88 protein-coding genes and 2 pseudogenes (1 of these 90 cut by a window edge) are annotated in these 95,774 nt (G+C 68.2%); 46 read left to right on the top strand and 44 right to left on the bottom strand.

Annotated features, from left to right (window positions below; all coding sequences use genetic code 11):
• The 4 genes from ACILR9_RS06270 to greB all read right to left on the bottom strand — a co-directional run.
• Window positions 1-3,096 (bottom strand): DUF6531 domain-containing protein (locus ACILR9_RS06270; protein ID WP_395709041.1); only part of this gene is annotated, 3,096 nt, incomplete at its 3' end.
• A gap of 94 nt (window positions 3,097-3,190) precedes the next feature.
• Window positions 3,191-3,589: a transglutaminase domain-containing protein gene (locus ACILR9_RS06265; protein WP_395709040.1), complete on the bottom strand. Its 399-nt coding sequence runs from the start codon at window positions 3,587-3,589 to the stop codon at window positions 3,191-3,193.
• Between the two features lie 262 nt (window positions 3,590-3,851).
• A complete protein-coding gene (locus ACILR9_RS06260; RefSeq protein ID WP_395709039.1) occupies window positions 3,852-5,714 on the bottom strand; it encodes an acyl-CoA synthetase in 1,863 nt (620 codons plus the stop codon).
• Window positions 5,715-5,744: 30 nt separating this feature from the next.
• Entirely contained in the window at window positions 5,745-6,296 is a 552-nt protein-coding gene (gene greB / locus ACILR9_RS06255; RefSeq protein WP_395709038.1) for a transcription elongation factor GreB, read from the bottom strand.
• A 925-nt stretch (window positions 6,297-7,221) separates the two neighbouring features.
• Here greB and ACILR9_RS06250 point away from each other — a divergent pair.
• The 14 genes and pseudogenes from ACILR9_RS06250 (at window position 7,222) to urtE (ending at window position 19,392) form a co-directional block, all read left to right on the top strand.
• The gene (locus tag ACILR9_RS06250; protein ID WP_395709037.1) at window positions 7,222-8,070 is read left to right on the top strand and encodes an urease accessory protein UreD; all 849 of its coding nucleotides are present in this window, start codon (window positions 7,222-7,224) and stop codon (window positions 8,068-8,070) included.
• A 45-nt stretch (window positions 8,071-8,115) separates the two neighbouring features.
• A complete protein-coding gene (locus tag ACILR9_RS06245; RefSeq protein WP_395709036.1) occupies window positions 8,116-8,418 on the top strand; it encodes an urease subunit gamma in 303 nt (100 codons plus the stop codon).
• 11 nt (window positions 8,419-8,429) lie between these two features.
• Window positions 8,430-8,672, top strand: a pseudogene (locus tag ACILR9_RS06240) (urease subunit beta); the annotation flags it as partial.
• Between the two features lie 66 nt (window positions 8,673-8,738).
• A complete protein-coding gene (gene ureC, locus ACILR9_RS06235) occupies window positions 8,739-10,475 on the top strand; it encodes an urease subunit alpha (protein WP_395709049.1) in 1,737 nt (578 codons plus the stop codon).
• A 174-nt stretch (window positions 10,476-10,649) separates the two neighbouring features.
• Window positions 10,650-11,138 carry an urease accessory protein UreE gene (locus ACILR9_RS06230; RefSeq protein WP_395709035.1) on the top strand — a complete coding sequence of 163 codons (489 nt, stop codon included), beginning with the start codon at window positions 10,650-10,652 and terminating at the stop codon, window positions 11,136-11,138.
• Window positions 11,131-11,823 (top strand): urease accessory protein UreF, encoded by a 693-nt coding sequence (locus tag ACILR9_RS06225; RefSeq protein ID WP_395709034.1) that lies wholly within the window; start codon window positions 11,131-11,133, stop codon window positions 11,821-11,823. Before ACILR9_RS06230 ends, ACILR9_RS06225 begins: the two co-directional genes overlap by 8 nt.
• Window positions 11,820-12,251: a DUF3995 domain-containing protein gene (locus tag ACILR9_RS06220; RefSeq protein ID WP_395709033.1), complete on the top strand. Its 432-nt coding sequence runs from the start codon at window positions 11,820-11,822 to the stop codon at window positions 12,249-12,251. Before ACILR9_RS06225 ends, ACILR9_RS06220 begins: the two co-directional genes overlap by 4 nt.
• Window positions 12,248-12,883 (top strand): urease accessory protein UreG, encoded by a 636-nt coding sequence (ureG, locus tag ACILR9_RS06215; RefSeq protein WP_395709032.1) that lies wholly within the window; start codon window positions 12,248-12,250, stop codon window positions 12,881-12,883. Before ACILR9_RS06220 ends, ureG begins: the two co-directional genes overlap by 4 nt.
• 89 nt (window positions 12,884-12,972) lie before the next feature.
• Window positions 12,973-13,542, top strand: a complete 570-nt coding sequence (locus ACILR9_RS06210; protein ID WP_395709031.1) for a HupE/UreJ family protein — start codon at window positions 12,973-12,975, stop codon at window positions 13,540-13,542.
• Between the two features lie 92 nt (window positions 13,543-13,634).
• On the top strand, window positions 13,635-14,927 hold the full coding sequence (gene urtA, locus ACILR9_RS06205; protein WP_395709030.1) for an urea ABC transporter substrate-binding protein: 1,293 nt from the start codon (window positions 13,635-13,637) through the stop codon (window positions 14,925-14,927).
• A 281-nt stretch (window positions 14,928-15,208) separates the two neighbouring features.
• On the top strand, window positions 15,209-16,822 hold the full coding sequence (urtB, locus tag ACILR9_RS06200; RefSeq protein WP_395709029.1) for an urea ABC transporter permease subunit UrtB: 1,614 nt from the start codon (window positions 15,209-15,211) through the stop codon (window positions 16,820-16,822).
• Window positions 16,819-17,937 carry an urea ABC transporter permease subunit UrtC gene (gene urtC, locus ACILR9_RS06195; protein ID WP_395709028.1) on the top strand — a complete coding sequence of 373 codons (1,119 nt, stop codon included), beginning with the start codon at window positions 16,819-16,821 and terminating at the stop codon, window positions 17,935-17,937. Before urtB ends, urtC begins: the two co-directional genes overlap by 4 nt.
• Window positions 17,934-18,689 carry an urea ABC transporter ATP-binding protein UrtD gene (gene urtD / locus ACILR9_RS06190; RefSeq protein ID WP_395709027.1) on the top strand — a complete coding sequence of 252 codons (756 nt, stop codon included), beginning with the start codon at window positions 17,934-17,936 and terminating at the stop codon, window positions 18,687-18,689. The genes urtC and urtD overlap by 4 nt, the downstream gene beginning before the upstream one ends.
• Before the next feature lie 7 nt (window positions 18,690-18,696).
• Window positions 18,697-19,392 (top strand): urea ABC transporter ATP-binding subunit UrtE, encoded by a 696-nt coding sequence (urtE, locus tag ACILR9_RS06185; protein ID WP_395709026.1) that lies wholly within the window; start codon window positions 18,697-18,699, stop codon window positions 19,390-19,392.
• Window positions 19,393-19,584: 192 nt separating this feature from the next.
• Here urtE and ACILR9_RS06180 read toward each other — a convergent pair whose 3' ends face one another.
• On the bottom strand, window positions 19,585-21,282 hold the full coding sequence (locus ACILR9_RS06180) for an amidohydrolase family protein (RefSeq protein WP_395709025.1): 1,698 nt from the start codon (window positions 21,280-21,282) through the stop codon (window positions 19,585-19,587).
• Window positions 21,283-21,390: 108 nt separating this feature from the next.
• Between ACILR9_RS06180 and ACILR9_RS06175 the strand changes: the two genes are divergently transcribed.
• From ACILR9_RS06175 to ampH, 7 genes are all read left to right on the top strand, one after another.
• Entirely contained in the window at window positions 21,391-22,512 is a 1,122-nt protein-coding gene (locus ACILR9_RS06175) for an NADH:flavin oxidoreductase/NADH oxidase (RefSeq protein ID WP_395709024.1), read from the top strand.
• Window positions 22,513-22,536: 24 nt separating this feature from the next.
• Window positions 22,537-23,751: a CoA transferase gene (locus ACILR9_RS06170; RefSeq protein WP_395709023.1), complete on the top strand. Its 1,215-nt coding sequence runs from the start codon at window positions 22,537-22,539 to the stop codon at window positions 23,749-23,751.
• Between the two features lie 258 nt (window positions 23,752-24,009).
• Window positions 24,010-24,714 (top strand): hypothetical protein, encoded by a 705-nt coding sequence (locus ACILR9_RS06165; protein WP_395709022.1) that lies wholly within the window; start codon window positions 24,010-24,012, stop codon window positions 24,712-24,714.
• A gap of 134 nt (window positions 24,715-24,848) precedes the next feature.
• On the top strand, window positions 24,849-25,091 hold the full coding sequence (locus ACILR9_RS06160) for a type II toxin-antitoxin system Phd/YefM family antitoxin (RefSeq protein WP_395709021.1): 243 nt from the start codon (window positions 24,849-24,851) through the stop codon (window positions 25,089-25,091).
• 2 nt (window positions 25,092-25,093) lie between these two features.
• Window positions 25,094-25,501, top strand: a complete 408-nt coding sequence (locus ACILR9_RS06155; RefSeq protein ID WP_395709020.1) for a type II toxin-antitoxin system VapC family toxin — start codon at window positions 25,094-25,096, stop codon at window positions 25,499-25,501.
• Between the two features lie 217 nt (window positions 25,502-25,718).
• Window positions 25,719-26,954 carry an Hsp70 family protein gene (locus ACILR9_RS06150; protein ID WP_395709019.1) on the top strand — a complete coding sequence of 412 codons (1,236 nt, stop codon included), beginning with the start codon at window positions 25,719-25,721 and terminating at the stop codon, window positions 26,952-26,954.
• A gap of 230 nt (window positions 26,955-27,184) precedes the next feature.
• On the top strand, window positions 27,185-28,342 hold the full coding sequence (gene ampH / locus ACILR9_RS06145; RefSeq protein ID WP_395709018.1) for a D-alanyl-D-alanine-carboxypeptidase/endopeptidase AmpH: 1,158 nt from the start codon (window positions 27,185-27,187) through the stop codon (window positions 28,340-28,342).
• Between the two features lie 74 nt (window positions 28,343-28,416).
• On the opposite strand, the gene alsS is transcribed toward ampH, so the two are convergent.
• Both alsS and ACILR9_RS06135 read right to left on the bottom strand, forming a co-directional pair.
• Window positions 28,417-30,078 carry an acetolactate synthase AlsS gene (alsS, locus tag ACILR9_RS06140; protein ID WP_395709017.1) on the bottom strand — a complete coding sequence of 554 codons (1,662 nt, stop codon included), beginning with the start codon at window positions 30,076-30,078 and terminating at the stop codon, window positions 28,417-28,419.
• Entirely contained in the window at window positions 30,075-30,545 is a 471-nt protein-coding gene (locus ACILR9_RS06135; protein WP_395709016.1) for a carboxymuconolactone decarboxylase family protein, read from the bottom strand. Before ACILR9_RS06135 ends, alsS begins: the two co-directional genes overlap by 4 nt.
• Window positions 30,546-30,623: 78 nt before the next feature.
• Between ACILR9_RS06135 and ACILR9_RS06130 the strand changes: the two genes are divergently transcribed.
• The 9 genes from ACILR9_RS06130 (at window position 30,624) to ACILR9_RS06090 (ending at window position 41,783) form a co-directional block, all read left to right on the top strand.
• The gene (locus ACILR9_RS06130) at window positions 30,624-31,553 is read left to right on the top strand and encodes an NrtR DNA-binding winged helix domain-containing protein (RefSeq protein WP_395709015.1); all 930 of its coding nucleotides are present in this window, start codon (window positions 30,624-30,626) and stop codon (window positions 31,551-31,553) included.
• Window positions 31,554-31,841: 288 nt separating this feature from the next.
• Complete coding sequence (nadA, locus tag ACILR9_RS06125; protein ID WP_395709014.1) at window positions 31,842-32,813, top strand: quinolinate synthase NadA; 972 nt, start codon at window positions 31,842-31,844, stop codon at window positions 32,811-32,813.
• A 10-nt stretch (window positions 32,814-32,823) separates the two neighbouring features.
• Window positions 32,824-34,410 carry an L-aspartate oxidase gene (locus ACILR9_RS06120; protein WP_395709013.1) on the top strand — a complete coding sequence of 529 codons (1,587 nt, stop codon included), beginning with the start codon at window positions 32,824-32,826 and terminating at the stop codon, window positions 34,408-34,410.
• 2 nt (window positions 34,411-34,412) lie between these two features.
• A complete protein-coding gene (gene nadC / locus ACILR9_RS06115) occupies window positions 34,413-35,285 on the top strand; it encodes a carboxylating nicotinate-nucleotide diphosphorylase (protein WP_395709012.1) in 873 nt (290 codons plus the stop codon).
• Between the two features lie 27 nt (window positions 35,286-35,312).
• A complete protein-coding gene (locus ACILR9_RS06110; RefSeq protein WP_395709011.1) occupies window positions 35,313-35,747 on the top strand; it encodes a nuclear transport factor 2 family protein in 435 nt (144 codons plus the stop codon).
• Entirely contained in the window at window positions 35,690-36,343 is a 654-nt protein-coding gene (locus ACILR9_RS06105) for a TetR/AcrR family transcriptional regulator (protein ID WP_395709010.1), read from the top strand. The genes ACILR9_RS06110 and ACILR9_RS06105 overlap by 58 nt, the downstream gene beginning before the upstream one ends.
• A 255-nt stretch (window positions 36,344-36,598) precedes the next feature.
• Window positions 36,599-36,982 (top strand): antibiotic biosynthesis monooxygenase family protein, encoded by a 384-nt coding sequence (locus tag ACILR9_RS06100; protein ID WP_395709009.1) that lies wholly within the window; start codon window positions 36,599-36,601, stop codon window positions 36,980-36,982.
• Entirely contained in the window at window positions 36,979-38,694 is a 1,716-nt protein-coding gene (gene ade / locus ACILR9_RS06095; RefSeq protein ID WP_395709008.1) for an adenine deaminase, read from the top strand. Before ACILR9_RS06100 ends, ade begins: the two co-directional genes overlap by 4 nt.
• 374 nt (window positions 38,695-39,068) lie before the next feature.
• Entirely contained in the window at window positions 39,069-41,783 is a 2,715-nt protein-coding gene (locus tag ACILR9_RS06090) for an autotransporter domain-containing protein (RefSeq protein ID WP_395709007.1), read from the top strand.
• 284 nt (window positions 41,784-42,067) lie between these two features.
• On the opposite strand, the gene phnE is transcribed toward ACILR9_RS06090, so the two are convergent.
• Genes phnE through psrA form a run of 4 tightly spaced genes read right to left on the bottom strand, consistent with a single transcriptional unit; the run spans window position 42,068 to window position 45,749 of the window.
• Window positions 42,068-42,862 carry a phosphonate ABC transporter, permease protein PhnE gene (gene phnE, locus ACILR9_RS06085; RefSeq protein WP_395709006.1) on the bottom strand — a complete coding sequence of 265 codons (795 nt, stop codon included), beginning with the start codon at window positions 42,860-42,862 and terminating at the stop codon, window positions 42,068-42,070.
• Between the two features lie 2 nt (window positions 42,863-42,864).
• A complete protein-coding gene (gene phnC, locus ACILR9_RS06080; protein WP_395709005.1) occupies window positions 42,865-43,722 on the bottom strand; it encodes a phosphonate ABC transporter ATP-binding protein in 858 nt (285 codons plus the stop codon).
• A gap of 6 nt (window positions 43,723-43,728) precedes the next feature.
• Window positions 43,729-44,607, bottom strand: a complete 879-nt coding sequence (phnD, locus tag ACILR9_RS06075; protein ID WP_395709004.1) for a phosphonate ABC transporter substrate-binding protein — start codon at window positions 44,605-44,607, stop codon at window positions 43,729-43,731.
• A 29-nt stretch (window positions 44,608-44,636) separates the two neighbouring features.
• A complete protein-coding gene (gene psrA, locus ACILR9_RS06070) occupies window positions 44,637-45,749 on the bottom strand; it encodes an iron-containing alcohol dehydrogenase PsrA (protein WP_395709003.1) in 1,113 nt (370 codons plus the stop codon).
• 107 nt (window positions 45,750-45,856) lie between these two features.
• Between psrA and ACILR9_RS06065 the strand changes: the two genes are divergently transcribed.
• A complete protein-coding gene (locus tag ACILR9_RS06065) occupies window positions 45,857-46,759 on the top strand; it encodes a LysR substrate-binding domain-containing protein (RefSeq protein ID WP_395709002.1) in 903 nt (300 codons plus the stop codon).
• Window positions 46,760-46,996: 237 nt separating this feature from the next.
• On the opposite strand, the gene ACILR9_RS06060 is transcribed toward ACILR9_RS06065, so the two are convergent.
• A complete protein-coding gene (locus ACILR9_RS06060; protein ID WP_395709001.1) occupies window positions 46,997-48,238 on the bottom strand; it encodes a CinA family nicotinamide mononucleotide deamidase-related protein in 1,242 nt (413 codons plus the stop codon).
• Between the two features lie 51 nt (window positions 48,239-48,289).
• On the opposite strand from ACILR9_RS06060, the gene ACILR9_RS06055 reads away from it, so the two are divergent.
• Entirely contained in the window at window positions 48,290-49,006 is a 717-nt protein-coding gene (locus ACILR9_RS06055) for a ribonuclease activity regulator RraA (RefSeq protein ID WP_395709000.1), read from the top strand.
• Window positions 49,007-49,256: 250 nt separating this feature from the next.
• Here ACILR9_RS06055 and ACILR9_RS06050 read toward each other — a convergent pair whose 3' ends face one another.
• The 4 genes and pseudogenes from ACILR9_RS06050 to ACILR9_RS06040 all read right to left on the bottom strand — a co-directional run bounded on the left by ACILR9_RS06050 (window position 49,257) and on the right by ACILR9_RS06040 (window position 52,775).
• Complete coding sequence (locus ACILR9_RS06050; protein ID WP_395708999.1) at window positions 49,257-49,643, bottom strand: OsmC family protein; 387 nt, start codon at window positions 49,641-49,643, stop codon at window positions 49,257-49,259.
• Window positions 49,644-49,805: 162 nt separating this feature from the next.
• Window positions 49,806-50,813 (bottom strand): selenide, water dikinase SelD, encoded by a 1,008-nt coding sequence (gene selD, locus ACILR9_RS38395; protein WP_407075284.1) that lies wholly within the window; start codon window positions 50,811-50,813, stop codon window positions 49,806-49,808.
• 111 nt (window positions 50,814-50,924) lie between these two features.
• Window positions 50,925-52,034 (bottom strand): annotated as a pseudogene (locus tag ACILR9_RS38390) (FAD-dependent oxidoreductase); the annotation flags it as partial.
• 12 nt (window positions 52,035-52,046) lie between these two features.
• On the bottom strand, window positions 52,047-52,775 hold the full coding sequence (locus tag ACILR9_RS06040) for a hypothetical protein (protein WP_395708997.1): 729 nt from the start codon (window positions 52,773-52,775) through the stop codon (window positions 52,047-52,049).
• Between the two features lie 107 nt (window positions 52,776-52,882).
• Between ACILR9_RS06040 and ACILR9_RS06035 the strand changes: the two genes are divergently transcribed.
• Window positions 52,883-54,094 carry an MFS transporter gene (locus tag ACILR9_RS06035; protein ID WP_395708996.1) on the top strand — a complete coding sequence of 404 codons (1,212 nt, stop codon included), beginning with the start codon at window positions 52,883-52,885 and terminating at the stop codon, window positions 54,092-54,094.
• A gap of 60 nt (window positions 54,095-54,154) precedes the next feature.
• Here the strand turns inward: ACILR9_RS06035 and ACILR9_RS06030 are convergent, their stop codons facing one another.
• Window positions 54,155-55,315 carry a serine hydrolase domain-containing protein gene (locus tag ACILR9_RS06030; protein WP_395708995.1) on the bottom strand — a complete coding sequence of 387 codons (1,161 nt, stop codon included), beginning with the start codon at window positions 55,313-55,315 and terminating at the stop codon, window positions 54,155-54,157.
• A 157-nt stretch (window positions 55,316-55,472) separates the two neighbouring features.
• On the opposite strand from ACILR9_RS06030, the gene ACILR9_RS06025 reads away from it, so the two are divergent.
• Window positions 55,473-56,036, top strand: a complete 564-nt coding sequence (locus ACILR9_RS06025; protein ID WP_395708994.1) for an HNH endonuclease — start codon at window positions 55,473-55,475, stop codon at window positions 56,034-56,036.
• 187 nt (window positions 56,037-56,223) lie between these two features.
• On the opposite strand, the gene ACILR9_RS06020 is transcribed toward ACILR9_RS06025, so the two are convergent.
• From ACILR9_RS06020 to ACILR9_RS05980, 9 genes are all read right to left on the bottom strand, one after another.
• On the bottom strand, window positions 56,224-56,790 hold the full coding sequence (locus tag ACILR9_RS06020; RefSeq protein WP_395708993.1) for a demethoxyubiquinone hydroxylase family protein: 567 nt from the start codon (window positions 56,788-56,790) through the stop codon (window positions 56,224-56,226).
• 21 nt (window positions 56,791-56,811) lie between these two features.
• Entirely contained in the window at window positions 56,812-57,354 is a 543-nt protein-coding gene (locus ACILR9_RS06015) for a disulfide bond formation protein B (protein ID WP_395708992.1), read from the bottom strand.
• Between the two features lie 10 nt (window positions 57,355-57,364).
• Window positions 57,365-57,946 (bottom strand): YqaA family protein, encoded by a 582-nt coding sequence (locus ACILR9_RS06010; protein ID WP_395708991.1) that lies wholly within the window; start codon window positions 57,944-57,946, stop codon window positions 57,365-57,367.
• A 57-nt stretch (window positions 57,947-58,003) separates the two neighbouring features.
• Window positions 58,004-59,005 carry an NAD(P)H-dependent flavin oxidoreductase gene (locus tag ACILR9_RS06005; RefSeq protein WP_395708990.1) on the bottom strand — a complete coding sequence of 334 codons (1,002 nt, stop codon included), beginning with the start codon at window positions 59,003-59,005 and terminating at the stop codon, window positions 58,004-58,006.
• Between the two features lie 213 nt (window positions 59,006-59,218).
• On the bottom strand, window positions 59,219-59,884 hold the full coding sequence (locus tag ACILR9_RS06000) for a glutathione S-transferase family protein (protein ID WP_395708989.1): 666 nt from the start codon (window positions 59,882-59,884) through the stop codon (window positions 59,219-59,221).
• A 172-nt stretch (window positions 59,885-60,056) separates the two neighbouring features.
• Window positions 60,057-61,487, bottom strand: coding sequence for a carotenoid oxygenase family protein (locus ACILR9_RS05995; RefSeq protein ID WP_395708988.1), 1,431 nt, complete (start codon window positions 61,485-61,487; stop codon window positions 60,057-60,059).
• Between the two features lie 197 nt (window positions 61,488-61,684).
• The gene (locus ACILR9_RS05990; RefSeq protein ID WP_395708987.1) at window positions 61,685-61,813 is read right to left on the bottom strand and encodes a hypothetical protein; all 129 of its coding nucleotides are present in this window, start codon (window positions 61,811-61,813) and stop codon (window positions 61,685-61,687) included.
• Window positions 61,810-62,274 carry a cupin domain-containing protein gene (locus ACILR9_RS05985; protein ID WP_395708986.1) on the bottom strand — a complete coding sequence of 155 codons (465 nt, stop codon included), beginning with the start codon at window positions 62,272-62,274 and terminating at the stop codon, window positions 61,810-61,812. The genes ACILR9_RS05990 and ACILR9_RS05985 overlap by 4 nt, the downstream gene beginning before the upstream one ends.
• 98 nt (window positions 62,275-62,372) lie before the next feature.
• Window positions 62,373-62,546 carry a DUF3309 family protein gene (locus ACILR9_RS05980; RefSeq protein ID WP_395708985.1) on the bottom strand — a complete coding sequence of 58 codons (174 nt, stop codon included), beginning with the start codon at window positions 62,544-62,546 and terminating at the stop codon, window positions 62,373-62,375.
• A 192-nt stretch (window positions 62,547-62,738) separates the two neighbouring features.
• Here ACILR9_RS05980 and ACILR9_RS05975 point away from each other — a divergent pair, with 192 nt between their 5' ends.
• Together ACILR9_RS05975 and ACILR9_RS05970 are read left to right on the top strand one after the other, a co-directional pair.
• Window positions 62,739-63,875: a CaiB/BaiF CoA transferase family protein gene (locus ACILR9_RS05975; RefSeq protein ID WP_395708984.1), complete on the top strand. Its 1,137-nt coding sequence runs from the start codon at window positions 62,739-62,741 to the stop codon at window positions 63,873-63,875.
• A 48-nt stretch (window positions 63,876-63,923) separates the two neighbouring features.
• A complete protein-coding gene (locus ACILR9_RS05970; RefSeq protein WP_395708983.1) occupies window positions 63,924-64,550 on the top strand; it encodes a DUF6455 family protein in 627 nt (208 codons plus the stop codon).
• Window positions 64,551-64,868: 318 nt separating this feature from the next.
• Here the strand turns inward: ACILR9_RS05970 and ACILR9_RS05965 are convergent, their stop codons facing one another.
• Window positions 64,869-67,457, bottom strand: coding sequence for an Ig-like domain-containing protein (locus ACILR9_RS05965; protein ID WP_395708982.1), 2,589 nt, complete (start codon window positions 67,455-67,457; stop codon window positions 64,869-64,871).
• 96 nt (window positions 67,458-67,553) lie between these two features.
• Window positions 67,554-68,105 carry a thermonuclease family protein gene (locus tag ACILR9_RS05960; protein WP_395708981.1) on the bottom strand — a complete coding sequence of 184 codons (552 nt, stop codon included), beginning with the start codon at window positions 68,103-68,105 and terminating at the stop codon, window positions 67,554-67,556.
• A gap of 372 nt (window positions 68,106-68,477) precedes the next feature.
• Between ACILR9_RS05960 and ACILR9_RS05955 the strand changes: the two genes are divergently transcribed.
• The 3 genes from ACILR9_RS05955 to ACILR9_RS05945 all read left to right on the top strand — a co-directional run bounded on the left by ACILR9_RS05955 (window position 68,478) and on the right by ACILR9_RS05945 (window position 71,482).
• Complete coding sequence (locus ACILR9_RS05955) at window positions 68,478-69,341, top strand: phytanoyl-CoA dioxygenase family protein (RefSeq protein WP_395708980.1); 864 nt, start codon at window positions 68,478-68,480, stop codon at window positions 69,339-69,341.
• Window positions 69,342-69,821: 480 nt separating this feature from the next.
• A complete protein-coding gene (locus ACILR9_RS05950) occupies window positions 69,822-70,142 on the top strand; it encodes a hypothetical protein (protein WP_395708979.1) in 321 nt (106 codons plus the stop codon).
• A gap of 161 nt (window positions 70,143-70,303) precedes the next feature.
• On the top strand, window positions 70,304-71,482 hold the full coding sequence (locus ACILR9_RS05945) for an amidohydrolase family protein (protein WP_395708978.1): 1,179 nt from the start codon (window positions 70,304-70,306) through the stop codon (window positions 71,480-71,482).
• Between the two features lie 23 nt (window positions 71,483-71,505).
• Here the strand turns inward: ACILR9_RS05945 and ACILR9_RS05940 are convergent, their stop codons facing one another.
• From ACILR9_RS05940 to ACILR9_RS05930, 3 genes are all read right to left on the bottom strand, one after another.
• The gene (locus ACILR9_RS05940; RefSeq protein ID WP_395708977.1) at window positions 71,506-72,708 is read right to left on the bottom strand and encodes a CaiB/BaiF CoA transferase family protein; all 1,203 of its coding nucleotides are present in this window, start codon (window positions 72,706-72,708) and stop codon (window positions 71,506-71,508) included.
• Window positions 72,709-73,001: 293 nt separating this feature from the next.
• Window positions 73,002-75,071, bottom strand: coding sequence for a P-loop ATPase, Sll1717 family (locus ACILR9_RS05935; RefSeq protein WP_395708976.1), 2,070 nt, complete (start codon window positions 75,069-75,071; stop codon window positions 73,002-73,004).
• 270 nt (window positions 75,072-75,341) lie between these two features.
• Entirely contained in the window at window positions 75,342-76,316 is a 975-nt protein-coding gene (locus ACILR9_RS05930) for a Bug family tripartite tricarboxylate transporter substrate binding protein (RefSeq protein WP_395708975.1), read from the bottom strand.
• Between the two features lie 206 nt (window positions 76,317-76,522).
• Between ACILR9_RS05930 and ACILR9_RS05925 the strand changes: the two genes are divergently transcribed.
• Window positions 76,523-77,044 carry a PPC domain-containing DNA-binding protein gene (locus tag ACILR9_RS05925; protein ID WP_395708974.1) on the top strand — a complete coding sequence of 174 codons (522 nt, stop codon included), beginning with the start codon at window positions 76,523-76,525 and terminating at the stop codon, window positions 77,042-77,044.
• A gap of 294 nt (window positions 77,045-77,338) precedes the next feature.
• On the opposite strand, the gene ACILR9_RS05920 is transcribed toward ACILR9_RS05925, so the two are convergent.
• The gene (locus tag ACILR9_RS05920) at window positions 77,339-78,091 is read right to left on the bottom strand and encodes a DUF899 domain-containing protein (RefSeq protein ID WP_395709048.1); all 753 of its coding nucleotides are present in this window, start codon (window positions 78,089-78,091) and stop codon (window positions 77,339-77,341) included.
• Window positions 78,092-78,209: 118 nt separating this feature from the next.
• Between ACILR9_RS05920 and ACILR9_RS05915 the strand changes: the two genes are divergently transcribed.
• From ACILR9_RS05915 to ACILR9_RS05900, 4 genes are all read left to right on the top strand, one after another.
• Entirely contained in the window at window positions 78,210-79,430 is a 1,221-nt protein-coding gene (locus ACILR9_RS05915; protein WP_395708973.1) for a helix-turn-helix domain-containing protein, read from the top strand.
• A gap of 124 nt (window positions 79,431-79,554) precedes the next feature.
• Window positions 79,555-80,205 (top strand): DUF5074 domain-containing protein, encoded by a 651-nt coding sequence (locus tag ACILR9_RS05910; RefSeq protein ID WP_395708972.1) that lies wholly within the window; start codon window positions 79,555-79,557, stop codon window positions 80,203-80,205.
• Between the two features lie 226 nt (window positions 80,206-80,431).
• Window positions 80,432-80,887: a YbaK/EbsC family protein gene (locus ACILR9_RS05905; RefSeq protein ID WP_395708971.1), complete on the top strand. Its 456-nt coding sequence runs from the start codon at window positions 80,432-80,434 to the stop codon at window positions 80,885-80,887.
• Window positions 80,888-81,030: 143 nt separating this feature from the next.
• Entirely contained in the window at window positions 81,031-81,459 is a 429-nt protein-coding gene (locus ACILR9_RS05900) for a GFA family protein (protein WP_395708970.1), read from the top strand.
• 83 nt (window positions 81,460-81,542) lie between these two features.
• Here ACILR9_RS05900 and ACILR9_RS05895 read toward each other — a convergent pair whose 3' ends face one another.
• From ACILR9_RS05895 to ACILR9_RS05880, 4 genes are all read right to left on the bottom strand, one after another.
• Window positions 81,543-82,418, bottom strand: coding sequence for an NAD(P)-dependent oxidoreductase (locus tag ACILR9_RS05895; RefSeq protein WP_395708969.1), 876 nt, complete (start codon window positions 82,416-82,418; stop codon window positions 81,543-81,545).
• Window positions 82,419-82,603: 185 nt separating this feature from the next.
• Window positions 82,604-84,904, bottom strand: a complete 2,301-nt coding sequence (locus tag ACILR9_RS05890; RefSeq protein WP_395708968.1) for a xanthine dehydrogenase family protein molybdopterin-binding subunit — start codon at window positions 84,902-84,904, stop codon at window positions 82,604-82,606.
• Complete coding sequence (locus tag ACILR9_RS05885; protein WP_395708967.1) at window positions 84,901-85,887, bottom strand: FAD binding domain-containing protein; 987 nt, start codon at window positions 85,885-85,887, stop codon at window positions 84,901-84,903. The genes ACILR9_RS05890 and ACILR9_RS05885 overlap by 4 nt, the downstream gene beginning before the upstream one ends.
• Before the next feature lie 6 nt (window positions 85,888-85,893).
• Window positions 85,894-86,427, bottom strand: a complete 534-nt coding sequence (locus ACILR9_RS05880; RefSeq protein ID WP_395708966.1) for a 2Fe-2S iron-sulfur cluster-binding protein — start codon at window positions 86,425-86,427, stop codon at window positions 85,894-85,896.
• A 290-nt stretch (window positions 86,428-86,717) separates the two neighbouring features.
• Between ACILR9_RS05880 and ACILR9_RS05875 the strand changes: the two genes are divergently transcribed.
• On the top strand, window positions 86,718-88,439 hold the full coding sequence (locus tag ACILR9_RS05875) for an amidohydrolase family protein (RefSeq protein WP_395708965.1): 1,722 nt from the start codon (window positions 86,718-86,720) through the stop codon (window positions 88,437-88,439).
• A 176-nt stretch (window positions 88,440-88,615) separates the two neighbouring features.
• Window positions 88,616-89,011 (top strand): PAS domain S-box protein, encoded by a 396-nt coding sequence (locus ACILR9_RS05870; RefSeq protein ID WP_395708964.1) that lies wholly within the window; start codon window positions 88,616-88,618, stop codon window positions 89,009-89,011.
• A gap of 38 nt (window positions 89,012-89,049) precedes the next feature.
• Here ACILR9_RS05870 and ACILR9_RS05865 read toward each other — a convergent pair whose 3' ends face one another.
• The 8 genes from ACILR9_RS05865 to ACILR9_RS05830 all read right to left on the bottom strand — a co-directional run.
• Window positions 89,050-90,009 (bottom strand): hydroxymethylglutaryl-CoA lyase, encoded by a 960-nt coding sequence (locus ACILR9_RS05865; protein ID WP_395708963.1) that lies wholly within the window; start codon window positions 90,007-90,009, stop codon window positions 89,050-89,052.
• 105 nt (window positions 90,010-90,114) lie between these two features.
• Complete coding sequence (locus tag ACILR9_RS05860; RefSeq protein ID WP_395708962.1) at window positions 90,115-91,071, bottom strand: aldo/keto reductase; 957 nt, start codon at window positions 91,069-91,071, stop codon at window positions 90,115-90,117.
• A gap of 145 nt (window positions 91,072-91,216) precedes the next feature.
• Window positions 91,217-91,741, bottom strand: coding sequence for a DinB family protein (locus ACILR9_RS05855; protein WP_395708961.1), 525 nt, complete (start codon window positions 91,739-91,741; stop codon window positions 91,217-91,219).
• Window positions 91,742-91,744: 3 nt separating this feature from the next.
• Window positions 91,745-92,680, bottom strand: coding sequence for a 2-hydroxyacid dehydrogenase (locus ACILR9_RS05850; protein WP_395708960.1), 936 nt, complete (start codon window positions 92,678-92,680; stop codon window positions 91,745-91,747).
• 237 nt (window positions 92,681-92,917) lie between these two features.
• On the bottom strand, window positions 92,918-93,889 hold the full coding sequence (locus ACILR9_RS05845) for an ABC transporter ATP-binding protein (RefSeq protein WP_395708959.1): 972 nt from the start codon (window positions 93,887-93,889) through the stop codon (window positions 92,918-92,920).
• Window positions 93,886-94,869, bottom strand: coding sequence for an ABC transporter ATP-binding protein (locus ACILR9_RS05840; protein WP_395708958.1), 984 nt, complete (start codon window positions 94,867-94,869; stop codon window positions 93,886-93,888). The genes ACILR9_RS05845 and ACILR9_RS05840 overlap by 4 nt, the downstream gene beginning before the upstream one ends.
• A complete protein-coding gene (locus tag ACILR9_RS05835; protein WP_395708957.1) occupies window positions 94,866-95,723 on the bottom strand; it encodes an ABC transporter permease in 858 nt (285 codons plus the stop codon). Before ACILR9_RS05835 ends, ACILR9_RS05840 begins: the two co-directional genes overlap by 4 nt.
• Window positions 95,704-95,774, bottom strand: partial view of an ABC transporter permease gene (locus ACILR9_RS05830; RefSeq protein WP_395708956.1) — the 3' end only. Its footprint extends 883 nt past the window's final position; the window shows 71 of its 954 coding nt (coding positions 884-954); its start codon lies beyond the right edge, outside the window; its stop codon occupies window positions 95,704-95,706. The genes ACILR9_RS05835 and ACILR9_RS05830 overlap by 20 nt, the downstream gene beginning before the upstream one ends.

Genomic DNA, 95,774 nt, shown 5'->3' with positions numbered 1-95,774 from the left:
GGTCGCGGTGGGCCGGCCGACGTTGTCGTATTCGAAGGTGGTGACCCGGCCCTCGGCATCGGTGGTGCGGGCCAGGCGGTCGAGGATGTCGTAGGCCCAGGTGGTCACGTTGCCGTTGGCGTCGGTGGCGCTGGCCTGCTTGCCGGTCGGCGTCCAGGTGGCGCTGGTGGTGCGCAGCACCGCGTCGGCGCTGCTCTGGCGGGCCTGCAGCAGCCTGCCGTCGGCATCGTAGGTGTTGGTCGTGACGACACCGCCGGGCGCCGCCGGGGTGGCGGCGGTCGTGGTCTCGACCGGCCGGCGCGCGAGGTCGAAGGTCGCGCGGGTGACGTTGCCGTTGGGGTCGGTGATCGAGATCACGTCGCCCCAGGCATTGTAGGCATAGGCGGTGGTCCGGCTGAGCGGTCCTGTGCCGTCACCCTCGACGGTCGACAGGCGATTGCCGAGCTCGTCGTAGGCGTGGCGCGTGACGGTGCCGACCGGGTCGGTGACGGTGAGGGGCAAGCCGGCCCCGGTCCAGGCATAGCTCGTGGTCGCCTTGGGCGTGCCGGCGCTGTTGGCGACCACGGACAGCAGGTTGCCGGCACCATCGTAGGCGAGGGTCGTCACCAGCCCGCGCGGGTCGGTGATCTGGATCGGCTTGTTGAAGGTCGGATCGTAGACCGCCGAGGTCACCAGGGTCTTCACCGGGGTGGGGACGGTCTTGTCGTTGCGCGTCGCCCTGGTGACGTTGCTGTTGAGGTCGTACTCGTAGGAGATGCTGTTGCCCGCCGGGAGAGACGTTTTCGTCGGCCGATCGCGACCGTCATAGTCCGTGGCGGTCCGGAGGTTCAGGCCGTCCAGGTCCTGGATGTCGAGCCGCGTTCTGCCACGCGCTGTGGTGTAGAGCACGTGCCGCGTGCCCTTTGGGTCGACCTCCTCGCTGCGCGTGCCGGCGAAGAAATACTGCCAGGCTCCGCCATTGGCATCGGTCTGGGTCATCACCCGGCCCAGCGAATCGTAGCTGTTGGTGACGAACGGCGTGCTGGGGAAGGAGGGATTGACGACTGTCGCGAGCTGACCCGGAGCCGCGTAGGCATAGCTCGTCAGGTTGCCCAGCGTATCGGTGAACCCGATGAGATTTCCCGACGGATCGTAGGTGTAGGACACGCTGCGGCCGGAATCGTCCTGCACCTGCTTCAACAAGTCGGAGTCATAGGTGAATGTCAGCTGGCGACGGAAATCGTTGGTAACGCTGACCAGCTTCGCCGGGGAGCCGGCGTAGGTCAGGGTGATCGTTGCCCCTGCCGCGCTGCGCCAGGTCGCGAGATTGCCGTTGGTATCGAACGACAAGGTGGTGCGATCCTTGGCGACGTAGGTGTAGGCGCCATTGTCGAGGGTCAGCCTGGCTCCGGAAGCCAGCGGCGGATTGTAGGTTCCGTCGGCCAGCTTGACGAAGTGCTCGACGAGCCCGGGTTGCGTCACCGCGACGACGTTGCCGGTAAGCTGGTCCATCAGCCAGCGCTGCACGATCGATGCGACCACGATCCCTTCCAGGGATTTCGCTGTCGTCGAACCGTCGTTGAGAATGTCCCAGGCGACGAACAGCGCCGCTATGGAAGCCGCGCCGTTGATAGGCGAGTTCACACCGAGACCTTCGAAGACGTCACTGTTCGCCAGCGCCGTGATGGCAAAATTGTGGGACCAGCCAGGCCCCAGGGGGCCGCTTTGGAAACGCGTGCCGGAGTCGTAATGGCGCTGGAAGGCCAGACCATAGGGCATCCCCTGGCTGCCAACGGACAGATCGGTCGCGCTCAGCAGATAGTCGCCCGTGACAAGGTTGATGGGCTCCCAACTGATCGGCACCCCGAAAAAGCCGCCGGCATAGCCCCAGGAGCCCTGCGGATTGGTGATGACGGACGATTGAAACAACGCCGGTGTCAGGGAGTAGGGAGTATTCGCGACGACCGCATCGATCGGAACCGGAACCGCCGGTTCGCCACCGCTCAGACCACCCGATATGAGCGCGCCTATTCTTCTCCCATCCTGCGCGACACTGAAGTATCCCACCCCGGAGAACTGATCCACGACGATCGTACCGTTGGCGGGTGCGATCACTCGCAAATGCTGCCCGAGCACAAAGTCGTTTATCCGGTTCAAGTCCTCCGGACGGTACGTAGGGGTGAGAATCGGCCGAATGGTGCTCTCGTAGTACGCCTCGCTTCCTCCATTGGAAGTATTGTTGATGTCGAAGATGGTCCCGCCGGCCAAAACGGTCGTATCGATCAGTTTGACCGTCGACACCGCGACTGATCCGGGCTGTGTCTGCTCGATGGCGCCCGACTCGGCAATGCTCAAGAAGGTGGTGTCACCGACGAACACGGCGGCCTCGATCGGCGTGAATCCATCGGTGTCCGGCCGCGCGCTCTTCTGTATTGGCGACACGAGTACGAGTGGCAGATCGATGAAAGGACCGACCGAAGATGTCCCCACTGGCTTCATGCCGACGATGCCCACCGCATGGTGGGAAATCAAGGTAGTTCCCGAAACCTGGCCGATCACATGCTTCGCTTGTGCATGCTCGGCGAGCCACGTGTAGCTGAGCATGGCCAAGCTCTCCCCGAGCACCGGTTCCGCGGAGGGATCGTCAGGTGACTGCCTGGCATTCTGCACGAGCACCTTTCGGTGCTTCTCGATCATGCCGCGGCCGGTTGGGCCCCACCCCGTGCCAATCAGGAAGGTGGCGTTGGATGCGGGTGTGACCTGCAGTTGAGTGTTGTCGACCACGTCGACGCCGCCACCACTTGGGTACGGGTGGTCAATCGACGTTTTCACCACCAGCCGTCGACCGGCTGGGACTGCCCCCGACGCCGCCAGTTGGGTCACGCCGTCGTACAGAAGACTTGGAACAGCGGCTCCGTCGAAGTGGACGACGAGTCTGTGACCATACACATCGGCACTGTTGTAGGTGACCGGGCCAGCAAGAGAACTGAAGACCTGCGTGCCAGGGTCTATGGAGCCCAGCTCCAGAGTCAGCCTCGTCCGCAAATAGCTCGGAATAGAGTCCGTAATATCGATGATCTCGAATTGGTTTGGCAAAAAGGTCTGGCGGCGCTTCACACCAGGTGGTTGGGGACGAATTGCGGCGCCGCCGATGATATCGCTGGTTGCAGCTGCCGGGCTGTTGCTCCGGATGTGCTTGACTGGACCTCTGTCACGGTTGACCCAACCGAATCGATAGTGCCGGCGAATCCCCCAGAACCCAGCGTGCGGTTGACGCTGCCGTAGCTGTCGTCCACCCGAGCCAGTTCGTCAGCTCATCAGCTTTGATCTTGATCCTGCCGTAGACAAAGTAGGCCTCGAAGCCCGATTGCCGCAGCAGGGCAATCATCAACTCGGCTTGATCGTGGGACGTTCCCTTGCCGTCGAGCAACGTGCCCAGTGGTCCCTTGAGGCTACCGAACTGCGGAAGAGTCTCGATATTATTGAGCACATACTCGTAGATGAGGTCGGGATCGTGCTTGAGCGCCCGAGCCAGCTCGACGATTTCCGGAGGCTGATCCTGGGCGCTGACGGCACGTGTGTGCCCAGCGAGACACGTGGCCAGCCACAAGACGGTCCCAATCCAGCGCAGCGCCTCCCCCGTAATCGGACAGGGCGCTCGCATATGGGCGCTCTTTTCATTCTCCTCCCCAGCGAAGCTGGGGAGGTGCCCCCGTAATCGAGGGCGGAGGGGTCATAGGCCCCAGTGCTGCTGCTCATGACCCCTCCGTCGCCGTGAGACGGCGACACCTCCCCAGCTTCGCTAGGGAGGTGGGACCAAGAGCTGGCGCGCTCCCGGCAATCAGGCCCGGGGTCCGCCTGAGGGCGTCCCGTCACTCGAAGTCGATGGCGTGACGGATCTGGTAGCCGCCCAGAAGCTCGCTGCAGCGCCGGGCGATGGCGTCGCGCGATCCGGCGGCGGCCGACGGCGCGGCGATGCGCACCGCCGCCAGGGTGCCGTGGGTCGGGTCGTTGCGGACCGTGACGGTGGCGGCGATGCCTTCCGCCCGGAGCGGCGCCAGGGCGGCCTCGAAGGCGAGCTGGGCCGCCTGCAGGCGCAGCGCCGGCTTGAAGATCTTGCCGACGCCGGTCAGCGGCATGACCGGGATCTGCACGACCTGCACCGGCACGGCGGCGCGCTCGGGAATCTCGCGGCGGCAGAATTCGCGCAGCGCCTCGGACGTGGCGCCGGCGTCGGGGCGCAGCTGCACGAAGGCCATCGGCAGCTCGCCGGCATAGCTGTCGGGCAGGCCGACGGCGGCCGCGGTCTCGACCGCGGGATGGCGGCTCAGCGCCTCCTCGATCACGATCGGATCGATGTTGTGGCCGCCGCGGATGATCAGGTCCTTGGAGCGGCCGGTCAGCCAGAGGTAGCCCTCGGCGTCGAGGCGGCCGAGATCGCCCGAATCGAGCCAGCCGTCGGCCAGCATCGCGCCGCGGTCGTGGCGCGGATCGAGGTAGCCCGGCGTGACCTGGGGCCCGCGCATCAGCACGTGGCCGATCTCGCCCGTGGGGCAATCGCCCCGGATGGTGCCGTCGGGTGCGACGTCGGCGATGCGGACCTCGGTGTAGGGCATGCGCAGCCCGACCGAGCCGGCGCGCCGCTCGCCGTGCAGCGGGTTCATGGTCGAGTAGCAGTGCACCTCGGTCATGCCGTAGCCCTCGATCACCGGCGCGCCGATCTCGCGCTCTATGCGGCGGATCAGCTCGACCGGCACCGTCGAGCCGCCGGTGACGAAGGTCTTGAGCGAGCTGAGGTCATGGCCGTCGCGCGGCACGTTCATGATCGCGGCCAGCGTCGTCGGCACGGCGCCGGCGACGGTGACGCGGTTGCGCTCGACGATGCTCCAGTAGTCGCGCACGACGTTGGGGTTGCGCGCGCCGAGCGGGGTGGGGATCACCACCGTCCAGCCGTTGGCGATCGGCGCCAGCCCGCCGAACAGCGAGCCGCCGACATGGAACTGCGGCAGCGGGTTGAGCAGCACCGTGCCCGGCCCGAGATCGACCATCAGGGTGTTGGTCCACGCCATCAGGGCGAGCGCGCCGTGGGTGTGCCTGGCGAGCTTGGGCAGGCCGGTGGTGCCGCCGGTATGGAACAGCGCCGCCACCGTGTCGCGTGCCAGCGGCTTGGGCGCGATCAGGCGGTCGTCGGGTTGCTGCGCGCAGGCGGTCTCGAAATCCACGGCGTCGGTCGCCGTCCTGTCGCTGCCGATGCGGAACACTTTTAGCCCGGGCATCGCCTGGCGGATCGCCTCCACCTTCGGCCAGATGTCGGGGAAGATCGAGGCGTCGGCGGCGATCAGCGCCCGCGCGCCGGCTTCCTTCATGATGCCGGCGATCTGCGTCGCGTCGAGGAAGTAGTTCACCGGGTTGGCGACGGCCGCGATCTCGGCCGCCCACAGGGCGATGAAGGTTTCCGGCAGGCCGGGCAGCAGCAGGGTCACGGTGTCGTCCGGCCCGATGCCGTGGGCCTGCAGCAGGTTCGCCGCCTGGGTCACCCGGCGCAGCATCGCGTCATAGCCGACGTCGCGCACCGGATCGGTCGGCCCGCTGCCCGACAGGAAGCGGAACGCGGTGCGGTTGCCGTGGCTGGCCGCGGCATCGCGCAGGATCTCGGCGACGGTGTGCTGGCGGATGCGGTCGGTCGCCGGCACCCGCTCGAGCTCGACGATGTCGGCTTGCGTGCGAATCTTCATCGTGGGGTTTCCTGCCAGGGCTCAGGTCGGTCAGACGTACTCGACCTTCATGATCTCGATCTCTTCCTCGCCGGCCGGCGTGCGCATGCGCACGACGTCGCCTTCGTGGGCTTTGAGCACGGCGCGTGCGATCGGCGATATCCAGCTGACGTGGCCGTGACCGGGATCGACCTCGTCGACGCCGACGATCTTGATGGTGCGCTCCGCGCCCGTGGCATTGGCCCAGGTCACGGTGGCACCGAAGAACACCTGGTCGGTCTTCGGCCGCTTGGCGGGATCGACGACCTCCGAGCGCTCCAGGCGCTTGGACAGGAAGCGGATGCGGCGGTCGATCTCGCGCAGGCGCTTCTTGCCGTAGAGATAGTCGCCGTTCTCCGAGCGATCGCCGTTGGCGGCCGCCCACGACACGACCTGCACGACTTCCGGCCGCTCCTTGCGCATCAGCGTCATCAGCTCCTCGCGCAGGCGCGCGAAGCCCGCGGGGGTCATGTAGTTCTTGGCGCCGGCGGGCAGGCCCGCGATCTCGTCCGGGAGATCGTCGTCGTCGCCGTCGTCGGTTTCCTTGGTGAAGGCCTTGCTCATGACGCCGCCAGTCTAGCCGCTCGGGGGCAGGGCGCCAGCCGGCGGAACGGGCGCTCTTCCGGACCGCGAGTGTTTGCGCTGGGATTAGAGGTTGCCGACGGGCGAGACCCATAGGCGTCAAATGTGTCGAAGACCCTACAAAATCCTCATCCTGAGGAGCCACGCGAAGCGTGGCGTCTCGAAGGATGGGCCACAGATGAATTGGTTGGAGAAGTGAGTGTCGCGACACCTTGTCTGTTGCCGACCAAAGGGCGAAGGTGACTTCGCCCGAATCGAGACGCGGCCCTCCGGGCCGCTCCTCAGGGTGAGGATTTTTCGTAATTCAACGCCTATGGGGGCGGGACCCGCACCCGATCCGGGCCGGGCTCTCTTGACGGCGTGAGAAGCCTGCCTAGCGTGGGGGGCATCGGCGATAACGCATGCCGTCAGCCAATTCGGCTGGGCCGCCTGCCCGATCCTGTCATGTCGTGATATCGCGTTTGGGGAACCTTTGTGCAAACCCGAGGGAATGATCGTGATTGCCAGGATTGGCGCCAATCAACGTGCGGCAAGAGACAGCGGGGGCGCGCCTGCGCATGACCCCGACCGCAAGACGGCTCCCCCGACCGCAAACGGCCCTGCCGGGCGGTGTCTTGCGGTCGGCCAACCCCTTGATTCCAAAGGATCCGAACGCACCGAACGCACCGAACGCAAAAATGCAGGGTGATTCTATTCGGCAGGTGCCAGGGTCGGGACCGCGACGCTCTTCGAATCCCTCCCCCGTAATCGGGGGAGGTGCCCCGTCATACGGGGCGGAGGGGGAGAGCCGCAGTCGAGATCTTTTTGACGTTGGACTCACATGGATCTCGTGTGAGGCCTTCCCCCTCCGCCCCCTGCGGGGGCACCTCCCCCGTAAGACGGGGGAGGAATGGAGATGCGTCCACTCGTGACGGCCCCATCCTCCGATCCGCTCGACCGGCCGCGCCTGCAGCGCTCGTCCGGCGCAAGCCGTGTCGCCTACGACCTGCGCGACGGCACGACGCGGCTCAGCGATCTCTACCAGCGCGATCCCTGCCGGGTGCTGTTCCCCGAGCCCGAGCCGGGCGAGCCGCCGCAGGCGGTGCTGCTCACCACCTCGGGCGGGGTCACCGGCGGCGATGCGCTCGCCATGGCGATCGAGATCGGCCCCGGCGCGACCGCCGTGGCGACGACCCAGGCGGCGGAGAAGGTCTATCGGGCCGCCCCCGGCAGCGGTCCCTGCCGCATCGACGTGTCGGTGCGCGTGGGCGAGGGCGCGACGCTCGACTGGCTGCCGCAGGAGACGATCGTCTTCCAGGGCGCGCGCCTGCAGCGGCGCACGGTGGCCGACGTCGCGCCCGGCGGCGCGCTGCTGGCCTGCGAGATGGTGGTGCTGGGCCGCGCCGCCTCGGGCGAGCGTTTCGTCTCGGGCCTGCTGCTCGACAGCTGGTCGGTGCGCCGGACAGATCGGAGTCAACCTGGGCGTCTCCTGTGGACCGACGCCTTGCGCGTCGAGGGCGAGACGCCCGAGGGCGCAGGCTTCGGCGCGGCCAATGCGCTCGCCACGGTGATCGGCGTGTGGGACGAGCCGCGTCAGCATTTCGAGAGGGCGCGCGCCCTGCTCGACGGCGTCACCGAGGCGCGGGCCGCGGTCACCCTGGTCAACGGCGTGATGGTCGCCCGCGTGCTCGGCGAGGCGACGGCGGTGCGGCGCACCACCATCCGGTTTCTCACCGATTTCCGCGGCCGCCGGCTGCCGCGAGTCTGGCATGTTTGATGCAGCCTTTTATAGTCGGGCCACGTCGCCAGGGGGAAACGCTCGATGAATCTGACGCCGCGCGAGAAGGACAAGCTCTTGATTGCCATGGCGGCCCAGGTGGCGCGCCGCCGCCTCGAGCGCGGCGTGAAGCTCAATCATCCCGAAGCGGTGGCGCTGATCACCGACTTCGTCGTCGAGGGCGCGCGTGACGGCCGGTCGGTCGCCGAGCTGATGCAGGCGGGCGCCACGGTCGTGCGCCGCGAGCAGGTGATGGACGGCATCGCCGACATGATCGACGAGATCCAGGTCGAGGCGACCTTCCCCGACGGCACCAAGCTCGTCACCGTCCACGCGCCGATCCGCTGAGGAGAATCCTGATGAAACCGGGAGAGATCCTCGCCGCGCCGGGCGAGCTCGAGCTCAACAAGAGCAGCAATCCGATCACCCTGGAAGTCGCCAACACCGGCGACCGCCCGATCCAGGTCGGCAGCCACTACCATTTCTTCGAGACCAACGAGGCGCTGAAGTTCGACCGCGCGCGTGCCAAGGGCATGCGGCTCGACATCGCCGCCGGCACCGCGGTGCGGTTCGAGCCCGGCCAGTCGCGCACCGTCCGCCTCACGCCCTTTCTCGGCGGCCGTGAGAGCCATGGCTTCCAGGCCAAGGTCTCGGGCAAGCTCGGCCGCATCGCCAGGGCCGGACCGTCCAACGAAGGCCCGGCCCGCATCTCGCGCTCGGCCTATGTCCACATGTTCGGGCCGACGGTCGGCGACAAGGTGCGGCTCGCCGACACCGACCTGCTCGTCGAGGTCGAGAAGGACCACACGACCTACGGCGAGGAGGTCAAGTTCGGCGGCGGCAAGGTGATCCGCGACGGCATGGGCCAGAGCCAGCGCACGCGCGCCCAGGGCGCCGTCGACACCGTCATCACCAACGCGCTGATCATCGACCACTGGGGTATCGTGAAGGCCGACATCGGCCTCAAGGACGGCCGCATCGTCGGCATCGGCAAGGCGGGCAATCCCGACATCCAGCCCAACGTCGACATCGTGATCGGCCCGGGCACCGAGATCATCGCCGGCGAGGGCAAGATCGTCACCGCCGGCGGCATCGACTGCCACATCCATTTCATCTGCCCGCAGCAGGTCGACGACGCGCTCTACAGCGGCGTCACCACCATGATGGGCGGCGGCACCGGTCCGGCGCACGGCACCTTCGCCACCACCATCACGCCGGGCCCCTGGCATCTCGGCCGCATGCTGCAGGCGGCCGAGGGCCTGCCGATGAATCTCGGCTTCTTCGGCAAGGGCAACACCAGCAAGCCGGCCGGCCTCAGGGAGCAGGTCGAGGCCGGCGCCTGCGGGCTCAAGCTGCACGAGGACTGGGGCACCACGCCGGCGGCGATCGACAATTGCCTGAGCGTCGCCGACCGCATGGACGTCCAGGTGGCGATCCACACCGATACGCTGAACGAGTCGGGCTTCGTCGAGACCACGCGCGCCGCCTTCAAGGGCCGCGCCATCGCCACCTTCCACACCGAGGGCGCGGGCGGCGGCCACGCGCCCGACATCATCCGGCTGTGCGGCGAGAAGAACGTGCTGCCGTCGTCGACCAACCCGACGATGCCCTACACCGTCAACACCGTCGACGAGCATCTCGACATGCTGATGGTGTGCCATCACCTCGATTCGTCGATCCCCGAGGACGTCGCCTTCGCCGAGAGCCGCATCCGCAAGGAGACCATCGCGGCCGAGGACATCCTGCACGACATGGGCGCCTTCTCGATGATGTCGTCCGACAGCCAGGCGATGGGCCGCGTCGGCGAGGTGGTGATCCGCACCTGGCAGACCGCCGACAAGATGAAGAAGCAGCGTGGCCGGCTGAAGGAGGAGCAGGGCGACAACGACAATGTCCGGGTCAAGCGCTACGTCGCCAAGTACACGATCAACCCGGCGATCACCCACGGCATCGCGCGCCATGTCGGCTCGATCGAGGTCGGCAAGCGCGCCGACCTGGTGATCTGGGCGCCCGCCTTCTTCGGCGCCAAGCCGGACGCCGTGCTGATCGGCGGCACCATCGTGGCCGCCCCGATGGGCGATCCCAACGCCTCGATCCCGACGCCGCAGCCGGTGCACTACCGGCCGATGTTCGGCGCCTTCGGCAAGAGCCTGGTGGCCAGCCCGGCGCTGTTCGTCTCGCAGGCCGCGATCGCCAAGGGCGTGGCGAAGGCATGGGGCCTGTCGCGCCCGCTGATCGCCGTCAAGAACACCCGCAAGATCGGCAAGAAGCACATGGTTCACAATGATCTATGCCCCGAGATCGAGGTCGACCCCGAGACCTACGAGGTGCGCGCCAACGGCGAGCTCCTGACCTGCGAGCCGGCGACCGAGCTGCCGATGGCGCAGCGGTATTTCCTGTTTTGACAATGATCCGCTCTCTTCTTCTTCTTCTCCTCCCCAGCTTCGCTGGGGAGGTGCCCCGTCATACGGGGCGGAGGGGTCATGAGTCACAGAAGGCAGCGGTGCCATGACTCATGACCCCTCCGTCGCCGCAAGACGGCGACACCTCCCCAGCGGAGCTGGGGAGGAGGGTTTGACATGAAGCGCGCCGTCGAAGTGGTGCGCGCCTGCGGCTGGCCGGCCGGGCAGCGGGCCGACACCGTGACCCTGCCGTTCGACGACCGCTATCGCCGGCGGCTGCGCATGCTGGGCGACGGCGGGCTCGATTTCCTGCTCGACCTGGTCGAGCCGATCGTGCTGCACACCGGCGACGGGCTCCGGCTGGAGGAGGGCGGCATCGTCGAGGTCAGGGCGGCCGACGAGGACCTGGTCGAGGTGCGCGGCCGCGATGCCGCCGCGTTCGCCCGCATCGCCTGGCATCTCGGCAACCGCCACCTGCCGGCGCAAATTGACAGCGACAGGATCCTGATCCGCGACGACCACGTGATCGTCGACATGCTGAAGGGTCTGGGCGCCGACGTGCGCAAGGTGCGCGCCCCCTTCGATCCCGAAGGCGGCGCCTACGGCCAGCACAACCACGACCTCGGCCACCGGCACGGCCCGCTGCACGAGGAACGCCATGGCTGAGGCGACCCTTGATCCGCTCTATCGCCTGCTCGCCTGGCTGTCGCCCGCCTACCCGATCGGCGCCTTCAGCTACAGCCACGGCATCGAGACCGCGGTCGAGCAGGGTTTCGTCAAGGACCGGCCGACGCTGGTGACGTGGCTCGCCAGCGTGCTGCTGCATGGCACCGGCGCGGTCGACGGCGCCCTGTTTGCCGCCGCCTGGCGGGCCGCGACGGACCACGACTGGCAGGCCTTCGACGCCATCGCCGAGCGCGCGGCGGCGTGGCGCGGCAGCGCGGAGATGGCGCTCGAATCGCGCCAGCAGGGCGGCTCGTTCCTGTCGATCACGCGGGTCGCCTGGCCGCATCCGGCGCTCGACGCGGCGCACCGGCGCCTGGCCGGCGAGATCGGCCTGCCGGTGGCGGTGGCGCTGGCCGCCGCCGCGCACGACATCGCCCTGGCGCGCGCCCTCGCAGGCTACCTGCATGCCTTCGTCGCCAACCTGATCTCGGCCGCGGTCCGCTCCGTGCCGCTCGGCCAGAGCGACGGCCAGATCGCGCTGGCGTCCCTGGAGGGCGCCGTGCGCCGGGCGGCCGCGGCGGCCGAGGCCGTGACGTCGCTCGACGAGGTCGGCGCCTGCACGCCGCTGCTCGACTGGTGCTCGATGCGCCACGAGACCCAGTACACGCGCCTGTTCCGCTCATGAACCTCGTGCTCGCGATCCTGCTGTTCCTCGGCATCGGCGCGGCGGCGGCCGTGCATGCCGTGTGGGGGCTCGGCAGCACCTGGCCGGAGGCTGACGAGGAAGCCCTGGCAAGAAGCGTCGTCGGCGACGGCCGCCGGCGCATGCCGCCGGCCTGGCAGTGTTTTGCCGTCGCCGCCCTGCTCGCGCTGGCGGCGCTGTGGCCCTTCCTCATGCTGGGGCGCGGCGAGGTGCCCGTCGTGCTGGCGGGAAGCTTCGCCATCGGCGGCCTGTTCATCGCCCGCGGCTTCGCCGGCTACAGCCCGCGCTGGCGCGGCCGGTTTCGCGACGAGCCTTTCGCGACGCGCGACCGGCGCTACTATTCGCCGTTCTGCCTCCTGATGGGGGTGGGCTATCTTGCGCTGCTGGCGGGAGAGATGGAGCTGCAATGAGCGTGCGTGGCCCGTTGAGGGTGGGCGTCGGCGGCCCGGTCGGATCGGGCAAGACGGCGCTGGTCGAGCGCCTGTGCAAATCGATGCGCGGGGCCTACGACATCGCCGTCGTCACCAACGACATCTACACCAAGGAGGACGCCGAGTTCCTGACCCGCGCCGGGGCGCTGGCGCCCGAGCGCATCGTCGGCGTCGAGACCGGCGGCTGCCCGCACACCGCGATCCGCGAGGACGCCTCGATCAACCTCGCCGCCGTCTCGGACATCGTGCGCAAATGGCCCGGCCTCGAGATCGTGTTCGTCGAATCGGGCGGCGACAATCTGGCCGCCACCTTCTCGCCCGAGCTGGCCGATCTCACGATCTACGTCATCGACGTGGCGGCCGGCGAGAAGATCCCGCGCAAGGGTGGGCCGGGGATCACCCGCTCCGACCTGCTGGTCATCAACAAGATCGATCTCGCGCCGCTGGTCGGCGCCAACCTCGACGTCATGGACCGCGATGCCCGCCGGATGCGCGGCACCCGGCCGTTCCTGTTCTCCAACCTCAAGGAGAACAAGGGCGTGGCGGACGTCGTTGCCTTCATCGTCCGGCAGGGCGGCCTGCCGGAACGGCCTACCGCGAAGAGCGGGTGATGAAATCCAGCCATGACAGCAATTCTGGATCAAGTGTTTCGTGACAGGCCCTGCCGTTGACAGGTCCTTAACAGGTAAGGGGTAGAAGAATGAGTAGAACGATTGGCCTCACCGCTTTGCTGCTGGCCCTTGCCGGCCCGGCCCTCGCCCATTCCGGCCACGACGGGTCGGGCTTCCTCCATCCCTTCACCGGGATCGATCATGTGCTGGCTGCCGTCGCCGTGGGCGTTTGGGCCTTCCTGCTCGCCCATCGCAAGGCCGTGCTCGCCGTCCTGGTGCCGGCCGCCTTCCTGATCATGATGGCCGCCGGGGCAATTGCCGGATTTGCAGGCATGAAACTGCCTCTTGTCGAGGCGGCGATCCTCACCTCGGTTTTTGTCGTGGGCGGCCTGATCGCCGGGGGCGTGCGCCTGTCGGCCGCGCTCGCGATGACGGTCGTCGGCGTCTTCGCCGTCTTTCACGGCTACGCCCACGCCGTGGAAGCGCCTTCCTTGCCGCCGGTCCCCTACATCTTGGGCCTGGCGGCTGCGACCGCCATCCTGGAGAGCGCCGGGCTGCTCCTCGGCTGGCTCGTCAGGCGCGGCATCGGCGAGGTCGGCTTACGCGCCCTGGGCGGGGTGGTCGTGGCCGGCGGCGCGCTGTTCCTGATGGCCAACTGAGACTTATCCCGGACCGTGGCCCGAGTTTGGCACGACTTTCGCTCTCGCAGAGTTTCGACGGGGAGATTCCGTCGGATATCAAGGAGAGCGGGATGAAACTGGGTTCAATCGTGCGGACGGGCCTCGTCGCCGCCGGCCTGCTGGCCGGCGCTGCGGGCAGCGCGTTCGCCCAAGGTGCGCCGATCAAGGTCGGCATTCTGCATTCGTTGTCGGGGACGATGGCGATCAGCGAGACGACGCTCAAGGACGTCATGCTGATGCTGATCGAGGAGCAGAACAAGAAGGGCGGCGTGCTGGGCCGCAAGCTCGAGGCGGTGGTCGTCGACCCGGCGTCGAACTGGCCGCTGTTCGCCGAGAAGGCGCGCGAGCTCCTGCAGAAGGACAAGGTCGCGGCGGTATTCGGCTGCTGGACCTCGGTCAGCCGCAAGTCGGTGCTGCCGGTGTTCGAGGAGCTGAACGGCATCCTGTTCTACCCGGTGCAGTACGAGGGTGAGGAGAGCTCGCGCAACGTGTTCTACACCGGCGCGGCGCCCAACCAGCAGGCGATCCCGGCGGTCGACTACCTGATGGAGAACGAGAAGGTCCAGCGCTGGGTGCTGGCCGGCACCGACTACGTCTATCCGCGCACGACCAACAAGATCCTCGAGGCGTACCTCAAGCAGAAGGGCGTCAAGCAGGAAGACATCCTGATCAACTACACGCCGTTCGGTCATTCCGACTGGCAGTCGATCGTGGCCGATATCAAGAAGTTCGGCTCGGCCGGCAAGAAGACGGCGGTGGTCTCGACCATCAACGGCGACGCCAACGTGCCGTTCTACAAGGAGCTGGGCAACGCCGGCATCAAGGCCAAGGACATCCCGGTGGTGGCGTTCTCGGTCGGTGAGGAAGAGCTCGCCGGCGTCGACACCAAGCCGCTGGTCGGCCATCTCGCGGCCTGGAACTACTTCCAGTCGGTGAAGAACCCGACCAACGAGGCCTTCATCAAGACCTGGCAGACCTTCACCAAGAATCCCAAGCGCGTCACCAACGACCCGATGGAAGCCCACGTGATCGGCTTCCAGATGTGGATCGAGGCGGTCAAGAAGGCCGGCACGACGGACTCCGACGCGGTGATCGATGCGCTGATCGGCATCGCCGTGCCCAACCTGTCGGGTGGCTACTCGGCGATGATGCCGAACCATCACATCACCAAGCCCGTCCTGATCGGCGAGATCCAGGGCAACGGCCAGTTCGACGTGGTGTGGCAGACCTCCGGCCTGGTGGTCGGCGACGAGTGGTCGGACTATCTGCCCGACTCGAAGGACCTGATCTCCGATTGGCGCAAGCCGCTGAACTGCGGCAACTTCAACGTCGCCACCGGCAAGTGCGGCGGCAAGGGCAAGTAGGCCCAGAGCGTGATTGCTTCAAGTGGAAACCTCACCCTGAGGAGCCACGCGGAGCGTGGCGTCTCGAAGGGTCGGCGACAGGCACGGCGTCTGGGGCCCATCCTTCGAGACGCGCCCTGCGGGCGCTCCTCAGGATGAGGTCATTCTTTGGTGCTTCAACCAAGGAAGATCACGCTCTAGCCGCCTGCCCAAGCCGTCTCATCGTGGGTCGATATCAGTAACCAACAGGGCGGGGCGACTTTCGAGTCGCCCCGTTCTGATCTCCGAGTTAATCCTGAGACATGCCGTTTCTGCGCCTGCTCGCAAGGCTCCTGCTGGTCCTGGCCTCGGCCTTCCTCTTCGGCACCGCCTTGGCCGCCGACCTCCCCGCCCTGGTGACCGGCCTTACCACCGGCGGTTTTGGCGAACGCGAGACGGCAATCGGCGCCCTGGCGGCGTCCGGCGAGGCGCGGGCGGCGCCGGTCCTCGAGGCCCTGGCGGCCGGCCAGCTCTACGTCCGCAAGTCCGACAAGGTCATCGTCATCGGCAAGCCCGACGGCAACCAGCTGGCGCTGAGCGATGCGATCACCGGCAAGCCGGCCGGCACCGCGACCGAGGCCGAGCTCGACCGCGTGCGGGTCAACAACCGGCTGCGCGGCATCATCGAGGCCGCCGTCGGCTCGCTCACCCTGATGAGCCCGGATGCGCGGGTGCGCCGCGGCGCCGCGGACTCGCTTTTGAAGCGTCCCGATCCGGCCGCGCTCAACGCCCTCGACGTCGCCATCGCAGCCGAGAAGGATCCACGCATCAAGGCCGCCTTCAGCGAGGCGCGCGCTGCCGTCGTGCTGGCCTCGGACGCGCCCAAGCCGCAGAAGCTCGACGCCATCGGCGTGCTGCGCGATCGCGGCGACCGCGATGCGCTGAGCGTCCTGCAGGGCGCCGCCAACAGCGCCGGCGACGCCGAGGTCAAGGCTGCCGCCAACGCCGCGGCGGCGGCGGTGCGCCAGACCCTGGCGGCCTGGGAGGCGGCGCAGAACGTCTGGTACGGCATCTCGCTGGGCTCCGTGCTGCTGCTGGCGGCGATCGGGCTCGCCATCACCTTTGGCACCATGGGCGTCATCAACATGGCGCACGGCGAGATGGTGATGCTGGGCGCCTACACGACCTTCGTCGTGCAGGACATCATCCGCACCTCGGCGCCGCACCTGTTCGACGCCTCGCTGGTGATCGCCCTGCCGCTCGCCTTCCTCGTCGCGGGCGCGGTCGGCGTCGCCATCGAGCGCGGCATCATCCGCTTCCTCTACGGCCGGCCGCTCGAGACCCTGCTCGCCACCTGGGGCCTGTCGCTGGTGCTGCAGCAGGCCGTGCGCTCGATCTTCGGGCCGTCCAACCGCGAGGTCGGCGCGCCGTCCTGGATGTCGGGCTTCTTCCAGGTCGGCCAGATCACCGTCACCTATGGCCGCCTGTGGATCGTGGTGTTCGCCCTGGTCGTGTTCGCCACCCTGATCCTGCTGCTGCGCAAGACCGCCCTCGGTCTCTACATGCGCGCGGTCACCCAGAACCGGCCGATGGCCTCGGCCATGGGCATCCGCACGCCGCGCGTCGATGCCCTGACCTTCGGCCTCGGGTCCGGCATCGCCGGGCTGGCCGGCGTGGCGCTGAGCCAGATCGACAATGTCAGCCCCAATCTCGGGCAGGGCTACATCATCGACTCCTTCATGGTCGTGGTGTTCGGCGGCGTCGGCAACCTGTTCGGCACCCTGGTCGGGGCGACGGCGCTCGGCATCGTCAACAAGTTCCTCGAACCCTATGCCGGTGCGGTGCTGGGCAAGATCCTGGTGCTCGTGTTCATCATCCTGTTCATCCAGCGCCGCCCGCGCGGCCTGTTCGCGCAGAAGGGCCGGTCCGTCGAATGATCACGCGCACCCTGCTGCAGGGCATCGACCGCAACCTGCGCTACTTCATCGCCCTCGTGCTCCTGCTCGGGATCGCCCTGGCGCTGTGCAACCAGCTCGTTCCGGCGGGCAGCGCGTTCCACGTGCCGGCCTGGGTGCTGCAGCTGATCGGCAAGTACCTGTGCTACGCCTTGCTGGCGCTGGCTGTCGACCTGGTGTGGGGCTACTGCGGGATCCTGTCGCTCGGCCACGGCGCGTTCTTCGCGCTCGGCGGCTACTGCATGGGCATGTACCTGATGCGCCAGATCGGCAGCCGCGGCGTCTACGGCAACCCGCTCCTGCCCGACTTCATGGTGTTCCTGAACTACAAGGAGCTGCCCTGGTTCTGGCACGGCTTCGACCAGTTCTGGTTCGCCGCCATCATGATCATCCTGGTGCCGAGCGTGCTCGCTTTCGCGCTCGGCTGGTTCGCCTTCCGCAGCCGCGTCACCGGCGTCTATCTCTCGATCATCACCCAGGCGATGACCTTCGCCCTCATGCTGGCCTTCTTCAGGAACGACATGGGCCTGGGCGGCAACAACGGCATGACCGACTTCAAGGACATCCTGGGCTTCCCGGTGCAGGCCGACACCACGCGCGCGGTGCTGTGCTTCACCTCGGCCCTGGCGCTGGCGCTCGGCCTGGTGATCTCCGGCGCAATCGTCGGCTCGCGCTTCGGCAAGGCGCTCACGGCGGTGCGCGACGCCGAGAGCCGCATGCGCTTCCTCGGCTACCGGGTCGAGGGCTACAAGCTGTTCGTGTTCGTGCTGTCGGCCGCCATGGCGGGTGTCGCCGGCGCGCTCTACGTGCCCCAGGTCGGCATCATCAACCCCAGCGAATTCTCGCCGGCCAACTCGATCGAGGCGGTGATCTGGGTCGCCGTCGGCGGCCGCGGCACCCTGATCGGCGCGGTGATCGGCGCCTTCCTGGTCAACTGGGGCAAGACCTGGCTGACCGGCGCGCTGCCCGAGGTCTGGCTGTTCGCGCTCGGCGCCCTGTTCATCGCCGTCACCCTGTTCCTGCCCAAGGGCGTGGTCGGCCTGTGGTCGCAGATCCGCAGCCGCGGCGGCGCCGGCAAGGCGAGGGCCGCCGCATGATCGCCCCCCGCAGCACCTCCGCGCTGCTCTATCTCAGCGGCGTCACCGTGTCGTTCGACGGCTTCAAGGCGCTGAACAACCTGTCGCTGCTGGTCGAGCCCGGCGAGATGCGCGCCATCATCGGCCCCAACGGCGCCGGCAAGACGACCATGATGGACGTCGTCACCGGCAAGACGCGGCCCGACGAGGGTGAGGTCGTGTTCGACGGCAAGGCCGACCTCACCAAGCTCGACGAGGCCGATATCGCGACCTTAGGCATCGGCCGCAAGTTCCAGAAGCCGACCGTGTTCGAGAACCACACGGTGCGCGACAACCTGTTGCTCGCCCTGGCCGGGCAGCGCAGCTGGTATCGCGTGCTGATCGCCCAGTCGACCAGGGCGGAAAACCAGCGGCTCGAGGAGATCCTGTCGATCATCCGCATGGGGCCGCAGCAGCACATGCTGGGCGCGCGGTTGAGCCACGGCCAGAAGCAATGGCTCGAGATCGGCATGCTGCTCGCCCAGGATCCCAAGCTCTTGCTGGTCGACGAGCCGGTCGCCGGCATGACCGACGTCGAGACCGAGACGACGGCCCAGGTGCTGCGCGAGATCAACCGCACCCATTCGGTGGTGGTGGTCGAGCACGACATGAGCTTCGTGCGCGCGCTCGGCGTCAAGGTGACGGTGCTGCACGAAGGCTCGATGCTGGCCGAGGGCACGCTCGACCAGGTGAGCGCCGATCCGCGCGTCGTCGAAGTCTATCTCGGCAGGTAAGGGCACGATGCTCGCGGTCAGCAACGTCGATCTGTACTACGGCGCCGCCCAGGCCCTGCGCTCGGTGTCGCTCTCGGCCGCGATCGGCCGCGTCACCTGCCTGCTCGGCCGCAACGGCGTCGGCAAGACCAGCCTGCTGCGCGCCATCGTCGGCCTGCAGCCGATCGCCTCCGGCTCGATCGCGCTTGCCGACGAGGAGGTCTCGCGCCTGCCACCCTACGAACGCGCTCGGCGCGGCGTCGCCATGGTGCCGCAGGGCCGCGAGATCTTCCCGCTGCTGACGGTGAAGGAGAATCTCGAGACCGGCTTCGCCCCGCTCGTCCGCGACCAGAGGAAGATTCCCGACGAGGTGTTCGAGCTCTTCCCAGTCCTGCAGTCGATGCTGAAGCGGCGCGGCGGCGACCTGTCGGGCGGCCAGCAGCAGCAGCTCGCCATCGGCCGCGCGCTCACCATGCGCCCCAGGCTCCTGGTGCTCGACGAGCCGACCGAGGGCATCCAGCCGTCGGTCATCAAGGATATCGGCCGCGCCATCACCTTCCTGCGCCAGCGCGGCGACATGGCGATCCTGCTGGTCGAGCAATACCTCGAATTCGCCCACGAGCTGGCCGACGATTTCGCGGTGATGGACCGCGGCGAGATCGTGATGTCGGGCACCCGTGAGACCTTCGACCAGGAGGCCGTCCGCCGTCACATGACGGTGTAGGAGAGGGAAGATCCCGCGCTGCGCTCGGGATGACATCAACTTTGCAGCAACACCCTCGATGTCATCCCGAGCGCAGCGAGGGATCTTTCTCTTCGCTGGGGAGCGCGCCACAAGGAGGCGGAGATTGCTCCGCCGTCGGTGGCGTTCATGGCCTTCATTGGACCGCGGGCGTACGCGCCGGGCGTGCCGGAGTTACCTAAGCGTCGCGGAGATTGAGACGGTTCTCTCGGCACCCCTCACCAGCCGTCCCGGCCGCTCGCCGGTCAGCTCGTCGTTGCACACCGTCTCGACGCCGGCATTGAAGGTGTGGCGGTAGCCCGTGGCGCGCTGGATCAGGCGGCGGCCGCCGGCCGGCAGGTCGTAGACGACCTCGGGGCGCTTCAGCGCCAGGCTGTCGAAATCGATCACGTTGATGTCGGCCTTGTGGCCCGGCGCCAGCAGGCCGCGGTCGTGGAGGCCGTAGGCCTCGGCCGTGCCGCGTGTCTGCTTGGCGATCAGGAACTCGAGCGTGAGCTTGGGGCCGCGCCGGCGGTCGCGCGCCCACAGGGTGAGCAGTGACGTCGGCGAGGAGGCATCGCAGATCACCCCGACATGGGCGCCGCCATCGGCCACGCCCAGCACCGTCGCGCTGTCGGTGATCATCTCGTGCACCACGTCGAGGTTGCCGTCGGCGTAGTTCTCGAACGGCAGCATCAGCAGGCCCTTGCCGTTCAGCGCCATCAGCGTATCGAGCGCGACCGCCTGGGGCGAGCGCCCGATCCTGCGTGCGATCGCGGCGATCGAGCTCTCGGCATCGGGTTCGTAGTCGGGCCGCTCGCCGACCGGGAACATCTTGTGGAACGAGTCGGCCAGGAAGGCGCGCGGACCATCGCCATTGGGCGTCTCGACCAGGCGACGGCGCAGCTCGCCATCCGCCACCAGCCGGGCGTAGCGTTCGGCCGGGGTGAGCCGGCGCATCTCGAGCCACGCCGGATGGGCGGCGAACGGATGCGCCGTCGTCTCGAGCCCCATCATGACGCCGATCGGGCGCGAGCCGACCTGGGCGTTGGCGGCGCGGCCGGCGCGGCGCACGCCATGGATCTGGTCGAGCGTCTGGCGCCACAGCCTGGGCTGCGCATCGACCTGCACCAGCAGGCAGGACAGCGGCCGGCCAGCCAGCGCGGCGGCCGCTTCCAGCGCCTCGAACTCGCCCGGGCCGAAATCCGAATTGACCTGCAGCACGCCGCGGCCGGCCCGCTTCATGCCGGCGGCGATGCCGAAGAGCTCGGCTTCGCGCGCGCTGAGCGACGGCGTGAAGCGGCCGTCCTTCGCCTTATGCTTGGTGGTGCGGGAGGTGGTGAAGCCAAGGGCGCCGGCGTGCAGCGCCTCCTCGGTGAGGCGGGCCATGGCCTCGATCTCGCGCTCGCCCGGCACCTCGGCATGGTCGGCGCCGCGCGCGCCCATGACGTAGAAGCGCAGCGCGCCGTGCGGCAGCTGGGCGGCGACATCGACGGCGCGCGGCATCGCCGCCAGGGCATCGAGATATTGCGGGAAGGACTCCCAGTCGAACTTCACGCCCTCGCTCAGGACGGTGCCGGGAATATCCTCGACGCCTTCCATCAGGTTGATCAGGTAGCCCGACGACCCGGGCCGCACTGGCGCGAAGCCGACGCCGCAATTGCCGAACACCGTGGTGGTGACGCCGTGCCACGAGCTCGGCGTGATGTAGGGGTCCCAGGTCGCCTGCCCGTCATAGTGGGTGTGGATGTCGACGAAGCCGGGTGCCACGATCAGCCCCGCGGCATCGATCTCGCGCCGGCCGGCGCCGAGGCTCGGGCCCGCGGCGGCGATCCGGCCGTCCTGCACGGCGACGTCGGCGATGCGGCGCGGCCGGCCCGAGCCGTCGATCACGGTTCCATTTCGGATGACGAGGTCAAACATGGCGGGAGGATAGGCCGCGGGCGGTCGTCCGGTCTATGTTCCGGACCCGCACAAGCCATCCCGTCCGGGGGACCACCCTTGCAGAAACCGCTTCTCTTTCAGCCCCTCAAGCTGCGCGGCGTCACCGCGCCCAACCGCGCCGTCGTGTCGCCCATGGTGCAGTACCGCGCCACCGATGGTCAGGTGAACGATTACCACCTCGTTCATCTCGGCAAGTTCGCGCTGGGCAAGTTCGGCATCGTCTTCACCGAGAACTGCGCCGTCGAGCCGCGCGGCCGGGTCACCCAAGGTGATCTCGGCATGTGGGACGATGGCCAGATCGAGAGCCACAAGCGCCTCGTGCGCTTCCTCAAGCAGGAAGGGGCGCTGGCCGGCACCCAGATCACCCATTCCGGCCGCAAGGGGTCGACGCCGCGCTCGTTCGACAAGCCCGGCCAGCTCGGCCCAGAGGGCGCCGGCTGGAGGAAATGGGAAGTCGTCGGCCCATCCGAATTGTCGGCCGCCGAGGGTTGGCTGGTGCCGCGCCAGCTCGCGGCGAGTGAAATCGAGGAGATCGTCAGGAAGTTCGGCGAGGCGGCGCGGCGCGCCGACGCCGCCGGCTACGACGTCATCGAGATCCACGGCGCGCACGGCTACCTGCTGGCGCAGTTCCTGTCGCCGATCAGCAACAAGCGCAACGACCAGTACGGTGGCGACCGCGCCGGCCGCATGCGCTTCCCGCTCGCCGCGGCGCACGCGGTGCGCAGTAACTGGCCCGAGCACAAGCCCATGTTCATCCGCGTCTCGACGGTCGACGGCGCTGGCGGCTGGGAGGTCGAGGACACCGTGGTCTTCGCCAAGGCGCTGAAGGAGCTGGGCGTCGACGTCATCGACTGTTCGTCGGGCGGCCTCACCGGCCTGTCGACGGCGCTGCCGGTCAAGCGCGGCCTCGGCTTCCAGGTGCCGTTCGCCGCCGCGGTGAAGCGCCAGGCCGACATCAAGACCATGGCGGTCGGCCTGATCCTCGACGGACCGCAGGCCGAGGCGATCCTGCAGGCCGGCGACGCCGACCTGATCGCGATCGGCCGGCAGGCGCTTTACGATCCGTTCTGGGCCCTGCACGCCGCGCAGGAGCTGGGCTGCGACGCCGACTTCGGCCTGTGGACGCCGGAATACGGATGGTGGCTCGAGAAGCGCAAGAACAACCTCGGCATCAGATAACAAGACAAGACACGGAAACGAACAATGACTGGCATTCTCGCTGGCCTTCGCATCGTCGAAGGCTCGGCGTTCATTGCCGCCCCGCTGGGCGGCATGACGCTCGCGCAACTGGGCGCCGACGTGATCCGCTTCGACGACATCGGGGGCGGCCTCGACAGCGACCGCTGGCCGATCACCCGGGACGGCCGCTCGATCTACTGGGCCGGACTGAACAAGGGCAAGCGGTCGATCGCCGTGGCGCTGCGCTCGCCCGAGGGCCGTGAATTGCTCACGGCGCTGATCACCGCGCCCGGCGAGGGCGCCGGCATCTTCACCACCAACATGCCGGCGCGCGGCTGGCTCGCCTACGAGGCACTGGCCAGGCGGCGCGCCGACCTGATCGCGCTCAACATCGTCGGCGCGCGCGACGGCACCGCCCATGTCGACTACACGGTGAACGCCATCACCGGCTTTCCCATGGTGACCGGGCCGGTCGCCCACGAAGGTCCGGTCAATGCCGTGGCGCCGCCGTGGGATCTCGCGACGGCCTATGCCGGCGCCCTGGCGATCCTTGCCGCCGAGCGGCATCGCCGACTGACGGGAGAGGGCCAGCGCATCGTCCTGCCCCTGCAGGACATGGCGCTCGCGGCCACCTCGGCCCTGGGCTATCTCGGCGAGGCGGTGATCAACCAGGTCGACCGCCCGCGCTTCGGCAACGAGATCTTCGGTACGTTCGGCCGCGACTTCCGCACGCGCGACGGTCGCTTCGTCATGATCTGCATCTTCTCCGACCGCCATGTCGATGCCCTGGCGAAGGCCGGCGGTTTCACCGACGCCTTCGCCCGCATCGAAAGTGAGCAGGGCCTCGACCTCAAGACCGACGCCGGTCGCTGGCTGGCGCGCGCCGAGCTGTGCGCCGTGATCGAGCCCTGGGTGGCGGCGCACACGGCCGAGGAAGTGAGCGCAGCGCTCAAGGCAGCGGGCGCATTGTGGGCTCCCTACCGGACCTTCCGCGAGCTTGCGGCAGATCGCGACCATGTGCGCGACAATCCGATGTTCACCGTTCTCGACCAGCCCGGCATCGGTCGCTATCCGGTCGCCGCCTCACCGCTGCAATTCGGCGCCGTGCCGCGCCAGCCGCCGCAACCGGCGCCGTTGCTGGGCCAGCACACCGACGAGATCCTGTCGGGAATCCTGGGACTGCCCGATCACGAGATCGCCCGCCTGCACGATCGCGCGATCGTCGCCGGGCCGGCCTAGAACCATCGCAAATGTGTCTTTCCGGCTACGCCCGGGCAGTCTCGACGCGCTTGGCGCGTCGCGCACAACGGTGCCGTGAAAAAGCCAGCGTTGCGTGACACAAGCCAATAGCCAATAGCCGAGAGTTGCCGACACCGCGAAAGGCACTACCACCTCAGGATTATAGACTCAGGTGGAGATTGAGACGGGATGAATCCGTCAGGCACGTTCTAGATATTCCTGTGTCGCCCAAGCCGCTGTCACGTCATGGAGGGCTGGATGATTTGGAACCAGATCAAGACCATGAATTGCCTGCCGCAGAAGCCTGACGACCGCTTTGACGCCTACCTGACCAGGAATCCGATAGCCTTCACGACTCCGGCGGGTCCTGACCAGCGCTACTGGGTGATCGGGCCCTACGACAAGCTCAAGGAGCTCGCGCGCGCCTTTCGCGTCGACGCCACGGCGCGGGCCAGCTTCGACGATGGCTGCTTCGGTCGGCGCCACACCGACCTGCCGCCGACCGGTGAGCAGCCGGCGGGAGGGTTCCGCAAGAAGATGGCCGTTGCGGTGCCTCGCCCGGTGAATCCGGCCCTGATCGCCATGCGCCAGGACGCCAGCCCGCCGCAGACACCCAGGCGCAGCGATCAGTTCAATGTCTTCGCCGACTTCTATGCCAAGAAGACCCTGGAGGCGCACCACATCATCGAGAAATCCATCCTGGGCGACCTCAAGCGCAACAAGGGCGACCTGCGCGACGACGTCGCGCCGTGCGTTCTCGTCGTTGCCGAGCTGCACCAGCAGATCTACACGCCGGAGGTGAGCCGCTTCCGGGCCTCCTTCAGTCCGGGCATGTCGAGCATGGCGCAGGCCGATCTGCTGACCACGATCTACAAGGATCTGTACGCGTCGCCGCAGATGGCCGATCTGCTGGCGATCGCCAATGTCATCATCGGGCAGGTGCGCCTCGGAATGCCGAAATAGGGCGCTGTTGCGAGCGTATTGATTGCTCCTCGACGCACCGACCGAGTTCCGAGGTGGGCGTGGTCGACATCGCCTTGCATATTGTGGCGAACAGACTAGTTGATTAAACTAGTTGGAAGCGAGCAGAGGCGAACATGGCGACCATTGGAAGCTTTGAGGCCAAGACCAAATTTTCTGCTCTTCTGGAGCGCGTGGAGCAGGGCGAGCAAATCTTGATTACCCGACGCGGCAAACCGGTTGCGCGATTGATGCCGATTGCGACGGCACGGAAAGAGAAAGTGTCGGCAGCGATGGAAAGGCTCCGCAAGCTGCGCAAAGGAACTACTCTTGGTGGCCTCGGTTGGAAGGAATTGCGTGACGCTGGACGCAAGTACTGACCATGTTGGTCGTCGATGCCTCGATTGCGCTGACTTGGTGTTTCGAGGATGAGGTGACGGACGCGACCCGGGTCATCGAAGTGCGAGTTGGCACCGAAGGCGCCATCGTCCCTGCCATATGGCGGCTGGAGATTGCCAATGCATTGCTGACGGCCGAACGGCGTGGCCGGCTTGAGAAGTCTCGGGTGGAAGAATGCCTGAAGCTGATGGCAGCCTTGCCGATTGCCGTCGATGCCGATTCTGACAAGCAATCGTGGGCAGATACGTTGTTGCTTGCGCGCGCCGAACGCTTAACGGCGTATGACGCTGCCTACCTCGAACTCTCAATTCGTCTCGATGCCGATCTTGCCTCGCTGGATCAAGACCTGCGGCGAGCCGCGAAGATCATGGGTGTGAGTGTAATACCCTGAAGGTGTCCCGTACGTTCCCGGACGGCGAAGCGCGCGTGTCACAGCGCAATGGAGACCGGCCAAGGCCCTTAAAGCAAAAAGTAGGATGCCCGCCGTTTCGGACATCCCACTATCGCGGTCACGATAGGCGAAAAGAAACAGACTGGCAAGCCTCGGCGAGTCGCAATAAATGAGGTCCCCTTCGCGCCTGATGGGGACAGAGATGATCGCTTGTGGATTGGATTTCGGGACGTCGAACTCGGCAATCGGCGTCGTTCGCGACAAGGCAGCGGCGCTGGCGCCGGTCGAGGAGAGCAGCACGCTGATCCCGAGCGCCGTGTTCTTCGACAGCGAGACCAAAGGTCGGGTTCTGTTCGGAAACGAGGCCATCTCGGCCTATGTCGGGCAGACCGAAGGGCGCCTGATGCGCGCGCTCAAGACGATCCTCGGTTCGCCGCTGATCGAGGAGGAGACCGTCATCGGCGGCCGCAAGGTGGCCCTTGCCGACGTCATCGAGACCTTCGTGCGGCATTTGAAGCACAAGGCCGAAGCCTTCGCCGGGCGCGAGATCACCTCCGTCGTGCATGGCCGCCCGGTGCGCTTCGTCGACGGCGACGACAAGGCCGATGCGCGGGCGCAGGACATGCTCGAGACCATTGCCCGGCGCGTGGGCTTTCGCGACGTGGCGTTCGTGTACGAGCCGATCGCGGCGGCGCATCACTACGAGCAGACGGCGGAGCGCGAGGAGCTGGCGCTGATTGCCGATATCGGCGGCGGCACGAGCGATTTCTCCATCGTCAGGGTCGGTCCGCGGCAACGCGATCGTGTCGATCGCGGAAGCGATGTGCTGGCCAACGCGGGCGTGCGTGTCGGCGGCACGGATTTCGATACGGCGCTCAGCCTGGCAGCGGTGATGCCGAATCTCGGCCTCGGCACGCAGCTGGTGGAGAAGAATCTGCCGATGCCGAACGCGCTCTATCACGAGCTTGCCACCTGGGCGACGATCAACTTCGCCTACACCTACAAGAACGAGCGCGCGCTCGCCGAGCTGGTCGCGCTGGCATGCGAGCCGGAGAAGGTGGAGCGTCTTTTGACCCTGGTGCACCACCGGCTGGGCCATCGCCTGGCCTTCGCGGTCGAGGACGCCAAGATCACGCTCAGCGCCGAGGATCGCGTGACCATCCTCCTGACTTTTCTCGACGCGAACCTCGCCGCCGAGGCGACTCGCGGCCAGCTCGATGGCGCCATAGACGCCAGATTGGATCGTCTGCATGCTACGGCGCGCGACTGCATTGCAGTGGCGGGGCTGGCCTCTACGGCCATCGACACGATCTTCCTCACCGGCGGCTCGAGCCGCGTGCCGGCCGTGCGCGCCGCGATTGCGCGGGCCGCGCCAACAGCTCGCCTGGCCGCGCGCTCGGATCTCCTGTCCGTTGCGCTGGGGTTGACGCAAGTGGCGGGAGCCATGAGCTGAGTGCCGGTTGTTCGAGCGACCGAAAGTCTCTCCTGTCATCCTGAGCGCAGCGAAGGATCTCATCGCCGGAAAATTCAGAGCACACTTGTGGCGGGCCGCGATGAGGTCCTTCGCTTCGCTCAGGACGACAGCCATGCCGTTCGGAGGCTGGCGATCAACGAGCTCTGGATGCCGAGGCCCGTCGATGGGCTATACAGTCTCGTCGTTCCATCGTTCCGCAGGTCACGCCCATGAAGACGTCCACACGCCGCCAGATGCTTGCCCTCGCGTCGATGTCGATGGCGGGCAGCGTGCTCTCCCCGCCGCGCGTGCGGGCGGAGGACAAGCTCCTCAACGAGATCGTGGGCTTCACCGGCACCATGCTGTTTCTCGATGCCCGGGTTCCGGCCTTGATCCTCGGGGCGGTGCGCGACGGCCAGACGGCGGTGTTCGGCTTCGGCGAGACGTCGGACGGATCGGGCAAGGAGCCCGATGGCAACACGATGCTGCGCATCGGCTCGATCACCAAGGCCTTCACCGGGCAGGCGCTGGCCGGGCTGGTATCCCAGGGCGCCGTCAAGCTGACCGATCGCCTGCAGGATCGCCTCGGCTGGCCGGTCAAGGTGCCGGAGCGTGACGGCCGGCCGATCCGCCTGATCGAGCTCGCGACCCACACGTCCGGCCTGCCGCGCGAGGTCGAACGCTCGCCGGGCCCGCCCGACGACCCGTTCCGGACGCTGACGCAGGAGGCCTACATCAAGGGCCTGCAATCCGATCCGTTGCTGTTCACGCCAGGCAGCGGCGGGCTCTACTCCAACTTCGCGTTCGACCTGCTGGCCGCCGCCCTGGCCTCCAGTGCAGGCAAGCCCTACGACCAGCTCCTCAAGGAGATCGTGCTCGACCCGGCGGGAATGAAGGATACGGTGCTGGCGCTGCGTGATGGCGATGCGGCGCGCGTCATGCAGGGTCATTTCTTCGACGGCAAGGCGATGCCCTCCGTCAGGGCAACCAGCGTGATGGCGGGCGCCAGCAGCCTCTACGCGACGGCCAACGACATCCTGCGCTGGCTGGCCTGGCATCTCGATCGGTTCTCGCCGCAGGGAACGGAAGTCCGGCTGCTCGATCATGCCGCCTACGTCCCGCGGGACGGGCTGAAGCCGGTCTCGGGCTTCGACGAGGCCGGGCACATGGACGCGATGGGGCTCGGCTGGATCGTCATGGCGCCCAAGGGCAGCCGGCCGCTGATCCTGCAGAAGGCCGGCGGGCTGCAGGGCATCTTCACGTACTCGGCTTTCGCGCCGACGCGTGGTGTCGGAGTCTTCGCCGCCATCAACCAGTTCAATGTCGGCGCCTTCACCGCCATGGCCGGCACGGCGAACGGCCTGATCGAGCAGCTCGCGCCGCGGTGAGGTGCAAAGACAAAGGTCCCTCGCTTACGGCACTTGCGAAGCAAGTGCCGTAAGCGAGGGACCTTTGTCTTGCCTCAATGAATCACGTCCGCATGCATGGTCGCCATCAGGCCCTGGTTGTCGCGATAGTCGACCGGGACGCCGACCAGGACCGGGCCGGCCGTCGACATCGCCTTCGCCAGCACGGGCTTCAGGTCGTCGGCTGAGGCGACATTGAAGCCGCGCGCGCCCATCGACTCGGCGAACTTGACGACGTCGACAGGGCCGAAGCGCACGCCGGACTCGCGGCCATAAGCGGCCATCTCCTGGAAGCGCACCATGTCGTAGCTGCCGTCGATCCACACGATGTGCACGAAGTTGCACTTCAGGCGGACGGCGGTCTCGAGCTCGACCGCCGAGAACAGGAAGCCGCCGTCGCCCGACACGGACACGACCTTGCGGCCGGGCTCGGCGAGACAGGCGGCGATCGCCCAGGGCAGCGCCACGCCCAGCGTCTGCTGGCCGTTGCTGATCATGATCTGGCGCGGCCGATGGGCCAGCAGATGGCGCGCCATCCAGATGTGGAACGAGCCCATGTCGGAGCACAGCGTGATGTCCTGGTCGAGCAGCTCCTGCAGCGCTTGCACCAGCCGCAGGGGATGGACGGGCATTCCCGTGTGCCTTGCCGCGTCGGCCGCCAGCCGGGCACGCTCGGCCGCGAACTCGGCCAGCACGGCCGCCTGCGCCGGCCGCGGCCGCGGCTTCAGGAGCGAGGCCAGTCCGCCCAGCGTCGCGGCGATGTCGCCCAGCAGCTCGAGGTCGGGGCGATAGTGGCGATCGGGATCGGGCGGCACGCAGTCGAGATGGATCAGGGTGCGCTTGCGGCCGGCGTTCCACAGGGCCGGGTCGTATTCCACCGGATCGAAGCCGATGGTCAGCACGAGGTCGGCGGAATCGAGCAACCGGTCGGCCGGCTGGTTGTGGAACAGCCCGATGCGGCCGCCGAAGCAGTCGAGATGCTCGCGCGGAATCACGCCTGCCGCCTGGAAGGTGCCGGCGACGGCGAGCTTGCTGTGCGCCAGCAGGGTGCGCACCGCCGCCGTCGCGGTAGGCTGGCTCGACAGCATGCCGAGCACCACGACGGGCCGCTCGGCCGCATCGATCAGGCGGGCGGTCTCGGCGACCGCCTCGGCATTGGCCGGGCCGAGCGTCGGGCAGCGCGCCGGCGTCAGGACGTCGCCGGCGGCGTCGGCTTTCATGACGTCCTTGGGCAGGCCGAGGAACGTGGCGCCAGGCCGGCCCGATTCGGCGGCTCGGAAAGACGCCGCCAGAGCCTCGGAGATGGCTTCCGGCGCATCGATCTCGGCGGCGTACTTGGTCACCGGACGGAACAGGGCGACGGTGTCCATCGATTGATGCGTCTGCTTCAGCCGCTCGGCCACCGGCACCGAGCCGCCCAAGGCGACGATGGGATCGCCCTCGGTATTGGCCGTGGCGAGACCCGTCACCAGGTTCGAGCAGCCCGGTCCCGACGTCACCAGCACGACGCCCGCCTTGCCGGTCAGGCGGCCGAGGCCGCCGGCGATGAAGGCGGCGTTCTGCTCGTGACGGCACACCACGGTCTTGATCTTCGAGTCGAGCAGCGCATCGAACACCGGGTCGATCTTGGCGCCCGGAATGCCGAAGATGTACTCGACGCCCTGCGCCTCGAGGTTCTGCACCAGCAGCCTGGCGCCGTTGCGTCCGCCGCCGCTCATTTGCGCCTCGCCTTGCCGGCCGTCTTGCGTTTCTTCGCCGTCGCCTTGCCCCGGCCGGAGGCGCCGTCGATCTCGTCGAACACCTCCTTCATGGTCATCAGCGCATTGGTGGCGGCGGGAAAGCCGCAATAGGCGATCATCTGCGTGATGATCTCGGCCACCTCGCCGCGCGAGTTGCCGCAGCGCAGGGCGGCGTTGATGTGCAGCTTGAGCTCGGGCTGGGAGAAGCCCTGCACGGTGAGCGCCGCCACGGTGCAGAGCTCGCGCGTCTTGAGGTCGATGACGTCGCGCGGGTAGAGCTCGGCGAACGGGAAGGTGACGTTCACCCAGGCGAATTCCGGCGCCAGCGCCTTGATCCTGCGGATGTAGTTGTCGGCCATCGGGCCAAGCTGCTTGCGGATCTCCGCCATGCCGCGCTGGTATTCGGCGGAACTCTCATCGTGCCGCAGTGTCTGTCTTTTCGCCATGGCTCGCCTCGGTTGACGGGTCGATTGCATTACTGTGCACCGGGCACGAATGGAAAAGAACCGGCATAATGGCCGGCGATGCCGCCGTCCGGACCCCGTTCTGTCATCATCGAGCTCAATGCCGTGCTGGTCGCCCTGGTCGACGACCAGCCGCAGGTGCTCACCCTGGAGGACGGGGCCCTGCTGCCGTCCGGTCCGTTCGAGGGCGATCATCCGACCCTGCAGACCGGGTTGCGCGCCTGGGTCGAGCGGCAGACCCATCACCCGCTGGGCTATGTCGAGCAGCTCTACACCTTCGCCGATCGCTATCGGACCGATGCTGCCAGCGGTCGGCGCATCGTGTCGATCTCCTATCTCGGCCTGACCCGTGAACGGTCGATGAGGGGCGAGCGCGAACCGGGCTGGCGCAGCTGGTACCGTTATTTCCCCTGGGAGGATTGGCGCGACGGCAGGCCCGCCGTGGTGGCGAAGGTCATCCTGCCCAAGCTCGGCAAGTGGATCGACAAAGCCCGCGATGCGGCGACCAAGCGCGAGCGGCGCCAGCGTGTCGATCAGTGCTTCGACCAGAGCGACTGGAATGATGAGCTGACCTTGCAGCGTTACGAGCTGCTCTACGAAGCGGGCGCCGTGCCCGAGGCCGGACGGCCGCGCCGGCCGATCGCTGAACCGGTGCCCGGCGAGACCATGCGCTACGATCATCGCCGCATCCTGGCGACCGGCCTGGCGCGCCTGCGCGCCAAGATCAAATACCGGCCTGTCGTGTTCGAGCTGATGCCGCCCGACTTCACGCTGGGGCAGTTGCAGCGCGCCGTCGAGGCGCTGGCCGGGCGGCCGCTGCACAAGCAGAACTTTCGCCGCCTGGTCGATCAGCAGGGCTTGGTCGAGGAGACGGGCACCGTCACCGCCGGCACGGGCGGGAGGCCGGGCAAGCTCTACCGCTTCCGCCGCGAGATCCTGCTCGAGCGCGCCGTCGCCGGCACCAAGCTCCCGCTCGCGCGAGCGGAGTGAGCGCCAACGATCATTCTCCTCCCCAAGCCTTGCTTGGGGAGGTGTCGGCGTCATACGCCGACGGAGGGGTCATGAGCCACAAACGGCAGCGAGGCCGTAACTCATGACCCCTCCGTCGCCGTAAGACGGCGACACCTCCCCAGCGAAGCTGGGGAGGAGATGATCGTCAGCCTGGCAAGCCAGCGGCCAACTTCTCGTCCACATCACTGCCGCGAATCGGCTTGACGCCCATTATGCTCATTTATAGCATAAAAGAATATTGCTCATGGAGAGCATAAGAGGTGCCCAATGTTCGTCTCCCTGCAAGCCGATCGGCTCTACGAACGGGTGAGGTCGGTGATCCTGCCGGCCGAATGGTCAGCGTTCGCCGGCGACATCGATGCGATCCTGGCGCTGAAGCGCGAGAGGAACGCCGTCATCCTGGCGCACAACTACCAGACGCCCGAGATCTTCCACGGCGTCGCCGACATCGTGGGCGACAGCCTCGCGCTCGCGCGCGAGGCGATGAAGACCGATGCCGACGTGATCGTGGTGGCCGGGGTGCATTTCATGGCCGAGACGGCGAAGCTGCTCAATCCGGGCCGCACGGTGCTGATTCCCGACCTGCGCGCCGGCTGCTCGCTCGCCGCCTCGATCACGGCCGCCGATGTCCGGCTGCTGCGCCAGCGCTGGCCCGGCGTGCCGATCGTCACCTACGTCAACAGCTCGGCCGCGGTGAAGGCCGAGAGCGACATCTGCTGCACGTCGGGCAATGCGCGGCGCATCGTCGAGAGCCTCGGGGTCCCGAAGGTCATCATGCTGCCCGATGAGTATCTCGCGCAGAACATCGCCGCCGAGACCGGGGTCGAGATCATCACCTGGGCCGGCCATTGCGAGGTGCACGAGCGCTTCTCGGCCGCGGACGTGCACCAGCTGCGCGCCGGCCATCCCGGCATCGTCGTGCTCGCCCATCCCGAGTGCCCGCCCGAGGTCGTGGCCGAGGCCGACTTCGCCGGCTCGACGGCGGCGATGGCCGACTACGTCACGCGCGAGCGGCCGGCGCGGGTCGTGCTGATGACCGAGTGCTCGATGAGCGACAACATCGCCGCCCTCAACCCCGATCTCGAGTTCGTGCGACCCTGCAATCTCTGTCCGCACATGAAGCGCATCACCCTGCCCAAGATCCGCCGCGCGCTGGAGACGATGCGGCACGAGGTGACGATTGATCCCGCCATCGCCGCGGCAGCGCGCCGGTCGGTCGAGCGCATGCTGGCGATCTGAGGAGACCACCATGGAAACCATTCGCTCGGACTTTGCCGGCTCGGTCGTCGTCATCGGCGGCGGCTTGGCCGGCCTCATGACGGCCCTGCGGCTCGCGCCGCAGCCGGTGATCCTGCTCGCCAAGACGCCGCTCGGCGAGGGTGCCGCCTCGGCGCGGGCGCAGGGCGGCGTCGCCGCCGCCGTGGGGTCTGACGATGCACCGGCGTTGCATGCAGCCGACACCTTGGAGGCGGCCGATGGGCTGGGCGATGCCACCGTTGCCAGCCGCATCGCAGCTGCGGCGCCGGAGGCCATCGCGCTGCTCGAGCGCTATGGCGTCGCGTTCGACCGCGACCCAGCCGGCAACCCGGCGCTCGGGCTCGAGGCAGCGCACAAACGGCGTCGCATCGTTCACGTCGCCGGCGACGGCACGGGGGCGGCCATCATGCGCGCCCTGGTCGCCGCCGTCGCGGCGACGCCGTCGATCACCGTGATCGAAGGGCTGGAGGCGCGCCGCCTGCTGGTCGACGAGCGCGGCATTGCCGGCGTGCTGGCGGCCGGGCCGTTCAGCGCCTGCCTGCTGCCGACGCGGCGCGTCGTGCTGGCGACCGGCGGTCTCGGCGGCCTGTTCGCGCACACCACGAACCCTCTCGGCGCGCTCGGCCAGGGCATAGCGCTGGCGGCGCGCGCCGGCGCGGCGCTGGTCGACCTGGAGTTCGTGCAGTTCCACCCGACGGCGCTCGATGTCGGCCTCGATCCGATGCCGCTGGTCAGCGAGGCGGTGCGCGGCGAGGGGGCCGTGCTGGTCGACGAGACCGGTACGCGCTTCACGGCCGGCCAGGGCCAAGGTCAGGGCGAGGGCCAGCGCCAGGCCGAGCTGGCGCCGCGCGATGTTGTCTCGCGTGCCGTCGCCGCTCACATCGCGGCCGGCCATAAAACCTTCCTCGATGCGCGTGCGGCGCTGGGCGAACGTTTCGCCGCGCACTTCCCGCTGATCACGGCGCGCTGCCGCGCCGCCGGCATCGATCCCGCGCGCGAGCGGATCCCGGTACGGCCGGCGGTGCATTACCACATGGGCGGCATCGCCGTGGACGCAAGCGGCCGCAGCACGCTCGACGGATTGTGGGCTTGCGGCGAGACCGCGGCGACGGGGCTGCACGGCGCCAATCGGCTGGCCAGCAACTCGCTGCTCGAAGCGGTGGTCATGGCCGACGCGGTTGCCCGCAGCCTCTCGGGCAGCGAGGCGGGCACCTTGCCGGCGCCGCGTCCGGTGGCGTTGCCGCCGGCGTCCAACGCCGGAGCGCTGCGCGCCCTGGTCAGCGACACGCTGGGCGTCGTGCGCGATCGCGCCGGCTTGTCGAGCGCTGTCGAGTCCCTCCAAGAGCTGGCCTTCCGCGGCGGCGCGACCGCCGATCCCGCTCTGGTCGGCCTGCTGATCGCCACGGCGGCGCTGCGCCGCGAGGAAAGCCGCGGCGGGCACTGGCGGTCCGACTTTCCGGCATCGTCGCCCGGCTGGCGCTGCCGCCTGGTGCAGCGCGTCGCCGATACCGGCACGCATCTCGTGTGCCGGGCCGTTCCCCTGTCCGATTCAACGCATTCCATCGCGCGAGGAGCCTGATCATGACCCTTTCCCGTTTGCCCGCCCTCATGGTCGAGCCGATCGTACGCGCGGCCCTGCTGGAAGATCTCGGTCGTGCCGGAGACCTCACCACGGATGCGATCGTGCCGGCGGCAGCGCGCGCCGAGACGACGCTCGCGGCGCGCCAGCCTGGAATCGTCGCCGGGCTCGACGTTGCCCAGCTGGCCTTCCGGCTGGTCGATCCGGCCATCGAGATCCAGGTCGAACGGCCGGACGGCACGGCGCTGGCGGCGGGCGACCGCATCGCCGCCCTGAGCGGCCCGGTGCGCGGCATGCTGACGGCCGAGCGCGTGGCGCTCAATTTCCTCGGCCATTTGAGCGGTGTCGCCACGGCGACGGCCACCCTGGTCGAGGCGGTGCGCGGCCACAAGGCGCGCATCTGCTGCACGCGCAAGACCATGCCGGGCTTGCGCGCCCTGCAGAAATACGCCGTGCGCGCCGGCGGCGGCATCAACCATCGCTTCGGCCTCGACGACGCCGTGCTGATCAAGGACAACCACGTCGCCGTGGCCGGCGGCGTGGCCAACGCCATCCGGCGCGCCCGCGCCGGCGTTGGCCACCTGGTCAAGATCGAGGTCGAGATCGATCGTCTCGACCAGCTCGATGAGGCATTGGGCGAGCGCGCCGACGCGATCCTGCTCGACAACATGAGCCCCGCCGAGCTCGCCGAGGCGGTGCGACGCATCGACGGCCGCGCCGTCAGCGAGGCCTCCGGCCGCATCACGCCGGCAACCGCGCCGGCCATCGCGGCGAGCGGCGTCGACCTCATCTCGGCGGGCTGGCTGACGCACAGCGCCCAGGTGCTCGACATCGGGCTCGACTGGCATCGGCCGCGACAGGCGCTCGCCGCCTAGAGCATGATCTTCTTGGGTAAGAGAGCGATGGCGTTGAGCCCGGCCGACATGGATCGCAAGATCGACGAGCACTTCCATTTCGAGGCGACCGATGATGTCGCCGGCGTGCTGGCGACGCTGGCGCCCGACGTCGAGCACGACATCGTCGGCTGGCCGACCGGCCCGACACGCGGGCCGGCCGCCGCGCGCGGCTTCTACGAGGCGCTGTTCGCCGACCTGGCGGACGGCAGGATCGAGTGCGTCAAGCGGCTTTACGGAGCGAACTTCCTGGTCGACGAATCGATGTGGCGCGGCCGCGCGGTCGGCCGGCCGTTCGGCCTCGAGGGCGGCGACCGGCCGCTGGCGTTCCGGCTGCTGCATGTCATCGAGCTCGCCGCCGACGGGGCGATCGCGCGCGAGAACGTGTGGCTCGATCTGGCCGCCATCCTGCAGCAGCTGCCGCAGAACCGTCCGGCCGCCTGATGGAGGGCGGTGGACGCGCCAACCAGCGGCGGCGCACGCGCAAGGATCTGCTGCAGGCCGCCGCCCGGCTGATCAAGGAGGGACGACCGCCGACCCTGGAGGAGGTCGCCGAGGCGGCGCTCGTCTCGCGGGCGACCGCGTACCGCTACTTCCCCAATATCGATGCGCTGCTGGCCGAAGCCACGCTCGACATGGCCTCGCCCGACCCGGCCCGGCTGTTCGAAGGCGCTTCGTCGAGCGATCCGGTCGCGCGCGTGGTCCTGGCGGACGAGGCGCTGCACGACATGGTCGCGGCCAACGAGCCGGCGCTGCGCCTGTTCCTGGCCAGCACCCTGCAGCAGGCCGCCCGCAACGGCGGCGAAGACGGCGTACCCCTGCGCCAGAACCGCCGTACGCCCTTGATCGAGGCGGCGCTCGCGCCGACGCGGCGCCAGCTCAAGCCGGCGGCGTACGACTCGCTGGTCAAGGCGCTGGCGCTGGTCCTCGGCACCGAATCGGTCATCGTCTGCAAGGATGTCCTGCAGCTTTCGGACAGCGAGGCGCGCAAGGTCAAGCGGTGGGCCATCAAGGCCCTGGTCGAGGCGGCGCGCCGCTGAAGTTCGGTTGACGCCGAAGGGTGGGTCGGCCGAAGCACCCCATCTGTCGGGCAGGGCATTCGCCTATGGGCGCTCTCTCATTCTCCTCCCTAGCGAAGCTGGGGAGGTGTCGCCGTCATACGGCGACGGGGTCATGAGCGGCGGAACTGGGGCCCATGACCCCTCCGCCCCCGATTACGGGGGCACCTCCCCAGCTTCGCTAGGGAGGAGAATGAAAAGCGCGCCCCAGCGCATTCTCGAGGCAGGAGGTGCCCGATGATCGCAGTGATTTTCGAAGTCTGGCCGGTCGATGGCCGCAAGCAGACCTATCTCGACCTGGCCGCTGGCCTGCGGGCCGAGCTCGAACGGATCGACGGCTTCGTCAGCATCGAGCGGTTCCAGAGCCTGACCGACGACAGCAAGCTCCTGTCGCTGTCGTTCTGGCGCGATGAGGCGGCGGTGGTGGCATGGCGCAACCTCGAGCACCATCGTGCAGCGCAGAAGGCGGGACGCGGAGGCGTGTTCCGCGACTACCGGCTGCGCGTCGCCCATGTCCTGCGTGACTACGGCATGACCGAGCGGGCGGAAGCGCCGGCCGATTCGCGGGAGATCAGCGGCCTGTTGCCAAAGCGCCGGGGCAGCCCTACCTCATCTCGATGAGAGAGCAGCTCAGCGAATCCCGGCTCGCCGACATCATCGACCAGGCGCGCGGCAAGGCGCCGGCCGATCTCGTGATCAAGTCGGTCGGCATCTTCGACCTGACCTCGGGCGAGATCACGACCGGCGACATCGCCATCGCCGGCGATCGCATTGTCGGCACGCGGGAGGCCTATGCGGGCGCGAGCGAGATCGACGGGCGCGGGCTGGTGGCGGTGCCGGGCTTCATCGACAGCCATGTCCATTGCGAATCGACCCTGGTGCCGCCGCTCGAGTTCGACCGCTGCGTGGTGCCGCGCGGTACGACGACGGCGATCTGCGACCCGCACGAAATCTGCAACGTACTGGGTGTCACCGGCCTGAAATACTTTCTCGAGTGCGCCGCCGTGACGGTGATGGACCTGCGTGTCCAGCTGTCCTCCTGCGTGCCGGCGACCCATCTCGAAACCTCGGGCGCCCGGCTCGAGGCCGAGGACCTGCTGCCGTTCAAGCACCATCCCAAGGTGCTGGGGCTGGCCGAGTTCATGAACGTGCCGGGCGTGCTCAACAAGGACCCGGCGGTGCTGCGCAAGCTCGCCGCGTTCTCCGACGTGCAGATCGACGGCCATTCGCCGCTGCTGTCGTCGCACGATCTCAACGCCTACATCGCCGCCGGCGTGCGCAACTGCCACGAGACGACGTCGGCCGCCGAGGCGTGCGAGAAGCTCGCCAAGGGCATGCAGATCCTGGTGCGCGAGGGCACCGTCTCCAAGGACCTGGCGGCGCTGGCCGAGCTGATCACCGCCGACCGCACGCCGTTCCTCTCTTTCTGCACCGACGACCGCAATCCGCTCGATATCGCCGAGGAGGGCCATCTCGATCACCTGATCCGCAGCGCCATCGCCCGTGGCGTGCGCCCGCTCGACGCCTATCGCGCCGCGACCTGGTCGGCGGCCCGCCATTTCGGCCTGGTCGATCGCGGCCTGGTCGCCCCGGGTCAGCGCGCCGATCTCGTTCTGCTCGAGGACCTCGCGACCTGCAAGATCCATTCCGTGATCTGCCGCGGTGCGCCGGTGACCCCGGATCGCTTCCGGACACGGCCGCTGGTGCCGGCGGTCGGACTCGAGTCGATGAAGCTCCGGCCCGTCATGGCGGACAAGTTCCGCATGCCCGTCGGCGCCAGCGGCCCGCCGCCGGTGATCGGCATCCGGCCCGGCCAGATCCTGACCGACCGGTTGGCGCTCGAGGTGACGGTGCGCGACGGCGAGATGGTGTCCGACGTGGCGCGCGACATCCTCAAGGTCGCGGTGCTGGGCCGGCACAACGATCGCGGCGAGGTCGGCCACGGCCTGGTCAAGGGCTTCGGCATCGTGCGCGGCGCCATCGCCTCGTCGATCGGCCATGACAGCCACAATGTCTGCGTCATCGGCTGCACCGACCGGGACATGGCCGTGGCGGTCAACCGGCTGATCGAGCTCCGCGGCGGCTTCGCCGCGGCGGTCGACGGCACGGTGGTGGGCGAGCTTGCCCTGCCGATCGCTGGCCTGATGAGCGATCAGCCGTTCGAGACGGTGGAGCAGGGCCTGCGCGCCCTGCGCGCGGCGGTGCGCGGCCTCGGCACGCAACTGCACGAGCCGTTCCTGCAGATGGCGTTCCTCGCCCTGCCGGTGATCCCGCACCTGCGCATCACCGACAAGGGCCTGGTCGACGTGGACAGGTTCGAGTTGGTGGCGTGAGCGTTGGGGCATTTCGAACTGGTGAGGCAGCGAACCAGGCCAGAGAACGTCACAGCGACAGGGAGCTAGGCTCCTCGTGGCCGCTTTAGTTCGTTCCCAGGCGCCCACTGGGGATACGTCCGCAGGTCGTCGTTGACCCACCAAGGCGTATTCGAGGAAGTGAGTATGTGCAGTCGCGAGCGGCTCCGCCTGGATTGTAGCTCTCCAACGAGCCGCATCCCTGCGACTGCAATGCTGCCACCAATCGGAAGGGCGCCGGGTTCCACGCCCTGCCGCCGTAGTGGAGCATGATATGGATACAGCCGCCTTCACCGGAAAACCTGTCCTCATCCTCCCGTTGCTGTATGATCAGCCAGTTCTCGGGAGAGTAAGCGTTGGGTCGCACAAATCGCCTGAAGCGGATCGCGGTCAACGGCGCCCTGGCAGTCTGCCTGCCCCTTGCGCCGGCGTATGCTCAGGATGCGACGTGGCTCGCCAATCCCGTCGGCAACATTTTTCGGGACCCCGGCAACTGGTCGCCCGCCGTGGTCCCCACGGGGACGGCGACGTTCGGACCCTCGACCAAGACCCTCGTCGCTCTCATCGATTCCGGCACGTCCGTCGACAGGATCGCGTTCGCGGCCAACGCGCCGCCCTACATCTTGGCGATTTTCAGCAACGGTGTGCTCACCCTGACCGGCGCCGGCATCGCGAACGCCTCGCCGAATCTCGCGAGCTTCGAGGTCTACAACGGCAGCTTGACCCTGCAGGGTGCCGCGACCTTGGGCCAGAGCCGGGTCGTCGGCATGGTTGCGACGGGCGCGCTGAATATCTCGGGCCTCACGGCGGCCAGCACCACGGTCGGCTCGATCGAGGGCAATGGGGTGGTGAACCTGGGCGCCAAGCAACTGATCGTCGGCGGCAACAACCTGTCGACGACCTTCACGGGCCGCATCGACGGGGCCGGAGGTTCGATCGTCAAGGTCGGCAGCGGCAGCCTGACCCTCACCGGCGCCAACAGCTATGGCGGCGGGACCACGGTGTCCGCAGGTGTCCTGCAAGGCAACGCCACCAGCCTTCGAGGCGACATCACCAACAATGCCACCGTCGTGTTCGACCAGGGCAACACCGGCCTCTATGCCGGCAACATGTCCGGGACCGGTGGCTTGGCCAAGCAAGGTAGCGGGCTGCTGGCCCTTTCCGGCACCAACAGTTTTTCGGGAGGTACGACTGTAAACGGCGGCACCTTGCAGCTCGCGAGCAGCGCGGCGTTGCTGTCAGGAAGCGCGCTGACCATCAATGGCGGCACGCTCGACCTCAACGGTCACAATCTGACGGTGAGCACGGTGGCAGGCAGCGGCGGTGCCCTTGCGCTGGGCACGGCGACGCTGACTGCGGGCAACGCCGTCAGCGCGACGCTCGCCGCGGCGATCTCGGGCACTGGCGGACTGGTCAAGCAGGGCCCCGCGACGCTTACGCTGACGGGCGCCAGCACCTACACCGGGCCAACCACGGTCAACAGCGGGATCCTGGCCGTCAACGGCAGCCTCGCGAGCAACGTCACCATCGGCTCCAGCGGCGCGATCGGCGGAACTGGTGTTATCGGCGGACTGACCAACAACGGTGGGATCATCTCGCCGGGCAACGCCATCGGCACGCTGACGATAGCCGGCAATCTCGCACAGACCGGCGGTACTTACGTCGTCGAAGTGAACAACGGTGGACAGAGCGATCGCATGAATGTTGGCGGCAGGGCCACGGTCAACGGCGGCACAGTGGCCGTGCAGGCCCAGCCCGGCACCTATGCACGCAACACCAGCTATACCATCCTCAATGCGGTGGGCGGGGTAAGCGGCACCTTTTCCAACGTCACCAGCAACTTCGCCTTCCTCGTGCCGTCGCTCTCCTACGATGCCAACAACGTCTATCTGCAGCTGTTTCAGTCGGCCAACGCCTTCGCCGCGGGTGCGCAGACCGCCAATCAATACGCCGTCGGCAGAGCGCTCGACCAGGCGAACGCCACGGCGACCGGCGACTTCGCCAACGTGCTGAATGCGTTGTCGACGCTCGACGCCGTGCAGGGACCGGCCGCGCTCAATGCCATCAGCGGGCAGAACTATTCGGGCTTCTCGAGCGCGATGGTGCAGGGCGCGCAGCTTTTCCTGAGCAATTTCCTCTCGCAGGCGGGTGGCGCCAGCCGCGGCGCCGCCAAGTTGGCGCTGGCCGAGATGTGCGATGTGGCGTGCGACGCCACCGAACCTGGGCGATGGGGCGCGTGGGGCGGGGGGCTCGGCGGCGCCGGCACCATCGCCGGCAACGCCAACGCCGCGACGCTCACCTACAGCGTCGGCGGTTTTGCCGCCGGTCTCGACCGCAAGCTCGGCGACAACTTTCGCGCCGGCGTCACGGTGGGCTACACCAGCGGACAGCAGTGGGTCGGTGGCTTCGACGGCAAGGGAATATCGAACACCATCCTGGCCGGCGTCTACGGCGGCTACGCCCAGGGCCCCGTCTATGTCGACGGCATCGTGGGCTACGCCTACAGCAGCAATCAGATGTGGCGCACCATTGTCATCCCCGGCCTGCAGCCGCGCACGGCGCAGGGGCTGACCGGGGCAAACCAGTTCTATGGGCAGGTCGAGACGGGATACCGCTTCGATCTCGGGGGGACTGCGCAGGCGTTCGTCACGCCGTTCGCACGGCTGCAGGGCTTCACCGGCACGCAGAACGCCTTCAGCGAGAGCGGTGCACAGTCGCTCAACCTCAACGTGGCGGCGCAGACCACCAACTCTCTGCGCTCGGTGCTGGGCGCGCAGATGGGTGGGGCGATGGATATGGGCTGGCGCGACAAGCTCAACGCGCAGGTCCGGCTGGGCTGGAGCCATGAATACGCCAACACGGATCGGCCGGTGACGGCCTCGTTCGCCGGCGCGCCGACGATCCCGTTCACGACGTTTGGCGCCAGCCCGCAGCGCGACGGCGTGGTGATCGGGCTTGCCTTCAACACCGCAATTGCCCAAGCGTCGTCGATCTATCTGCGCTACGAGGGTGACATCTCCGGCCAGGATTCCAACCATGCCCTCGCCGTCGGCCTGCGCATGACGTGGTGAACCACATTTCCTCTCCGTTGCAGAGGCACTGTCGCGGCGAAAGCCAAGGCTCAGTCCCTTGCCGGCGGACGCCGTCGGGGTAGACGGTGAATGGCCTCAAGATTGGCTTTTTCGCCGGTAAGGAAAGCCTCCAAAGCTGCCACCCGATCACGTGGCATGTGCCAGGTGCCGTTGAGATAGCGAGTAGGCGTGCCTTCATTCCAGCCGAGGTGCTGGGCGACCTGTGAGAGGATGATTGCGATCAGCCTCGAACCCCAAGCAGTTCGACAGAACCTGACATGGCACTATCGAATCATCGCCCGCAGCTTCGACGACACGAGGTCGGCCGCCAGCACGAGCACCAGGATCACGATCACGCAGGCCGCGGTGTCCTCGTAGGCGAACAGCTTCATCGAGCTGATGAGCTCGAAGCCGATGCCGCCGGCGCCGACCATGCCGAGCACGGTCGAGACGCGGATGTTGGTCTCGAAGCGGTAGAGCACCACGCCGATCCACGCCGGCAGGACCTGGGGCAGCACGCCGAACACGATGCGCTGCAAGGTGCCGGCGCCGGCGGCGCGCAGGGCGTCGAGCGGGCCTTCGTCGATCTCCTCGATCGCCTCGGCGAAGAACTTGCCGAGCATGCCGGCGCCGTGGATGGCGATGGCCAGCACGCCGGCGAACGGGCCGAGCCCGACGGCGGCGACGAAGATCAGCGCCAGGATGATCTCGTTGATGCCGCGCATCACGTTCAGGACCTGGCGCAGGCCATGGAACACCCAGGCATAGGGCGAGAGGTTGCGCGCGGCGAAGAAGCAGACCGGCAGCGCCAGCACGACGCCCAGCAGGGTGCCCCACAGGGCGATCTGCACCGTCTCGATCGCGGGCTGGATCAGCTTCTGCATGAAGGCGAAGTTGGGCGGCAGCATGCGGCCTATGAAGTCGGCGATCCACGGCAGGCCGGCGATCAGGTCGCCGAGGCTGAGGCGCGTTCCGACGGCCGACCACCACAGCGCGGCCACCGACACGCCCACGATCGGCACCAGGATCCACCAGCCGAGCGGGCCACGCGGCTTGTTGACGACGAATTGCAGGGACATGGTCAGGCCCTTTCCTCTGCCGGATCGGCTGTGGCTGCGGTGGCGGCGCCGGCGCTCGCCAGCGTCGCTTCGGCGGCGGCGCGCCGGCGCTCGGTCAGGCGCTGCGCGGCATCGAGCACGTTGGGATCGTCGAGGCCGGGATAGATGCGGCGGATGACGTCGCCCGATACGCCGCCCGGCGGGCCGTCATAGACGATCGATCCGGCCGACAGGCCGACGATGCGTTCGCCGAACTCCAGCGCGTAGTCGATCTGGTGCAGGTTGCACAGGACGGCGATGTTCGACTCCTTGCAGCTCTTCTTCAGGTAGGTGAGCACGGTGCGCGAGGTCTTGGGATCGAGGCTCGCCACCGGCTCGTCGGCCAGCATGAACTTGGGCTGCTGGGCGAGCGCGCGGGCAATGCCGACGCGCTGCTGCTCGCCGCCCGACAGCGCATCGGCGCGGCTCTCGGCCTTGTGCGCCAGGGCGACCTGCTCGAGGCAATGGCGGGCGATCGCCACGTCGGCCTCGGGGAAGAGCTGCAGGGCGCTCAGCACCGGCGAGAGATCGGCCATGCGGCCGATCAGGACGTTCTTCAGCACAGACAGGCGTTTCACCAGGTTGTGCTGCTGGAAGATCATGGCGACGTTGCGCCGGAGCAGGCGGAGGTCGCGCGCGCTCGAGCGGAACGGCGTGCCCTCGACGACGATCTCGCCGGCGGTCGGCTCGGCCAGCCGGTTGATGCAGCGCAGGAGCGTCGACTTGCCGGCGCCCGACGGCCCCAGCACGACCACGAACTCGCCGGGCCGGATCGACAGGCTCACATCCTTCAGCGCCTGATGGGCACCGTAGGTCTTGGCCAGCCCACGGATCTCGATCATCGCCCGCTACTTTTGCTTCTTGAGGTCGATGTTGGCGAGCCTGGCGGTCTCGCGCACGACGTCGTAGGCCTGATCGTTGGTGTCCTTGAAGCCGTTCAGCTTGCCCTGGTCGGACCAGTTGAGGTCCTTGATGGCGAGGAAGGCCGCCTTCACCTTGGCCTTGAGCTCGGGCGACAGGTCCTTGCGCCACACCATCGGCGATTCGGGAATCGGCGCGGAGCGCCACACCACCTCGATCTGGTCGGCCTTGATGTGGCCCTTGGCGATGGCAGCATCGAGGATGCGGTCGGCGATGGTGGCGGCGTCGACCTTGCCGTTGGCCACGGCCAGCGCGTTGGCGTCATGCGCGCCGGTGAAGATCACCGTCTTGAAGTCGCGCTTGGGCTCGATGCCGGCTTTCAGCAGCCCGGCCAGCGGAAACGCATAGCCCGAGGTCGACGCCGGGTCGACGAAGGCGAAGTTCTTGCCCTTGAGGTCGTCGAGCGTTTTGATGCCGCTCGATCTCAGGGCGATGATCTGGCTGTGATAGAAGGTCCGGCCCGACTTGGCGGTCTCGGCGATAACGAACGCCTCGACCGGAGTCACCGTGGTGGCGAGCACGTAGGAGAACGGCCCGAGATAGGCGATGTCGAGATGCTTGGAACGCAGCGCCTCGATGACGCCGTTGTAGTCGGTGGCGACGAAGCCCTGCACCTTCATGCCGAGATTCTTCTCCAGCGCGTCGAGGATGTCCTTGCTCTGCGCCAGCATGGCGCGCGAATCCTCCGACGGGATCAGGCCGACCTTGAGGACGGACTGGGCTCTGGCGGGAACGGTTGTCAGGGCGCCGGCAGCAACCACGCCGCCGGCGATGCGGCCCAGGGTACGACGCGACAGTGCAGTCATGTTTTCCTCCCATTCTTGATTTGATTGGCTCAGGCGGCGAGGGCGGCGATCAGCGTCTCCCGGCGTCCGATGAAGTTGCGGCCGCGATCGCCCGACAGCGCCGCGTCCACGAGATTGGCCCAGTCGCGCGCGGCGATGCCGTGGTCGGTCGCCTCGGGCGACACGCCGAGCGCGCGCAGCAGGCGTTCGAGGCGCAGCGCGCCGGCCTCGAGGTCGGGACCGAAGATGCGGGCCAGCGCGCGATCGCAGTCCGGGTCGCACCCGGTGACGGCGCGCATCACCAGAGGCAGGCTGAACGAGCAGGCGATGCCGTGCGGCACGCCGTGATGCAGGGTGAGATGGTAGGACAGCGCGTGAGCGAGCGCGGTCCGGGTGTTGGAGAAGGCGAGGCCGGCGAACAGGCTGGCGCGGGCGAGGCGGCTGCGCAGCTCGGCATTGCCGAGATCGGCGGCCAGTGCGGGAAGGGTGTCCAGCACCTCGCGGGCGGCGACTTCGGCGAGCGACGTCGACACCGGGTTGGCATGGACGTTCCAGATGCTTTCCAGCGCGTGGCTGAGCGCGTCGAGCCCAGTGCTGACCGTGACGGCGCGCGGCAGGCCGAGCGTCAGGGTTGGATCGACCAGCGCCGTCGTCGGGTAGAACTGCTCGCCGGCCAGCGAGTATTTCTTCTTCGCCTCGGTGTCCCACACCGTGGCCCAGCTCGTGACCTCGCTGCCGGTGCCGGCGGTGGTCGGCACGGCGATGATCGGCGTGCGGCCGAGCCGGTCGGCGCCCTTGCCGGTCTCCAGGTAGGTGCGGACGCGATCGAAGCTGCCGTCGGCGGCGGCCAGCACCTTGGCGGCGTCGATCACCGAGCCGCCGCCCAGCGCCACGATGACCTCGATCGGCTGCGCGGCCTCGGCGTAGAGCGCGCAGGAGCGGGCGAGGCTGGTGAAATCGGGGTTGGGGCCGATGTTGCGCACCAGGGCGGCCGGTTGGCCGGCCATCGCGATGGTGCGCCGGGTCAGCTCGGCGAAGGTGCCGCCACCGTTGGCGTCATCGTAGGTCACGAGGCAGTAGGTGCGGCCGGCCAGGGTGGCGCCGAGGTCGTCGAAAACGCCAGCGCCGAACCTGACCTCGACCGGATTGCGATAGCGCCACATCCCGGCGCTCCTCCCTGACCGTTCATGCTCTTTGTTGGACAATCCTCCCGCCGGCCCGCACATTTATCCAATTCAAAGTATTTCGATCATCCATTGAGAAAATCGATATGAGGCACACCCAGCTGCGCTCCTTCCATGCGGTGGCGCAAAGCGGCAGCGTCACCGCCGCCGCACGCGAGCTCGGCGTCGGCCAGCCTACCGTCACCACCCAGGTGAAGTCACTCGAGGCGGAGTTCGGCCTCGAGCTGTTCGTCCGGCGCGGTCGGCGGATCGAGCTCACCGAGGCCGGCGGCGGCCTGCTCGCCATCACGCGCCGCCTGTTCGCCGACGAGAAGGAGGCGATCGACTACCTCAACGAGACACGCGAGCTCAAGACCGGCCACCTGCGGGTCGGGGCCGTCGGGCCGTATCACGTCACCGACATGCTGGCGGCGTTCAACGCGCGGCACCCGGGACTGTATGTGTCGGTGACGGTGGGCAACTCGCGCCAGACGGTGGCTGACCTGCTCGACTATCGCACCGACGTGGCGGTGCTGGCCCATGTCGATCCCGACCCGCGGCTGGTGGCGATCCCCTACCGGCGCCACCGCGTGGTGGTGTTCTGCAACGTCGAGCATCCGTTCGCGTCACACCGGTCGATCCGCATTCGCGAGATGGCGGGCCAGCGGCTGATCGTGCGCGAGGCCGGGTCGACGACGCGCCGCGCCTTCGACCAGGCGATGCGCGAGGCCGGCGTCGCGGCGCGCGTGATCATGGAGATCGGCAGCCGCGAATCGATCCGCGAGGCGGTCGCCAAGGGCATCGGCCTCGGCGTGGTGTCGGAGGCCGAGTTCATCCCCGATCCGCGCATCCGCGCCCTGCCGGTGAGCGACGCGGAGATCCACACCGCGGCGCACGTCGTCTATTTGAAGGAGAGGCAGAACGCGCGTTTGGTGCGCGCCTTCCTCGCCGTCCTGAGCGGCCTGCTGCCGGCCGGCCCTGCTCGCCGCCGGCGGGCGCGGGGGCGGTAGCGCGACTCATCGCCGGGAGCGCCCCACTTGAGGCCGAGTAATCTCGGCCGACGTGGGCGCTCTTCTCATTTTCCCTCCCCAGCGAAGCTGGGGAGGTGTCGCCGTCATACGGCGACGGAGGGGTCATGAGCAGCGGGACTGGGGCTCATGACCCCTCCGTCGGCGATTACGCCGACACCTCCCCAGCAGAGCTGGGGAGGAGAATGAGAAGAGCGCCACGTCGGCGGAAAGGAGGCGTCACCGCCGCTCGAAGTCGATGCGTTCGTCGATCGGCAGGCCGAGGAGGTGGCGGCGCAGGCAGTCGAGGCCGAGCTCGACGGCGCCGGCGCGCACCCAGTCGCGGCCGCCGATCAGGCGGGCCTGGCGCGACACCACGGTGTCGGCGTCGGCGATGCCGACGGCGATGGTGCCGCCGAAATCGGGCCGGTCGGCGCCCTGGTCGAGATCGATCAGGAGCGCCAGCGCATGGCTGCTGCGGCTCTTGTCGCGCAGGTCGCGGGCAACTGCCTCGGCGGCCCCGGTCGAGACCTCGGCGATGGCGAGCTCGGCCGGCTCGCGCACCACAACGCCGCGGCGGAAGGCCTTCTCGGCGCCGCTGAGCGGCGCCAGCCGCGCGGCGAGATGACCGCCGGTGAACATCTCGGCTGTCGACAAGGTCAGGCCGCGCTCGAGCAAGGTGGCGAGGATCACGCCCTCCAGGCTCTGCTCGTCCTCGGCGATGATGAAGTTGCCGAGCCGCTTGCGCACCTCTTCCTCGACCGGCGCCAGCAGGCTGGCGAGCTCGGCCTCGTTCTCGCCGCGCGCGGCGAGCTTGGTCTCGAGCTGCGGGTAGTGCGCCTGGAAGCCCAGCTTGATGCCGCCCTCGGCCTTGAAGGCGTCCATGTCGGCCAGCATGTTGTCGGCGCGCGATTCGCCGATGCCGAACGTGTGGAAGCGCTTCAGCCTGGTGACGCCGGTGATGCCGCCGATCTTCAGGAGGCGCGGGATCACCTGCTCGTCGAGCATGCGCCGCATCTCGCGCGGCACGCCCGGCGTGAAGAAGAAGCGCGCCTTGCCGATGGTGACGGCGAAGCCGCACGCCGTGCCGATCGGGTTGTCGATGAACTCGGCGTTGGCCGGCAGCATCGCCTGCTTGCGGTTGTTGGGCGGCATCACCCGGCCGCGCCGCGCATAGGATTGCTCCATGCGCGTCATCCAGTAGTCGGAGAGCACGAGCCCGACGCCGCAGGCTTCGGCCGCGATCTCCTGCGAGAGGTCGTCGACGGTCGGCCCCAGGCCGCCATTGACGATCACCGCGTCGGCGCGCTCGCCGGCCTGGTGGAACGCCTTCAGCAGGCTCGCCCGGTCGTCGCCGACGGTGGTGCCCCAATGCACGGTGAGCCCGACATCGCCGAGCCGCCGCGCCATGTGGCTGTAGTTGGTGTTGATGGTCTTGCCGGTGAGGATTTCATCGCCGGTGCAGAGGATTTCTACGCGCATGTTGGGTCGATTATCGGCTAACGTCGCCGGGAAATCGAGGGAGAGACGCTCATGACAGCCCTATCGTCCGATCTCAGGGAAGCGCTGGCCAAGGTCGGCACATCGACCCTGACCGGCGTGCTCAATCGCCGCGGCCTGCGCAGCATGACCCTGTACGACGTGTGGCCGCTCAGGGTCGAGCAGCCCCGCCTGGTCGGCATCGCCTTCACCATGCGCTTCATCCCCTCGCGCGAGGACAAGGACGGCCCGACCTCCAAGAACCGCAGCACCGTCCAGCCGCAGGCCATGGAGGAGTGCCCGCCCGGCCACGTGCTGATGATCGACTCGCGCGGCGATTCGCGGGCGGCTTCGGCCGGCGACCTCTATGTCGGCCGCCTGAAGGCGCGCGGCGCGGCCGGCATCGTGACCGACGGCGGTTTCCGCGACACCGACGGCGTCGCCAAGACCGGCCTGCCGGCCTACCACCGCCGGCCGTCCTCGCCGCCCAGCCCGATCGTCCATCGTCCGATGGATCTCAACCTGCCGATCGCCTGCGGCGGCGTCGCGGTCTATCCGGGCGACATCGTGGTCGGCGACCGCGACGCCATCCTGGTGATCCCGCCCGACATCGTCGAGGCGGTCGCCCAGGAGGCGCTCGACACCTACCACTACGAGGAGTTCGCCGAGGCCGAGGTGGCGCGCGGCCGCTCGCTCAAGGGCCTGTTCCCGGTCGCCGGCGAGGAAGCCAAGCGCGACTACGAGGAGTGGAGGAAGAAGCGCGGCGGCTGAACGTCTTGCCGGGAGCGCGCCACTTCAGGCGGAGTAATCTCCGCCGGCAGTGGCGCTCTTATCTTTTCACCTCCCCAGCTTCGCTGGGGAGGTGTCGCGTCATACGCGACGGAGGGGTCAGGAGCCATGGGAGAGGCTTGAGCCTGAGGCTCATGACCCCTCCGTCGCCGAAGACGGCGACACCTCCCCAACCTCGTTGGGGAGGAAACCATGAGCGCCATCGGGCCGGTGCGCTCCCAGCAATGAGTCGTCACCCGAGCCGTGTGCGGATCTCGAGGCCGCCCTTCAGGGTCAGCGTGACGGGCGTGCGTTCGGCGATGTCGGCCATGCGCTTCTTCTGCTCGGTGTCGACCGGGCCCTCGATGGTGAGCACGCGGTCGATGTGCTGCCTGTCGCCCTCGCGTCCGTAGTGGACGTCGGCGTGCACCGCCGTCACCGCCCACTGCTTGCGCTCGGCATACATGCGCAGCGTGATGACGGTGCAGGCCGCCAGCGCCGAGGTCAGCAGGTCATAGGGCGCCGGCCCGGCATCCTTGCCGCCGAGCTCCGGTCCTTCGTCTGCCGTGAGCGCATGGTGTCCGGTGACGATCGCGGTCTGGTAGTTGGTCGTGCCGATGCTTGCCCGCGCGTGCGCCATGGGAGTCCTCCGTTCGTGAGTTTCTCTTGTCATCCTGAGCGCAGCGAAGGATCTCATCACCAGAACGTTCAATGTGCGCTCTTGCGGGCGGCGATGAGATCCTTCGCTTACGGCACTTGCTTCGCAAGTGCCGTAAGCGAAGGACGACAAGATTCGCGGAACTCAAGATGAGTGCAGCTCGATGAACGTATCGGCGATGCCTCTTGCCCGCACCTCGCCGATCACCATAGCATCGGGAACGTCGGCCACGTGATCGGCCGGCACCGCGGCGAGCAGGCCGCCGGCGGTTTGCGGATCGAACAGCAGCGGCAGGTTGGGATGCCGGGCGGCCTTGTCCATGCCGTCGATCAGGTGGCGGGCGCGCAGATTCTCGGTCTGCAGCGAGCTCGCGAAACCCCAGGCGAACAATTCTTGTGCCCCGTCGAGCGCGGGCAGGGCATCGAGTGAAAGATCGACCGTGACCTCGCCGCTCGCGCGGATCATCTCGGCGAGATGGCCGGCCAGGCCGAAACCCGTGACGTCGGTGCAGGCATGGGCGCCGGCGGCGATCAGCGTCTGCGCGGCTTCGCCCGACGGCCGGCGCATCGAGGCGAGCGCCTGCTCGATCCAGGCGCCGCGCGCCGCGCCGCGCATCGCCGCGGCGAAGATCACGCCGGTGCCGAGCTTCTTGGTGAGCACCAGCCTGTCGCCGATCTTCAAGCCGCCCTTGCGCAGCGCCCGCGCCGGATCGACCAGGCCGTTCACCGAGAAGCCCAGCGCCGCTTCCGGCCCTTCGCCCGAATGGCCGCCGATCAGCGCGCAGCCGGCTCGGTCGAGCACGCGGCGCGCGCCCGCCAGCAGCTGGAACAGATCCTCCTCCATCAGCCGCTCGGCGGCGGCCGGCACGACGGCGAGCGCCAGCGCGCTGTGCGGCCGGGCGCCCATCGCCCACACGTCGCCCAGCGCGTGCACCGCCGCGACCTCGCCGAAGATCAGCGGATCGTCGAGGAAGGTGCGGAAGAAATCGACCGACTGCACCAGCGCCTGGCCGGCCGGCACCTCGATCATCGCCGCATCGTCGGGCGCATCGAGGCCGATGGTCACGTTGGCGCCGGGCGCCGGCCCGAGCCGCGCCAGCACGCGTGTCAGCACGCCCGCGCCGACCTTGGCGCCACAGCCGCCGCAGCGCATGCCGATGTCGGCCAGCAGCCGTTTGGCCTCGGCGTCGGCCAGCGCCGGATCGGGCGGCGTCGCCGCCTTCATCACCATCGGCCTGGCCGGCGGCTCGCGATACATGCGCATCCACTTGCGGTCGATGTGGTCCTTCCAGCGCCACACCCATTTTCCTTCGACCGCCCAGTTGCCGCGCGTCGCCACGGCGTCGCCATCGCCGGTGCCGACGATCGAGAGGTAGCGGCTCTGCGGCACGAACGGCCGTGGTTCCTGGCCGAGCAGCGCGCGCCGCAGGTTGCCGGCGAGCGGCGGTCCCTGCCGAACGGCGAACACGCCGGCCTTGGGCCGGCGATGTGGCAGCACCGTGGCGCAATCGCCGACCGCGAAGATCGTCGGGTCGCCGGTCGAGCGCAGCGTGTCGTCGACGGCGAAGAAGCCGCGCTCGTCGAGCGGCAGGCCGGTCGTTGCGAACCACGCCGCCGCACTTGCCTCGGTCACGACGAACACCGCATCCGCCTCGAGCCAGGCGCCGTCGTCGAGCTCGACCGAGCCGCGCGAGAGGCGCCTGGTCGCGCGGTTCTCGACCAGGCGCAGGCCGCGCCGCTGGAAGATCGCACGCATCTTGTGCCGCGCCGCCGCGGCCTGCGACGCCAGGATCTCGCCCTTGGTCGCCAGCGTGACCTGCAGCTCGGCACCTTTCGCCACCTGGCGCACGCGATGATCGATGGCGAGCGCCAGCTCGACGCCACCCGCGCCGCCGCCGATCACGACGATCCTGAGCGGGCCCAGCCAGCTCTTCATGCGCTCGAGGAAGGCGAGCCAGCGCCGGCCGAGCTCGGCGATCGGCTTGACCGGCGTCGCCCACTCAGCCGCGCCCGGAATGGTATCGAGGTTGGGCGCCGAGCCGACATCGACCGACAGGAGATCGTAGGACACCGGCGGCCGGTCCTTCAGCAGCACTCGGCGATTGTCGCGATCGAGTCCCGTCGCCTCGGCGTGGATCAGGCGGGCGCCGGTCCAGGCGGCGAGCCGCGCCAGGTCGATGTGGCATTCATCGAACGTATAATGTCCGGCGACGAAGCCCGGGATCATGCCGGAGTAGGGCGTCTCGATATCGCGCCCGATCAGGGTGAGCCGCACGCCGGGCATCGGCTTCATGCCGAAGCTCTTCAGCACATGGACGTGGCTGTGCCCGCCGCCCAGCAGCACGACGTCCTTGAGCAGCGGGCCTGCCGGCATTGCCACGATCGATCAGACCTTGAGCAGGATCCACGTGCAGGTGCCGATCGCGCACAGCCTGCCGCTCTCGGTGTAGAGCGCCGTACCGGAATAGAGCTTGCGGCCCTCGCCGCCCAGGCTCCAGCCGATGACGGCACAGCGCTCGCCGACGCGCGGCGGCTCGATCACCTTTGCCGTCATGCGGCCGGTGAGCGCGGGACGGAAATCGTCGGCGTCCTGCACCGCGAAGGCGCCCGGGCAATCGAGCGCGCCCCACACGAACTCCGGCTTGATGCGGCCGCCCGGATCTGCGTGGTTGGCGTGCGGCACGTAGCAGGACAGCGACTGGCCCTTCTGCGGCCCGGCCGAGCCCAGCACACGGAGGCCATCGCCGACGGCGCGGCCCCGCCCGCAGACGATGCACCAATGGAAGTCGCTGTCCTCGGGACTGCCGCCATCCTCGGCGCGGCGCATGACCTCGTTCCAGTCGCCGGGCGGCGGCGGCGGCACGAGGTGATCGACGTTGCCGGCGCGTGCCTCGCACACCAGCGTGTCGTCGTCCTTGAGCAGCAGCACGTCGCCGTCGCGCCCGACCTGCATCGCCGTGTCGAGCGGCACCGGCGCGCGCAGCGTGATCTCGACGGCGTCGTCCCGGCCGAGCTGCCGGTTGAATGCGCCGGCCATGAGTCCGGCGACATAGCCGCCGTTGCCCGACAGGCGCGGGCCATTGAATTGCGGTGCAATGATGATGGTTTCGGTCACGCTACTCCTCCGCGACGCGGAACCTGACGCGAGCCTGCAGGCGATGCAAGTCTCGCCCGCGCGAAAGCGCTTGCCGCTGCCGCACGCTGCGGCCAAGGGTGAAGGCGATGAGCCGATTCGTGCCCTGGGCGCTGGTGGCGTTGTGCTTCGTGCTCGGCGTGGCGAGCCGCTCGATCAGCGACACCTTCACCGTGTTCGTGCCGGCCCTGCAGGGCGATTTCGTCGCGAGCCGCAGTGCGATCACCCTGGTCTACAGCTTTGCGCTTCTTGTCGGCGGCACCGGCGCGCCGATCGCCGGCTGGATCGTCGACCGCTTCGGCCTGCGCGTGCTCACCATGGTCGGCGTCACGGCGGTGACGCTTGCCTCGGCGTTCGCCTCGCGCGCGACCGCGGTGTGGCATCTCTATCTCTGTCTCGGCATCGTCATGGGCTTCGGCGGCGCCTCGCTGTCGGGCGTGCTGAGCTCGACCCTGCTCGGGCGCTGGTTCCCGGCCAATCGCCTCGGCGTGGCGCTGGCGGTCGCCTGGTCGGCCTCGGGCGTCGGCGCCATCGTCATGTTCCCGCTCGCCGAGCACCTGATCGTGACGCAGGGCTGGCGCCACGCCTATGTCGTGTTCGCCTGCGCGAGCGCGGTGCTGCTTCCCGTGCTGCTGGTGCTGCCGTGGCGGCGCATCGAGCGCGGCGCCACCGGCCTGGTGCCGGCGCGCGCCTCCGACCGGCCCGGCCCGACGGCCGGCGAGGCGGTGCGCGACTGGCCGTTCTGGGCGCTCACCTTCTCCTTTGCGCTGACCTCGATCGGCATCTTCTCCCTGGTGCCGCAGACCATGGTCTACCTGCTCGAGCGCGGCCTCGACGGCGCCTATGCCGCGCGCGCCCTGGCGGTGGCGGGGTTCCTCACTCCGCTCGGCATGGTCGGCTTCAGCTGGCTGGCCGACCGCGGCGGCCGCAAGATCGCGGCCGTCCTGGCCTATGCCAGCTCGATTGCCGGCGTCGGCGCGCTCGCCCTGGTGCGCGGCCCCGGCGACGATGTCTGGCTGTGGCTCTACGTGCTGCTGTTCGGCGGCAGCATGGGCAGCCGCGGGCCGATGATCTCGACCTTGGCGACCCTGCGCTATCGCGGCGCGCATTTCGGTCGCATCTACGGCCTGATCAGCGTCGGCATGGGACTGGGCGGCTTTCTCGGGGCCTGGCTCGGTGGATTGCTGCACGACTGGACCGACGGCTACGCCGCGGTGATGGTGCTCTCGGTGTGTGCGCTGGCGCTCGCCGCCGCCTCGCTCGGCTCGGAAGCCGGGGCGCGGGAGCGGTTGAGCAGGTAGGAAATTCGTTCTCCTCCCCAGCGAAGCTGGGGAGGAGATTCCGAAGTTGGGGAGGAGAGTCTAGACAATCGCCGTGTGCACCAGGTTGGCGATCTGGTCGAGGCGCGTGCTGTGCCACGGGTCGGGGATGCGGTTGTTGGTGATGTAGGCGAACGACACGCCCGAGTCGGGATCGCCCCAACAGTACGAGGTGCCGACGCCGCCGTGGCCGAAGGCGCGCGGGCTGGCCAGGGCGCCGAGGCCGCGGATGGTCTCGGTCGTGCCGCGCAAATGTGGCCCCAGGCCGCGATGCATCGGCATGCCCATGAACTCGTCGACCCGATCGCCGGTGTGGTTGCGGATTGCGTATTGCAGCAGGCGCGGCGAGACGAGGCGCGTGCCGGCGAGCTCGCCACCCTGCAGCATCATCTGGTAGAGCGCCGCCATGGCGCGCGCCGTGGCGTAGCCGGCGGCGCCCGGCGAGCCGCTCTTGCGCCAGTCGGCGGCGTTGTTCTCGGCAAGCGGGCGCACGCCTTTGCCATCAGGGAGCGGTTCATGCATGTCGGCGGCGCGGCCGAACTCGCTTTCCGGCAGCCCGACATAGAGCTCGCGCGACAGCCCCAGCGGCTCGGTCACGGTCTCGCGGATGACGTCGCGGAAGTCGCGGCCGGTCACCGCCTCGATCAGCATGCCCAAGGTCCAGTGCGCGGTCTGCCCGTGATAGTGCACCTTGGAGCCGGGCGACCATTCGAGCGCGAAGTCGCACACCACCTCCTGCAGCCGCTTGTGATCGGCCCAGGCATCCTTGCCGACCACGGCATTGGGATAGCCGGCCTGGTGGGTGATGACCTGCTGTACCGTGATGTTGCCCTTGGCGTTGCGGGCGAAGGCGGGCACGTGGTCGGCGATGCGGTCGCTCCACGAGAACAGGCCGCGCTCGGCCAGCACCCACAGGGCGACCGCGGTCACCACCTTGGTGTTGGAGTAGAGCAGCCACAGCGTGTCGTCGCCGGCCGGCCGCGCCGCCGGCGCGGTCACCGCCTGGCCGAAGCTCTTGAACAGGGCGAGCTTGCCGTGGCGGGCCAGCGCGATCTGGCAGCCCGGGTAGCGGCCCTCGGCGATGTGGCGCTGGATCAGCGCCTCCAGCCGCTCGATCTGCTGGCGCCGGAAATCCAGCGACTCGAGGTCGGCGGCGGGCAGGGGGAAGTCCGAGCCGGCGCGGGAAGAGATTGCAGTGTCCATGGTGGTTCCTCCTGTGGCTATCCTGTTGTCATTGGATGATCTGTCGATGACGCACCCGCCGACATGTTGTGTTTTCCGAAATCCTTGCCACAATGCGCGGCATGTTGGATCGCATCGACTTTCCGAGTAGTCCCAGCCAACGGGCGCGGGGGTAGCCGTGACGCTGGGCCTTGAGTCCTGCCACGCGCTGGTCCTCAACGCCGACTTTCGGCCGCTGTCCTATTTTCCGTTGTCGATCTGGTCCTGGCAGGATGCCGTCAAGGCCGTTTTCCTCGACCGCGTCAGCGTGATCTCCGAATACGATCGCACCATCCACAGCCCGTCCTTCGAGATGCGCCTGCCCAGCGTCATCGCTCTGAAAGAATACATCCCGGCGGCGCGGCGCCCGGCCTTCACGCGGTTCAACGTCTTTCTGCGCGACCGCTTCCACTGCCAGTATTGCGGCGGCGACTTCGCGACCAACGAGCTCACCTTCGACCACGTCGTGCCGAAGTCGCGCGGCGGGCGGACCAGCTGGAACAACGTCGTCACCGCCTGCAGCCCGTGCAACCTCCTGAAGGGCAACCGGCTCTTGCGCGAGATCGGCATGCACCTGCAGCGCGCCCCGCTCGAGCCCACGACCCAGGAGCTGCAGGAGAACGGCCGCTCGTTCCCGCCCGGCTATCTGCACGAGAGCTGGCGCGACTTCCTGTATTGGGACAGCGAGCTCGACCAGACCTGACCGGCGTTCACAAGTGGAACGTTGACGTTTGGGAAAAACCACCGTCATCCCGACCGAAGCCGAGCGCAGCGGGGCGTAGTGGAGGGACCTTTCTTGCTGTCGGCCAGGAAAGGTCCCTCGACTGCGGCGCCCTTCGGGTGGCTCCGCTCGGGATGACGAAAAAGGAAGAATACGACAGCTCCTGCGCTCACACCCGCGTCGACAGCCAGATGGCGAGCCGCGAGCCGGCCTTGATGGCGGCGCTCAGCGCCTCGTAGGCGGGCGCTTCCTCGGCGCCGGCGGCCAGCGCCGTCTCCTTGTGCTCGATCTCCTCGGCGCGGAACTTCTCGATGGTGGCGCGCAGCGGGGCCTCGTCGTCGCCCAGCGCCGCCGCCTGCTCGGCGTAGTGCCCGTCGATCGTCTCCTCGACCGCGACGGTGCAGGCCATCGCCGCCTTGTCGCCCATCAGCGCCGTCGCCGCACCGAGCGCAAAGCCCGCGACGTGCCACAGCGGCGACAGCAGGGTGGGGCGCACGCGGCGCTCGACCATCAGCCGGTCGAACACCTTGTTGTGCTCGCGCTCGGCGCGCGCCATGGCCGCGATCTTGCGGCCGGTCTCGCTGTTGGAGCGGCCGGTCCAGCGCAGCGCCGCGAGCTGGCCTTCGTAGATGCGCACGGCGCCGAACTCGCCCGCCTGGTCGACGCGGATCGCCCGCTCGACCACGTCGCGCGGGCTGAGGTCGCCGGGGTTCCTGGTCTCGGCTGTGGTCTTCATGTCGTCACCCCCATGTCGTCCTCATGAGGCGGCCTTCAGCCAGCGGATCGCACCCGACGCCAGCCCGATCGCCAGCAGGGCCGACAGGATCGCGTTCCAGCCCGCCATCGAGATGCCGAGCAGCGACCACGCGACGGCGTCGCAGCGTACCATCCTGGCATTGAACAGGTACTTGCGCAGCTCCTCCGGCGAGAGGCCGGTCGGGATGGTGCCCGAGCAGGCCTGCGGCCCCAGCCACCAGCGCAGCTCGACGCCGGCATGGAACAGGCCGAGCGCCGCCGTGGTGGCGAGGCCCAGGATTGCCACCAGCAGCAGGGCGCCGGCGAGCCGCGGCGTCTTGTAGCAGGCGAGCGCCGCCAGCCCGGCGGCGATCACCACCATGTGCGGCCAGCGCTGCCACAGGCACATCTCGCATGGCGCGAGGCCGATCACGTACTGGAAGAAGTACGCGCCGCCCAGCAGCACGCCACTGCCGATCGCGGCGATCAGGCCAAGCTGGCTCGGCAGCGGAAGCTGGCCGAGGAGACTTGCCTGCGAGGAAGACGTCCGGTCGAGCAGGGCCATGGGCGATGCCTCAGAACAGGTAGCGGAAGGCGACGAAGCCGCCCACCAGCGCGATCAGGAACAGCCAGGTCAGCAGGGTCAGGCGTTCCTCGATGAAGCTGCGGATCGGCTCGCCGAATTTCCACAGCAAGGCTGCCACGAGAAAGAAGCGCAGGCCACGCGTCATGATCGACGCCCACACGAACGTGAACAGGTCGAAGTGGGCGGCACCCGAGGCGATGGTCACCAGCTTGTAGGGAATCGGGGTCAGGCCTTTGATCAGGATGATCCAGATGCCGTACTGCTCGAAGCCGGTGCGGAACGCCGCCAGCCCGGCCTGCAGCCCGTAGGTTCTGACCACCCATTCGCCCAGTGTCTCGAAGAGGTAGTAGCCGATGGCGTAGCCCAGCAGGCCGCCCAGCACCGAGGCGATGGTGCACACCAGCGCGATTCGGAACGCCCTGGTGCGGTCGGCCAGCACCATCGGGATCAGCATCACGTCGGGCGGGATCGGAAATACCGAGCTCTCGAGGAACGAGATCACGGCCAGCGCCGGCAACGCCTGCTTGTGCGCCGCCAGCCTCATCACCCAGTCGTAGAGTCCACGCAACATGCCGGGCGGTCCTAATTCCTGTTCTCCTCCCCAAGCGAAGCTTGAGGAGGAGGATGGTTACTCCGCCGCCTGCTTGAGGCCGGTCGGCACCGGCTCGCCGGCCACCAGTGCGGCGCGCGCCGCCTCGTACTCGGCCTTGAGGCGGGCGATGATCTCGGCGGCGGGCGGGGCGTCGAAGATCTGGCCGACGCCCTGGCCCGCGCCCCAGATGTCGCGCCAGGCCTTGGCCTTGCTGTTGCCGCCCGAGCCGAAATTCATCTTGCTCTTGTCGGCGACCGGCAGGTCGTCGGGATCGAGGCCGGCGGCGGCGATGCTGCGCTTCAGATAGTTGCCGTGAACGCCGGTGAACAGGTTGGTGTAGACGATCTCCTCACCCGAGGAGTCGATGATGCACTGCTTGTTGGCGTCGCTCGCGTTGCCTTCCTTGCTCGCCGTGAAGCGTGTGCCGAGATAGGCGAGGTCGGCGCCGACGGCCTGGGCTGCCAGCACCGAGGCGCCGTTGGAGATCGCCCCCGACAGCAGGATGCAGCCGTCGTAGAACTGGCGCACCTCCGGCACCAGCGCGAACGGCGACAGCCGGCCGGCATGGCCGCCGGCGCCGGCGCACACCAGGATCAGCCCGTCGACGCCGGCCTGCAGCGCGCGCCTGGCGTGCACGACGTTGGTCACGTCATGGAACACCAGGCCGCCGTAGCGCTTGGCCGACCTCACCACGTCGTCGGGCGCGCGCAGCGAGGTGATCTGGATCGGCACCTTGTATTTCTCGCAGAGATCGATGTCGTGCTGCAGCCGGTCGTTCGAGCTGTGCACGATCTGGTTGACCGCGAACGGCGCGACCTTCCGGTCGGGGTGCCTGGCCTTGTACTCGCGCAGCTCCGTGGTGATGCGCTGCAGCCAGGTCTCGAGCAGCTCCTTGGGCCGCGCGTTCAGCGCCGGGAACGAGCCGACGATGCCGGCCTTGCACTGCTCGATCACCAGGTCGGGGTTCGAGACGATGAACAGCGGCGCGCCAACTACCGGGATCGAGAGGCTGTCGCGCAGCAGGGCGGGAAGGGCCATCGTGTTTCGCTCCTAGGAAGAGACGTTCGCAGGTGTCGGCGTGGGCCTAGCATGAAGCGGGCGCATTTCAAGCTCTCCTCCCCAGCTCCGCTGGGGAGAGGTGTCGCCGTCTTACGGCGACGGAGGGGTCATGAGCCTCAGTGAGTGTTGCTCATGACCCCTCCGTCCGCGATTACGCGGACACCTCCCCAGCGAAGACGCTAGGGAGGAAAGCTAACGCAGCATCGTGTACGGGCCGCCCTTCTCCAGCGCGCGCTTGTAGGCCGGCCGCGCCTGGATGCGGGCGACGAAATCCTCGAGCCGCGGCAGCTTGTCGCCGAGCGCGGCACGCGCGGCGGCGGCTTCGATGGGGAAGCTCATCTGGATGTCGGCGGCGGTGAAGTCGGGGCCGGCGAACCAGTCGCGACCGGCGAGCTCGCTCTCGAGAAAGGCGAAGTGGTTGGAGATCTGCGGCGCGAGCAGGGCGTGGTCGGCGCCGGCCGAGATCGCCCTGGCGACCGGCCGCATCGCCCACGGCACGCGCTCGGGCAGGCGATTGAACACCAGCTTCAGGAACAGCAGCGGCATCAACGAGCCCTCGGCGTAGTGCAGGAAGTAGCGGTAGCGCAGCCGCTCCGGCGTGCCCGGCGCCGGCACGAACCGGCCGTTGCCGTACGTCTCGACGAGGTACTCGAGGATGGCGCCCGACTCGGCCAGCGTGACCTCGCCGTCGCTGACCACCGGCGACTTGCCGAGCGGATGGACGGCGCGCAGCGAGGCCGGCGCCTGCATCGTCGGCTCACGCTTGTAGAGCCGGACCTCGTAGTCGAGGCCGAGCTCCTCGAGCATCCACAGCACGCGTTGCGAGCGCGAACTCTCGAGATGGTGGACGGTGATCATGGCGGGGGCTCGTGGGTTGGAGTGTTCGCTCTTGATCCTCCCCAGCTTCGCTGGGGAGGTGTCCGCGTCTTCGCGGACGGAGAGGTCATGGGCAGCGTGACTGTGACTCATGACCCCTCCGTCGCCGTAAGACGGCGACACCTCCCCACGCAAGGCGTGGGGAGGGGGATGACTACAACGCTCCCGGGCGCCAGTTGCCGTGGAAGCCGGCGGGCACGCGGCTCGACAGGTGGGCCAGCGCGCGCGGGCCGCGGGCGATGTCGGTCGCTTCGAACACCGCGAGGTCGCTGCGGCCTTCCTCGGCGCGGTAGATCACGCTCAGCACCCAGCCGTCGCCTTCGGCAGAGTCGGCCTTGCGCGGCACGAACACCGGCTCGCCGAAGCGGTCGTTGGCGCCGGCGTTCCAGGTCGCGTTGCGGCCGGTCGTCAGGTCGTAGTGGGTGATGCCCTCGAGCCGCGGTACGCCGGCCGCCGCGACATTGCCCGACACCGTCCAGCCGTGCCGGTAGTCGCGCATGCAGTAGCGCTCGTCGAAGCGCGGGAACTCGCCGGGACGATCGTCGAGCTGCTCTTCCTTGAAGGTGTTGGCCTTGCCGGAGAGGTCGAAGGTCCAGCGGAACAGCCGCGCCGCCGGCGTTTCCGCGCTCGACGGCGTGCCGTCGGGCAGCGGGAACAACGGCGCGATGCCGTACTTCATGACGTCGATCACGATCTTGCCGTCGGCCGTCTCGAAATGATTCATCGGATGGAACACGTAGCTCGCCGGCGCGCTCACCCACTTGGCGTCGGCGACGGTGCCGTTGCGCGGGATGAAGGCGATGTGCGTGCCCTTGTCGGGCTCCCAGGCGAACGGCGGCTTGCCGCCCATTGCGCGCTCCATCGAGCTGGTCAGCGGGAAGATCGGCAGGATGATCCAGTTCCGCGTCACGGCGAAGTCGTGGATCATGCTGGGGAAGGGGCCGTCGAGGATCTCGGCACGGGTGATGCGGCCGTCCGCGCTCACCGTCTGCACGCTGACCTCCTTGGTGAAGCGGCCCTTGGCCGAGTAGCCGAAGAACACCATCTCGCCGGTCTCGGGATCGAGCTTGGGATGGGCGGTGAACGGTCCGCAGAGCTTGTTGCCCCAGGTCTCGTAGCCGCCGTCGGGCCCGCACGGCATCAGGCTCGCCGGATCGAGCATGAACGGCGCGTGCGCCTCCTCCAGCGCGAGCAGCTTGCCGCCGTGCCACACGATGTTGGTGTTGGCGATCGTCGAGTTGAGCACGAACACGCGCGGATCGGTGTAGCGCGGGTTGCCGAACGTGCCCGACAGCCCCTCGCCCTCCTTGTTCTCGATCTCCCACTTGGGCGTGCGCACCCAGCGGTTCTTGTAGGCGACATTGCCGTTCTCGACGTGGAAGGCGTGGATCATGCCGTCGCCGCCGAACCAGTGGTACGGCCCGCGCGGTGCGAATTGCGGGTTGGGCCCGTTGCGGTAGAGCGTGCCGCAGAGGTCGGTCGGCATCTCGCCGCTGATGTGCAGGTGGGCCGCATCGGCCTCGGTGTTCACCGGCGCGTAGTAGCCGCGCAGGAAGGGATTGTCGGTCGGGAAGGCCTTGGCCATGGCGCGCTCCTGATGAATCGACAGTTAAGGGAAACGCTGTGTATGAAACGAGACACTATCAATACACAGTGTTTCCTGCAAGGCAAGAATCGCGGAAGCCATGGGGAGAACGCCGGAAAACGCAGCGAATACAGGATCTTAACTGTCCCGCGACACCCGCCGTGCATCGCCACGCCATTTGTCGCGCTGAAGTCGCGTCACTGGTCGCTGGCGCGCATCAGCTCGATGCGCTTGGGAATCAGCTCGTCCGCCTGGTGCGTGAAGCCGGCGATGCGGCCGCCCGGCCGGCGAGGCCTTCGACCAGCCCGCGCCACCGGGTCGGTCACAGCGGGTTCGGCCCGAGGATTTCCCACTGGTACTTCCGGCCGAGTTCGCCGCGTTCGGCTTCGGTCAGCGGCCGGCCCGGCCGCTGCAGCATGTCCTCGATGTATTTCCCGGCCGAGGCGGGCGTGTAGAGGAACAGCACCCGGCCCGTCACCGCGCCGCTGTTCTTCCAGGCATGCCGGACATCGCGGGGAAAGAAGGCGCACGTACCAGGTCCACCGACCGTGATCTCGTCGCCGATCAGGAAAGTGATCTCGCCCTCGAGCACCCAGGCGACCTCGTCGCTGTCGTGATGCAGGTGGAACCAGCTCTTGGTGCCAGGCGGTACGGTTTCCTCGAACATCATGATGCTGCCCTCGGTCTCGTCACCGAACAGCTTCAGTGCGGCGACGCGCCCGGGCGCCGACATCTCGAGATATGTCCCGCCGCCGGCGGGAACGACGAAGCCCTTCGTCGTGGTCATCTCCCGGTCCTCCCTATTGCGGCGCCACAAGCCTACGCTTCGGCTGCCCGGCCGACAATCGCGCCGTCGGAGACAGGGACGATGGAGCGCTGCCGGGGCTAGACGGGGTGATGCACCGCCAAGCCGCCGAGCAGCCAGACCGCGAGCACGACCACGAGGACGACGCCGAGCACACCGCCGAGTCCAGGCCCGCCCCACCGCGAGTATCCGTAGTATCCGCCTCCACCGCCGAGCAACAGGATGAGCAGGACGATGATCAGGATCGTAACCACGTGCCGTTCTCCTTCCGGCTTTGGTCCATATCGGCCAAAGCCATCCTTCGGGAAGCAGAACGGCGCCAACGCCCAATCGTTCCGCGGCTCGCCCGGCAGGCGATCCCGGGCCACGCTCGATCTCTTGACCTGAGCGGCGCCGGGCCAGCAGTCTGCCGCTCCCATGCGATTTCAAACCAGGAAAGGTTCCCCGTGACCCTGCCGCTCGAAGGAGTCCGCGTCATCGAAGTGGGGCAGGCGCTGGCCGGCCCGTTGGCCGGCGTGCTGCTCGCCGACATGGGCGCCGACGTCATCAAGATCGAGAAGCCCGAGGGCGGCGACGATGCCCGCATCTGGGGCCCTCCGTTCGGGCCGGACGGCGTGACCTCGCTCTACTTCGAGGGCCAGAACCGCAACAAGCGCTCGGTCGTGCTCGACCTCAAGTCGGCGGCCGACATCGAGACGCTGAACCGGCTGTGCGAGACCGCCGACATCCTGATCCAGAACCTGAGACCCGGCGTGGTCGACGACATCGGCATCGGCCCCGAGGCGATGCTGAAGCGCCATCCGCGGCTGATCTATTGCTCGATCTGGGCCTTCGGCTACCAGGGGCCGATGCGGCTGAAGCCGGGCTTCGATCCGCTGCTGCAGGCCTATGGCGGCATGATGAGCGTGACCGGCCGGCCCGAGGATCCGCCGACCTTCTGCGGCGCCTCGATCAACGACAAGGCGACCGGCATGTTCTGCACCATCGGCGCGCTCGCCGCGCTGCGCCAGCGCGACCGCACCGGCAAGGGCTGTCTGGTCGACACCTCGCTGTTCGACTCGGCGGTGCATTGGGTGGAGGGGCAGGTCAACGCCTACCTGGTCGACGGCGTCGTCCCGAAGCGCCACGGCACCGGCGGCGCGGCGATCGTGCCCTACCAGGTGTTCGACACCGCCGACCACCCGCTCTGCCTGGCGCCGGGCAACGACCGCCTGTGGGCACGCTGCGCGCGGGCGTTGGGGCATCCGGAGTGGGCGACCGATGCGAAGTTTGCGACCAGCGCGCAGCGGGTGCGCAACCGCACGGAGCTGCTGCCGCAGATCGCGGCGGCGATGCGGACGCGGCCGCGCGCCGAGTGGCTGAAGATTTTGGAGGAGGCAGGGGTGCCGTGCAGCCCGGTGAACGACATCGGAGAATTGGTGGCGACGGAGCAGTTCGCGGCGTCGCAGCTGGTGCAGCAGTTGCCGAAGGGTGGGCCGCGGGTGGTGGGGATTCCCATCACGTTCGACCGCGTGCGGCCGCAGTCGGCACGACCTGCGCCGAAGCTCGGGGAGCATACGGCAGAGATCGTGGAAGGGTGCTGAAAGCACGAAGCAGCAATGCTCTGCGTGCATGAACCTTCATGAGCGCATTTGACCTGGGTCAAAACAATCGCCGGCTGCGGCAGATATCTTTGGCTTGGTTCGATGTTCGCTTTCTTCATCGCCGGCCCGCTTGGCGCTTCGGCGAAGGGGGTAAGGGTCATGACGACGCTCCAGGACTTCCGGCAAACGATCTCGCGCTTCGTCGATGGACGGCGCCAGCGCAGGCGGCTGCGACGCGAGCTCGCGCAGCTCGCGGCCATGGGGTCTCTCGATGCCGTTCTTGCGGACGTCGGCCTGAACCGTTCGCAGATCGACCCTCTGGTCGCCGGATGTGCCGGCTCCCAAGACTTGCTGGACCGGATGCTGGCGCGGCTTGGCATCGATGCCGCGGACCTGTCCGTCGAGAACCTGCGCGATATGACGTGGACCTGCACAACGTGCCCGGACAAGCGTCACTGCCGCGAATGGTTGGCTGACGTCGAGAGCACGGATTTCCGCAGTTTCTGCCCGAATGCCGCCCAGCTCGATCGAGCCTTGTCGTCGTCTCACCGCGCCCCGCCGACGGGCGGCAACCCGGACAGCGGCAGCTTCCGCCCGAGCGCCGACGACCTCAGGCGATTGAATTCCGAGGCCCGTCAGCGCGAGGTTCGGGCTCTGCTGCACATGGCGCCGTAGCTGCCTGCACGGGCACTTGCGTGCTTACCTGTACAGCAAGTATCCGGCGAGCAGTGTCGCCAGGGCCGGCATGGACCCAAGCGCGAGAAGGGTCTTCGTTCGCCGCGGCCTTGTGACGAACACCACGGCGATCGCGGTGCAAAGCGCGACGGGCGCAACAGCGTGCAAGTCGAGTCGATCCCATCCCACCGTGAGATAACGTAACGGCCTCCATCCCGTGTGATGGAGGTCCCACAAGATCCCCGGACTGGTGGCGAGCTGGAGGAAGGTCCCCGCCATGGTGAACAGCGGTATGCTGCCGACCTTGGTGAGCGAGTCTCACGCGTGTCCTGAAACGAGATCGTCGGCATTCTTGAGGCCGGTGAGCACGGTGTGCGGATCGCTTGTCACGGCGTGGAGCAGCGCCGCCGTGGCCGCGATGTCGCTGGCGCCCGCCCACGCCATGTCGTGCGCCTTCTGCTCATGCACATGTTCCAGGCCGACCGCCACCTTGCCCATCAGGGTCGTGATGTCCGTACCCTGTGCCCCGCTCAGGATGTTCACCAGCACCGAGCCCACGAATTGTCCGGCCGCCAAGGTCTGATGAACTTGATCGATCCAGAAGGCCAGTCCCGCCGCATCGGCAGATCGGTTGAACAGATTGCCGTAGACCGAGTCGAGGAAAGCGCCGATCTCAGCATCGCTGGCGCCTGCGGGATTGGCCAGGAAAGGATAGAGCGCCTTGGCTTCGTCGCTTACGCCGAACGAGCTGGCGATGTTGGCGAACAGCATTGAGGGAGGTTGAAAGCTTGCCGCTTCGGCAAACTGATCGACCCAGAAGGCGAATCCGTCGGCATCGGCAGCCCGGCCGAAGAAGGAGAGGTACGTGGCGCCAATCTGTTCCTCGGTGCTCAAGCCGACGAGGTTGAGCGTCGTGGTCGAGCCGAAATTCACCGGCACGACATAGATCAGGGCCTGCTCGTCGCCTCGGCTGCCGTCGGTCGCCGCTGCATGATAGGTGAAGACGTCTATCCCCGCGAAGCCCTGGAACGGGGTGTAGGTGAAGCTGCTATCCGGGCCGAGCTCGACGACGCCGTGGGCCGGGCCCGATGACAAGGTCACGGTCGCTGGCGCCGCGGGCATGTCGTTGGCCAGCACGCCATCGACAACGGGAACGGAGAGCGTTTGCCCGGGCAGGACGACATAGGCATCGTCATGCGTGGTCAGATGCGTGTCGAGGATGAAGGTGAGCGACGTCGTACCGGCCCCATACAAGCCGGCATGATGTCCAAGCGTGTAACCACGCGCGACGACGGTGTGCGTGCCGTCCGACAGGCCGACCGGGGTATACGACCACGCGCCATTCGCGTCCTGATGCAGGTAGTTGGTGCCGTCCGGCATAACGACCACAGACCCGTCGATCTCGATCTGGATGTATGGAGCAAGCTTGCCGGTGATCGTCGGGTTGCTGGTTATGTTGTCGGTCGACGATCCGCCAGTGTCGTTCAGCAGCTTCATGATGCCGCCGACGGCTATGTTCAGGCTGGGCAATGCCGCCGGAGCCTGCGGACCCGCCGAGAGAGTGAAGCTGGTCGCATTGAACTCTCCGACGATGTTGAGGGAGGTCGTGCCGGAAGTCTCGTGCAGGACGAGCACGCCGCCCGTCGAGTCGCCCGAGTACGAGTAGCTTTGCACATCGGCGAGGGCGTGGCCGTACAAGGTGATCACGTTGCGGCCGGCCAATACAGGGGCGATGGTTCCCGTGAAGCTGGCGGGATCGTCGATGAACAAGGTGCCGATGCCGCTGGAGAACACCACGGCCTGGGAGACTGGTCCACTCAACTCCAGGAATGCGGTGGATCTGATGACACCTGGAGCCAGCCATGGATCCGCATACTCGCCCGGTCCAATGACGACCTTGCCCGACCCTGTAACCGGTCCCGCGATGACGAGGCGTTCGCCAGTCGAGGCTTCGATGATGCCCGAATTCTCGATCGGCGCCTCGATTATTCCGGTCGCCGTGATCCGGCCGCCGGTGCCGACCGTGATGTGGTCGGCCAGGAGCGTTGCGTGATCCGACAGCCTGAGCACGCCATCGACCGACAGGGTACCCCACTCGAAGCCCTGGTGGCTGAGGTCAAGATATCCAGATGCGGCAATCGAATGCAGGGATGACTGCAGCGAGACATAGAGCCCGCTTGCCTGATCGTATGAGAGGATGTCTCCGCCTCTTACGCTCACGTTCGTGGCGATGGTCTCGATCAGGCCGCCGACGTTCAATTTCAGAGTGCCGTCATAGGCGCGATATAGGCCACTTGTCAGGGTGGAGCCGGTCAGGTTCGCGAAACCCCCCGCGGCGACGGTCACGCTCAAATCCGCGCTCGTGGCCGTAAGCGCTCCATTGTTGAGAAGGCTCGAAGCCGTGACCGTGAGGCTGGTCCCGTTTACGTTGCGCGCCCCGATGGAGGAGTCGTTGGTGAGCTGCCCGGACACCGAGATCACGCCACTCGCCTGAATGCCACTTCCTGCATTCACCAACGAACCGACATTCAAGGTGCCGTTCGCCAGCAGGATCGTGCCTTCGTTCACGAAGGCTCCGGCATTCAATGTGCCGGTGGCCCAACCGAACTGGCCGCTTCCCGCGATCGTCGCATTCTCGCGCAGCCTCGCCGTTCCCTCGACCGTCAGCTGGCCGTCGAGCATCAGGCGCTCCTGGAACATGTCCAGCGAGGCTGCGGTAAAGGCTTCACCGGGGGAGATGGCGATGTCCGATCTCGCGCCGCCGGTCGGCAGCGGTGTTCCCGTCGGGATGACGACATCGGCATCGGGGCCGTTGGGAACCACCCCGCCAACCCAGATCTGGGGATCGTGCCAGAAGACCGACTGGGTCGTGAGCTTCGGCTTGAATGTGTAGGTAACGTTTGCCATCGGGGGTAGTACCATCGCGGACGTGTACAGTGAGTCACTGTACACTTCGTTGCGGCGGCTCTGCAATGGAACCGAAGCTGCTCAGCGGACTACGATCTACTTCGCGCCCAGCCAGGTCGGCCACAGGCCACGCTTGTTCTTGCGGGCCTCGAACTCGGCGGTGCTGTAGCGTTGGCTGGCCTTGGGTTCCCACGGCAGGGTTTCGTCGAGGCGGGCGCCGTAGGCCATGCCGGCGGCGATCATCGCGCCGCCGATATCGATCGGGTTGACGCCGTCATGCAGGGTGCAGTGCGCCACGACTTGGCACTCGCGGTCGAACTTCAGGATCCGGCAAATGATTTTGTGATCCGCCGCCGACAGCAGATCCTCGAGTGTGGCGCGGGCGCGCATGCCGGGGACGCTCTCGGTTCTGGATGGATCGAGCAGCTTGGGTGCCTGGATACCCCAGACGCGGATCAGCGGCTTGAGGCCGACGCCGGCCAGCGTATCGCCGTCGACCGCATAGGCGACGCCCGACCATTCCTTCGGCAGCGTACCCTGCGCGGCGCATTCCTGCGCAGGTTGCTCGGTTGGCGGGCGGCGCTGGGCGTGTGCGGCGGCGGCGAGAAGAAGGGAGGCGGCTACCGCCATGGCGAGCAGCGCTTTCATGGCCGCAGCCATACACCACGATTGCGGCCGCTGCGGGGCGGGCGGAGGGGGACGGGGGCACGGTGGGGTGGCCACGCACCCTTCTCGTCATCCTGAGCGTCGCGAAGGATCTCATCGTCAGAAGTTCACACGCACACTTGCGGCTGACGGCCGTGAGGTCCTTCGCCTACGACGCTTGTTTCGCAAGCGTCGGGCCCAGGACGACTGGAGAGTGGTCTTTCGCAGCGCTCGGCTGAGGCTTCGCGCCGGCCGCCGGTCGCTCTGCGGATCGCAAGCCTGTACCGGCGCGGCGGTGGCGATATGCTCGATGCGTCTGCTGCCTGCGTGACGGCGGACCACGGCGACCGCAATGTCCCGGACAGGGAGGATCGAATGCTGGCCAACACGTCGAGAGTTCTGACCGAGGAGCAGCGCGAGCAGTGGGCCGTCGACGGCTACCTGCATCTCGAAGGTGCGCTCACGCCGGCCGAGGTCGACTTCTTCTCGGTGCAGATCGATCGCGTGCGGATGCTGCCCGGCTACGAGCCCGCGCCGGGCAAGCTGCCGCGCGGCCACTATGCCTGGGTCGATCACGCCGACCCGAACCCGGCCGCCTTCATGGATCGCCGCGATCTCCTGACCTATCACCAGGCGTTCATCGACCTGATCGACCGGCCGCGGGTATTCGACCTGATCCTCGACCTGATGGGCCCCTACATCCAGTTCTCGATGAGCCAGGCGATCGTGCGCGCCTCGACCGAGACGTTTCCCGGCTACACCCACACCGACGGCGGCGAGGGCCAGCGCGGCATCCGCGTCAGCGAGACCAGCCGGCCGCTGGCCGTGAAGGTGATGTACCTGCTGACCGACGTCACCGAGCCGACCAGCGGCAACTTCACGGTCTTTCCCGGCAGCCATCTGCGGCCGTTTCCCGAGCGCGCCGAGCGTATCCCCAATCCGCAGATGCCCGGCGCCGTGCCGCTGCTCGGCAAGGCCGGCGACGCCTACGTCTTCCCGCACGCGATCTGGCACGGTCCGTCGCCCAACCGCTCCGGCAAGGCGCGCAAGACCATCCTCTACAATTACTGCCAGATGTTCATGCGGGCATACGATTTCGGGACGCCCTACGCCTCGCTGTTCGAGCGCTGCACGCCGCGCCAACGCCGCCTGCTCGGCGATCTCGGACACGACTTCCGTCCCGGCGACTTCTTCTACGCGCCGGAGGATCAGGCTGCGCTGATGTCCGGCTCCGCCTGAGGGCTCCTCTTGTCATCCTGAGCGTAGCGACGGATCTCGTCGCCAGGAGTTTCAGAGCACACTGGCGCAAATGGCGGTCAGGTCCTTTGCCAGTCGCGCTTGCGGCGCCAAGCGCCTGGCTCGGGACGACTGCGCGCGCCCTTGGTCGGCTGACGCCGGGTGCGTGCGAGACGGGAGGAGTCAGTGCGCGATCCTTCCGATTGTCCAGGACAAGGGCACCAGGATGAGACTATCGCCGTCCTGCCAGGCTGGTCCAGGCAGCGAGGTTCTGCTTGGCGGCCTCAGGCGTCGTCAGAGTCAGCAGGTTGAACGCCGCGAAGGCGAGCAACACGATGATGATCCGCATAGAGCTTCTCTCCCGGTGGAGATGTCAGCTAGCACGAAAATCGCGCGAGGCGGACCGCGGAGACGCCGCAAGCGCCCGAGACGGAATTCGGCCGCACTCCGCGTGTTCGATAGTTTCCTGTCGGGAGGCTCGTCATGAGGTCTGTCGTTGCCGCCGCAAGCTTGGCGTCGTCGGTGTTGGCGCTCGCTGTCGCCGGCCTCGTGGCTGCCTTTCAGCCGGCGGCGGCGCAATCACCGACCTGCGGAGAGAGCCCGCGGGACTGGTGCCCGGCGCCCGCCGGCGATCCCTGCGGGCGCCATCGCACCGTGGCGGCGTGCCGTGCCGATCCGGCTTGCTACGGCATGCCGTACCGCGGTGAATCGGTGGTTGCGTGCATCCTCGACGAGCGTGGGTTCGGCACGAACTGCCCGACCGTCGGCTGCACGAGCACGCCGCCGCCAAAGCCACGCCGATGACCGGGTCACCGGCAGGAGGGGTGCACCTTGCAGGACCTTGGCGCTGCCGAGCGTGCCCGCCAGGGACCAACCGGAAGACACACGCGGCAAAAATCGGCATCATTGCCGGATAGCCTCTCGACTGTGACCCTATGCGCACTCTTCTCAAGAACGCGACGCTCGTGGACTGCGTCCAACCCAGAGCCGTCGACCGGGCCGCGGTGCTGATCGAAGACGGCCGCATCCGCGAGATCCGTACCGGCGGCAGTATTCCCGAATCAGGTGATGCCGTCGCCATCGACCTCGAGGGCGCCTGCCTGATGCCGGGCCTGTGGGACGTCCACATCCATCCCGACTACTATGCGGTCGACGATATGCCGCTGGCCGACCAGGTCACGCTGTTCGGCTATCGGCTGAGGGCGGCGCTCACCGAGTCGGGCATTGTCGGGCTGCGCTGCGCCGGCTCGCACAGTTACATGGGCGTCGCCTGGAAGCGCGCCTTCGAGTCGGGCCAGCATGTCGGGCCGCGCCTGTTCGCTGCGGGTCACTTCCTCACGACCACGGGCGGCCACTTCCTGACGTCGGGTCATGCGCTCGAGTGCGACGGGCCCTTCGGCTTCGTCAAGGCGATCCGCGAGCAGATCAAGAACGGCGTCGACCACATCAAGCTCAACCTGTCGGGCGGTATCATGGGACCGGCCTGGGACCGCCATCAGAACTCGTTCCTGCTGCACGAGGAGCTGAAGGCGGCCTTCGAGATCTGCCATCTGCGCGAGTTCAAGGTGATGGCCCACGCGACCAATCCCGAGGCGGTGAAGCATGCGATCCGGCTCGGCGCGCACAGTGTCGAGCACGGCTACATCATGGACGACGAGTGCATCGACCTGTTCCTGAAGCACGATACCTGGTACGTGCCGACGCTCGCGATCAGCCATCTCACGCCGCAGCAGGCCACCAACCATTGGGAGCTGGGCTGGGTCAAGCAGCGCAACCTGGCGCACGATCTGTGCTGCCGCGCCGACGCCGCCGCCGACGTCCATCGGGTCTGGTTCCAGAAGGCGCTCGAGGCCGGCGTCAAGATGGCGCTGGGGTCGGACATCCGGCCGCTCAAGGAAGCGGCGCTGCTCGAGCTCGGGCTATGGGTGCGTGATGGCGCCACGCCGTGGCAGGCGCTCGTCGCGGCCACCCGCAACGGCGCGGCCGTCTGCGGCATGGGCAAGGATCTGGGCACGATCGAGGTCGGCAAGCTCGCCGACCTGATCGTGGTCGACGGCAATCCGCTCGACGACATCCAGAACGTGCGACGGCTTCAATTGGTGTTCAAGGAAGGCGTGATCGTCTCCGACAAGCGCGCACGCTGATCGCTGTCTTCCGCCATCCGTCCTCAAACGGCTTTCTCGCGTCGCAGGTCCAGGAGATCGTGATCCGAGTATCCGAGCTCGCGCAGGATTTCATCCGTATGCGCACCCAGCGCCGGCGACGATCCGGCCGCGGTGCCGCTGTCGCCGACCTTGAACGGCGTGCCGAGCAGCGGCCATTCGCGGTCATCCGCATCGGCAGCCATGACGACCATCCGGTTGGCGAGGACCTGCGCGCCCGTCAGCACGCGATCCAGGCTCTGGATCGGCGCGACCGCGACGCCGTGCTGCTCGAGGAGGGCGCTCCAATGCTCGCCGGGATGCCGCACAAGGTGCGCCTCGAGGAGCCCGACCAGGACCTCGCGATGCTGCAGGCGGCTCGCGTTGGTCGCGAAGCGCGGATCGGCGGCGAGGGCGGGGTCGTTCAGGGCGGTGCACAGGCGCTGCCAGGCGGCATCGTTGGGCGCACCGACCAGGACGTGGCCGTCCTGGCAGCGGAACGCCTGGTAGGGCGCCTGGTTGGCGCCGCCAGATCCCTGCTTGCGCGGCACGATGCCGGCCTGCAGCCAGGCGATGGCGTGGTAGCTCAGCATCGACACCGCCGTCTCGAGCAGCGACGTGCGCACCCACGTGCCCTGGCCGGTCTGCTGGCGGGCATAGAGCGCGGTGACGATCGCGCCGTAGGCGCTGAGACCGGTCGCCATGTCGACGAACGACACGCCGGTGCGCACCGGCGGGCCGTCATCGTAGCCGGTGACCGACATCGGGCCGGCGAAGGCCTGCACCATCAGGTCGTAGCCGGGTTTGTTGCGGAGCGGACCCTCGGCGCCATAGCCCGAGATCGAGCAGAAGATCAGGCGCGGGTTCATCGCCCGCATCCTCTCGTAGCCGAGGCCGAGCCGCTCGGCGGTGTCGGGCAGGAAGCTGTGCAGGAAGACGTCGGCCGACGCCACCAGCTTCTCGAGGATCTCCCGGGCGCGCGGCGCTTTCATGTTGAGCGTCATCGCCCGCTTGCCGCGATTGACGGCCGCGTAGTTGCTGCTGAGGCCGTTCTCCATGAGGGGCGGCCAGCGCCGGTTCTCGTCGCCCTCCGGGCTTTCGATCTTGATGATGTCGGCGCCCATGTCGGCCAGCAGCTGGGCGCAGGACGGGCCGGCCAGCACGCGGCTCGCATCGATGACGCGCAGGCCGTGAAAGGGAACGGTGCGGGATGGTTCGGATACGGCCACGTAACTTTCTCCTATCGGCGGCGACGAACGCGCGGCGCCAAGCGCCAACCTTAGGGCCTGCATCGAAATAAGCGATCCGGAATCGCTGTCATCCCGAGGACAATGCTTGCGAAGCAAGCGTTGTCGGCGAGGCCGCACTAAAGGTCCCCTCGCTGCGCTCGGGATGACACCAATGCTTTTGCCTGCGACTACAATGGTGTCACCCCGAGCGCAGCGAGGGACCTTTGCTTCTTCGTCGTCCCTCGATCGAAGGACCGCAGGATGACAGAAGGACCCGTCCCTGCCGGACCGGGTCAATGGAAATTGACGCGGTAGATCGCGGTCAGGATCGCGGGCTCGCCACCGGCCTTGGAGATGTCGAAGAGGCCGTCCTGCCAGGGCAGGTTCCTGAGGTCCTCCGGACCGAGGCGGACGAAGTCGAACGGCAGGTGATTGCCGCGATCTTCCGAGACATGACGGACGAACTCCTCGGTGACGTATATCCCGACTGGCTCTACATGCGGCTCAAGGCGGGCGGCGTTCTGGAGGGCGATGCCGTAGGGCTCTGCCTGCCGCGGCCCGACCGCGATCTCGACGAAGCCGGCATCGCCGGCAAGGCGCAGCTGCGAGCCGAACTCCGATCGGCCGAGGTCGCGCTGGATGTTCCGCGCCGCCTGGAGAAGCTTTATCGGATTGGCGTCGATCAGCAGCAGCGAATCACCCTGCGAGCGTTCCGCATGCGCCAGCCTGGCGCCGAAGGCCGACACGATGGAATCGAATACCGCGGCGAAGGCCTTGGTGCGCAGCCCGTCCCGCATGGTCTCCGAATGACCCCTGACGTCGCCTTTCAGCACGTAGTGGATCACGCGTTCTCGCAGCCAGCGGCGGCCGCGGCCGATGACGTTGCGGTCGTTGAGGTTCTCGAAATACTGCGGGTTGCGCTCGGCGACCAGGTCGTCCAGCGCGGGATGGACGAGATAGACGCGCGCCGGCGGCAGGACCTGGACGTTGTCCAGCGGATGCTCGCCGGGCAGGCGGAATATCTGCATGTCCTCGCCCGATTCGGCGTCGCGGCCGACATAGCCCAGCAGCCCCAGCTTGAAGAGGGCGCAGAACGGATGGTGAGTGTGTGGTGCCACCTCGCTGAACGTTTCCATCCAAACGGCGGCGTAGGCCTCGGAGATGCGCTTGAGGTCGTCGGGCGCGAGCACGTTGCGGTCGATCAGCCGCAGCAGCATGTCGGCGTCGAAACCGTCGAGGTGCGGCGCCATCTCGGCGAAGTAGGCGGTGGCGATGGTCTTGGCTTCGGCGCGCACCGCCTCGCGGACGCGGCGCTCGCTGCGATGGGCCGGCGGCATGCTGGCGATGGCCTTGCCGATCGACACCACGTCGCGCGGACGGCCGAGCGTGTGGCGCAGCCAGAAGCCCAGGACCTCCTCCTCGTCGCCGGTCGTCGGATGGGTGACGCGCTTCAGCGGCCCGAAGAACGCCGTCACCGCATCGTTGGAGCGCGGATCGGCCAGGTCCTCGGCATCGGAATGGGCGATGTTCTTGTGGACGATCTCCAGCAGGTCGCTGTCGGTGTAGCTCACGATCAGCGACTTGCTGCGCAGCTGCTGGCCGAAATAGGTGTCGCCGATGATCCCCTGAAGCACCTCCTTGCGGATCGAGACGTAGATCTTGACGTGCGTGTTGATGTGGCTGAGCTCGCGGGCCGCCGCGGCGATGCCGTATTGCGCCAAGTGCCAGAAGCTGCGCTTGACGCGGCCGCCCACGGGGCGCTCGCGCCCGGCATTCATCTCGCGCAGGATGCCTTCGTAATACTCGTCGATGTTGTCGACGAAGATGGCCGTCGATTCGTGCAGGCGGCGGAAGGCCGGCAGCAGGGCGTCATTGTAGTCGTTGTTGAGCTGGTGATAGGTGTTCACCGGGGCCGACAGGATGTGGTCGAAGATCTCCCAGACCGACACGAGATTGTCGTCCTGCACAACCGCCGCGAGCGCGCGGCTGCTGCGTCCCGGCTGCCAGTGCGTGGCCTTGAGGACGGCGATGGTGAAGGACAGCAGCCACACCGAGCGCCAGTAGCCTTCGCTGTCGCGCAGATCGCCGTAGTCGCTGGTCGGGATGACGCTGGGCAGGCCGCTCGGCTTCTCGACCAGGGCACCGCTCGGCAGGATGTGGGCGTACTTGTCCTGGATCGAGAGCCGTTTTGCCTTGAGGAGCAGCGTCTTGCCGAAGCCCTTGGGCGCGATGACAATCGTGGTGGCCTTGTTCTCCGCCCTCAGGAACGATCGGATCTCCGGATTGGGATGGAGAAGGTTGGACCGGAAATTGAGTATGTCCTCGGCATCCATCTCGCTCGCGTCGATGATCCACGCCTGCATCGATGACACCACCGCTCTTGCTGATTTGCGTTCACTCGGTGACCCTGGCGCCCGGCAGCCCGGACCGGGCGGATCGGCCTGTTGCGGGAAGTTTACGACTTCATTGCCGACTGCGACAGGCCGGCATGACACAAGGAGTCATAGCCGGGAGCGCGCCACTCCGTGGCGCTCATATGATGTGTGATCGACGAGAGGAGCGCCACGGAGTGGCGCGCTCGCGGCGAAGAGGACGATCATCGCGCGCGCAGGCTTGCGCCTGTCGTGCAAATCTTACTCCATCTTGGCGCCGCTCGCCTTGACGACGGGACCCCACTTCTCGCGTTCCTGGCGGACGAAGTCGGTGAACTCGGCGGGCGTCATCGGGCGGATCACGGCGCCCTGCGCCAGCATCGGCTCGGTCGCCTCCTTGGTGCCCAGGACCTCGACGGCGGCGGCGTGGATGCGATCGAGAATCGGCTTGGGAATGCCGGCCGGCGCGGCGAGCCCGTACCAATTGTCGGACAGCACCGTCGGCAGGCCGATCTCGGTCGTGGTCGGCACGTCGGGCAGCAGGGCCGAGCGGGTCTTGCTGGTCGCCGCCAGCGCCTTGATGTTGCCGGACCGGATATGCGGCAGCAGCACCGACACGTCGAGCACCACCAGCTGGACCTGTCCCGCCAGCAGATCCTGGACCGCCGGCGCCGCGCCGCGATAGGGCACATGCACGATGTCGATGCCGGCGGCGCTCCTGAACAGCTCGGCCGCCAGATGGCTGATCCCGCCAGGACCGGACGATCCGTAGTTCACCTTGCCGGGATTGGCCTTGGCGTAGGCGATCAGCTCGGGGACCGAGCTGACCGGCAGGCGCGCCGACGTCGCCACGATCATCTGCACCAGCGCGATCGGCGTCAGCAGGGCCAGGTCCTTGTCCTCGAAGGGCATGTTGGGAACCATGAACGGCGCGATCGCCGACGGACCGGTGGCGTTCATGCCGATCGTGTAGCCGTCGGGCGCCGCCTTGGCGGTCGCAGCGACACCGACGAGGCCGCCCATGCCGCCCTTGTTCTCGACCACGACCTGCTGACCCAGCGTCGCCGACATGCCGCGTGCGAGGATGCGGCCGAACATGTCCGAGGGCCCGCCGGCGGCGAACGGGACGTACAGCGTGATCGGCTTGGCCGGCCACGCCTGGGCGTGCACCTGCAGGCCGCTCGACGCCATGACCGCGGCGCCTCCGGCCGCCTTGAGAATAGCCCTGCGCTTCATCGTTCCTCCTGCCTGACTTTCGCGTTGCCATCCCCTCCGGCCGCCGTTTGCGCGCGGCGGTCGTCCCTCTAGCCGTACCGGCCGGCGCGCTCACCCACCAGCCGTCGCGTCGGCTTCGTGCGCGGCGCTGCCATGCAGATTGTTCAATGCCGCGGAGGCAGGCCAGGGCGGGAACGACTCCGGGCAGGCGCCGTTGCAAGGCGTTCATGGCGCTGTACCGAACTGCAGCCCACACCCCGGAGGCAGGCATGAAGTCGAGACTGCTCCATGAGGACGATGGTCAGCGGACTTTCGCTCTGATCTTCGAAACCGGTGACGAGCTGATGGATCAGCTCGAGCGCTTTGCCGCCCAGGAACGCGTCGCCGGAGCGCAGTTCACGGCCATCGGCGCCTTCCGAGAGGTAACCCTTGGCTACTTCGACTGGGAGACGAAAAAGTACATCGACAGGAGGCTTGCCGAGCAGGTCGAGGTGGCTTCGCTCACCGGCGATATCGCGCTGGGGCCGGACGGCGCACCCGCGATCCATGTCCATTGCGTGCTCGGTCGCCGCGACTACAGCGCGGTGGCCGGTCACCTTCTGGCGGCGACGATCCGGCCCACCCTGGAGCTCGTTCTTGTCGAGTCGCCGGTCCATCTGCGCAAGCGGCATGATCGGCAATCCGGGCTTGCCCTCATCGACCTCGGCGCGTCCGGGACCCGGGTCACGACAAGGGAGCGGGCGGGCTAGCCCTCGCGCACCGGTCGTCGGCTCCCCGAGCAGCCCCGAGGAGCCGGAGCCACGGTGCCGCATGGAAGGCGCTCATCAGCACGTACATCGGCACCATGCCGGCGAGAAGCGATGGTCCCTCAGGGCCGGCCGCGCAGAGCATCTCCCCTGGGCCGGCTCCGAGAGTGGTTGTGAGCAGCGCCATCCCAGCGAAGGTCGGGGCGGCCGCCAGAGACAGCCAGTCGGCCGCACCGCGGCGGCCCCTCTTCGGCGGGCCGCCTCCGACCGTCGTGCCGACCACGTGGCAGCTGAGGCTCATCGGCTGCAGCACCCGCCGGCAGCCTTGGCCGCGGTCGCGGCCGGCGCCGGCGGCGCGTAGCGGTCGTGATGGCGCACCCATTCCATGGTGAAGCGCAAACCGTCCTCGTCGCGGCCCCTGGGCGTGAGATCGAGCAGCCGGTAGGTGTGCATCATCACCTCGACTCCGCGGCCGTAGGTCGAATAGGTGTGGAAGACGGCGCCGGTGTCGTCCTTCCAGAAGGCGCTGACGCCGGGCATCTCCTCGCCCTGGGGCGTGTCGCCGAAATTGTAGTCGGCCGTGCCGCCGGCCATCTCGTCGGCGGTGAAGCTCACATGGAAATCCTTGTTGAAGTCGGTGCCGTGTGCGGACACCCAGGGGAAATGCCAGCCCATGCGCCGGCGGAAGCGCTCGATCTCGTCGAGCGGCGCGCGCGAGACGGCGACGAAGCTGACGCCGCGCTGCGCCAGGTGCACCAGCGTGGCGTCGGTATGGTCGGCCATGTAGGAGCAGCTCTTGCAGCCCTGCTCCCAGCCCGGGGCGAGCATGAAATGCTGCATCAGGAGCTGGCGGCGGCCGTCGAACAGGTCGGCGAGCGTGCGCCGCCCCGCCGCGGTGTCGAAGCTGTAGGTCTTGTCGAGCCTCACCCAGGGCAGCGCCCGGCGCTCGCGCGCGATCTCGTCGCCGAGGCGGGTCAGCTCCTTCTCGCGCGCCATCAGCTTCGTGCGCTCGGCAAGCCATTGCTCCCGGGACACGATGGGATGGTTCATAGTGGCGTTGGTGGTGGTCATGATGTGCTCCTCGATGCTGTCGGAGGGTCGTTGGTCACGCCACGAGGATGGGGCCTGAGGTCGAGCCGGCGGGAGTTACAAGTGTGGCGGGATTTCCGTGGATTCGCTGATCACCGCTGCCGCGCGTGCCCTGGCGGCAGGTGATCCGCTCGGCGCCCTGAACCGGGTTGCCCTGCGCGACGATGCGCCGGCGCTGGCGCTGCGCGGCATCGCCATGGCGCAGCTCGGCGATTTTTTGCGCGCGAAAACGCTGGTGAAACGGGCGGCGCGCGCCTTCGGGCCGCGCGAGGCGGTGGCCCGCGCGCGTTGTGTCGTCGCCGAGGCCGAGATCGCGCTCGCCGCGCGCGAGCTCGGCTGGCCCACCCGGGCGCTCGAGGCGGCACGGGCGACGCTCGAGCAGCACGCCGACCGGCTGAACGCCGCGCACGCCCGCTACCTGCAGGGCCGGCGCCTGGTGCTGCTCGGCGATCTCGACGCCGCCGAGCGCGCGCTCGAGGGGCTCGACCCCACCGCGTTGCCGCCCTCGTCGCAGGCTGCGCATGCCCTGGTGGTTGCCGGCATCGCCATGCGCCGCCTGCGCACGGCGGCGGCGGGCTCGGCGCTCGAGCAGGCCGAACGCGCCGCCCGTCAGGCCGGCATCCCGGCGCTCCTGGCGGAGGTATTGGAGGCGCAGGCGCTGCTCGAGGCGCCGGCGGCGCGCCTGCTGGCGCACGGCGAGGAGCGGCCGCTCCGGCTGCAGGACGTCGAGGCGCTGCAGGGATCGACGGCGCTGGTCGTCGACGCCTGCCGCCACGTCGTGCGCGATGGCGAGGCTGTGGTCTCACTTGCCGGACGGCCGGTGCTGTTCGCGCTCGCCCGGACGCTCGCCGAGGCGTGGCCTGCCGATGCCGACCGCGCCACGCTGCTCGCGCGGGCGTTCGGCGCGCGGCACGCCGACGAGTCGCATCGCGCCCGGCTGCGCGTCGAGATCGGGCGGCTGCGCGCCAAGCTGCGGCCGCTCGCCGGCATCGCGGCGACCGCGCGCGGCTTCACCCTGCGTCCACGCCGGGCGCGCGAGGTCGTGGTGCTGGCGCGGCCGGTCGAGGAGCCGTACGGCGCGGTGCTGGCGTTCCTGGCCGACGGCGAGGCGTGGTCGAGCTCGGCCCTCGCGCTGGCGCTCGGCGCCAGCCAGCGCACCGTGCAACGGGCGCTCGATGCGCTGGCCGTGACCGGCAAGGTGCAGTCGTTCGGCCGCGGCCGGGCGCGCCGCTGGATCACCCCGCCGCTACCGCGATTCACGACGACGTTGTTACTCCCCGCCTCCGTGGCGGACGGCTAGATCATGGTCATCCGGACCGCGGGTGTCCCGCTCCTGGCGCGGCTCGGCGACGCCGAACGCGCCTCATCGAGCTCATGAGCGAGCGCTGCGCTCGCGGTCCAGAAGAGCACGAAGGAACAAGGATATGCCTGTGACTCCCACCCCGGTCGAGATCCTGCGCGAATACGGACCCTTTCCAGGTGCCGACAATATCGGCGGCGTGACCTTCGACGGCCGGCACGTCTGGTTCGCCTCAGGCGACAGGCTGAACGTGCTCGACCCCACGAGCGGCACGATCGTGCGCGAAATCGCGGCCGACGCGCATGCGGGAACGGCCTTCGACGGCCGCCACATCTTCCAGCTCTTCGAAAGACGCATCCAGAAGATCGATCCCGCGACCGGCCGCGTGCTCGCCACCATTCCGGCGCCCGGCGACGGAGGCGACTCCGGCATGGCGTGGGCCGAGGGCATGCTGTGGGTCGGCCAGCATCGCGGCTGCAAGATCCACCAGATCGATCCCGAGACCGGCCGGATACTGCGGACCATCGATTCCAACCGCTTCGTCACCGGCGTCACCTGGGTCGACGGCGAGCTGTGGCACGGCACCTGGGAAGGCGACGAAAGCGAGCTGCGCCGGATCGATCCGCAGACCGGCGAGGTCCAGGAGAGCCTCGCAATGCCGGCAGGCGTCGGCGTGAGCGGCCTCGAGTCCGACGGCGGCGATCGCTTCTTCTGCGGCGGCGGCCGCAGCGGCAAGGTGCGCGCGGTGCGCCGTCCGCGCCGCGCGGCGGCTTGAGCTGCGGCAGATTCAGCGTCGCCTCCCCCGTCATCGGGTCCCGATGACGGGGGAGGGCCGCAGATCACGGACCTCCTCGTTCAGGGCGCGTCTCGAGCCGGCGACGCACAATCGTTCAAGATGCCGAACTGCCGTTGATGTAGGAGGAGCCAAGGCCGGCGCCGGGCACGACGCCTCGCATGGGCGAGCCCGGGCCGAAGGATCAATACGTCGAGAGAGTACCGACATGAGCCTCGAGTCAGTACGTGCCTTCATGGCCGACAGAGCGCCCGACATCGAAATCGTCGAGCTCGAGATGGACAGCACCACGATGGCGATGTCCAGCGCCTGGGGTGTGAAGCCTGCCCAGGTCGCCAAGACGCTGTCCGTGCGGGCAGGGGACCGTGCCCTGCTGCTGGTGACCTGTGGCGACTCGCGGTTGGACAACAAGAAGGCGAAGACTGCCCTGGGCGGCAGGGTGAAGATGCTTTCGGCAGAGGAGGCGCAGGCGCTCACCGGCCATCCGCCGGGCGGCGTCTGTCCGTTCGGCCTCGCCACGCCGATGCCGGTCTATTTCGACGTCGCGCTCAAGGCGTTCCGCGAGGTCGTCCCTGCTGCCGGTTCCACGCGGGCGGCGATGCGGATCGACCCCATGCGCATGGCCGCGCTCGTCGATGCCCAGTGGATCGATGTCTGCCAGTAGGGCGCGGCTCGTCATCGGCAGTTCCGGGAACTGCGGGATGGAGTGCAGGCGAGACGGAATGCTGCAGACATCGCAATGAAGACCTGGCCTGCCTCGCTGCGGAGAGTATTCTCCACGGCGGTGAACGCCACAGGGAGCGAGGCATGGCAGACCATGGCGGCGGATGCGTTTGCGGCGCGATCCGATTCGTGGCCACCGGCGAGCCGCTGCGCGTGACGGTCTGCCATTGCACCTGGTGTCAGCGGCGCACCGGCACCGCGTTCGGCACGGAAGTCGTGTTCAACAAAGGCCAGATCGAGATGACCGGCCTGGAGACCGGCCGCTATCGCCACGTATCCGACCTGTCGGGACGCTGGCTCGACATCGAATTCTGCCCGCGCTGCGGCACCAACCTGGGGTTCACCCTGGAGGCCGCTCCCGGCCTGCGCACCCTGCCGGCCGGCGCCTTCGACGATCCGCGCTGGATCAGCCCGCAGCACCATACGTTCCGGCACGTCTTCGTTCGCTCGCGCCGTGAATGGTCCGACCTGTCGCCTCTCGTCGAGACCTACGAGCAGCACTTCCGGCAGTGACGTCGGGACGCGGGGCCGCAGGTTCACGGAAGGCCCGCCCGTCGCCCCTGACGATCCAGCATCGGAGTCGGTATCGGCAGCGTTCACCTGAGCCGCGCGCCGTCCTCGATGATCTCGATGGTGCGCGACAGATCCTGTTGAGCCCGGCCCTGGAAAACACCGTGCTTCAGCACCAGGCGCGCGGCCTGGCAAACCCACATGGGGACGCCGAGATCCTCGCCCTGCTCGATGGCGAGGTCGACGTCCTTCATCAGAATCTCGAAGGTGGCGCCGAACTCGAAGGTGCGCGGGATCACGGCTTGCGGGAACAGGGCCATCGTCGAGAAGTTGCGGCCAGTGCTGTTGTTCAGGACGTGCAGCATCGACTCGGGTGAAATGCCGCCCTTGCTGGCGAGCGTCATCGCTTCCGAGGTGGCGACCAGCGATACCGCGAAGAGGACGTTGTTGGTGAGCTTCATGATCTGGGCCGCGCCGGGCTTGTCGCCCGCCGTGACGACCGTCGGTCCCCAGAGCCGGAAGAGGGGCTGGAGCTTCTCGACTGTCGCACGATCGCCGGCAACCATGGTCGTCAAGGTGCCGGCCTTGGCGCCGCCGACGCCGCCGCTGATGGGTGCGTCGATGAGCACGACGCCATCGGCGGAGCAGGCGGCTTCGATCTCCCGGCTGAAGGCGCCGCCGACCGTGCAGGTGTTCACCAGGGTCTTGATGGCCTTGCCGGAGAGCATTCCGGAGCCGATCACGGCCTTGCGGAACACCGCGAGCGTGGGCAGCGAAACGATGACGGTCTCGCAGGCGTCGGCCAATGCCTGGGGCGAGTCGGCGCGCCGCGCCTGCCTTTCCAGCAACGGCTTCAGTGCCTCTTCGCGGACGTCGAAGACCCAGACTTCGTGGCCGCCGTCGAGAAGCTTTCCGGCCATGGGTTGCCCCATGTTGCCGACACCCAGATAGCCAATGCGCATGCCCCGCTCCGCGTTGATGAGCCGTCAGCTCGACATGCTTCAAGCCGGCGGCGAGCGCAATGGGAAGTCACTCCCCCGCTGCGACCTGCGTGGCGCTCATGCTCTTCTGGACCGCGGGCGTCTCGCCCGCTCACGGCTTTTCGGGCGGGCGAGACGCCGGCGGGCCAGAAGAGCAAGAAGAGGTCCTACAGCAGCTTGTCGAGGGTGATCGGAAGGCTGCGCACCCGCTTGCCGGTGGCGTTGTACACGGCGTTGGCGATCGCCGCGGCCGTGCCCGTGATGCCGATCTCGCCGATGCCGCGCGCGCCGAGCGGCGCCTGCGGATCGGCGATGTCGGTCCACATCACGTCGATCTCGGGCACGTCGAGATGCACCGGCACATGATACTCGGCGAGGCTCGGGTTGGCGATCCGGCCGCTGCGCGGATCGAGCAATGCCTCCTCCGACAGCGCCAGGCCGATGCCCATGACGATGCCGCCTCGGAACTGGCTGGCCGCCGTCTTGGGATTGAGGATGCGGCCGCAGTCGAACGAGCCCAGGAAGCGGCGCACCCGCACCTCGCCGGTCACGGCATTGACGCCGACCTCGGCGAACTGCGCGCCGGTGGAGTGCATGGAGTATTTCATCTGCTCCAGGGGCACCGGGCCGCCTTGCTCGACCTCGACGCCGTCGCGGCGGGCGCGCGCCAGGATCGACGCGTAGCTCTCGCGGCGTGACGGATCGCGCGCGTGCGCCAGCCCGCTGTCGCGCGCGACGACATCGTCTGCCTTCAACCCGGCAAGCGGACTGTCGTTGCCGGCGAGCTTCAGCATCTCGGCGACAAGGGCGCCTGCTGCTGCCGTCACCGCCGCCACCGTTCCGGCAGTCTGCGACGAGCCGCCGGCCATCGCGCCGGCCGGCAGGAGGCTGTCGCCGTACTCGAACGACACCTGCTCCAGCGGCACGCCCAACCGGTCGGCGACGTGCTGGGCCTGCACCGTCGCGGTGCCCATGCCCATCTCATGACCTGCCGTGGAGACGGTGAGATGGCTGGCGGTGTCGAGCCGCAGCCGCGCCCTGACGCCGGGCATGCGGTAATAGGGATAGGTCGCGGTGGCGACGCCCATGCCGACCAGCCATTCGCCGTCGCGCTGCCGGCCCGGCGTCGGATCGCGCCGCTCCCAGCCGAAGCGATTGGCGCCGTCCGAATAGGCTTTCACCAGATGACGCGACGAGAAGGCGCACTGGCTGGTGGGATCGCGCTCGGGTTCCCAACGCCGCCTGAGCTCGATCGGGTCGATCTTCATCTCGTGCGCCAGCTCGTCGACCGCGCTTTCCAGCGCGAAAGTGCCGATCGACTCGCCGGGCGCGCGCATCCAGCTGTTGGCCAGCATGTCCATGTCGGCCACCTTCTGCTCCAGCCGGACAGCCTTGGCGGCGTAGAGATGGCGGGCGGGGAAGGTGAATTGCTCCGGACAGTTGTTGTGCGCCGTCATGGCGGCGACGCCGGTGTGGATCAACGCCGCGAGCCGGCCGTCCTGCGTCGCGCCCAGCGCCACGCGCTGTACGGTCGGCGTGCGGCCGCCGACCAGGCGATAGACGCCCGCGCGGCTCAGCGCCAGGCGCACGGGCCGGCCAGCGAGCTTCGATGCCGCAGCGGCCAGGATCTGATGGCTCCACAGCGTCTTGCCGCCGAAGCCGCCGCCCACGAAGGGCGAGAGCACGCGCACCTGGTCGGGCTTGAGGCCGAACACCTGCGCGAGGGAGCCCGCCGTTCCGGTGATCATCTGGGTGGCGTCGTGCACGACCAGCCCACCGCCCACCCAGTCCACCGTGCAGGCGTGCAGCTCGATCGCATTGTGGTTCAGCGGCGGGGTCGAATAGGTCAGATCGACCCGATGCTGCGACTCGGCGAGAGCCTTCTCGGCATCGCCGCCGTCGACGGCGGCGGGCTCGCCGAGGACCGATCCCGGGCTGCGCGCCCGCGTCTGCGCGTCGGCAAAATCCGTGATCGCGGCCGCGGGTTCGTAGGTTGCCGAGACCAATCCCGCGGCATGGTCGGCCTGCTCCTGCGTCTCGGCCAACACGACGGCGACCGCCTCGCCGTTCCAGTGAATCGCGTCGTCCTGCATCACCGGAAGGTTGCTGCCGGCCACGCCGTCGCCCTCGCCGAACGCCTGCGGCGCCTTCATCCGCGGCGCGTTGCGATGGGTCATCACCAGGACGACGCCGGGAGCGGCCTCCGCGGCGGTCGTCCCCAGGGACGCGATCCGGCCACGCGCGATCGTCGAATGCACTGTTGCGGCGTAGAGCAGGCGCTCCATCGGGACCTCGGCGGCGAAGAGAGCGGCGCCGCGCACCTTGAGCGCGCCGTCGAGCCGCGACACCGGTGCGCCAATATGGCCGTGCCGCCCGTCTCGTGCCGGCGGCGCCTTCGGCCGGGTGCCGGGCACGAGGGAGTCGGGCACGTGGCGCAACACCGTGCGCAGAATTCCAGTCGCGCTCATGCACGGCCTCCCGCCAGGTGCTCGAGGACCGCAACGATCGTTCGCTTGGCGAGCTCGACCTTGAACCCGTTGTCGCGCAGCGGGTGGGCCACGCTCAGCTCGGCCTCCGCGGCGCGCCGGAACGCCGCTTCGCCGGTCGGCGCGCCCCGCAGTTCGGCTTCTGCCGCATGGGCGCGCCACGGCTTGTGCGCCACGCCGCCCAGCGCCAGGCGCACGTCCTGGATTGTTCCGTCGGCGCCGACCTCGAGCGCGGCAGCGACTGAAACCAGGGCAAAGGCGTAGCTCGCCCGGTCGCGCACCTTGCGGTAGGTCGAGTGCCGCGCCAACGGCAGGGGCGGCAACTCGATTGCCGTGATCAGCTCGCCCTGCTGCAGCTCGGTTTCCTGCGCCGGCGTGTCACCCGGCAGCCGGTGCAGCCTGTCGAACGGCAATGTGCGATGGCCGTTCATCCCCTTGAGGTGCACGGCCGCGTCGAGCGCCGTCAGCGCCACGCACAGATCGGACGGATGGGTCGCCACGCAGGCAGGCGAAGCCCCCAGGATCGCGTGCATGCGGTTGAACCCCTCGAGGGCGTCGCAGCCGGCGCCGGGTGCGCGCTTGTTGCAGCGCGCAGCGGTGTCGTAGAAATACAGGCAGCGCGTCCGCTGCAGCAGATTGCCGCCGACCGTCGCCATGTTGCGGATCTGTGCCGATGCGCCGGCGAGCACGGCGCGTGCGAGCATTGGGTAGCGCTCGCGCACCCGGCGATCCGCCGCGAGAGCGGTGTTGGTGGCCGCCGCACCGATCCTGATCCCGCCATCGCCGCGGTCGGTGATGGTGTGGTCGAGGCGGGTCACGTCGATCAGCGACGACGGCTGCTCGATGCCCTCGCGCATCAGGTCGACGAGATTGGTACCACCACCCAGGTAGCGGGCTCCGGCCTGCGTCGCAGCGTGGATTGCGTTGGCCGCATCGGCAGCCCGGCTGTACGTGAAGGGGGTCATGCGGCCTTACTCCTGCTGGAGTGGCGTCGGCGTCATGCGTCGCTTTTCCGCGAAGGTCTCGGCAATCGCCGCCACGATGCCGTTATAGGCGCCGCAGCGACAGAGGTTGCCGCTCATGCGCTCGCGCAGCTCGTCGTGATCGAGGGCGATCGCCTCGGCCGCGATGTCGACGGTCACGTGGCTCGGCACGCCGCGCGCAAGCTCGGCGATCATCGCAATCGCCGAGCAGAGCTGCCCTGGCGTGCAGTAGCCGCACTGGAACCCATCATGCTCGACGAACGCCTGCTGCAGCGGGTGAAGGTGGTCGCCTTCCGCCAGCCCCTCCACCGTCGTGATATCGCACCCCTGGTATTGGACCGCCAGCGCCAGGCATCCGTTGATGCGCTTGCCGTCGACCAGCACCGTGCACGCCCCGCAAGCGCCTTGGTCGCAGCCCTTCTTCGCGCCGGTGAGCCCGAGATGGTCGCGCAACAGGTCGAGAAGTGAGGTGCGGAGATCGACGTCGACGGCGACCGCGCGGCCGTTGATTCGGAATTCCATGCGAAACGCTCCTGTCGCGGGCGAACGGCGCGCGCCTGGGAATGTTCCCGAGGTGCCGGGGTGAACCGAAGGCCTTCGGCGTTTGCAGCGATCACTGCTGAAGACGTCGAAGGTCCCTCGCCGCGCTCGGGATGACGGTGTTGTCATCCCGAGCCCGGGGAGACCTTTGCTCTTCTCTTCGGTGCAGTCGTCATTCCCGTTTCCCGCATGTTTCGCCAGCACTTCCGGCTTCCAGCTCCCGTCGATGTGTGGAAAGCTCGTCAAACAGCGCGGAAGGAGCGGGACAGGCCATGCACGACATCGTCATCCGGGACGGCAGGATCGTCGACGGCACGGGCGCGCCCGCTTCGCACGGGGACGTCGCCATCGACGGCGACCGGATCGTCCAGGTCGGCGGCAAGGCGGGCCCGGGCCGGCGCGAGGTGAACGCCGATGGGCGCATCGTCACGCCGGGATGGGTCGACGTTCACACGCACTACGACGGCCAGGCGACCTGGGATCCTGTGCTCGCGCCGTCGTCCTGGCATGGCGCCACGACCATCGTGTTCGGCAATTGCGGCGTGGGTTTCGCCCCCGTCCGTCGGCAGCATCACAAGGCGCTGATCGACCTGATGGAGGGGGTGGAGGACATCCCCGGCATCACGCTGTCGGAAGGCCTCAAATGGGATTGGGAGAGCTTTCCGGACTACCTCGATGCGCTGGCGCGTCTGCCGCGCACCATCGACGTCGCGGCACAGCTCGCCCATCATCCGTTGCGCGTCTACGTCATGGGCGAGCGCGCCATCGCGCGCGAGCTCGCGACGGCCGAGGACATCGAGGCGATGGCCCGGCTGGCGGAGGAAGCGCTGAAGGCGGGCGCCGTCGGCTTCACCACCAGCCGCACCGATCAGCACAAGACGCTGGATGGCGACCTGGTTCCCGGCCGCTATGCCGAGCACGAGGAGCTGCTCGCCATCGGCAGGGCGATGGGGCGCGCCGGCCGCGGCGCGTTCGGCATGCTGTCCGATTTCGAGGACGAGGCCGCGGAGTTCGGCTGGATGCGCCAGGTGGCGAAGGACAGCGGCCGGCCGGTCTGGTTCCTGCTGACCGACCGCAGCTACGACCCCGAGCGCTGGCGCCGCCTGATGAACGGGGTCCGCGCGGCCCGCGCCGACAACCTGCCGCTCTCCGCCCAGGTCGCCGGCCGCCCGGTGGGGCTGACGCTGGGCCTCGGCACCTCGCTCAATCCGTTCGCGCTGCGCGAGGCCTTTGCCGCGACAGCCAAGCTGCCGCCGGCCGAAATGCTGGCCCGGCTGCGCGACCCCGAGATGCGCCGCACGATCCTGGCGCAGGACGCCTCGCCGCGGCTGCTCGAGGTGCTGCCGCCATTGTCGCGCCAGATCGCGACGCGCTGGGACCGCATGTACCTGCTGGGCGACCCACCGGACTACGAGCCGCCACCGGAGAGCAGCATCGCCGCCATGGCCGAGCGCGCCGGCGTGAGCCCGGCCGAGTTCTGTTACGACTACCTGGTCGGCGCCGACGGCGGGCGAATGGTGTATTTCCCGGTCACCAACTATGTGCATGGCGATCTCGAGGTGGTGCGCGAGCTGATCGAGGATCCGCACACGCTGCTCGGCCTGTCGGATGGCGGCGCGCATTGCGGCGTGATCTGCGATGCTTCGCTCAACACCACCATGCTGTGCCATTGGGTGCGCGACCGCACGCGCGGGCCGCGCCTGCCGCTCGAGTACGTGGTGAAGGCGCAGACCAGCGAGACGGCGGACTTCTTCGGCTTCCGCGACCGCGGCCGGCTGCAGCCGGGCCTGAAGGCCGATGTGAACGTGATCGACTTCGACGGTTTGCGCCTGCATGCCCCGCAGATGATCTTCGACCTGCCGGCCGGCGGCCGCCGCCTGGTCCAGCATGTCGACGGCTACGACATGACGATCTGCTCGGGCACGCCAATCTTCGAGAAGGGCGCAGAGACCGGCGCGAGACCGGGAACGCTGGTCCGGTCGAGCGATGGCTAGCAGCTGCCTCCTGCACTATCGTCATCCCGGGCAGATGCTCGCGAAGCAGGCGTCATGGGCGTCGGGCTTTCGAGGTACAGGAGGGGTCCCTCACCTGGGCGCTGCTCCGCAAGCGCGCTCGGGATGACAGGGTTGCGCACCGTGCGCCGCCACCATGACGCCACAGGAGATACGCGATGAGCACGCTCGATACGTCGGCATTGGCCGGGGCGATACTCGATCAGATGGCGGATGCCATGATCTACGCCGATCGCGAGGGCAAGATCCGGCTCTGGAACCGTGCTGCCGTCACATTGTTCGGTTACGAAGCGGCCGAAGCCCTGGGCAACAGCATCGACATCATCGTGCCGGAGCGCTTGCGCGAGCCGCACTGGCGTGGCTTCGACGCCGCCATGGCGAGCGGCGCGCTGAAGCTGTCCGGCCGCCCGACCCTGACGCGCGCCCAGCACAAGGACGGCAGCCGCCTCTATATCGAGATGAGCTTTGCACTCGTGAAGGAGGCCGACGGCCAGGCCATCGGCTCGGTCGCCGTTGCCCGGCTTGCGCCGCCGCGCGCGACCGGACCGTCGTAGCAGGTCTCCAGGCGAAGCCTCGATCAGGGGCTTGCCGGTCAGTGCGCCGCCCGCCGGAAGGCGTTGAGCGCGCCGCCGTGCAGGAGCTCGCTCGGCAGCGGATGGCCGACAATCTCCTCGGCCATGCGCCCGACCTCGATCAGGCGCTCCAGGTCGACCCCCGTCTCCACCCCCATCTCCTCGCACAGCATCACGAGCTCCTCGGTGCAGATATTGCCGGCGGCGCCCTTCTGCCCGGCGAACGGGCAGCCGCCCAAGCCGCCGACCGTCGAGTCGTAGCGGCGCACGCCCATGCGCAGCCCGGCCATGGCGTTGGCCACCGCCATGCCGCGGGTGTCGTGCAGATGCAGGCTGATCTCCTTGTCCGGCCAGGCGCTGCGGACCGCGCCGACGACGCGCTCGATGCGCGGCGGCGTCGCCCAGCCCATGGTGTCGGCGAGCGAGAGGCGGGCGACATCGACGCCACATTCGGCACCGATCGCCAGGCCTTCGCGCACGGTGCGCACGACCTCGGCCGGCGCAATGTCGCCCTGGAAGTTGCAGCCGAACGCCGCCATCACGCCGACCGACCTGACCGGCACGCCCTTGTCGACATGCAGCCGGGTCTGCTTGCGCATGGCCTCGAGATTCTCGGCGTGGCTGCGATGCAGGTTCTTGCGGGTGAAGGCTTCGGAGGCGCACAGCGCGATGGCGCCGGACAGCGCCAGCTTGTCGCGGAAGGCCAGCGCGCGCTCGAGTCCCTTGTCGTTGAACCACAGGCTCGAATAGGTGACGCCGGCCTTGGTCCTGACCTTTGCCGCCACCTCCTCGGCATCCGCCCAGCTGGGCACGACCCGGGCGCTGACGAACGAGCAGATCTGGATCGCCCGCAATCCGGTCTCGGCCAAGGCCTCGATCAGGCGGATCTTGTCGGCCGAGCTGATCGGACCGGGCTCGATCTGGAATCCCTCGCGCGGGCCTTCCTCGTGAATCACGATCGATGACGGCATATCGGACATGGTCGGCTCCCTTGCTTCAACTCGAATCTGCCTGCTTTACCCGGGCATGACATGCGACGCCGCGGCAAAGACCTCGCGCGTCTGGTCGGGCACCTCGGGTCGTCCTCATTTCTTGACCGGCCCCGGTCGATCGAGGCCGACGCCGGTCAGGTGCCCGAACGAGGCGTGCAGCCGCTCGATGATCGGCGGCGCCAAGGCGGGGCGGAGGATCGAGGCGACGTTGTCCTTCACGTGATCCTTGTTGCCGGTGCCGAACAGGATGACATCGGCGCCCTGCTCGTGGCGGGCATAGCGGTAGGCCGCGTCGGTGATGCTTTCCGCGCCGCCTTCCGCAAGGAGGAAGCCGAGGGGATCGGCTTCGGACAGGATCGAACGGTCGAGATGTCCTTGCGCGACCAGGTCGGCGAAGACGTCGCGGCGATAGGCGGCATTGCTGAACAGGTTGCGCACGACGAACATCAGCAGCGTGCCGACCCCGCGGCGCTGCGTTGTCGGAAAGATCTTGTGGCGCGCGCCCTGGTTCATGAGGCTGTAGGCCAGCATGACGACCTCCCAGGGCGGCTCCCGGGTCGCCCGGCTCAGCATCTTCTGCTCCGGGTCGTTGGGGCCCGTCTCGGTGATGCCGACATGGCGCACCTTGCCCTGCTCCTTGAGCCTCACCAGAGCGGGCGCCAGCTCATCATGATGAAAGTCGTAAGCCGTCGGATGGACGGCATGGAAATGGAAGACGTCGAGGTAGTCGAGGCCCAGCCGCTTCAGCGCCCCGTCGACGCGGCGGGCCACCGTCTCGGCCGTGTCGCTGCCTGATCTGAAGATGGCCTTGGTCGAGATCACCAGCCTGTCGCGGTCATAGGAGCGGGCGGCGGCGCCGACGATCTCCTCGGTGCCATAGGCCTCGCCGGTGTCGAGGAAATTGACGCCGAGATCGACCGCCGTACGCACGACCGCCACGCACTCGTCGAAGCTCGCGCCGCGGCCGAGCCCGAGGCGGCTGTTGCCGCCGCACCCGAGCCCGGCGACGCTGACCTCGAGGCCGGTGTTTCCGAGTGGCCTGTACTCCATCATCCGCTCCCTTCACGACCTGCCTGCCGGAGACGGCGGGGCTCGAGCGCTTCGAGCCCGGGCCGGCCGCACGGGGCGCAGGCGATCACATTCGGTGCGTCCACGCAAATCGGGGCGCGGGCGGATCGGTCGGCGCCGGGCTCGGTCAGCTCGACCCGGCCGCGGTGGGTCCGAGGCTGCGGAGATAGACCGGTAAATCCGTTGTCGGATTGCGGGCCGGCACCTGGAAGAACATCTCCGCGATCCAGCCGCGATGGTAGGTCGAGTGGGCGACCACATGCTGCAGGATGTCGCTGCGGGTCATCGCCCCCGGCTCGCCCCCGATGAACTTGAAGTGCACGGTCTCGTCGAGCGATTGCCCGGACTGCCGGTCGCTCCAGTCGATGTACCATCGATTGATCGACTGCTGCGCCTTCCAGAGCTCCGACAGGTCCTTGTGCAGCACGACGTTGCGCGCCTGGAAGCCATGGTCGCGGCCTTCGAGATGCGCCTGCCAGACCAGGTCGATGAGATGGTTGTGATTGAGCGTGCCGATCATCGTCTTGAAAAGCGTCGGCCGTTCCTTGGCAGCCTCGCCCGGCGGCAGGGCCGCGACAGCGTCGAAGGTCAGCTGATCCGCCCACTGGCGATAACGCGCCAATTGCCGGGCGTTGCGGAGAGTGCTCGTCATCGATCAGTACTCCCGCGCGAGGTCGATTTCCTGCAGGAGCCGTCCTCCCGCCCCGAGGCTCTTGATATTGGCGACGATCTCGGTCGCCAGCTGAGCAACGGTCGGCCGCCGCGCGACGTGCGGCATGATCGTAACCTTGGGATGAAGCCAGAGGGGGCTCTCAGGCGGCAGCGGCTCGGGCCAGAGCGCGTCCAGGGCGGCGTATGACAGCTGACCCGCATCGAGCGCGGCGATCAGGTCCTTGTCGATCACATGCTTGCCGCGCCCGACATTCACCAGCATGGCGCCTCTCGGCATCATGGCGAAAGTGCGCGCACAGAAGATGCCCTCGGTTTCCGCCGTCAGCGGCAACAGGCAGACGGCGATGTCTGTCTGAGCGAGAAACCGTTCGAGTTGATCGCGGCCGTGAAAGAGGGGAACCTCCGCGGTCTGCCGCGGCGAACGGACCCACGCCGAGACCTTGAAGCCCAGCGACTGCAAGACCAGCGCCGGCGCCTTGGCCATCATGCCGAAACCCAGGAAGCCGACGCGTCGTTGCTCGGGCCGGATGATCGGCACCCGGCGCCATTCCCGCTTCGCCTGGGCCGCCTGGTAGGCCGGCATGTCGCGATGGAAACGCAAGACATGCATGACGACGTACTCGGTCATCATCGGATCGCCGCCCGGCGGCTCGACCTTGCCGAGCGGCACCTTGGGCAGCTTTGGATGATTGATGAAGCTCTCGACTCCCGCCGACCGGCTGAACATGGCCTTCAAGTTGGGGAAGGCCGGGAGCAGGCCGAAATCCGGGTGCATGAAGGCAAGATATTCGATGTCCTTCACGTCGCCGGCATCGGGCCAGAAGCGAACCGGAAGATCGGGTATCTGCTCCGCGATGGTGTCGCGCCACGCCTGGGCGTCGCCGATGACCTTGTCCAGATTGACGATGAGCAGCGCCATGCAACCTCCCGGGCGACGCCGACAGGCGACGCGTCACGCGTCGGGATGATAGAGGAGAAGGTCGGCCGGCCCAATCGACGTCCTCCTCCCCAGCTTCGCTGAGGAGGTGTCCGCGTCATCGCGGACGGAGGGGTCATGAGCCCCAGGCTTGTTGCCTATGACCCCTCCGTCGCCGAAGACGGAGACACCTTCCCAGCGAAGCTGGGGAGGAAAGAACCGAGGCGGTCTCCCGGCCTGTCAAACCAGCGGAAAATGGCAGGCTACCTCGCGGCCGGGCGCGATCTGGCGCAGCGGCGGCTCCTCGGCGGTGCAGCGCGGTTCGGCATGCGGGCAGCGGGTTCGGAAGCGGCAGCCCGAGGGCGGGTCGAGCGGCGAGGGCGGGTCGCCCGGCCTGAGCCTGGTGTCGCCCAACGGCCTGTCGGGATCGGGCTCGGGTATCGCCGCGATCAGGGCGGCGGTATAGGGATGCGCCGGGCTGGCGAACAGCGAGGCCGATTCCGCCACCTCGCACAGCTTGCCGAGATACATCACCGCCACGCGATCGGAGATCGATTTCACCACGGCCAGGTCGTGGGCGATGAACAGCAGGGTGAGGCCGAAGCGCGCCTTCATGTCCTCCAGGAGATTGAGGATCTGCGCGCGGATCGAGACGTCGAGCGCGGAGACCGGCTCGTCGCAGACGATCAGCCTGGGCTCCAGCACCAGGGCGCGGGCAATGGCGATGCGCTGGCACTGGCCGCCGGAGAATTCATGCGGGCGGCGGGTCCACACGGTGTCGGGATCGAGGCCGACCGCCTCCATGACCGCACGCACCCGGCGGGTACGCTCCGCCGCATCGCGCACCCCGGAGACGATCAGCGGCTCGGTCACGATCTCGGCCACCCGGCGGCGCGGATTGAGCGAGGCGATCGGGTCCTGGAAGATCATCTGCAGGTGCGGCCGGGTGGCGCGCAGCGCCTCTCCGCGCAGCCGGGTGAGCTCCTGGCCGTCGAACAGCACGCTGCCGCGCTTGGGCGGCGGCAGTTGCAGCAGCGCGCGCGCCAGCGAGGATTTGCCCGAGCCGGATTCGCCCACCAGCCCCAGCGTCTCGCCCTGGCGGATCGCCAGCGCCACGTCGCTGACGGCGTGGACATGGCGCCCGCCGCCGACCGGATACTCCACGGTGAGGCCGGTCATGCGCAGCAGATCGGTGGGCGGCAGATCGCTCATGCGCCCGCCGCGATGGGATTGAAGCAGGCAAACCCGTGCAGCCCGTCGCGCGTCAGCAGCGGCTGCTCGGCGTCGCAGCGCACGCTGCGGTAGCGGCAGCGCGGAGCGAAGGCGCAGCCGCCGCTGCGCCGCGCCAGGTCGGGCGGTCGGCCGGGAATCGCCGCCAGCCTCGCATGGGCGACGTCGCTCAGCCGCGGCAGCGAGCGCAGCAGCGCTTCGGTATAGGGCATGCGCGGCGCACGAAAGAGCTCGCGCGTCGCGGCCATCTCCACGGCGCGGCCGGCATACATCACCATGATGTCGTCGGCGCGGCCGGCGGCGACGCCGAGATCGTGGGTGATCAGGATCATCGCCATGGCGCGCTGGCGCTGCTCGCGTTGCAGCAGGTCGAGGATCTGGCGCTGCACGGTGACGTCGAGCGCCGTGGTCGGCTCGTCGGCGATCAGGAGCTTGGGCTCGCAGGCGATGGCAATGGCGATCGCCACCCGTTGCCGCATGCCGCCCGACAGCTCGTGTGGATACTGGCGGGCGCGCCGCTCCGGCTCGGGAATGCCGACCTCGGCCAGCAGCTCGACGGCCCGCCGGTCGGCGGCGGCGCGGTCGAGGCCGCGGTTGAGCTGCAGCCCCTCGCCGATCTGCCGGCCGATCTTCATCACCGGATTGAGCGACGTCATCGGATCCTGGAAGACGATGCCGATCTCCCGGCCGAGCAGGGCGCGCAAGCGTGCGGCAGGCAGGGTCCGCAGATCCTGGCCTTCGAGCAGCACCTGGCCGCCGACCGCGGCGCCCGAATCGGCGCCGACCAGACCGATCAGCGAGCGCACCAACACTGACTTGCCCGATCCGGATTCGCCTACGATGCCCAGCGTGCGGCCCTCGTGGAGCTCGAAGGTCACGCCGTCGACGGCGCGCAAGGCGCCGCGTGCCGTGGCAAAGGCGACGCGCGCATCGCGCACCGACAGAAGCGGGCCTCCGGTCACAGGCTCGACCTGCGCGGATCGACGAGGTTGCGCACCGTGTCGCCCAGGAAATTGAGCGACAGCACGGTGGCGAACATCACGGCCGCCGGAACCAGGGCGGTGTGCGGCGCGACGTCGAGAGCTTCGCGGCCATCGGCGATCATGCCGCCCCAGCTCGGCTGCGGCGCCGGGATGCCGAGCCCGAGGAACGACAGCGCCCCCTCGGCGACGATGATGACGCTCACCGCCACCAGCCAGAAGGCGAACATCGGCGGCAGCAGGTTGGGCAGGATCTCGTGTGTCAGGATGCGCCAGTTGCTGGCGCCGATCGTGCGGGCGGCGAGCACGAAATCGCGATTGGCCCATGCCAGCGTGTTGGCGCGTGAGACCCGCGCCGCAGCGGGAATCGAGAGAATGCCCAGCGCCAGCGTGACGTTGAACAGGCTCTGGCCGAGATAGGCGGTGAAGGTGAGGGCCAGCACCAGCGCGGGAAAGGCCAGCAGGATGTCGATCAGTCCCACCGCCAGGAGATCGACCTTGCCGCGGAAGTAGCCGGCGCTCATGCCGATCGCGCCGCCGACCAGGAAGCCCAGCAGCGGCGCGCACAGGCCGACGATCAGCGAGGTGCGTGCGCCGTAGATGATGCGGGACAGCATGTCGCGACCGAGATTGTCGGTGCCCAGCAGGAACTCGGCCGACGGCGGCTTGCGGCGCAGGATCAGCTCCTGCGCGGCGGGATCGGGCAAGCCCAGCCAATCGGCGGTGATCGCCGCGAACACCACCAGGGCCACCCAGCCCAGCGGCAGGACGACCGCCCATGACAGGCGCCGCTTCGGCCGCGCCGCGCTGGCCGGCTCAGCTGCGGAAACGGACATGACGCACCCTGGGATCGAGCACGGCGTAGAGCATGTCGACCAGGAAATTGA

The organism is Reyranella sp., assembly GCF_044224635.1.
Taxonomy (GTDB): Bacteria; Pseudomonadota; Alphaproteobacteria; order Reyranellales; family Reyranellaceae; genus Reyranella.
Note: the sequence above shows the minus strand (reverse complement) of the source record. Positions and strands in the feature narration are given on the sequence as shown.

Bases quoted from the DNA above. Each gene is read 5' to 3' on its own strand.
- ACILR9_RS06260 (WP_395709039.1), bottom strand. From the start codon at position 5,714: ATGAAGATTCGCACGCAAGCCGACATCGTCGAGCTCGAGCGGGTGCCG.
- greB (WP_395709038.1), bottom strand. From the start codon at position 6,296: ATGAGCAAGGCCTTCACCAAGGAAACCGACGACGGCGACGACGACGAT.
- ACILR9_RS06245 (WP_395709036.1), top strand. From the start codon at position 8,116: ATGAATCTGACGCCGCGCGAGAAGGACAAGCTCTTGATTGCCATGGCG.
- ACILR9_RS06230 (WP_395709035.1), top strand. From the start codon at position 10,650: ATGAAGCGCGCCGTCGAAGTGGTGCGCGCCTGCGGCTGGCCGGCCGGG.
- ACILR9_RS06225 (WP_395709034.1), top strand. From the start codon at position 11,131: ATGGCTGAGGCGACCCTTGATCCGCTCTATCGCCTGCTCGCCTGGCTG.
- ACILR9_RS06220 (WP_395709033.1), top strand. From the start codon at position 11,820: ATGAACCTCGTGCTCGCGATCCTGCTGTTCCTCGGCATCGGCGCGGCG.
- ureG (WP_395709032.1), top strand. From the start codon at position 12,248: ATGAGCGTGCGTGGCCCGTTGAGGGTGGGCGTCGGCGGCCCGGTCGGA.
- ACILR9_RS06210 (WP_395709031.1), top strand. From the start codon at position 12,973: ATGAGTAGAACGATTGGCCTCACCGCTTTGCTGCTGGCCCTTGCCGGC.
- urtA (WP_395709030.1), top strand. From the start codon at position 13,635: ATGAAACTGGGTTCAATCGTGCGGACGGGCCTCGTCGCCGCCGGCCTG.
- urtB (WP_395709029.1), top strand. From the start codon at position 15,209: ATGCCGTTTCTGCGCCTGCTCGCAAGGCTCCTGCTGGTCCTGGCCTCG.
- urtC (WP_395709028.1), top strand. From the start codon at position 16,819: ATGATCACGCGCACCCTGCTGCAGGGCATCGACCGCAACCTGCGCTAC.
- urtD (WP_395709027.1), top strand. From the start codon at position 17,934: ATGATCGCCCCCCGCAGCACCTCCGCGCTGCTCTATCTCAGCGGCGTC.
- urtE (WP_395709026.1), top strand. From the start codon at position 18,697: ATGCTCGCGGTCAGCAACGTCGATCTGTACTACGGCGCCGCCCAGGCC.
- ACILR9_RS06170 (WP_395709023.1), top strand. From the start codon at position 22,537: ATGACTGGCATTCTCGCTGGCCTTCGCATCGTCGAAGGCTCGGCGTTC.
- ACILR9_RS06165 (WP_395709022.1), top strand. From the start codon at position 24,010: ATGATTTGGAACCAGATCAAGACCATGAATTGCCTGCCGCAGAAGCCT.
- ACILR9_RS06160 (WP_395709021.1), top strand. From the start codon at position 24,849: ATGGCGACCATTGGAAGCTTTGAGGCCAAGACCAAATTTTCTGCTCTT.
- ACILR9_RS06155 (WP_395709020.1), top strand. From the start codon at position 25,094: ATGTTGGTCGTCGATGCCTCGATTGCGCTGACTTGGTGTTTCGAGGAT.
- ampH (WP_395709018.1), top strand. From the start codon at position 27,185: ATGAAGACGTCCACACGCCGCCAGATGCTTGCCCTCGCGTCGATGTCG.
- alsS (WP_395709017.1), bottom strand. From the start codon at position 30,078: ATGAGCGGCGGCGGACGCAACGGCGCCAGGCTGCTGGTGCAGAACCTC.
- ACILR9_RS06135 (WP_395709016.1), bottom strand. From the start codon at position 30,545: ATGGCGAAAAGACAGACACTGCGGCACGATGAGAGTTCCGCCGAATAC.
- ACILR9_RS06130 (WP_395709015.1), top strand. From the start codon at position 30,624: ATGCCGCCGTCCGGACCCCGTTCTGTCATCATCGAGCTCAATGCCGTG.
- nadA (WP_395709014.1), top strand. From the start codon at position 31,842: ATGTTCGTCTCCCTGCAAGCCGATCGGCTCTACGAACGGGTGAGGTCG.
- ACILR9_RS06120 (WP_395709013.1), top strand. From the start codon at position 32,824: ATGGAAACCATTCGCTCGGACTTTGCCGGCTCGGTCGTCGTCATCGGC.
- nadC (WP_395709012.1), top strand. From the start codon at position 34,413: ATGACCCTTTCCCGTTTGCCCGCCCTCATGGTCGAGCCGATCGTACGC.
- ACILR9_RS06110 (WP_395709011.1), top strand. From the start codon at position 35,313: ATGGCGTTGAGCCCGGCCGACATGGATCGCAAGATCGACGAGCACTTC.
- ACILR9_RS06100 (WP_395709009.1), top strand. From the start codon at position 36,599: ATGATCGCAGTGATTTTCGAAGTCTGGCCGGTCGATGGCCGCAAGCAG.
- ade (WP_395709008.1), top strand. From the start codon at position 36,979: ATGAGAGAGCAGCTCAGCGAATCCCGGCTCGCCGACATCATCGACCAG.
- phnE (WP_395709006.1), bottom strand. From the start codon at position 42,862: ATGTCCCTGCAATTCGTCGTCAACAAGCCGCGTGGCCCGCTCGGCTGG.
- phnC (WP_395709005.1), bottom strand. From the start codon at position 43,722: ATGATCGAGATCCGTGGGCTGGCCAAGACCTACGGTGCCCATCAGGCG.
- phnD (WP_395709004.1), bottom strand. From the start codon at position 44,607: ATGACTGCACTGTCGCGTCGTACCCTGGGCCGCATCGCCGGCGGCGTG.
- psrA (WP_395709003.1), bottom strand. From the start codon at position 45,749: ATGTGGCGCTATCGCAATCCGGTCGAGGTCAGGTTCGGCGCTGGCGTT.
- ACILR9_RS06065 (WP_395709002.1), top strand. From the start codon at position 45,857: ATGAGGCACACCCAGCTGCGCTCCTTCCATGCGGTGGCGCAAAGCGGC.
- ACILR9_RS06060 (WP_395709001.1), bottom strand. From the start codon at position 48,238: ATGCGCGTAGAAATCCTCTGCACCGGCGATGAAATCCTCACCGGCAAG.
- ACILR9_RS06055 (WP_395709000.1), top strand. From the start codon at position 48,290: ATGACAGCCCTATCGTCCGATCTCAGGGAAGCGCTGGCCAAGGTCGGC.
- ACILR9_RS06050 (WP_395708999.1), bottom strand. From the start codon at position 49,643: ATGGCGCACGCGCGGGCAAGCATCGGCACGACCAACTACCAGACCGCG.
- selD (WP_407075284.1), bottom strand. From the start codon at position 50,813: ATGCGCTGCGGCGGCTGTGGCGCCAAGGTCGGCGCGGGCGTGCTGACA.
- ACILR9_RS06035 (WP_395708996.1), top strand. From the start codon at position 52,883: ATGAGCCGATTCGTGCCCTGGGCGCTGGTGGCGTTGTGCTTCGTGCTC.
- ACILR9_RS06030 (WP_395708995.1), bottom strand. From the start codon at position 55,315: ATGGACACTGCAATCTCTTCCCGCGCCGGCTCGGACTTCCCCCTGCCC.
- ACILR9_RS06020 (WP_395708993.1), bottom strand. From the start codon at position 56,790: ATGAAGACCACAGCCGAGACCAGGAACCCCGGCGACCTCAGCCCGCGC.
- ACILR9_RS06015 (WP_395708992.1), bottom strand. From the start codon at position 57,354: ATGGCCCTGCTCGACCGGACGTCTTCCTCGCAGGCAAGTCTCCTCGGC.
- ACILR9_RS06010 (WP_395708991.1), bottom strand. From the start codon at position 57,946: ATGTTGCGTGGACTCTACGACTGGGTGATGAGGCTGGCGGCGCACAAG.
- ACILR9_RS06005 (WP_395708990.1), bottom strand. From the start codon at position 59,005: ATGGCCCTTCCCGCCCTGCTGCGCGACAGCCTCTCGATCCCGGTAGTT.
- ACILR9_RS06000 (WP_395708989.1), bottom strand. From the start codon at position 59,884: ATGATCACCGTCCACCATCTCGAGAGTTCGCGCTCGCAACGCGTGCTG.
- ACILR9_RS05995 (WP_395708988.1), bottom strand. From the start codon at position 61,487: ATGGCCAAGGCCTTCCCGACCGACAATCCCTTCCTGCGCGGCTACTAC.
- ACILR9_RS05985 (WP_395708986.1), bottom strand. From the start codon at position 62,274: ATGACCACGACGAAGGGCTTCGTCGTTCCCGCCGGCGGCGGGACATAT.
- ACILR9_RS05965 (WP_395708982.1), bottom strand. From the start codon at position 67,457: ATGGCAAACGTTACCTACACATTCAAGCCGAAGCTCACGACCCAGTCG.
- ACILR9_RS05960 (WP_395708981.1), bottom strand. From the start codon at position 68,105: ATGAAAGCGCTGCTCGCCATGGCGGTAGCCGCCTCCCTTCTTCTCGCC.
- ACILR9_RS05955 (WP_395708980.1), top strand. From the start codon at position 68,478: ATGCTGGCCAACACGTCGAGAGTTCTGACCGAGGAGCAGCGCGAGCAG.
- ACILR9_RS05950 (WP_395708979.1), top strand. From the start codon at position 69,822: ATGAGGTCTGTCGTTGCCGCCGCAAGCTTGGCGTCGTCGGTGTTGGCG.
- ACILR9_RS05935 (WP_395708976.1), bottom strand. From the start codon at position 75,071: ATGCAGGCGTGGATCATCGACGCGAGCGAGATGGATGCCGAGGACATA.
- ACILR9_RS05930 (WP_395708975.1), bottom strand. From the start codon at position 76,316: ATGAAGCGCAGGGCTATTCTCAAGGCGGCCGGAGGCGCCGCGGTCATG.
- ACILR9_RS05925 (WP_395708974.1), top strand. From the start codon at position 76,523: ATGGCGCTGTACCGAACTGCAGCCCACACCCCGGAGGCAGGCATGAAG.
- ACILR9_RS05920 (WP_395709048.1), bottom strand. From the start codon at position 78,091: ATGAACCATCCCATCGTGTCCCGGGAGCAATGGCTTGCCGAGCGCACG.
- ACILR9_RS05910 (WP_395708972.1), top strand. From the start codon at position 79,555: ATGCCTGTGACTCCCACCCCGGTCGAGATCCTGCGCGAATACGGACCC.
- ACILR9_RS05905 (WP_395708971.1), top strand. From the start codon at position 80,432: ATGAGCCTCGAGTCAGTACGTGCCTTCATGGCCGACAGAGCGCCCGAC.
- ACILR9_RS05900 (WP_395708970.1), top strand. From the start codon at position 81,031: ATGGCAGACCATGGCGGCGGATGCGTTTGCGGCGCGATCCGATTCGTG.
- ACILR9_RS05895 (WP_395708969.1), bottom strand. From the start codon at position 82,418: ATGCGCATTGGCTATCTGGGTGTCGGCAACATGGGGCAACCCATGGCC.
- ACILR9_RS05890 (WP_395708968.1), bottom strand. From the start codon at position 84,904: ATGAGCGCGACTGGAATTCTGCGCACGGTGTTGCGCCACGTGCCCGAC.
- ACILR9_RS05885 (WP_395708967.1), bottom strand. From the start codon at position 85,887: ATGACCCCCTTCACGTACAGCCGGGCTGCCGATGCGGCCAACGCAATC.
- ACILR9_RS05880 (WP_395708966.1), bottom strand. From the start codon at position 86,427: ATGGAATTCCGAATCAACGGCCGCGCGGTCGCCGTCGACGTCGATCTC.
- ACILR9_RS05875 (WP_395708965.1), top strand. From the start codon at position 86,718: ATGCACGACATCGTCATCCGGGACGGCAGGATCGTCGACGGCACGGGC.
- ACILR9_RS05870 (WP_395708964.1), top strand. From the start codon at position 88,616: ATGAGCACGCTCGATACGTCGGCATTGGCCGGGGCGATACTCGATCAG.
- ACILR9_RS05865 (WP_395708963.1), bottom strand. From the start codon at position 90,009: ATGTCCGATATGCCGTCATCGATCGTGATTCACGAGGAAGGCCCGCGC.
- ACILR9_RS05860 (WP_395708962.1), bottom strand. From the start codon at position 91,071: ATGGAGTACAGGCCACTCGGAAACACCGGCCTCGAGGTCAGCGTCGCC.
- ACILR9_RS05855 (WP_395708961.1), bottom strand. From the start codon at position 91,741: ATGACGAGCACTCTCCGCAACGCCCGGCAATTGGCGCGTTATCGCCAG.
- ACILR9_RS05850 (WP_395708960.1), bottom strand. From the start codon at position 92,680: ATGGCGCTGCTCATCGTCAATCTGGACAAGGTCATCGGCGACGCCCAG.
- ACILR9_RS05845 (WP_395708959.1), bottom strand. From the start codon at position 93,889: ATGAGCGATCTGCCGCCCACCGATCTGCTGCGCATGACCGGCCTCACC.
- ACILR9_RS05835 (WP_395708957.1), bottom strand. From the start codon at position 95,723: ATGTCCGTTTCCGCAGCTGAGCCGGCCAGCGCGGCGCGGCCGAAGCGG.